Origin of the sequence: Mesorhizobium sp. B2-3-7, assembly GCF_006442695.1 — a bacterium.
Classification (GTDB): Bacteria; Pseudomonadota; Alphaproteobacteria; order Rhizobiales; family Rhizobiaceae; genus Mesorhizobium.
The window spans coordinates 445,461-556,516 of the sequence record NZ_VFVV01000001.1; the positions used below are offsets into that span (position 1 = coordinate 445,461).

Consider the following 111,056-nt stretch of genomic DNA (forward strand, 5'->3'; position numbering starts at 1 on the left):
GCGGCCGAGACGCTGCTCGGCAAGGAGATGCCCGACATGGCGACCAGCCTGCTGGTCGGTGGCGGCACAGAAAAGACCGCGTCCGGCGCCTTCTACGCCAGCGGCTGCGTGCCGCACGATTGCGGCGGCAATGACGGCTTCATGGCGGTCGACCCGGGCCAGCACAAGCTCTATTTCGCCCGCCGCGGCGACAATGACGAGCCGGACGCCAAGCCCCCGGTGAAGACCTGGCCGGCGGACGTAAAGGCAGCGCTCGACAAGGCGATGAGCGCGCCGAATTAACTCCGAATTGCGCATCGTAGGCGGGATGTGCGGGGCGCCTAAGCTGCCAATCTCCCCCCTTGAGCGGGAGATGTCCGGCAGGACAGAGGGGGGTGCTTTCCGCCGTCCCGAATTAGATATGCAGCGCGTGTCCCAGCGCCTTCAGGGCCGCTTCCTGGAAGCCTTCGCCCTGCGTCGGGTGGGCGTGGATGGTGCCGGCGATGTCCTCCAGCCGCGCGCCCATTTCGAGCGCCAGGCCGAAGGCCGTCGACAGTTCCGACACGCTTTGGCCGACCGCCTGGATGCCCAGCACCAGATGATTGTCCGCGCGGGCGACGACGCGGACAAAGCCGTCCTCGCCAATCCTGGTCATCGCGCGGCCATTGGCGGCGAAGGGAAACATCCCGACCTTGATTTCCCCACCGAGCGCCTTGGCCTCTTCGGGCGACAGGCCGACGGTGACCAGCTCCGGATCGGTGAAGCAGACGGCGGGGATAGCCCGCTTGTCCCAGCTCCGCTTATGGCCGGCGACGATTTCGGCGACCATCTCGCCTTGCGCCATCGCCCGGTGCGCCAGCATCGGCTCGCCGGTGACGTCGCCAATGGCGAAGATGCCGCGCATGGAGGTGCGGCACTGCTCGTCGATGCGGATGAATCGCCCCGCCATGTCGAGGTCGATCTGGTCGAGCCCCCACCCTTCCGCCACCGGCTTGCGGCCGACCGTGACCAGGATCTTGTCGGCGGCGATCCTCGCATCCTTGCCGTCCGGGGTCTCGACCAGCAGCGCATCGCCTTTCGTCGACAGGCCCTTGGCCTTGGCGCCTGGCATCATTTCGATGCCGAGCGCCGCCAGCCGCTTGACCACCGGCCGCGTCAGTTCGGCGTCATACTGCGCCAGCACGCGCGGCAAGGCCTCGACCACGGTCACCGCCGCGCCCATCTTGGCGAAGACAGTGCCGAGCTCCAGGCCGATATAGCCGCCGCCGACCACCGCCAGCCGCCGCGGCACCTCCTTCAGCGCCAGCGCTTCCGTCGACGAGATCACCGGTCCGCCGAACGGCAGGAACGGCAATTCGACCGGCGCCGAGCCGGTGGCGATCACCACCGCTTCGGCGCGGATCACCTGGCTTCCCGTCTCGGTCTCGACCGCGACGGTCTTGCCGTCTCGAAACGTCGCCCAGCCGTGCACGGTCTTCACCCCGGCCTTCTTGAGCAGGCCGGCGACACCGCTGTTAAGCCGACTAACGATGCCGTCCTTCCAGGCGACCGTCTTGCCCAGATCCAGCGCCGGAGCGGCCAACGAAATGCCGAGCGGGCTGTTGCCGCCCGCCATCTGCGCGACCTTCTCGAACTCCTCCGCTGCATGGATCAGCGCCTTGGAGGGAATGCAGCCGACATTGAGACAGGTGCCGCCCGGCTTGCCGGCCTCGACGATGACGGTATCGACGCCGAGCTGCCCGGCACGAATAGCGCAGACATAGCCGCCCGGCCCCGCGCCGATGACCAGCAGCTTGCAGGAGATTTCTTTCATGACGTGACCCTTCGATCCGAGGAAACGCTCCGTCGAGATTCTTCGCGCCCCCCTCTGTCCTGCCGGACATCTCCCCCACAAGGGGGGAGATTGGAGGCTTCGGCGCCTCGCTCAATCCCGCAGCGCTGGTGATTGGCGAAAGCCGGCGTGACATCTGATCTCCCCCCTTGTGGGGGAGATGCCTGGCAAGGCAGAGGGGGGCGCTCTCCCGCCATCATCTCGAATGATCCACCGTCAATCCACGAAAATCAGCGCCGGCGTTTCCAGGAGCGTCTTGATGCGCTGGATGAACACCGCCGCGTCCCAGCCGTCGATGACGCGATGGTCGAAGCTCGACGACAGGTTCATCATCTTGCGCGGGATGAACTGGGTGCCGTCCCATACCGGCCGCACCATCATCTTGTTAACGCCGAGGATCGCGACTTCCGGGTGGTTGATGACCGGAGTCGTCGCCACGCCGCCCATGGCACCGAGCGAGGTGATGGTTATGGTCGAACCGGAGAGCTCGTCGCGCGTCGCGGTTCCCGACTTGGCCGCCTCGGCCAGCCTGGCGACCTCCGCGCCGCATTCCCAGATGTCCAGCGCCTCGGCGTGCTTGACGACGGGCACGACCAGTCCCGACGGCGTCTGCGCGGCGATGCCGATATGAATGCCGCCATGCTGGTGGATGATGCCGGCCTCGTCGTCGAACAGCGCATTGAGGTTGGGCTGGTCCGCGATCGCCCTGACCATCGCGCGCATCAGGAACGGCAGCAGCGTCAGCTTTGGCCTTTCTACCCCCTTGGCCGCCCGCTTCTCCTTGTTGAGCGCGGCGCGCAGATCCTCGAGCGCGGTAACGTCGACCTCCTCGACATAGGTGATGTGCGGGATGCGCGACGTCGCCAGCGTCATCTTCTCGGCGATCTTGCGCCGCAGGCCCACCACCTTGATGTCCTCGACGGCATCGTTGCGGGCGAGGCCGGATGCCTTGGCCATGTGCGGCCCGCGCGCCAGGAACGCCTCGATGTCCTCATGGCCGATGCGACCGGCCGGGCCGCTTCCCTGGACCTGCCTGAGGTCAATGCCCGCTTCCTTCGCACGCAGCCGCACGGCCGGCGAGGCCAGCGGCCTTTCACCTTGCGCACGCGGCGCGCTGTTGACCTTGGACCTGGCGCCGTCATCCTCGGGCTTGTCCCGAGGATCTACCGACCTTCCGGAACTGGTCGCGTCATATCCCTGTGGGACGGCGGATCCTCGGGACAAGCCCGAGGATGACGGCGACAGATTGGGCGATGACGGCTCCAGGTCCGAGACCGGGCGAGCCCCCGTATCATCGGAGATACTTTCAGCCGTCACTTCCGCCGGCATCGCACCGCCAACGACATTGCCCTCGCCGGCCACCTTCAGCCGCACGATGGGCGAGCCGATCGCCACCGTGTCGCCGATATCGGCGCCCAGCCACAGGATCTCGCCGTCGACGGGGGAAGGGATCTCGACCGTGGCCTTGTCGGTCATCACGGCGGCAAGCATCATGTCCTCGCGCACGATGTCGCCGACCTTGACATGCCATTCGACGAGTTCCGCCTCGGCGACGCCCTCGCCGACATCGGGCAGCTTGATGATGTGTTCGCCCATGTCGGGCCTCCCCGTTCTAGGCTTCCAATGTTTCCGTAAGCGCCCGGCCGACGCGGGCCGGACCGGGGAAATAGTCCCATTCCTGCGCATGCGGATAGGGCGTGTCCCAGCCGGCGACGCGGGCCACCGGTGCCTCCAGATGGTAGAAGCAGTTTTCCTGCACAAGCGCGACCAGCTCCGCTCCGAAGCCGGAGGTCAGCGTCGCCTCGTGCACCACGACGCAGCGTCCGGTCTTCTTCACCGACGCCACGATGGTGTCGAGGTCGAGCGGCAACAGCGTCCTGAGATCGACGATCTCGGCATCGATGCCGGTCTCCTCGGCCGCCGCCTGCGCGACATAGACCATTGTGCCGTACGCCAACACCGTGACGGCGGAGCCGGCCCGGCGGATCGCGGCCTTGCCGAGCGGCACGGTGTAGTGGCCGTCGGCGACCTCGCCCAGCTCGTGCTTCGACCACGGCGTCACCGGCCGGTCGTGATGGCCGTCGAAGGGGCCGTTGTAGAGCCGCTTCGGCTCGAGGAAGATGACCGGGTCGGGATCCTCGATCGCCGCGATCAGCAACCCCTTGGCGTCATGCGGGTTCGAGGGCACGACGGTCTTCAGCCCCGACACATGGGTGAACAACGCTTCCGGGCTTTGGCTGTGCGTCTGGCCGCCGAATATGCCGCCGCCGGTCGGCATGCGCACCACGATCGGGCAGGTGAAGTCGCCGTTCGAGCGGTAGCGCAGCCTCGCGGCTTCCTGGGTCAGCTGGTCGTAGGCCGGGTACATGTAGTCGGCAAACTGGATCTCCACGCACGGCTTCAGACCATAGGCGGCCATGCCGATGGCCGAGCCGACAATGCCGGATTCATTGATCGGTGCGTCGAAGCAGCGGCTCTTGCCGTATTTCGCCTGCAGGCCTTGCGTGCAGCGGAACACGCCGCCGAAAAAGCCGACATCCTCGCCGAACACCACCACTTTCTCGTCGCGCCCCATCGACACGTCCATCGCGTCGCGAATGGCCTCGATCATGGTCCGCCTCGGCATGGCTCAGACCCCCGCCTGCTGGCGCTGGCGCCGCAGATGCGGCGGCATCTCGGCATAGAGGCCCTCGAACATGTCGCGCGTCGACGGCTTGCCGCCGGCGTGCAGCGTGCCGTGGCTTTCGGCTTCCTTCTGCGCCGCGATCACCGTGTCGAGGATTTCCGCTTCGGCCTGCTTGTGCCGCTCCTCCGACCAGACGCCGAGCCGGATGAGATGGTTCTTCAGCCGAACCACCGGGTCGCCGAGCGGCCAGGCATCGGATTCGGTCTTCGGCCGGTAGGCCGAGGGATCGTCCGAGCTCGAATGCGCGCCGGCCCGGTAGGTGACGTATTCGACCAGCGTCGGCCCCAGGTTGCTGCGCGCGCGCTCGGCCGCCCATTTCGCCACGGCGTGGACGGCGAGATAGTCGTTGCCGTCGACGCGCAGCGCCGGGATGCCGAAACCCAGCCCGCGCGCGGCGAAAGTGCCCGCGCCGCCGCGCGCTATGCCTTGAAACGTCGAGATTGCCCACTGGTTGTTGACGACATTGAGCACCACGGGCGCCTTGTAGGTCGAGGCGAACACCAGCGCCGAATGGAAGTCGGATTCCGCCGTCGAGCCGTCGCCGATCCAGGCCGCGGCGATCCTTGAGTCGTTCGAGATCGCCGAGGCCATCGCCCAGCCGACCGCCTGGATATACTGCGTCGCCAGATTGCCCGAGATCGAGAAGAAGCCGTGCTCCTTCGACGAATACATGATGGGCAATTGCCGGCCCTTCAGCGGGTCGGCCTCGTTGGAATAGATCTGGTTCATCATCGTGACCATCGGGTAGCCGTCGGCGATGAGCAGCCCGGCCTGCCGATAGGTCGGGAAATTCATGTCGCCGGGGGCGAGCGCCTTGCGGAAGGCGCAGCTCACCGCCTCTTCGCCCAGATGCTGCATGTAGAAGGAGGTCTTGCCCTGCCGCTGCGCCATCTGCATGCGCGCATCGAAGGTCCTCAGCGTCATCATGTGGCGCAGGCCTTCGAGCAGTTCCTCGTCGGAGAGCAGCCCCGCCCACGGCCCCACCGCCTCGCCGGCGCGGTTCAGCACCCGGATGATCGAGAATGCCATGTCGCGGATGGCGCGTGGATCGACGTCGATTTCGGGGCGCGGCACCGAGCCGGCGGCGGCGATGGTCACGTTGGAGAAATCAGGCGTGCCGCCCGGCCGCACCTCGGGCTCCGGAACATGGAAGCGCAACATCCCAGCATCGGCCATGACCTTCGTCCTCCATGTCGCCCGGCACCGATATTTGCATATCCGCGCCGCCAGTGCGAATTCACCGGGCAAGCCTCCGGGCATCGGGCCGGCCAAGCCGGCCGATACAGCCTGCCGCGCACCAAGATGAAGATATGTCGGCGAAATTTCTTGTCGATGTTGGGCGGCGCCGCGCAATTAGGTGCAAGGTCGCGTGAGGTTTGTCGCCAGATAGGTGATTGTTTGGCAAGCTTGGCTGCCGCGCCCACTTTCACGCCTGCGGAAGGAGAGGAGAATCGCGGGTCCGCCAACCGTGGCGCCCTTCCTCTCCCCCCTCGATCGGGGGAGAGGTGTCGAGCGCAGCTCGACGGAGTGGGGGTCGACCTTCCCTCGAAGCATTGCTTCCGCTTGATTACCCGGTTTTCTTCCTCGCCGGTCATTGCGCGTGTCTTGGAGCGGCGGCGCGTTTGGCAAACGGCTTCCCCCCACTCTGTCCCGGCTGCGCCGGGCCACCTCTCCCCCTCCGGAGGGAGAGGAAAGGCGTCAAACTTGGCGAGCTCGCACCCTTCCTCTCCCCCGTCGATCGGGGGAGAGGTGTCGAGCGAAGCTCGACGGGGTGGGGGTCGATCTTCCCTCGAAGCAGTTCTTCCGAGGTGAACTGGAAAACGTTCACTCCGCCCCAACATCATGCTAACCACCCTCGATGGCACAGAAGAAAGCATACGAAGTGGATTCCTGGCTCGCGAAGCCGGACCCGCGCATGGCGATCGTCCTGCTTTATGGCCCCGATCGCGGCCTCGTCTCGGAGCGCGCCAAGGCTTTTGCCGCCGCGACCGGCCTGCCGCTCGACGACCCCTTCTCGGTGGTCAGGCTCGACGGCTCCGAAGTCGAGCGCGACGAGGGCCGGCTGCTCGACGAGGCGCGCACCGTGCCGATGTTTTCCGACCGCCGCCTGCTGTGGGTGCGCAATGCCGGCGGCCAGAAGGCGCTGGCCGACGACGTCAAGGCGCTGACGGCGGAGCCCGTGCGGGACGCGATCATCCTCATCGAAGCCGGCGATCTCAAGAAGGGCGTCGGGCTGCGCGCCGTCGTCGAGGCGGCCGACAACGCCATGGCGCTGCCCTGCTATGCCGACGAGGCCAGGGACATCGATGCCGTCATCGACGATGAGCTGCGCAAGACCGGCGCGACGATGACGCTTGAGGCAAGACAGGCGCTGCGCCGCAATCTCGGCGGCGACCGGCTGGCCTCTCGCGGCGAGATCGACAAGCTGCTGCTTTATGTCCATGGCCAGAAGGAAATCGGCCTCGACGACGTCAGGGCGATGTCCGGCGACGTTTCCGGCGCGTCCTTCGACGATGCCGTCGACGCGCTTCTCGAAGGCAAGGTCGGCGAGTTCGACACCGCCTTCACCCGCCATTGCCAGGCAGGCGGCCAACCCTTCCTGGTGCTGTCCTCGGCGATGCGGCAGTTTCAGGCGATGCAGTCCATGCGCGGCCAGATGGAGGCCGGCGGCCGCAATGCCGCGTCGGTGGTGGCGGCGGCGCGCCCGCCGGTTTTCTTCTCGCGCCGCAAGCTGGTGGAGAAGGCGCTGGAACGCTGGAGCGTCGAGGCGCTCGGCCGCGCGCTGACCCGGCTGCAGACCGCCGTGCTGCAGACGCGGCGAAGGCCGGACCTGTCGGTGGCGCTGGCAAGGCAGGCGCTGCTCGGGATCGCGGTGGAGAGCGCGAGATTGGCGCAACGTTAGGCCCTTTCGGCACCGGGCGCCTGCCTCCGTTGGTCAATTCCTTCCGTTGGTCAATTCATTGTCATGGCGCCTACCGGCTCAAAGGTCGGCAGCGCCTGTGGAAAGACCAGCACCGCCGCGCCATAGAGCAGCAGAGCGATCCCCGACAGCTTCGCGATCCCATTTCCAGACGGCAGGGTCTTTTCCGCGAATATCAGCAAGGTGACCACGGCCATTGCGGCAACGTTCATGATCCCGAGAGGAAAGAGGGCGAGAAACAAAAGCCAGCAGCAGCCGAGGCAGAAAAGTCCATGCTCCAGGCCCATGCGAACCGCGCCCCAGTAACCATCGCGCCATGAGGTCAGGATGAAGCCGATCGGCGTGCGGCATTTGGCCAGACACAGATCCTTCAGTGGGGAAAGTTGATAGGCGCCCCCAAGCATCAGCAGCGCGCCGCCGACACGCGCGGCCGTCGCCGTGGACAATCCCACATGCCCGGCGAGCACCTCCGCACCCGCCGCGCCGGCAAAGGCGATAACGCCCATCACGCCCCAGACCAGCATGTACCCGGCCACGAACACCCAGCTCGAAACAAAGGTCTCGCCCCGGCCCCGTTTGCCGGCCTGGACCCGGTGAAATGTCAGGATCATGGGGGCGGCCGTCGGAAACATCATGGCAATCATCATGATCATCCAGACGGCAAGAAACAGCGGCGCCTTCATGCCCATGGTGAGCGAGTACATTTCCATGCGCATGTCCGCGTCCATGCCCGTCTGCTGCCGGATGAGCAAGGTCCATGCCGCCGCCGCGATAGCGATCAGCAGCGCGAGAATGATGTATCGCTGCAACGTCTGCACCATGGACGAAGTACGTCCCGTACTCTGCGGCCAACGGCTACTGCTGGCCGGACCAGTTGATCGGGGCGTAATGTCCGTTCCGGCGGGAATTGTCCCAGCTCATGCCATGGTCGCTGAATGTACTGCCTTCCGCCCCCATCGCCAAGGCGAGCCAGTCGGGATTGACGGGATGGCCAGTGGCCGCCCACATCTGCCCGTCCTCGCGCATCGTCGGCAGCGGCTCGACCGCCATTCGCATGACGCCGGCAATCTCCGCCGACCGCTTCTTGCCGTCTATCCGGTAGCTTATCGGCACCTTCTTGGCGCCGAGATTCGTGCCGATCAAGGGTGCCAGCACCGCCATGGGGCCGCCCGCGACGCCAGTGAAGATGGCGCCTAGCGCCTCTGTCTGCCTGTCATCGGCCCGTTCGTCGATATAGGCGGCGGCCGTCCAATCGCCGTCTGCCATCGGACCCGGCGTGTGGGCAACCATGGCGACGCTGAGCCCATCCAACCGAACGTCGCCGTAACTGCCCGTATCGATATGAAAGACCAGACCGACGTCGCAAAAGCCTTTCGTCGGCCTTGATGTCAGCTGCGCGTTGGTGGACAGCAGGCAAGGACACACGACATCGCAGCTACAGTTTTCGAAGTAACTTCCGGACAATTGCCAACGGACTGCCATTTGCACCTCCCATTTGCGTCAGGCGCGCGTCGGCATATTGCTTTGGCGAGGCGGTGCCATTTCACGCCTGTTGCAGGAATGGCAGATAGCCCTCGCCGCGACTGACCGGCACGCTAGGGCAATTAATTTAAGCCTTGTCTAATAGAGGTTACGCCGTTGCCGGGCACTGTCAAGCCGCGAGCGCGGCTGGCGACGGATGCCGATGGCGCTGCTTTTTCGCCAATCGCCAGCGCTTCAAACGAAAGGGCTGGCGGACAGCCAGCCCTCGTTTTCCCTGCGTTGTAGCTTCCGCTTTGTTGAAGTTCGCCGGCTAACTACCGCTCTTGTTTCAATCTCCGACACAGCTCGTCAAGCTGCTCCAGCGTCCGGTACGCCACGCGAATCTCGCCGCCTTTGTTCGTGTGGTCGATGGTCACGATCATGCCGAGCGTGCCGGTCATCAGCTTTTCCAGCGCCAGCGTGTCGGCGTCTTTTTCCGGCGCGCTTTTCGCCTGCTTCGGCTTCGCCGGGGTCGGACCGGCCGGCATCTGCGCCAGCGCTTCGGCCTGGCGCACCGAGAGCCCTTCCTCGACGATGCGCTTGGCAAGCCCTGCCGGGTCCTCCGCCGTCACCAGCGTGCGGGCATGGCCCGCCGACAAGGCCCCGTCGACCAGCATGTCGCGGATCACGTCGGGCAGCTTCAGCAGCCGCAGCGTGTTGGCGACATGGCTGCGGCTTTTGCCGATGACCTGGCCGAGATCGGCCTGGGTGTAGCCGTGATCGTCGATGAGCTGCTGATAGCCGAGCGCTTCCTCGACCGGGTTGAGGTCGGCGCGCTGGACGTTCTCGATGATTGCCAGTTCCAGCGCCGTGCGGTCGTTGACCTCGCGCACGATGACCGGGATCTCGGTCAATCCGGCGCGTTGCGCGGCACGCCAGCGCCGCTCGCCGGCGATGATCTCGTAGCGCCCGGCCTGCGACGGCGAAGGCCGCGCCACCACCGGCTGCACCACGCCATGCTCGCGGATCGATTGCGCCAGGTCGGTCAACTCGGCGTCGCCGAAATGCCGGCGCGGGTTTTTCGGATTGGGCGTCAGGAACTCGATCGGTACCTTGCCGTCGGCACTCATCCCAGGCTTCTCCGGCGCGCTCGGACGGTCGATCTCGCCGATCAGCGCCGCCAGCCCGCGGCCCAGTCTCTTTCTCGAAAGGTCTTCGCTCATTTCGGTTCCAGATTGTTTCGGTATCGAATCGGCTTTTGCTCCATGCGCGGCCGCTTGTTAAGCGGCGCGCAATTTACGCTCGCGGCGGATCACTTCCGACGCAAGCTGCAGATAAGCCTGGCTGCCGGAGCATTTGAGGTCGTAGAGGATCGCCGGTTTGCCGTAGGACGGCGCTTCAGACACCCGCACATTGCGCGGAATGATGGTCTCGTAGACCTTGTCACCCATATGCTCGCGCACGTCCTGCACCACCTGGTTGGCGAGGTTGTTGCGGCCGTCGTACATGGTCAGCACGATGCCCTGGATGGTGAGATCCGGGTTGATCGAGCGGCGCACCTGCTCGACGGTTTCGAGCAGCTGGCTGAGACCTTCCAGCGCGAAGAACTCGCATTGCAGCGGCACCAGAACGGAATCGGCCGCCGCCATCGAATTCAAGGTCAAGAGATTGAGCGACGGCGGACAGTCGATCAGCACATAACCGAAACCAGCCGAACGCGCCGACGCGGCGCGCAGGGCGTTGCGCAGCCGCAGCACCCGGTCCGGCGCCGAGGCGATCTCCATCTCGATGCCGAGCAAATCGAGGGTCGATGGCACGATCGACAGGCCGGGCACGGCCGTCGGGATCGCCGCCTCCTCCAGCTCCAGCTCGCCGGTCAGCACGTCATAGGACGACACCGTGCGGTCCTTGCGGTCGATGCCGAGGCCGGTGCTGGCATTGCCTTGCGGATCGAGGTCGACGATCAGCACCTTCTCGCCGATCGCCGCCAGCGCGGTGGCCAGGTTGATGGCGGTGGTGGTCTTGCCGACACCGCCCTTCTGGTTGGCTACGGTGATGATTCGAGGGCCGTTCTTCATCATGGGTCTATGCCAGGAATTCATTTTGGGTCGCCAACACGGATTCGGACAGGTCTTTGTTCAGACAGGTCGCACATTGGACAGTTCAAGGATGACGCCGCCAGGGTCGGTCATGCTTGGATGTTCTACCAGATCGAAGCTCCAGCGGTTAACGCTTTCTTGCACTTCGGCGCGGTAATCCCGGCCTTTGTGGAACAGCCCGCGCGCGCCTGATGTCAGCCACGGCCCCGCCAGCTCAAGCAAGGTCGAAAGCGGCGCCAGCGCCCGCGCCGTGACGATTTCCGGTGCCGCGACAAGCGCATGGCTCTCGTCGATGCGGCGCGCCACGACACGCGCCGGCAGGCCGAACTGGCCGACGACGGCTTGCAGGAATCCCGCTTTCTTGCGATTGCTTTCGACCAGGTCGATGCTGGCGCCGTCACGCTCGGCAAGCAGGAACGCCAGCACCAGTCCCGGAAATCCGCCGCCCGAGCCGATATCGACCCATCGCCGCGCTTTGTCCTCGATTCGCCAGAGCTGCGCGCTGTCCAGTATGTGGCGATGCCAGACATCGCCTGCTGTCGACTGCGCGACGAGATTGATGCTGCGGTTCCATTTCTGGAACATCTCTTCGAACGCCACCAGGCGATCGAATGTTTCACGTGAAACCGGACCGGCAGCGTTGCGCAGGCTCTCCCAGGAAGCAGCGCTCACGCGACGTCCCTTTGCGCGCCGGCGCTCTCGGAATGCCTGATATGAGCGACGATGATGGCCAGCGCCGCCGGCGTCATACCCTCCATGCGCTGCGCGTCGGCAATCGAACGCGGCCGCCGCGCATGCATCTTCTGCTTCAGCTCGTTCGACAGTCCCGGCACCTCGGCGAAGTCGAGCGCCTCGGGGATGAGCCGGCTTTCCTCGTGCCGGATCTGGGCGACGTCGCTCTTCTGGCGATCGAGATAGACTGAATATTTCGCTTCCGTTTCGAGGCGCTCCGCCGTCCTGGCGTCGATCGTCCCGAAATTCCCATCGATTCGGGCCAGCCAGGCCACGTCGACGCCGGGATAGGCGAGCAGTTCATAGGCGGATCTGCGCACGCCGTCGCGATTGACCTCCAGCCCGTGGCGCGCCGCCTCGTTGGGTGTCAGCTTTACGCCGAGCGCCAGCCGGCGCGCTTCGGCGAGGCGCTGCTCCACCTCGCCGAACCGCTGCATCCGCCGGGCTGACGCTATACCCAGCCTTGCAGCCAGCGGCGTCAGCCGCTCGTCGGCATTGTCGGCGCGCAGCGAAAGCCGGAATTCGGCGCGCGAGGTGAACATGCGGTAAGGCTCGCTGATGCCGCGGCTGGTCAGATCGTCGACCATGACGCCGATATAGGCTTCGGTGCGGCTGAGCACGACCTGCTCGCTGCCCGACGCCCGCCTTGCGGCATTGAGGCCCGCGAGCAGGCCTTGCGCGGCGGCCTCCTCATAGCCGGTCGTGCCGTTGATCTGCCCGGCGAGGAACAGGCCGCCGACGCGCTTTGTCTCCAGCGTCGGATGGAGCTCGCGCGGGTCGACATGGTCATATTCGATGGCATAACCGGGCTGCAGCATCACCGCTCGGTCCAGCCCCGGGATGGTCTTCAAGATTTCGAGCTGAACCTCCTCCGGCAGCGAGGTCGAGATGCCGTTGGGATAGACCGTGTCGTCGTCCAGGCCTTCCGGCTCGAGAAAAATCTGGTGGCCTTCGCGGTCGCCGAACTTGACGATCTTGTCTTCGATCGACGGACAGTAGCGCGGCCCGACGCCTTCGATCGAGCCCGAATACATGGCCGAGCGCCCGAGATTGGCGCGGATCAGTTCATGCGTGGCCGCGGTCGTGCGCGTGATGCCGCATTCGATCTGCGGCGTCTCGATGCGGTCGGTCAGCAGCGAGAACGGCACCGGTTCGTCATCCGCCGCCTGGCGTTCCAGCGACGCCCAGTCGATGGTGCGCCCGTCGAGGCGCGGCGGCGTGCCGGTCTTCAGCCGGCCGAGCTTGAAGCCTGCGCGGCTCATCGTCGCCGACAGCCCTAGGCTCGCTTGTTCGTTCATGCGGCCGGCGACAATCTTCTTCTCGCCGATATGGATCAGCCCGCGTAGGAAGGTTCCGGTGGTCAGGACCACCGCGCCGCTGGCAAGGCGCCGGCCATCGGCCAGGAGAACGGCGCGCAGGCATCCCGAATCGTCGATGTCGAAGTCGAGCACCTCGCCCTCGATCACATCGAGACCGTTCTGCTGCCGGATCGCTTCCTGCATGGCGAGCCGGTAAAGTTTCCGGTCGGCCTGGGTGCGCGGGCCGCGCACGGCCGGCCCCTTGCGCCGGTTGAGCAGGCGAAACTGGATGCCGGCCGCGTCCGCCACCCGGCCCATCAGCCCGTCCATGGCGTCGATCTCGCGCACCAGATGGCCCTTGCCGAGCCCGCCAATGGCCGGATTGCAGGACATCACGCCGATCGTGTCGAAACGCAGCGTCACCAGCGCTGTCCTGGCGCCCGCACGCGCAGCCGCGCTGGCCGCCTCGCTGCCCGCATGGCCGCCACCCACCACAACCACATCATAGTGATCGGTCATTTCAAACGTCCTGGATCCGAAGTTTGGTGGAGAGATGTCCCCGCAGCGGGACGGTGTCAAGAAACTTCGCGGGAGTTTCACGTGAAACAGGACGGCGAGCCTCGTTGCGTGTTTCACGTGAGTCAAGCGCTAAGGTCGGCGCCGACCCTCATCCGCCTGCCGGCACCTTTTCTCTATAGTGACGGGGAGAAGGGAATCGGCCGCAACGCCGGCGCCCATTCTTGCAACGTTAGCAATTGGCCAAGCCGGCGATGACAGCACCCCTCTCCCCGTCACTTTACGGGGAGAGGATGCCGGCAGGCAGGTGAGGGGCAGCGCCGACGCTGGCGATTGGCTCGGCGCAGCCGTTTCACGTGAAACAACGTCGGGTCGGAGAGCCCTCCTGTTTCACGTGAGTCATCGGCCGGGCGCTTCATGATAAAGCCGAGGTCAGCGCTGCCCCTCACCTGCCTGCCGGCACCTTCTCCCCGTATAGTGACGGGGAGAAGGGAGGCTCGACGGCCACGATGTTCCACGTGAATCATTTCCCGATGCAGAACTGTGAAAAAATCACATCCAGCATGTCCTCGACATCGACGGTGCCGACGATCCGTCCGAGCCGGTCGGCGGCCAGCCGGAGATCCTCAGCGCGCAGTTCCTGGCCGGCGTCCGGGCTCTCGGCCGCGCGCAATAGGAAGCGGTTGGCTTCGCCTAGCAACTCGACATGGCGAAGCCGTGAGGGCAGGATGTCGCCCGCTTTGCCGACCTGCGCGGCCGCGAGCCTGGCGATTTCGGCCAGCAGTTCCGTCACGCCCGTCCCGTCTTTGGTCGAAATGACGCGATCATAACCGCCTGTAAGCCCGGCGGGGGCTCTTTCCTGCACCAAATCGAGCTTGGTGCCCACGCGCAAGGTCGCGATTCCCTCGCGTTGAAGAGCAACGGGATGCGGGTCGGCCATATCCTCGAGGATGAGCAAGAGGTCGGCGCCATGCGCCTTGGCTCGCGCCTTCTCGATGCCGATCGCTTCCACCTTGCCGGCGGCATCGCGCAGGCCTGCGGTGTCGGTCAGCCTGACCCGCAGGCCTTCGAGGTCGAGCACGATCTCGAGCAGGTCCCGCGTCGTGCCCGGCTCATCCGTTACAATAGCTGCATCGCGCCGCGCCAAGGCGTTGAACAGGCTCGACTTGCCGGCATTCGGGGCGCCGAGGATAACAACCTCGAACCCGTCGCGGATGATTTCGCCGGCACGAAACCCGGCAATGTGGCGCTCAATCTCCCCGATCATCGCCGAAACATCAGACCAGACCGTATCCGAAACGGAACCGGAAATGTCGTCTTCGTCGGCAAAGTCGATCTCGGCCTCGATCATGGCGCGCGCATGGATCAGCCGCCGCCGCCAGCTCAGATAAAGCTCGGCCTGCGCGCCCTCGGCATTCTGCACCGCGAAGCGCCGCTGCGCCTCGGTCTCGGCGTTGACCAGATCGGCCAGCGCTTCCGTCCTTACCAAATCGACCTTGCCATTGAGGAAGGCCCGGCGCGTGAACTCGCCCGCTTCGGCGTGCCTGACGCCTTCGAAACCGGCGATCGTCTCCAACAGCCTCGCCACCACCGCGCGGCCGCCATGCACCTGGAATTCCGCCACGTCCTCGCCGGTGAAGCTGCCGGGGCCGGGGAAAAAGATCACCAGGCCACTGTCGAGCACGCCGCCATCGGGCGCCCGCAGCTCGCGCAGGCTGGCCACGCGGCCCTTAACCATACCGCCGGCGATCGTTTCGACAACGAATCGAGTCTTTGGCCCCGAAATGCGGATGACGGCGACGCCGGCCGGCAGGCGGCCGCTGGAAAGCGCGACGATGGTGTCGGCCGAAATCATTTGCCCGCCTTGTTGGACCGCCCTAGCTTCACTATCCAACCCCTGTTTCGCCGGACCGCTCATCGTGACACTGCCTGCGCAAAATCTGCTTGCCGACGAAGCCAGCCCCTATTTGCAGCAGCACAGCGGCAATCCGGTGCATTGGCGGGCCTGGTCGCCGGCGTCGCTTGACGAGGCGAGGGCGCTGGATCGGCCGATCCTGCTGTCGATCGGCTATGCCGCCTGCCACTGGTGCCACGTCATGGCCCATGAAAGCTTTGAGAATGACGACGTCGCCGCCGTCATGAACCGTCTGTTCGTCAATATCAAGGTCGACCGCGAGGAGCGCCCCGACATCGACCAGATCTACATGGCGGCGCTGTCCTCGATGGGCGAGCAGGGCGGCTGGCCGCTGACCATGTTCCTGACGCCGGACGGCAAGCCCTTCTGGGGCGGCACCTATTTCCCGCGCGAACCGCGCTACGGCCGCGCGGGCTTCATCCAGGTGATGGAGGCGGTCGACAAGGCGTGGCGCGAGAAGAGGGCAAGCCTCAACCAGAGCGCCGACGGGCTGACTTCGCATGTCGAGACCCGGCTCGCCGGCGCGCATGCCCGCACCGCGCTCGACCGCGACACGCTTGCCGCGCTCGCCAGAGGCATAGACGGCATGATCGACAAGGATCTCGGCGGCCTGCGCGGCGCGCCGAAATTCCCCAATGCGCCATTCATGCAGACACTGTGGCTGTCGTGGCGGCGCGACGGCAATGCCGGTCACCGCGACGATGTCCTCCTGAGCCTCGAACGGATGCTGGCCGGCGGCATCTACGATCACGTCGGCGGCGGGCTCAGCCGCTATTCCACGGACGCGCAATGGCTGGTGCCGCATTTCGAAAAGATGCTCTACGACAACGCGCAGCTCATCCGTTTTTGCAACTGGGCCCATGCCGCGGGCGGAAAGGATTTGTTCCGGGTCCGAATCGAGGAGACCGTCGACTGGCTGCTGCGTGAGATGCGCGTCGATGGCGGCGCCTTCGCCGCCAGTCTGGATGCCGACAGCGAGGGCGAGGAGGGCCTTTTCTACACCTGGAGCCGGGCAGAGATCGAGGCCGCGCTCGGCGACGATTCACCGTTGTTTTTCAATCACTTCACACTCTCCAGCCCACCCGGCTGGGAAGGCAAGCCCGTTGTCCACCAGACGCCGGCCCAGCAGGGGCAAGGCATTGCCGAGCAACCGCTTCTGACCGTTCTCAAGGCAAGGCTGCTGGCGGTCCGTGAACGGCGCGTCAGGCCCGGCCGCGACGGCAAGGTCCTCGCCGACTGGAACGGCCAGATGATCTCAGCACTCGCCGAGGCCGGCCGCTCGCTGGCGCGGCAAGACTGGATCGACGCGGCCATGGCCGCATTCGACCATATCGCCTCCTCCGCCGAGGGCGGACGGCTGCCGCATTCCATGCTCGGCGCCAAGAAACTGTTCCCGGCGCTGTCGAGCGACTATGCGTCGATGACCAATGCGGCGATCGCCCTGTTCGAAGCCACCGGCGACTGGAGCTACGCCGATCGGGCCCGGCAATTCGTCGAGCAGCTCGACCGCTGGCACGCCGATGCCGACGGCACCGGCTATTATCTCACGGCATCCGACAGCATCGACGTGCCGATCCGCATCAGGGGCGATGTCGACGAGGCTATTGCGTCGGCCACCGGTCAGGTCATCGAGGCGCTGGTCCGGCTCGCCGCGCTGACCGGCGATCTCGACCTGCAGGAGAAAGCGACGAAAGTCGCCGAACATGCCGCCGGCCGCGCGGCGCACCAGGCCTATGGCCAGGCCGGCATCGTCAACGCCTCGGCGCTCGCCATAGAGCCGCTAAAGCTGGTGCTTGTGGACGATTTGACAAATCCAACGCTCGTTCCGGTAGCGAATCGCAATCCCGATCCGCGTCGGGTGGATATCGTCGTGTCAGTCGGTACGCAGGCGAATCGACCGCTGTTGCCAAGCGGGATCCTGCCTCCCGCCGACAGGCCGGGCGCGTGGCTGTGCACGGGGCAGGTGTGCTTGCCGGCGGTGAGCGATCCGGATGAATTGGAAGGGTTGTTGCGACGAAGACCATAGAGTTCGTCATCCTAGGGCGAAGCAGGAGCGAAGCTCCGTCGCGGAGACCCTAGGATCCATGCCGTGACTTTCGAGCGCTGCAACAGGTGGAGATCCAGTCCGCCGCGCTCTTTGGGAGAGGCCATGGCATGGATCCTCGGGTCAAGCCCGAGGATGACGAAGAAGTGGAGCTCGCTCTGCGAACTACGTATTCATTGAATCGAAGAAGTCCGCATTGGTCTTGGTCTGCTTCAGCTTGTCGATGAGGAACTCGATCGCGTCGGTGGTTCCCATCGGCGCCAGGATGCGGCGCAGCACGAAGATCTTCTGCAGGTCAGCGCGCGGCACGAGCAGGTCTTCCTTGCGGGTACCCGACTTCAGAATGTCCATGGCCGGGTAGATGCGCTTGTCGGCCACCTTGCGGTCGAGCTGGATTTCGCAGTTGCCGGTGCCCTTGAACTCTTCGAAGATGACTTCATCCATGCGGCTGCCGGTGTCGATCAGCGCGGTGGCAATGATGGTCAGCGAACCGCCTTCCTCGATGTTGCGGGCAGCACCGAAGAAACGCTTCGGCCGCTGCAGCGCATTGGCGTCGACGCCTCCGGTCAGCACCTTGCCGGAAGACGGCACCACGGTGTTGTAGGCGCGCCCGAGGCGGGTGATCGAATCGAGCAGGATGACGACGTCGCGGCCATGCTCGACCAGCCGCTTGGCTTTCTCGATGACCATCTCGGCGACCTGCACGTGGCGCACCGCCGGCTCGTCGAAGGTCGAGGAGATCACCTCGCCCTTCACCGAGCGCTGCATGTCTGTCACTTCCTCCGGCCGCTCGTCGATCAGAAGCACGATCAGGTAGCATTCCGGATGGTTGGCGGTAATCGAGTGGGCGATGTTCTGCATGAGAACCGTCTTGCCGGTACGCGGCTGCGCGTTGATCAACGCGCGTTGGCCCTTGCCGATCGGCGCCACCAGGTCGATCACGCGCGGCGAGATATCTTTGGAGGTCGGGTTGTCGATCTCCATCTTCAGCCGCTTGGTCGGATAGAGCGGCGTCAGATTGTCGAAGTGGATCTTGTGGCGGATCTTTTCGGGATCGTCGAAATTGATCGTGTTGACCTTGAGCAGCGCGAAATAGCGCTCGCCCTCTTTCGGACTGCGGATCGGCCCCTCGACCGTATCGCCGGTCTTGAGCGAAAAGCGTCGGATCTGCGAGGGCGAAATATAAATGTCGTCGGGACCCGGCAGATAATTGGCGTTGGCCGAGCGCAGAAAACCGAAACCGTCCTGCAAGACTTCGACCACGCCGTCGCCGATGATCTCGATGTCCTGGGCGGCCAGCTTCTTGAGGATTGCGAACATCAGCTCCTGCTTGCGCATGACGCTGGCGTTCTCCACCTCGAGCGATTCGGCATAGGCGATCAGCTCTGGCGGTTTCTTGTTCTTGAACTCGGTGAGTTTCATTTCTTGCATTAGGATAGACTCTGGGTAGGCTTTTGGGAGGAAATCGGCGGGATGCGATAAATGCCGGGCGCGGCCAAAAGCAATGAAGGGCGGCGCATGACGGGAAGGAAGACCCGTCTTTTATCGTCGGCCGGCTGAAAGAGCAAGCCGCCTTTTAGCAGGTCGTGAGAGAGGTCCGAAGGTTCAGAACGGCTTGACGACGACCAGGATCACGATAGCGATCATCAGCAATGTGGGGACCTCGTTGACGATCCGCCAGTGCCTCGCGGGTTTTTCGTTACGATCCTCGGCGAATTTTCGCACCGCGCCGGCCAGATAGCCGTGGATGCCGGACAGAACCAGCACCAGCGCGATCTTGCCGTGCAGCCAGCCACCCTGGAAACCAAAACCTTTCCAGGCCAGCCACAGGCCGAACACCCAGGTGACGATCATCGCCGGGTTGATGATGCCGCGCAGCAGCCGGCGCTCCATCACCTTGAAAGTCTCCGACTGCACCGAACCCTTCTCGGCATCGGCGTGATAGACCAGCAGCCGCGGCAGATAGAGCATGCCCGCCATCCACGAGATGACGGCAAGAACGTGGATCGCCTTGGCCCAGAGATAGAAGCCGTCTGGGGCCGCCAGAAACAGCAGCGCGGTGAGCACGACCAGGGCCGCGATGCCGATCACCATGCGCATCATCGCCTGGCCCGTGCTGTTGGTGTTGCTCATCCCGGCCATCAGCGTGTCGCGCTCCTCACCAGTTTCACCATCGCCTCGACATGCGCCACGGGCGTTTCCGGGGGGATGCCGTGGCCAAGATTGAAGATCAACGGTCCGCTTCCCAGGCTCTCCAGGATCGCGCTGACGCCGTCGGCCAGCGCCTTGCCGCCGGCGACCAGCCGCAGCGGATCGAGATTGCCCTGGACGGCCCCTTCCCGCTGCAACGCCTTCGCTGTTTCCAGCGGCACCGTCCAGTCGATCCCCAGCCCCGTAACGCCGGTCTTCTCGCGATAGCTCCGGTAGCGCGCGCCGGCGCCCTTGGGAAAACCGATGATCGGCACATCGGGATGGACCGCCCGAACCTGCCTCACGATCTCGGCCACCGGCTCGACGCAGAACAGCTCGAAACAAGCATCGTCGAGCACGCCGGACCAGGAATCGAATATCTGCACCACATCGGCACCGGCCTCGATCTGCCTGATGAGATAGGCGGCCGAATGATCGGTCAGCACCTTGAGCAGCCGACGAAACGCCGTCGGCTCCCGATAGGCGAACAGCCGCGCCGGCGCCTGGTCCGGCGTGCCGTGCCCGGCGATCATGTAGGTCGCCACCGTCCACGGCGCGCCGCAGAAGCCGATCAGGGTGGTTTCATCGGGCAGTTTCGCCCGCAACCGGCGAACCGTCTCGTAGACCGGTTCGAGATTCACGTGAAACATCGTGCTGTCCACGGCCGCGATTTCAGCCGCCGTGATCGGCGTCAGCAGCGGCCCTCGCCCCTCTTCGAAGCGTACGTCGCGGCCAAGCGCATGCGGAACGACAAGGATGTCGGAGAACAGGATCGAAGCGTCGAAGCCGAAGCGCTCGATCGGCTGCATGGTCACCTCGAAGGCAAGGTCGGGATCATAGCAGAGGTCGAGGAATGAACCTGCGCGTCGGCGCGTCTCGCGGTATTCCGGCAGATAGCGCCCGGCCTGGCGCATCATCCAGAGCGGCGGCGGAAACACTGTCCCACCCTTCAGCACGTCCAGCATGATCCGTCTTGCAGGCATAGAGCGCTCGCCTCTCCCGGCTTCCCTTTAATCAAATATCTTATTTTAAAGAATCTTCTGATTCTAAGAGTCTGTTGGTTGTGGTGGTTGTCACCTGTCCCGCTTTGGCCGTCAAAACACCAGCAAGCATATTGTCGCGCATTTCCAATCGCCCCTTGCAGGGTTCTGGGGACGAGCCGGAATCTTCCATTGGACTCAACACGCTAGAGCAGCGATCCTGCAGGTACGTCCTGTGGACGGACAAAAGGCAGAAATCTCCGTCCACGGACTTGTCCCCAGCCGCCCGACGAAGCCTACAGCGCATCGAATTGTGGACAAACCGGCATCTGATACAGTCGCTCCGGCCGGCGGGTTTTCCGAACCCTGCTTTATCCACATCCGCCCACAGCCCTAGGTAAACCCTGTGAACAAACCCCAGAGCTTCTTCCACCTGCACCTGATCTCCGACGCCACCGGCGAAACGCTGCTCGCGGCCGGCCGCGCGGCTTCGGCGCAATACAAGGATGCGCGCGCCATCGAGCACATCTACCCGCTCATCCGAACCGAAAAACAGGTGGCCAAAGTGTTCGAGGACATCGAGGAGGAGCCGGGCATCATTCTCTACACCGTCGTCGACCAGAAGCTGGCGCGCGGCATCGACGAGCGCTGCGCCGCCATGGGCCTGCCCTGCGTCTCCGTGCTGGAGCCGGTGCTCACCGTCTTCCAGTCCTATCTGGGCACGCCGGCCGGCCGCCGCGTCGGCGCCCAGCACGTCCTCGATGCCGAATATTTCCGCCGCATCGACGCACTCAACTTCACCATGGAACATGATGACGGCCAGTTGCCGGCCAATATGGACGATGCCGACATCGTGCTGGTCGGCATTTCGCGCACGTCCAAGACGCCGACCAGCATCTATCTCGCCAACAGGGGCATCAAGACCGCCAACATTCCGATCGTGCTCGGCGTGCCGGTGCCCGAAAGCCTGGTCAACGCCAGGACGCCGCTGATCGTCGGCCTTGTCGCCACCGCCGAACGCATCTCGCATGTCCGCCAGAACCGCATCCTCGGCAACAGCAGCGCCTATGTGCCAGGCGACTATGTCGACCGCGCCGCCATCAATGAGGAGCTCGCCTATGCCCGCCAGATCTGTACCCGCCATGGCTGGCCGATGATCGACGTCAGCCGCCGCTCGATCGAGGAGACGGCGGCGGCAATCGTTGCCCTGCGGGGGAAGACGCGGTAGGTGCAGATGAGAGAAGTGAGGGGTGCGCGATGGAACGCCAACCCTGGGTGAACCAGCATGACCGAAAAAATCATCCTCGCCTCCGGCAGTCCGTTCCGCAAGACGATGCTCCTCGGTGCCGGCATCGACGTCGAGGCGGTTGCGCCTGATGTCGACGAGCGCGCGCTCGAGGCGCCCCTGCAAGGCAGCGGCGCCTCGCCCGAGGATGTCGCGCTGGTGCTGGCCGAAGCCAAGGCCACCGAAGTAAGCGAGCGCAGGCCCGGCGCGTTGGTGCTCGGCTGCGACCAGACGCTGTCGCTCGGCGACGAGGTGTTCCACAAGCCGGCCGACATGGAAGGGGCGCGCCGCCATCTGCTGGCGCTGTCGGGAAGGACCCATCAGCTCAACAGCGCCGCGGTCCTGGTCCGCGACGGCGAGGTGCTGTGGCGCCATGTCGGCATCGCCAGCCTCACCATGCGCAAGCTCGATCCGGCCTTCATCGGCCGCCACCTGGCGCGCGTCGGCTCAAGGGCGCTGTCGAGCGTCGGCGCCTACCAGGTCGAAGGCGAAGGCATCCAGCTCTTCGAGAAGATCGAGGGCGACCACTTCACCATTGTCGGCCTGCCGCTGCTGCCGCTGCTGGCCGAACTGCGCACGCTGGGAGCGATCGATGGCTGAGGCGACCAAAAAGGCCTTCGTCACCGGTCACCCGATCAAGCATTCGCGCTCGCCGAAGATCCACGGCCACTGGCTGGCCAGATACGGCATCGACGGCAGCTACCAGGCGATCGATGTCGCGCCGCAGGATTTCGCCGAATTCCTGAGCACATTGCAAGCGAACGGCTATCTCGGCGGCAACGTCACCATCCCGCACAAGGAGGCGGCGTTCGCCCTGATCGAGCGCCGTGATGAGGCAGCCCAGCAGATCGGCGCCGTCAACACGCTGTGGCTGGAGGGCGGCCAATTGTGGGGCGGCAACACCGACAGCCATGGCTTCGCCGCCAATCTCGACGATCATGCGCCGGGTTGGGCGTCCATTGGCCCGGCGGTGGTGCTCGGCGCCGGCGGCGCCTCGCGCGCCGTCATCCACGCGCTGAAGCAGCGCGGCATCCGCGATATCCGCATCGTCAACCGCACGCTTGCCCGGGCGGTGGAATTGCGCGACCGGTTCGGCGCCGGTGTCTCGGCGCATGGTATGGCGGCGACCGGTGAACTGCTTGCCGATGCCGGCCTGCTCATCAACACCACGGCGCTCGGCATGCAAGGCAATGAGGGTCTGGCCGCCGACCCGGCCCTTTTGCCGGACCACGCGATCGTCACCGATATCGTCTATGTGCCGCTCGAGACGCCGCTGCTTGCGGCGGCAAGCGCGCGCAAGCTGAAGACGGTGGACGGCCTCGGCATGCTGCTCAACCAGGCGGTGCCGGGTTTCGAGCGCTGGTTCGGCGTGCGGCCCCAGGTCACACCCGAATTGCGCGCGCTCGTCGAAGCCGATCTGGCGCCAAAACCATGATCGTGCTCGGCCTCACCGGTTCGATCGGCATGGGCAAGTCGACCACCGCGAAAATGTTTGCCGAGGCCGGCATCCCGGTCCACGATTCCGACGAGACGGTGCATCGCCTCTATGCCGGCAAGGCAGCCCCCCTGGTCGAGGCCGCGTTTCCAGGAACCACCGGCGCCGGAGGCGTCGACCGGGCAAAGCTCGGCGCTCGGGTGCTTGGCGATGCGGCCGCGCTGAAAAGGCTGGAAGCGATCATCCATCCGCTGGTGCGCGCCGACGCCGACGCGTTCCTGGCGCGCAACCGCGCCGCCGGCGCGCCGCTTGCCGTCCTCGACATTCCGCTCCTGTTCGAAACCGGCGGCCGCGACCGCGTCGACAAGGTCGTCGTCGTCACCGCGCCGGCCGAAGTCCAGCGCCAGCGCGTGCTGGCGCGGCCCGGCATGAGCGAAGAGAAACTCGCCTCCATCCTGGCCAGCCAGGTGCCGGATGCGCAAAAGCGCCGCCAGGCCGACTTCGTCATCGATACCAGCCAGGGCCTGGATGCCGCGCGGGCTGAGGTCAAAGCTATCATCGCGGATTTGAGAGGTTAGATCGGCGCCTCTTTTCCTTCTCCCACAGGGGGAGAAGGAAAAAAGTCATTGCCCATTGCCATTTTGTTCCGCTCTCACGATTCTGCTCGCCAGGAGCGACTGATTCGATGCGTGAGATCATTTTCGATACGGAAACCACCGGCCTCGACATGCGCGACGACCGCATCATCGAGCTTGGCGGCGTCGAGCTGGTCAACCGCTTTCCAACCGGCAAGACCTTCCACCACTACATCAACCCGCAGGGCCGCTCGATCCATGCCGAGGCGCAGGCCGTGCACGGCATCAGCATGGCGGACCTGCAAGGCAAGCCGTCCTTTGCCGAGATCGTCGAGGAGTGGATCGCCTTCACCGACGGCGCCAAGCTGGTCGCCCACAACGCCACCTTCGACATCGGCTTCCTCAATGTCGAGTTCGGCCGGCTCGGCCATCCGGCCGTCGACATCGGACGCGTCGTCGACACGCTGGCGCTGGCGCGGCGCAGGCATCCGATGGGTCCCAATTCGCTCGACGCGCTCTGCCGGCGCTACGGCATCGACAATGCGCGGCGCACCAAGCACGGCGCCTTGCTGGATTCGGAGCTGTTGGCCGAAGTCTATATCGAGCTGATCGGCGGCAAGCAGACGGCTCTGATCCTGGACACCGTTTCAGTGCAGATGAACGGCGCGGGCGAAGTGGCAGACATCGATATCTCGGTCGGCGCACGGCCGATCGCCCTGCCCCCGCGGCTGAGCGAAGCCGAGCGCGCTGCGCATGCCGGCATGGTCGCCACGCTTGGCGAGAAGGCGCTTTGGCTGAAGGTGATGGGCGCCTAAGCGCGCCGTTCTCCTCGCATTCGTCATCCTACGGCGGAGCAGGAGCGAAGCGACGTCGCGGAGACCCTAGGATGACGAGGTCGGGGGCTCTGCGGCCAAACCGGCCACACCAGCCTCTAAAACGAAAAACCCGGCGCGAGGCCGGGTCTTTCTGCAATATTCGTACGAGCCGGAATCAGCTCACCTGGACCTTCGACGCTGCCTGGTCCTCCGCCAGCTTCTGCTGGAACATCTGCGCGAAATCGATCGGGTCGAGCATCAGCGGCGGGAAGCCGCCATTGCGCGTCGCCTCGGCGATGATCTGCCGGGCGAACGGGAACAGCAGCCGCGGGCATTCGATGAACAGGATCGGCAGCATGTGTTCCTGCGGGAAGCCACTGATGGCGAAAACGCCGCCATAGACCAGCTCGACATTGAACAGCACTTCCTGGTCGAAGGACGCCTTGGCGTTCAGCGTCAGGTTGACGTCGAACTGCTTGTCGGAGAGCGGATTGGCGTTGACGTTGACGTTGATGGCGATGCCAGGCGCCTTATCGCGGCCGCGCAGCGAGTTCGGCGCGCCGGGGCTCTCGAAGGAAAGGTCCTTCACATACTGGGCAAGGACGTTGAGCGAGGGCTGCGCCGTGTTGCCGTTTCCGTTGGCGCCGACCGGCGCGTCATCTTTGCTGGCCATGAGCCTTGTGTCCTTTTGCCTGGGCAGCATTGCTGACCGAATTGAAATCGGGCGTTCGCTACCATGGCCGGCATGACAAGACAAGGTTTGCCGCCTTGCGACCGGAGGGGATCCAGACTGCGTCGAGATTCAGGTCAGGCCGGCATCACCTGAACATCAATATAGCCTCAGTCGTCCTTCAGGCGGCGCCATGGCGAATTGTGGTCCGGCCCGCGCTTGAAATCGTCTTCGCGCGAATAATCGCCGTCGTCGAGGTCGATGACCCTGTCGCGCGGCCGGCCGCGGAAGCCGCCGGCCGAGAAATTCGTCGCTACCACGATGCGGCCCTTGAGCCTGCGCCAGGCAAGATCGCGCACCGGCGGCAGGAACAAGAGAATGCCGAAAATGTCCGATATGAAGCCCGGGATGATCAGCAGGATCGCGGCGAGCACGATCATGGCGCCGTGCGCGAGCTGACGGCTCGGATCGCGGCCGGCGCCCATCTCGGTGCTGATGCGGCTCATGACGCCAAAACCCTGATGCCTGAGCAGCAGCGCCCCGGCGATGCTCGACGCGAGCACCAGGCCGACCGTCGCCAGCGCGCCGATCTGGCGCCCGACGATGACGAAGCCGGCGATCTCCAGCAGCGGAAGCGCCAGAAGAAAAACGGGAAATAACGAAATGCGCAAGTCTTGCCGATCCTTCCGATCGTTCTGGCGTTGGTCTGCTTTGCCTGCCAGCGGCCGCCGGCCGCTGGCGCCGAGGCTGTTAGATAGGTATGGCTGCCTTTGATTTGAATGATTGCGCCTTGCGTTCTATATGGTTTGCATGTTGAACGCTATGCGACCGCTGCCCTGTTGGCCGGGCGGTCCGGCCGAGGGCAGGATTGATTGGCGGAAGATATGGGTTTCTTCGACTTCGGCACGATTTTCTTTCTGATTGCGGCAGTTGTGATCTTTTTCCAGCTGCGCAATGTGCTGGGCCGTCGTACCGGCAGCGAACGGCCGCCTTTCGATCCCTATACCGCCGCCCGCACCGGCGACAAGGATGCGCAGAAGTCCGAGAACGTCGTGTCGCTGCCGCGCAAGCGCCAGCCCGGCGAGCCGGCCGGCGAGGTCTATGCGGCCATCGACGCCTTTGCCAAGCCCGGAACCGACCTCAACAAGGGCCTGCGCACGATCAAGGACAACGATCCGTCCTTCGACCCGAAGGGTTTCGTCGACGGCGCCAAGATGGCTTACGAGATGATCGTCATGGCCTATGCCGACGGCGATCGCAAAACGCTGAAGAACCTTCTGTCGCGCGATGTCTATGACGGTTTCGTCGCCGCGATCGGCGAGCGCGAGGCGCGGTCGGAAAAGATCCAGTCTTCCTTCGTCGGCATCGACAAGGCCGACATCGTCTCGGCCGAGATGAAGGGCGGCGAGGCGCATGTCACGCTGCGCATCATCAGCGAGCTGATTTCGGCGACGCGCGACAAGGCCGGTGCGGTCATCGACGGCGACCCCGAAACCGTCGCCGAGGTCAAGGACGTCTGGACCTTCGCCCGCGACACGCGCTCGCGCGACCCGAACTGGAAGCTCGTCGCCACCGAAGAAGAAGATTGAATCCCTGACCGCGGCGGGCCTGTCGTGTCCTTCCATCAGGCATTCAGCGAAAGATCCTTCGGCGCTCTGCCCGGCTGGGATGACGACGACCATCTGGCGGCCTTCGAGGCCTTTCGCCGCTCCGCCTTCCATGTCCTGGCCAAGCCCTATCGCAGCGGCGCGCTCGGCGTCGACTTTGACGCCTTTGCCGGTGCCTATGCCGAGGCGCGCGCGGCCCCTCCTGCCAGCCGGTCGGAGGCCCGCGCCTTCTTCGAGCGTCATTTCGTCCCCATGCAGGTGCGTCCAGAGACCGGCGCCGGCCTCGTCACCGGCTTCTACGAACCGGAGGTCGAGGCCTCGCCGGTGCGCACGGAGCGTTTTGCCGTGCCGCTTCTGTCGCGTCCCGCCGATCTCGTCGATGTCGACGACGCCAACCGGCCCGACGGAATGGACCCCTATCTCGCTTTCGCGCGCCGGACGCCGGACGGGCCGGCCGAATATTTCGACCGTGGCGCGATCGAGCGCGGCGCGCTCGCCGGCAAGGGGCTGGAGATCGCCTGGCTGGCCGACAAGGTCGACGCCTTCTTCATCCATGTGCAGGGCGCGGCGCGGCTTCTGATGACCGACGGCCGGCTGTGCCGCGTCACCTATGCCGCCAAGTCCGGCCAGCGCTTCACCGGGCCCGGCAAGGTGTTGAGCGAACTGGGCGAGATCCCGCTGGAAAACGTGACGATGCAGTCGATCCGCGCCTGGTTCAGGGCGCATCCGGGCCGCGTCGACGAGATCCTGTGGCGGAACCGTTCCTATATCTTCTTCCGCGAGGCCGCGGTCGAGGACGCAACGCTCGGGCCGATCGCTGCCGCCAAGGTGCCGCTGACGCCGGGCCGCTCGATCGCCGTCGACCGGCTGCTGCACACATTCGGCACGCCCTTCTACATCGACGCGCCATCGCTGACGGCTTTCGAGGCAAAACCGTTCCGGTGCCTGATGATCGCGCAGGACACCGGCTCCGCCATCACTGGGCCGGCGCGCGGAGATCTCTTCGCCGGCTCGGGCGACGCCGCCGGCGAGATCGCCGGCGTGGTGCGCAATCCGGCCGATTTCTACGCGCTGGTGCCGCGCCCGCTCGTCTCGGGGTCGAAGCCATGACCCGCCGCAGCGACAGGTTGAGCGAGGACGACCGGGTGCTGTGGAACCTGGTGGCGCGCACGGCCAAGCCGCTGAAGGGCAAGGCCGCCGTGCCTGTCCCGGATTTCGGCATCGAGGCGAAACCGGCGCCGGCGCAACAAGCCCGGCCCGTTGCCGGTCCGGCCGGCGCGCCTAAGCCGAAGGCCCAGCATGTCTCCCATGCACTCGACGAGCCGACGCTGGACAAATTGTCGAAAGGCCGGCTGCCCATCGAAGGCCGGGTCGACCTGCACGGCATGACGCAGGACGAAGCCTATTCGCTGCTGTTCTCCTTCCTGCACCGCGCCCATGCCGGCGGCATTCGTTACGTCCTGGTCATCACCGGCAAGGGCTCGTCGTCGGGCGGCGACGGCGTGCTGCGCCGCGCGGTGCCGGCTTGGCTGTCGACGCCGGCGTTCCGGCCGCTGGTCTCCAGTCACGACCACGCCGCGCGCAACCATGGCGGCTCGGGCGCGCTCTATGTCAGGCTGCGGCGGGTCCGGTCGTGAGGATGGGGTCGTGACCCCGTTCGGCGAGAGGCTGCGGGCGCTGAGGGCCGAGCGCGGCGTCACCCAGAAGGACATGGCCGCCGCCATCGGCGTCAGCGCCGCCTATCTGTCGGCGCTCGAGCATGGAAGGCGCGGCGCGCCGACCTGGACGCTTATCCAGAAGATCATCGGCTATTTCAACATCATCTGGGACGACGCCGAGGAACTGGCGCGACTGGCCGAAGGCTCGCATCCGCGCGTCAGGCTCGACACGTCGGGCCTGAGCCCGGCCGCGACCGAGCTTGCCAACCTCCTGGCCGAGAACATCGAAAAGCTCGACGAGGAGGAACTGCGCGGCATAACCTTCTCTATCCGAGCGGCGCTGGGACGACGGCGGTAGGCCGGGTTTGCCCGGCTCTCGCGGCGGCTGAGCTCCCGATCGCGAAACGGCGGCCCGCCAGCAGCAGCCGGCGGGCCGCCGTGATGAGATCAGTTCTTGCCGGCCGTGCTGCCGCCATTGCCACCGCGGCCGTGATCACCATGGCCGCGGCCACCATTGCCGCCGCCAAGGCAGTCCGATGCGCCGGCGGCGCCGCAACAGCGGCCGCTCCACAGGTCGTTGAGATTGGTGTTGGCGCAGCTTCGAATGGTCTGATCGGCCAGAGCGGATCCGGCCATGCCCGACACCGCGACGGCGGCGAGAAGGGTGTTACGCAGGAAAGCAGTCATTTGAAGTCTCCATGGTTGGTTTCGGTTCACGGCTGTGTGTCGCCGGCCGGGCCGAAATGGTTCATGGAGGGTGTGGGAATTTTTTTGGGGAGTGCGCGAGGCGCGTGACTGCAACGTCGGCGCCGCCCCTCATCCGCCTGCCGGCACCTTCTCCCCGTATAGGACGGGGAGAAGGGAGACAGCCGCGCCCTTGGCGTATTTCTTGCGACGTCGGCAATTGGGGAAATCGTCGATGACAGCGTCTTTCTCCCCGTCACTATACGGGGAGAAATGCCCGGCAGGGCAATGAGGGGCGGGGCCGACATCCGGCGGTTGGGCGCGCCGCCCGCCGCAGTCCCTACTCCACGGACCCGACCAGCACCTGCTGGCCGCCACGGATCGAGACCCAGCGGCCGGTGTTGTCGATCGCCTGGCGCTTGAGGAAATGGTAGCCGGTGTCGTCCCAGGCCTTGACCTTGTCGGTCAGATTGTCGAGCACATAGTCGCCCCTGTCGGTGCGCACCGTCAGCACCGAGTGCCCTTCGCCGTCGGGTTTGCGCACCACGGTGATGAGAAGATCGGCAAGCGATATACCCATCCGGGACAGCAGGCGCCGCTTTTCCAGCACATAGTCCTCGCAGTCGCCGACGCCCTTGGCGGGATAGGCCCAGACCTCGTCCTTGCCATAGATGTCCATGTCGCTCATCGGCTTGACGGCGGCATTCACCCTGGCGGTGACCTTGGCCAGCTTGCGCCACAATCTGTCCGTCATCGCGGCCGGCGCAAGATTGCCGGGACGGATCGCGCATTCGCGGGCATTGAGCCTGCAGAAATCATAATGGCCGATCGGTTGCGACGCGACGCCGCCGGTCGTCATCGCTCCGGCCGCCAGGGCCGGTGCCACCCAGCCTCCCATCATTGTCGCCAGTCCGGCTACTGCGCACGCACGAAGCGCTCGCGCCATTGGTGAGGAATTCATTGTCCCCGCTCGCCCTTGTTATTAATGAAAGGTTAAGGGCGATCTACAGTCCGTGTCAATTACCACGATTGGGTGATTTGCGACATGGTTACCCGCGAGACGCATGGCAGCGGCACCCGTGCGACAGGCCTGCCCGGCCTGTCCGGCGCTATCGGGCCGGCAATGCAGGCTGCCTATCTTTTGGCGGTGCGGACCAGCTTCGGTTTCACGGCGACCCGGTTCTGGCGGCCATAGCTGGTGATGAAGTCGACGATGCGCGGCACGATCTCGGCGCGGAAGCGCGACCCGTTGAAGACGCCGTAGTGCCCGACCGCGGGCTGCATGTAATGCGCCTTCCTGTCGGCGGGAATGTTGACGCACAGATCGTGCGCCGCCCGCGTCTGGCCAAGGCCGGAAATGTCGTCGTTCTCGCCCTCCACCGTGAACAGCGCGACATTGCGGATGGCCGAGGGATCGATGGGCGTGCCGCGATGCGTCATCTCGCCCTTGGGCAAGGCATGCCGGACAAACACCGTGTCGACCGTCTGCAGGTAGAACTCAGCCGTCAGGTCCATCACCGCCAGATATTCGTCGTAGAAGTCGCGGTGCTTCTCGGCGCTGTCGCCGTCATGCTTCACAAGGTGCATGAAGAAGTCCTTGTGGGCGATGATGTGGCGGTCGAGGTTCATGCTCATGAAGCCCGAAAGCTGCAGGAAGCCTGGATAGACCTCGCGGCCGAAGCCCGGCACCGGCCAGGGCGCGCGCATCACGACATTGTCGCGGAACCAGTCTATGCCCTTCTCCTCGGCCAGAAGGTTGACCGCGGTCGGGTTGCGGCGCGTGTCGATCGGCCCGCCCATCAGGGTCATCGTCGCAGGAACGAAGGGGTCGCCGCGCGTTTCCATCAGCGCCACGGCCGCCAGCACCGGCACGGAAGGCTGGCAAACAGCCATCACATGCGTGTCGGGGCCCAGCACATGCAGCATGTCGACGGCATAGTCGATATAGTCGTCGAGATCGAATTGGCCGTCGGCCGTCGGCACCATGCGGGCGTCGATCCAGTCGGTGATGTGCACGTCGGCATGGGGCAGCATGGCTTCGACCGTGCCGCGCAGCAGCGTCGCATAGTGGCCCGACATCGGCGCCACGATCAGAAGCTTCGGATCGCGCCGCCGCCCGGCGGGCACGGCGCGCTCGAAACGCACCAGGTTGCAGAACGGTCGTGACCAGACGACCTTCTCGGTCACTGCCACGCTCTTCCAGTCGACCACCGTCTTGTCGAGGCCGAATTGCGGCTTGCCGTAGCGGCGCGTGGTGCGCTCGAACAACTCGGCGCCCGCCGCGATCGAGCGGCCCCAGGACGTGTGCGAGAACGGATTGAGCGGGTTGGAATAGAACAGCCGCACCGCATCGGCATAGAGACGGGCCGGCTGCAGGGCGGCGTGGTTCATTTCATAGAGCTGGTAGAACATCCGTTTACCCCGCTGCGGCCTGCGACCGAAGGGGCGGCGAGCAGTGCCTGGCCCTAACTGTCTCGCGGGGAAGTTAACAACTAATTGCTGCGATGCAATACGTCACGTGGCGTGATCTATACGCATTCTTGGTCCAAAGCGTTGGAAATCAGCCTTGGACGGTACAAGCCGGCTCATTGTGCAGGTGCGAAGGCCAGGCGGCCCGGCCCTCGGGCCGGGCAGTGGTGGTCAGACGCGCGCCATGCAGACCGCGGTGTGGCCCGAACCGATGAAGCCGAGCTGGCCGGCGGCACCCTTCGACAGGTCGAGCACGCGTCCCCGGATGAACGGTCCGCGATCGTTGATGCGCACCACGACGCTGCGGCCATTGTTCTGGTTGGTGACCCGCAGCTTGGTGCCGAAAGGCAGCGTGCGGTGTGCGGCGGTCAAGGCCGAAGGGTTCATCCGTTCGCCCGACGCGGTCCTGGAGTGCAGGGCGTACCAGGAAGCGCGGCCGCATTGACCGGCGGCGGAGGCGGCTGGAGTGGCGGAGGCGCCGACCATCAGGCCAGCAGCGATCGTCACCGCGGCAAGCGCGGTCCGGTTGTTGTTATTCATATTTGGGGGAAGGCTCCGTTTTTGACAGGCCCCAGCCGTTACGGAGACAATAAGGCACGAAATGCGGCGATCATCTGGCGGTTCCATGGCGCCGGCACACGTTTGGAGTCGCCCGGTAACAGTCTGTCAGTGATTTCCCGGCGGTCAGCGATCAACTCACGATGATGTTCCAGCGGATATCCATGTCTTGTTTGACAAGATCGAGCGGCAACATCCAAGTAGAAGATGCTGCTGCCGAACCGATTCCTTTGCCTCTTTCATCGCGACGGCGAAGACGCGACCGATCAACTTCGGAAGGGAGAATCCGGCAATGAGACTGATCAAAAATCTGCTGGCGTTGATTGTGCTGGCCGTCGGCGCGCTGTGGTCGCTGCAAGGCATCGGCGCGATCGGCGGCAGCTTCATGACCGGCCAGTCGCAATGGCTCACCATCGGCATCATCGTCATGCTGGTCGGTCTCGCCGGGCTCGTGTGGGCGAACCGTTCGCGCGGTTGAGCCGCTCTCACTGCGACCAGTACTGCCAGGCCCAGTAGAAGCTTTCGTCTCGCGGCGGCAGGCGGTCACGCCCGGCCGGGAGTTGGACGGGCGCCGGCGAGCGCGGACCGTCCTCCCTTGTCGCCTTGTCCTCCTCTATCGCCTTCTCATGGGATGTCAGGCCCAGCAGCCAGGTGCCGAAATGGGCGAACAGCATGGCGGTGGAATGGGTCATCGTCATCTCCGTTTCCCGATCATTCGCGTCCCGCCCACGGCACGAGCGCGCGCTCGATCCTGCGGATGGCGAATTCGAGGACGAAGGCGATGGCCGCGATCACCAAAATGCCCATGACCACCACGTCGGTGACCAGGAACTGCGCCGCCGACTGGATCATGAAGCCAAGCCCGCGCGTCGCCGCCACCAGTTCGGCGGCGACCAGCGTGGACCACCCGGCGCCGAGCGCGATGCGCAGTCCGGTCAGGATCGACGGCAGCGCGCTGGGCAGGATCACGTGGCGGACCACCTGGCGCCTCGTCGCGCCAAGCGAACGCGCGGCGTTGATGCGCTCCTGCGAGACGCCGCGGACGCCGGACGCGGTCGACAAGGCCACCGGCGCCAGCATGGCGATGGCTATCACCAGGACCTTGGACGGCTCGCCGATGCCGAACCAGATGATGACCAGCGGCAGATAGGCGAGCGGCGGGATCGGCCGCAGGAATTCCAGCAGCGGATCGAAAATGCCGCGGCCGACGGTGCTGATGCCGATGGCGAGGCCAACCGGCACGCCGACGAGGAGCGCCGCGATGAGCGCGGCGAACACCCGCCCCAGGCTGGCGGCGATATGCTGGACGAGCGTTGCGTCGACAAAGCCATCGCGGGCGACGATGATGAATTTGTTCCACACCGCGACAGGCGAGGGCAGGAATACCGGCGACACCAGTTGCAGGCGGGCCGACAGCGTCCACAGCGCCAGCACCAGAAGAATGGTGGCCGCGCTGACCATGCGCGCCGAAACGCCCTTGCGCTTCGGGACCGGGCGCGACCATGGCACCGACAGGCCGTCGGCCTCTTCGGTCCTGGGGCCGGAGCGTTCGGTGTAGGAGGAAATGGTCATGCCGCCTCTCCCTCGAAGATCGCGTCGGTCAGTTCGCCGCGCGCCGCGGCGAAGCCAGGATCGGCCTTGATGGCGCGGATGGCCTCGCCCGCTGCGTAGCGCCTGGAGAAGCCCGGCTCCAAGGTCCGCACCACCCGGCCCGGCCCGGGCGCCAGCACCACGATGCGGGTGGCGAGCACCAGCGCCTCGTCGATGCCGTGCGTGACCATAAGCACGCCGACCTTGCTTGCCGTCCACAGGTCGAGCAGCGTCGTCTGCATGCGCTCGCGCGTCAGCGCATCGAGCGCGCCGAGCGGCTCGTCGAGCAGCAGGAATTGCGGCCCGGCAGCCAGCGCCCGGGCAAGGCCGACGCGCTGGCGCATGCCGCCGGACAGCTCCCAGATGCGCTTGTCGCCGGCATCGGTGAGCTTGACCAGGCCGAGCAATTCGTCGGCGCGGCGCGCCCGCTCGGATGGCCCGACACCGCGCAGCCTGAGCGCGAAGGCGACGTTCTCGCGCGCCGTCAGCCAAGGAAACAGCGCGTCGTTCTGGAACACCACCGCACGGTCCGAACCGGGTGCTGCGATCGGCCGGCCGTCGATCGCGGCCGTGCCGCGTGCCGGCGCGACAAAGCCGGCGGCTACATTGAGCAGCGAGGTCTTGCCGCAGCCGGAACGGCCGACAAGGACGACGAAGTCATCGCTGGCGACGTCGATCGATACCCGCTCGACGGCGGGTGCGGGCTGGCCGTCATAGTGGATCGAGATTCTGTCGAGCACGAGATGCGACATGAGCCCTCGCAGGAGTTCGTTGAAGTCCGCCTGCCCGAAGCCGCGCCTCGTCAGCGGCTCCGGGACAGACGACACGCGGCGTCAGGAAAGCCGCGCGCGTCTCATCGGGGCGCCACCTGCCCGTCGTGGCATGGGGCGCTCCAACGCTCGGGTCAGTTCGAGGCCAGCGCCTCGGTGACGTATTTCGATGTCACATATTTCGAATAGTCCGGCAGCACGGCGTCTACCTTGCCCTGCTCCTTGAGGAAGGCGGACGCGGCCGCGATCGCCTTGACCGTGCCGCCGCCGAGGAACTTGTCGGAGGCCTGTTCTTCGAGTGTCGGGAAGACGTAGCCCTTGAGCAGTTCAGGCACTTCCTCGACCTTGGCGCCGGTCAGCTTGGCGATCTCGGCCGCCTGCGGCGACGCTGCCGACCAGGCGTCGGGCTTAGCCAGGTACTCGGCATAGGCCGCACCCGTCACCTTGACGAAGTCGCGCACCGCTTCCGGGTTCTTTTCGGCAAAGTCGGTGCGCACGATCCAGGCGTCGAAGGTCGGCGCGCCCCAGGCGGCGACCTGGGAGGAATCCAGCACCACCTTGCCTGATGTCTTGACCTGGCCGAGCGCCGGATCCCAGACATAGGCCGCATCGATATCGCCGCGCGAAAAGGCAGCGGCGATTTCCGGCGGCCTGAGATTGAGGATCTCGACCGATTTCGGGTCGACATTCTCATGTTTCAGCGCGGCAAGCAGGCTGTAATGCGTCGTCGAGACGAAGGGCACGGCCACCTTCTTGCCGGCGAGGTCGGCGACCTTCTCTATGCCGGCGCCGTTGCGTGCGACCAAGGCCTCGGATGGCCCGATCAGGCCGACGACGAAGATGGTCTGGACCGGCAATTCGCGGCTCGCCGCCGCCGCCAGCGGGCTCGAACCGACATAGCCGATGTCTACCGAGCCGGATGCGACCGCGGCGATGACATCGGCGCCGGAATCGAATTTGCGCCAGTCGATGGCGGCGTTGGTAGCCTTTTCATAGGCACCATCGGCCTGCGGCACCTTGGAGGGTTCGACCACCGTCTGGTAGCCGATGGTGATCTTGAGGTCGTCGGCAAAAGCCGGGCCGAGGAAGGCGGCGCCGGCAAGTGCGGCCGTAGACAGGAGAAGGATGCGTCGCGAAATGGTGGTGGACATCAAGGGCTCCATGAAACAGGGGAAAACCGGATTGCTTCATGATAGTCCGCTAATTCTATGGTTCTTGTAGAGTTAAATTCTTCTAGCGGGGCCGGATTTGTTGGAAAAAGCTGCCGGTGCCGAGGTCCCCAGGCGGATTTGGCGGCTATGGCGCTTCAAGAGTGGCGAGATCATCACGTTCGGGAAGCTCCAGCCACCGCTACGGCCTCCGATCGCGAACGAGAATTCACGTTGCAGCCGCTTGAAAGGCAAATCCATGCTTCAGATGGATTGGAATTTAAAAACGTGTTCCGCCTGTTCGCGTTTAAGTATAGTAAACTTATCGACATAGAGACTTGGAGGCGACGATGAGAGGTCATACCCATCCGTATCGCGGCGATCGCCGGTGGCACCGGTCTCGGGCCGTCGCGCCACGGTTTGTGTCCCAGGCGTAACAAGTCAGGTCCAAAATGGCCGCAATGGCTTGAAAATCAAGCAAGATCAATCGCGATTGGCTTGTATATCATGTTGGTAGAATTTATGTGTCATGGATGCTTGAGCGCGGCGGGAGGCACGCCAGGCGTTTCGCAAAGGATGGCCTCGAGCCATCGCATGACAGAGAAACGTTCGGATCATGCTCACCAAGAAAGGCAAGTACGGCCTCAAGGCGCTCGTCCATCTGGCACGGATGCCGGCCGGGCAGCTTGCCTTCGTCAACGACATCGCGACCGGCAACAGCATCCCGAAGAAGTTTCTCGACGCCATCCTGGGCGAATTGCGCAATGCCGGTTTCGTGCAGAGCCGCAAAGGCAAGGATGGCGGCTATCGCCTGGCGCGGCCACCGGAGGAAATCAGGGTCGGCCATGTCGTGCGTGTGCTCGACGGCCCGCTGGCGCCGATCCCTTGCGCCAGCCGTACCCAATACCAGCGCTGTGAAGACTGTAACGAGGCGACATGCCAGGTTCGACATCTGATGCTGGAAGTCCGGCAAGCGATCGCCGAGGTGCTCGACCAGCGCAGCCTCGCCGAGATGCGCGACATCGGCCTCGACGACCTTGGGGTCGCAAGGGGCCTCGACGACCTCTCGGTTGCGGTGAAGGCCTGACGCCGGCGCGTCGCACGGGGCTGGCATGAGCGGCCGCGGCAACTCGATCATCATCGTCGGCGGCGGCGCCAGCGGGGTCGTGCTCGCCGCGCATCTGCTGAGACAGCCCAATCCCGACCTTCGCGTCACGCTGGTCGAGAAGCGCCCGCATTTCGGCCAGGGCATCGCCTATTCCACATTGCTCTCCGCGCATGTGCTGAACGTCAGCGCCGCCGGTATGAGCGCCTATGCCGACGATCCCGGCAATTTCTGGCGCTGGCTGGTGGAACGCGGCCTGGCAACGCCCGAGCAGGCGCCGGTCTACGCGCCGCGCAGCATCTATGCCCGCTATCTCGGCGAATTGCTGGACGATCTCGAGGCGCGCGAGAGGGAGACCGGACGGCTTCGGCTGATCCATGAGGAGAGCCTGTCGATCTCGCCCACGGCCTCGGGGGTCGAAGTGGCGCTCGCCAACGGCACCAGCGTCGTCGCCCATCTGGCGGTGCTCGCCACCGGCCATGACGAGGTGCCGGCCATGGGGCAAGGCCATGCGGTTCGGATGGGATCGGAGGCCGACACCGCGCTCGATCCCGACCGGAGCGTCATGGTGCTGGGAACGGGCCTCAGCATGGTCGACGCATTCCTGGCGCTCGAACAGCGCGGCCACCGCGCGGAGATCGTCGCGGTGTCGCGGCGCGGCCTGCTGCCCTCGCCGCACCGCAAGGGCAATCCGATCAAGCTCGACGTCGCCGATATCCCGCTCGGCACCCAGCTTTCCTATTTCGTCGGCTGGTTCCGCGACCTGATCCGGGAAAACCAGAAGGCCGGCATCGACTGGCGCGACGTCGTCGACGGCCTGCGTCCGTTCAACCAGAAGATCTGGCAGAACTGGCCGGCCTCCGCCAAGCGCCGTTTCGTCGAGCACACCAAGGCGTGGTGGGACATCCACCGCCACCGCATGGCGCCCGAGGTCCATGCCCGCGTCACGCAAGCGGTGCAGTCCGGCCGCATCCGCCTCGTCGCCGGCCGTGTCGTCGACATCGCGGCGGGCGACGAGTTCACGGTCCAGGTCCAGTCGCGCCACACCAAGCGGCTGGAGAGATTCGAGGTCGCCCGCATCTATGATTGCTCCGGCATCGTCAGGGACATCTCGGGCTCGTCGAACAGCGTGGTGCGCTCGCTGGTCGACCGCGGGCTGGCGCGGCCGGATCCGCTGCGCATCGGCCTCGACGTTACGGCCAATTGCGAGATCATCGCCGGCGACGGCACGGTGTCCAGGAAAATCCTCGCCGTCGGCCCGCTGACCAGAGGCACCTTCTTCGAGATCGACGCCATCCCGGATATTCGCGTCCAGTGTGCGAGGCTGAGCAAGCAGCTGCTGGGGTAGGGCGTCGGCGTTCTACGCCGCCCCACAAGCCTGCGGGCGATTTGCACGACGGAGCCCGCCCCGGAATTTCATTCTCCATCTAGCCGGTCGATTGGCACGATCTATCTTCTTTCCCACTGCAAAGGGCTGGAAAAGAGGATACGCTGCCGCCCTGCACGAGGCGGCCGCTTGATCATGGAGCATCGATATGAGCAGGCACAAGATCGCGCCCTCGGATAGCGCCCCTTTGGAAAACGCCGCTTCGGAAAACGCAATGTCGCGCCTGCGGCCGCCTTACGGATCGGTGCTCGACCTGATCGGCCAGACCCCCGTGGTCGAACTGACCCAATTCGACACCGGCAAGTGCCGGCTGTTCATCAAGCTCGAAAGCCAGAATCCTGGCGGCTCGATCAAGGACCGTATCGCACTGTCGATGATCGCGGCGGCCGAGAAGGAGGGCAGGCTGAAGCAAGGCGGCACGATCGTCGAGGCGACGGCCGGCAATACGGGGCTGGGCCTGGCCCAGGTCGGCATCCCCAAGGGCTACCGTATCATCCTGGTCGTGCCCGACAAGATGTCGCGCGAGAAGATCCAGCACCTGCGCGCACTGGGCGCGGAAGTGCGCATGACGCGCTCCGATGTCGGCAAGGGCCACCCCGAATATTACCAGGATATGGCCGAAAAGATCGCGGCCGAGCTGCCCGGCGCCTTCTACGCCAACCAGTTCGCCAATCCGGCCAACCCTGAGGCGCACGAAACCACCACCGGTCCGGAAATCTTTTCGCAGCTCGACGGCGATGTCGACGCGGTGGTGGTCGGCGTCGGCTCAGGCGGCACGCTGACCGGCCTTGGCCGGTTCTTCGCCAAGGCATCGCCGAAGACGGAAATGGTGCTGGCCGATCCGGTCGGCTCGGTGCTGGCGCCGCTGATCAAGACCGGCAAGATGGTGGAGGCCGGCAGCTGGACTGTGGAAGGCATCGGCGAGGACTTCGTGCCGCCCAATGCCGAGCTGTCGCTGGTCAAGAAAGCCTATTCCATATCGGACAAGCAGAGCATGCTGGCGGTGCGCGATCTCCTGTCCCGGGAAGGCATCCTGGCCGGCTCATCTTCGGGCACGCTGCTGTCGGCCGCCTTGCGCTATTGCCGCGAGCAGACGTCGCCCAAGCGCGTTGTCACCTTCGTCTGCGACAGCGGCAACAAATATCTGTCGAAAGTCTTCGACGATTTCTGGCTGGCCGAGCAGGGGCTGGCCGAGCACGAGCAGCATGGTGACCTGCGCGACCTGGTGATGCGCACGCACCGCACCGGCGACACCGTCTATGTCGGTCCGGACGAAAGCCTGCTCAACGCCTATGGCCGCATGCGCCGCTCCGATGTCTCGCAGCTGCCGGTGCTCGACGACGGCAAGCTGGTCGGCATCGTCGACGAAAGCGACATTCTGGCCAAGGTCGACGGCCCCTATGAGGGCCGCTGGGAGCGCTTCAACGCGCCGGTACGCACGGCGATGACCTCCAATCTGCATACTTTGCAGGCCAGCCAGACGCTGGACGCGCTGCTGCCGGTATTCGACCGCAACGAGGTCGCCATCATCTTCGACGGCGACGAGTTCGTCGGCCTGATAACCCGCATCGACCTGATCAACCATTTGAGGCGCCGTGCACGATGACCGCATCCGGAAAGAACCGCCTGGCCTTCTCCACCCGCACCATCCATGGCGGCCAGAGCCACGATCCCCTGACCGGAGCGGTGATGGTGCCGATTTACGCCACCTCGACCTATGGCCAGCAGTCGCCCGGCGTGCACAAGGGCTTTGAATATGCCCGGAGCCAGAATCCGACGCGCTTTGCCTTCGAGCGCGCGGTGGCCGATCTCGAAAGCGGCTCGGCTGCCTTCGCCTTCGCCTCCGGGCTGGCGGCGATCGCCACCGTGCTGGAACTGCTCGATTCCGGCGCCCACATCGTCGCCACCGACGACATCTATGGCGGCTCCTTCCGCCTGATGGAGCGTGTGCGCAAGCGCTCCGCCGATCTCAAGGTGAGCTTCGTCGACTGCACCGACCTTGCGGTTATAGAGGCGGCAATCCGCCCGGAGACGAAAATGCTCTGGGTCGAGACGCCGACCAACCCGCTGCTGCGCATCGTCGATCTCGAAGGCGTCGCAGCCCTTGCAAGGCGCAAGGGCATCCTCTCGGTCGCCGACAACACATTCTGCAGCCCCTATTTGCAGCGGCCGCTGGAGCTCGGCATCGACGTCGTGGTGCATTCGACGACGAAGTACCTCAACGGCCATTCCGACATGGTCGGCGGCGTGGCTGTTGTCGGCGACAACAAGGATCTGGCCGATCGCCTGAAATTCCTGCAGAACGCCATCGGCGCCATTTCGGGCCCGTTCGACAGTTTTCTCGCCCTGCGCGGCCTCAAGACATTGGCGCTGAGGATGGAGCGGCACTCGTCGAACGGCCTCAAGATCGCGCAGTGGCTGGAAGCCCGCAAGGATGTGCGCCGGGTCATCTATCCCGGCCTCGCCAGCCATCCGCAGCATGCCGTTGCCGTCCAGCAGATGCATGCGTTCGGCGGCATGATATCAGCCGTGCTCGACCGCGACCTCGCCGGCACGAAACGCTTCCTCGAACGCACGCAATTGTTCACGCTGGCCGAAAGCCTCGGTGGCGTGGAGAGCCTGATCGAGCATCCGGCGCTGATGACGCATGGATCGATCCCGGCGGAGAAGCGCGAAGAGATCGGCATATCGGATTCGCTGGTGCGGCTGTCGGCGGGCATCGAGGATGGCGACGATCTGATCGCGGACCTGGAGCAGGCGCTGGGGGGCTGAGCGGCGGCGCTCCCGCTGAGACGAGCCAGTCTCCAAGCCAGCGCTGCCCCTTACCTGCCTGCCGGCATCCTCCCGTATAGTGACGGGGAGAGGGGCGCTGTGTCTCGATTTGCGCCAATTATCAACGGCGGCAAGAGGGAGCCGGGGTTGCGGTATCTCCCTTCTCCCCGTCACTATACGGAGAGAAGGTGCCGGCAGGCGGATGAGGGGCAGCGCCAACTTCGCAGAAAGCCAGCCACAACCCCGTTGACCCCAAATCCCATCTGCCCGAGATGTAGAGCCTATGGCCACGCGCGACACATCTCCAGACGCTCCCCTCACTTTCGCGGTGCTGGTCTTCCCCGGCTTTCCGATGATGGCGTTCAGCTCGGTCATCGAGCCGCTGCGCGCGACCAATGTGCTGGCGAAGCGGGAATGCTATCGCTGGATCATCGTCGGCGCTACCCAAGGCGCGGTCGAGGCCTCGAACGGCGTCGTCATCCAGCCGCGCTTCTATGCCGGGGATGCGCCGAAGGTCGACCGCATCGTCGTCTGCTCAGGCGGCGATGCCGATCATCTCGTCGCCGAGGATGCGGCAAGCTGGATCCGCCGCAGCTTGCGCAGTGGCGCCCATATCGGCGCGGTGGCGGACGCCGCCTTCTTCCTCGCCCGCGCCGGCCTGCTCGACGGCCATGCCTGCACCTTGCACTGGACCAGCCAGGCGGCCTTCACCGAGGCCTTTCCCAATGTCGAGCTGAGGCGCGACCTCTATGTCATCGACCGCAAGCGTTTCACCTCGGCCGGCGGCGTCGGCAGCCTCGACATGATGCTGGAGATCATTACCCGCGACTACGGCGCCGAGCTTGCGGCCGGCGTCGCCGAATGGTTCGTGCACAGCCAGCTGCGCTCCAGCGTCGACCGCAAGCTGATGCCGCTGCGCCTGCGTACCGGCGTCCGGAACGAGCTGGTGCTGTCGGCCATCGCCATCATGGAGGACGCGGTCGAGGAGCGGCTCGGCATGGCGGAGCTCACTGCGCGGCTCGGCGTGTCGTCCGACAAGCTCGAACGCTCCTTCCGCTCCGAACTCGCCATCTCGCCCAATGGCTACTATCGGCGGCTCAGGCTGAAACGCGCCGCCGATCTCCTGGCGCACTCGACGCTCGCCGTGCGCGACGTGGCGCTCGCCTGCGGCTTTGCCTCGATGTCTAGCTTCGCGCGTGCCTTTCGCGAGGAGCACGGCCATCCGCCGAAGCTGGCGCGACGGCATTAGAGGTCCTGCTGGCACTGAGAGACGTTGGCGGGACAGCGGGGGGCGACTGGCACCTGCATCTCTCATTACCCCAGCGGCATCCCGCACAACCCACGCGGTTTTCCGCACAATTCCCCTGCCCCTCCTGCGCCATGGTCTGATCTTGCAAACCACCCAAGGTCAGCCCCCATGAGCATCGTCGTATTCGACCCCGACAGCACTGAAGACGTCGACTTCAAGGACCGCATGCGCCACCCCGCGGCGGCCGATTCGGCGGGCGGCATGTGGCTGTCCGACACCGAGCCGTCCTTCATCGATGCCGACGCCCTTCGAAAAGGCCGGCTGGCCAAGCTGCGCGGCTGGATGCGCGAGGCCGGCTATGGCGGCGTGGTGCTGTTCGACCCGTACAACCAGCGCTACGCCACCGGCTCGCGCAACATGTTCGGCTATTTTCTGCGCAACTCGACCCGTTATTTCTTCATTCCGACCGAAGGGCCGATCGTGCTGTTCGAATATCCGCAGAGCTACCATGTCTCGATGGTGCTCGACACGATCGACGAGGCGCGTCCTTCCAAGCTCGTCTGGTCGTCGGTATCGGGCCGCGACGACGAGACCGCCGGTCCCTTCGCCGACGAGATCGCCGAACTCCTGAAGCAGCATGGCGGCGGCTCGATGAAACTCGGGCTCGACCGTTGCAGCCATCTGCAGGCGCTGGCGCTGGAAAAGCGCGGTTGCGAGGTCCGGGATTGCCAGGGCGAGATCCTGGCGGTGCGCGCGGTCAAGACGCCGGAGGAAGTGAAATGCCTGCAGGTGTCGATGGCCGGCGCGGAAGCCGCCGTCTATGCCGTGCGCGAGGCGATCAAGCCCGGCGTTTCCGAGAACGAGCTGTTCGCCATCATGTATGGCGAGGTCATCCGCCAGGGCGGCGAGTTCATCGAGACGCGGCTCTTGACGTCGGGCCAGCGCACCAATCCCTGGTTCAACGAGGCCAGCGGGCGAAAAATCCGGCCGGGCGAGTTGCTGGCGCTCGATACCGACACGATCGGCTGCTATGGCTATTATTCGGATTTCTCGCGCACCTTCCGCTGCGGGCCCGGCAAGCCGACCCCCTATCAGAAATCGCTCTACCGCATGGCGCACGACCAGGTTCAGCACAATATCTCGATCGTGAAGCCCGGCATGGCTTTCCGCGAGATCGCCGAAAAGGCTTGGAAGATCCCCGACCGCTTCGTCGACCAGCGCTACACCTCGGTCATGCACGGCGTCGGCATGCATGGCGAGACGCCCTTCATCGCGCACGCCATGGACTACGAAACCTATGGTCGCGACGGCCATATCGTGCCAGGCATGGTGGTGAGCGTGGAAAGCTATATTGGCGAGAAGGGCGGCCGCGAGGGCGTCAAGCTGGAGGACGAAATCCTGATCACCGAGACCGGCACCGAGCTCCTGTCGCGCTTTCCCTATGAGGATGAGTTTCTGGAGAAGCAGGTTTGATGCCAGCGGCCGGTTTAGTTGACGTACCGCAGCTGAAGAACGAGCGCCTCATTCCTTGGCGCCCCCCTCTGTCCCTCCAGCGTTTGGAAGTATCTTGGGGGCCAGGCGCATCCGCATGAAAAGCCCTATCTCCGTCAAGCGCGGCACCGTGGCCGCTGTCTTCATCGACCTGCAGGAAGAGCACCGGCAGGACCCGCGCTACCTGGTCGAGGGTTTTGACAAGATTCTCGCCAACGTCCAGCGGCTGCAGGCGGCGGCGCGGCAGAACAATGTGCCGCTCTATCACTGGGCCTACATTGTCGATCTCGACAAGCAGGAGCGGCCCTTTCACCCTGTTGGAACCGACGGCAAGTCGGCCTTCTCCGACAAGAGCGATCCGCTGACCGAGATCTGCCGTGAGGTGGCGCCTGCTGATGGCGAGGCGCTGCTGATCAAGGCCGAGGCCAGCGCCTTCCGCGCGGGACCGGCCGCCGATCGGCTCAAGGCTTCCGGCGTCGAATGGCTGGTCATATCTGGCGTGTGGACCGAGGCCTGCATCGATGCCACCGTGAAGGACGCCGTGGCGCGCGGCTTTCGCGTGCTGCTGGTCAAGGACGCCTGCGGCAGCGGCAGTGCCGCCATGCACCAGACCGCAATCCTAAACCTCGCCAACCGGCTCTATGGCGGCGCCGTCACCGACACCGACGGCGCCTGCCTGCTGCTGGCTGGCGAGAGCGTCGCCGTCTGGCAGGTCGAGGGCTCGGTGCCGCTGCGCTTCAGCTTTGAAAACGCGGCCAGGCTTTACAGCGAGCTTTGAGGCAATGCCTTCCGAAACCGTGGGCAGCACTGAAATGACCGGTCGCAGCAAATACGCGACGCGGCTCGACCCTGCGCTGTGGGCCTATATAGACGGCATCAACGCCTGGTATCCGCCCGAGACGATCGACCTGCCGATCGCCAAGCAGCGTGCGATCTATGACAGGATGTGCCGGGCGCTTCGCCAGCCCTATCCGCCGGGGGTGACGGCGAGCGACGACCTCATCGCCGCCCCCGGCCGGAACATCGCGGTGCGGCACTACGGGATGGCAGGCACGGCCGCGCGGGCCACGGTGCTTTATTACCATGGCGGCGGCTTCATCCTGGGCGGGCTCGACAGCCATGACGACATCTGCGCCGAGATCTGCGCCGGCACCGGCTTTGCCGTGCTCTCGGTCGACTATCGGCTGGCGCCCGAACATCTCCACCCCGCCGCCTTCGACGACGCTCTGGCCGCCTTCGAATGGGCGGCGGCTAGAGCGAACGGGCCACTGCTGCTGTCCGGCGAGAGCGCCGGCGGCAATCTGGCGGCGGCGGTCAGTCACGCGACGCGCGCTCGCGCGAAGAGGCCGACCGGCCAGGTGCTGATCTATCCCGGCCTCGGCGGCGACGAGACTGCCCGCTCCTACATCGAGCATGCCGAGGCGCCGCTTCTGTCGACCGGCGACGTCGCTTTCTACCGCCACGTCCGCTCGGCCAAGAGACAGGCGCCGGACGATCCGACCTTCTCGCCGCTGCGCGCCGCCGACTTCTCCGGCCTGCCGCCCACCATTGTCGTTACCGCCGAATGCGACCCGCTGTCGTCGGACGGCGAGGCCTATCGCGACCGCATCCTGGCCGCCGGCGGCAAAGCGAGCTGGCACGAGGAGAAGCGCCTCGTGCACAGTTTCCTGCGCGCCCGCACCACCGTGCCGGCTGCCGCCGAGGCGTTCCGGCGCATAATCGCGGCGATCGCGGCGATCGCGGCACTTGGCGCGGGCGAATGGCCCGTCGAACACTGAACCCGAGCGACGCAGCCCTCAATTGCGCCCGTAAAACGCGTTCGGGACATGCACCGGCCAGCGCCATGGCAGCACGGCGATCATGTCGAACCGTATCGACAGCCTGCCGTAATCCGGCTGGCGCGACAGCCAGATGTCGGCGGCGCCTTCGATGCGGCGCTCCGATTCATGGGCGATCGCCTCCATTGCCTCCATCAGCGTGCGGCGGGCCTTGACCTCGACGAACAGCACCAGGTCGCCGCGCCTTGCGATCAGGTCGATCTCGCCGAAACGGGTGCGATGGCGGCGCGCCAGGATCCGGTAGCCCTTCAGCACCAGCGCCGCCGCTGCCAGCCATTCGCCGCGATGGCCGCGCCGGTAGGCCTTTTGACGGCTGGCGCTCGGGAGCCTAGCCACGGTCCTCTCCAGAGGCATCCCTGAGTTCCAGCAGCCGTCGGTAAAGCGCCTGCTTCTGGCCCCCGGTCATCTTCGCCGCTTCCGCCGCCGCCTTCGAAGCCGGCATTTCGGCGGCGAGCGACAACAGCATCCGGTCGATATCGGCCGGCTCGTCCGCTCTGGTTTCGGCCGGGCCGACGCACACCACGATCTCGCCCTTCGGCGTGTCGGCCGCCGCATAGTGGTCGGCCAGCGCTCGCAGCGTGCCGGTGCGCATCTCCTCGAAGGTCTTGGTCAATTCCCTGCCGATCGCTGCCTTGCGCTCGCCGCCAAGCGCTTCGGCCATCGCGCCGAGAGACTCGGCCAGCCGGCGCGGCGATTCGAAGAAGATCAGCGTCGCCGGCACCGCTTTAAGCGCGTCCAGCCGCGCCAGCCGCTGCCCCGCCTTGACCGGCAGGAAGCCGGAGAACAGGAAGGCATCCGAAGGCAAGCCGGATGCGGTGAGCGCGGCAAGCGGCGCGGACGGACCGGGGATGGGCACGACGCGAATGCCCTGGTCGAGCGCCTCGCCGACCAGCCGGTAGCCGGGATCGGAAACCAGCGGCGTGCCGGCATCCGAGATCAGCGCCACGCTCTGCCCCGACTGGAGCGCCGCTATCAATTTTGGCCCGGCCTCGCCGGCATTGTGCTCGTGATAGGCCGTGGTGCGGCGGCGGATGCCGTAGCGGTCGAGCAGCACGCGCGACACGCGCGTGTCCTCGCAGGCGACCATGTCGGCGGCGGCCAGCGTCTCAAGCGCGCGCAACGTGATGTCGGCGAGATTGCCGATCGGCGTCGCCACGAGATAGAGCGCCGGTTCGAGCGGCCGGGCCGCGATCTCGGTCTGCCCGATCACATAGCTGCGCTTTCCCGTCTCGCCAGTCACCGGTGCCTTCTCCGTCAGCGGCGCGCCCGCGTCCAGATGGAGCCGCGAAGGACGTTCCGAAATTATCCGCCCTGTTTGGCACGGCCCGCGCCGGGTTGCAAAAGCCGCTGTAATGCAAGGCGAGCGCCATTCCTTCGCCACAGTAGGGAACGAAACCGTCTTTCGCAGATTTAGCCCCTGATTCCCCCGGGAGGACAGGATGGACAGACTGACCATACAGGACGCTTTCGAGCCTTACTATGCAGGCCGCAAGCGCTTTGCCGCGCAAGGAGACGGGAAGCCGCCCGCCACCACGGACGGCAAGCAGGGGCCCGCGCGCCGCCCGCCACCAGAGATCAAGCTACCCGATAACGAACCCGACAGCACGACGGAGCACTGACCGGACGATGCCCAATCGCTTCGATATTTTCATCACCCGTCTCGAAACCAAGAACGCCCGCCACGGCGCAGCACTACCCTCGATAAGCGACCAGCACCGCGCCCGCCGCGATAAGGGCGACGCCAAGCCAGTTCGCACCGGTGAGCCGCTCGCCGAGAAAGACCGCGCCAAACACCGCCACAAGCACGACGCTTAGCTTGTCGATGGGCGCCACCTGCGCCGCATTGCCGATTTTCAGCGCGCGGAAATAGCAGAGCCACGAGGCTCCGGTCGCCAGTCCCGACAGGCTAAGGAAAAGCCAGGTCTTCCCGGAGATCGAGGCCCACGATTGGAATTGGCCGCTGGCGGCGAGGATCGCCGCAAGCACGACCAGGATGATGGCTGTCCGGATGAGGGTGGCGAAATCGGAATTGATGGTCTCGATGCCGACCTTGGCGAAGATCGCCGTCAGCGCCGCGAAAGTCGCCGACAACAGCGCCCAGAATTGCCAGGAGAGCGGCAGGTTCATTCGGATAGCCTCACCGGTCGGGTCTCAACTCAGATACCGCGAAACAGCCGCCTCCAGAAGCGTAATCTTGGCTTCGAGATTGGGAGCAGCATCCCAGCCTACCGTGCCAGATCGGCCACCACGGCGTCGAGCACGATCATGCCGGCGGGCGTGGCGCGCAGGCGGGCGTTGCCGATCGGCGCCACCAGCCCTTCGCCTTGCAGCACCGACAGCCGCGCGCTCGACAGGCCGCGCCCGGAAAACGCTTCGTAACGCGACAGGTCGATGCCTTCCGCCAGCCTCAGTCCCATCAGCAGGAACTCGTCAGCCTCTTCGGAGCGCGTCAGGGTCTCGCCGCCGGTGACGCCATGGCCCTTGGCCTCGACCAGATTGGCCCAGGTTTCCGGCATCCTCTCCGCGATGGTCACGACGCGGTGGCCGTTCTCGACGAAGCGGCCATGCGCGCCAGGGCCGACGCCGACATATTCGCCATAGCGCCAGTAGGTCAGATTGTGCCGGCTTTCGGCACCCGGCCGGGCGTGGTTTGAGATCTCATATGCCGGCAAACCATGGGCTGATGTCACCTCTTGCGTCAGCGCATAAAGGTCGGCGGCGTGGTCGTTGTCGGGGATGATGAATTTCTTCGCCGCGTGCAGCGCGTGGAACGGCGTGCCTTCCTCGATGGTCAGCTGATAGAGCGACAGATGGTCGGCGGCGTGGCCGATCGCCTGTTCGAGCTCCGATGCCCAGGCCTCCGGCGTCTGGCTTGGCCGTGCGTAGATCAGGTCGAAGGAGAGCCTTGGGAATATCTCCCGCGCGAGCCCGATCGCGTGCAGCGCCTCGTCCACATTGTGCAGCCGGCCAAGGAAGCGCAAATCCTTGTCGTTCAGCGCCTGCACGCCGAGCGAGACCCGGTTGACGCCCGCAGCGCGATAGCCGCGAAAGCGTTCGGCTTCGACCGAGGAGGGATTGGCCTCCAGCGTCACCTCGATGCCGTCGGGCACCGTCCAGTTCTTCGCCACGGCGTCCAGGACCCTGGCCACCGTTTCCGGCTTCATCAACGACGGCGTGCCGCCGCCGAGAAAGATGCTGGTCACCTCGCGTGGGCCGGTGCGCTGGCGCATCGTCGCCAGTTCCGCCTCGAAGGCGGCGGCAAAGCGCTCCTGGTCGACCGGCTGGTGGCGGACATGGCTGTTGAAGTCGCAATAGGGGCATTTGGCCGCGCAGAACGGCCAATGCACATAGACGCCGAAACCGGGGCTGCGGTCGAGCGGCATGGTGGCGCCGGGCCTGATCATGCCGAGCCTAACCGGGCCAGACCCAATCGGGCTTGGGCGAATTTCTGGAAGGCGCGGGCGCGGTGCGACAGCGCCGTAGCCTGGCCGGGTTTCCAGCCGTGTTTTTCCTCGGCACTCATCTCGCCGAAGGTCTTTTCGAAGCCGTCGGGCAGGAACACCGGGTCGTAGCCGAATCCGAGCTCGCCGCGCGGCGGCCAGACCAGCGTGCCTTCGGCCTCGCCGCGGTAATATTCGGCCTCGCCATCGGGAAAGGCGAGGCAGATGACGGCGACGAAGCGTCCCGTGCGCTGCGCGGGCGTGGCGGCGCCGACTTCCTGCAGCGCCACTTCGGTGCGCTGCATGGCGATGCCGAAATCCCTGCTGCCATCAGGCGTTTCGGCCCAGTTGGCGGTGTAGACGCCGGGCGCGCCGTCGAGCGCGTCAACGCACAGGCCCGAATCGTCCGACAGCGCCGGCAGGCCCGTCGCCTTGGCCGCGGCGAAGGCCTTGATATAGGCGTTCTCCTCGAAGGTTGTGCCGGTCTCCTCGGGTTCGGGCAAGCCATAGTCCTTCGCCGATTTCGCCTCGAATCCGAATGGCGCCATCAGATCGGCGAATTCGCGCAGCTTGCCTTCATTGTGGCTGGCGACGACGATCTTTTTTCCGTCGAGAGAATGCATCAAAGTCCCCAGATTCTCGGCTCGGCGAATTCGATCGAATTGCCGGAGGGATCGCGGATATAAAGCGAGCGGCCGCCTTGCGGCCATTCGAATTCGCTTTCGACAGCGATGTTCTTCGCCTTCAGATGGGATTTCCAGCGGCTGATTTCATCGGCGGTCGCCGCAAAGCAGAGATGGCCTTCGCCCGATGTGCCGTGTGGCGGCACTTTCAGCCTCGCGTCGGGCGCGGGCGGGACCTTGGTCGCCTCCGCGTTGAAGATCAGCAGCACGCCGGCTCCGCAACGGAAGAAGAGATGGCGGCCCTCGACCTTGCCGAGAGGAGTGAGGCCGAGGTGTCGGTGTAGAAGGCTTCGGCAGCGGCGAGGTCGGTGACGTAAAGAGCGGATTCAAGAATGGCAGAGGGGATCACGAGGCACCCCCCTCTGGCCTGCCGGCCATCTCCCCCGCAAGGGGGGAGATTGGCAGCGTGAGCGCCGGCTCATGGTATTCTATTCTGATTATTGGCGAAGCTCTAGACAACAGCCGATCTCCCCCCTTGCGGGGGAGATGCCCGGCAGGGCAGAGGGGGGTGCCCAGGCTCCGCATGAATAAACTACGCCACCGCCATCTGCTGCAAACTCACCAGCCTCTGGATGCCTTTCTTGGCCAGGCCCATCAGCTCGGCGAACTGCCCTTCCGAAAAGGGCTCGCCCTCGGCCGTGCCCTGGATCTCGACGATGCCGCCCTTGCCGGTCATGACGAAATTGGCGTCGGTGCCGGCGGAGGAATCCTCGAGATAGTCGAGGTCGATGACCGGCTGGCCGTCATGGATGCCGCAGGAAATCGCCGCGACATGGTCCTTCAGCACCTTGGCGACGCTCACCATCTGCCGCGCTTCCATCCAGCGCAGGCAATCGTAGAGCGCCACCCAGCCGCCGGTGATGGAGGCGGTGCGGGTGCCGCCATCGGCCTGGATGACGTCGCAGTCGACGGTGATCTGCTGCTCGCCCAGCGCCTGCAGGTCGACCACGGCGCGCAGCGAGCGGCCGATCAGCCGCTGGATCTCCAGCGTGCGCCCGCCCTGCTTGCCGGCGGAGGCCTCGCGGCGCATGCGCTCGCCTGTCGAGCGCGGCAGCATGCCGTATTCGGCCGTCACCCAGCCTTTCCCGGAATTGCGCATCCAGCCCGGCACCTTTTCCTCCAGGCTTGCCGTGCACAAGACATGCGTGTCGCCGAACTTCACCAGGCACGAGCCTTCGGCATGTTTGGAGACGCCGCGCTCGAAGGAGATGGCGCGCATTTCGTCGAACTGGCGTTTGGAGGGGCGCATTCGGCCTGCTTTCTTGTCAGCTTTTTTGAATCTTGGCCGGCTTTTAGACGCATGCGGGGCACGGCGTAAAGGAAAATGGACCGGCGGCCGCAAACGCGGCGACACCGGGGCGATCGCGCAACACGACACCGGGTTGCGCGCAGCGCCGCGAAGTCTATATCCTTGAACCGGAGGTTATGGCCGCAATGACCAAGGCAGTCGATCCCGCTTCGCAGTCGCTCGCTCTTCACACGCCGGCACTTCAGGCGCCCGCACTTCAGGCGCTCGACATGCGTTCGCGCGACATCTTCCGGCGTATCGTCGATTCCTATCTGAGGGACGGCGAGCCCGTGGGATCGCGCAGCCTCTCGCGCATCCTGCCGTCCTCGCTGTCGCCCGCCACCATCCGCAACGTGATGAGCGATCTCGAACATCTCGGCCTGATCTACGCGCCGCACATCTCGGCCGGTCGCCTGCCGACGCAGGCCGGTCTGCGCTTCTTCGTCGACGCCTTCATGGAACTGGGCGACCTCTCCGACGAGGAGCGGCGCAGCATCGAGGCGCAGGTGCGAGCCTCCGGCTCGGGCGCCACGCTGGAACACATGCTGACCGAGGCCAGCCAGATGCTGTCGGGCATGTCGCGCGGCGCCGGCCTGGTGCTGGCCGCCAAGAACGAGGTGGCGCTCAAGCACATCGAGTTCATCCAGCTCGAACCGACCAAGGCGCTGACCGTGATGGTGTCGCAGAACGGCGACGTCGAGAACCGGGTCATCGATCTGCCGGCCGGCATCACCGTCTCGCAATTGCACGAGGCCTCGAATTTCCTCAACGCCCATATTCGCGGCCGTACGCTGGCCGAGGCGCGGGCGGAGGTCGAGCGTATCAAGGAAGAGACAAGGGCAGCGCTCGACACGCTGTCGCAGGACCTGGTGGAGAAAGGGCTGGCGGTGTGGGCCGGCGCGGAAAGCGGCCTGCCGGCGCGCCTGATCGTGCGCGGCCGCGCCAATCTGCTCGAAAACGTCACCGCCCAGGCCGACATCGAACTCCTGCGCCACCTGTTCGAGGACATGGAGACTCAGGACGGGCTGATCCAGCTGCTCGACCTCGCCGAGGCGGGACCGGGCGTGCGCATCTTCATCGGCTCGGAAAATAAGCTTTTCTCGCTCTCCGGCTCGTCGCTGGTCGTGGCACCCTACCGCGACAAGGACGCCCGCGTCGTCGGCGCGCTCGGCGTCATCGGCCCGACCCGGCTCAACTATGCCCGCATTGTCCCGATGGTCGACTATACGGCGCAGCTGATATCGCGCATGCTGCGCTGAGAGCTGGGATCGATCCAGACGGCCGAGGAGAGAAAAGATGGCGCTGGAATCGTTCAAGGCCCAGATCAGCCTGCTGCTGGAGGAGATGGTCAACCAGCCTGAGGATGTGCGCGAAGTGCAGGAGCAATTGCGCGAGAAGCTGCGCGAAATCCGCGCCATGGGCATGCCGCTGCCGGCCGATCTCGTCGAACTGGAAAAGAACCTCGACGCCGATCTCGATCTCGACGCGGATAGCTGACCCGAATTCCTTCAACTCCCCGTGTCGTCCGGAACGACTGCCGAGCCCGCCCGTTCCCTTGATGCATGTGACTTCGGTCTTGGGACAACGACATGCATGAAGAAGCGAGAAGCTGGAGACTGGGATGATCCGACTTGCCGGCGCCGTGGTAATCGCTGCTGCCTTGCTTTTCGCCGCGACGGCATTGGCCCAGCAGGCAGAGCCGGTTCTGAAGGGCGCGGCCGCATTCGGTGACTGGCGGGCCGACGAGCCGGGCGTGCGCCGGCTGATCAGCCCGCAGGACCAGCCCAGGCCCTATGTCACCAGATCCGCCTCGAACAGCGCCGGTCCGGTGCAAAGGCCGCAAGGCGCCGAGCCGCGGCTGTCGGCGGGCTTTTCGGCGGAACTGATCGCTTCGGGCATCGATAATCCGCGCGTCGTGCGCATCGCCCCCAACGGCGACCTGTTCGTCGCCGACAGCGAGGCCAACCAGATCCGCGTCTACCGTCTCGGCGAGGGCAGCGCGAAACCTGTCAGGGACGGCATCTTCGCCCGCAATCTCAACCAGCCCTACGGCATCGCCTTCTACCCGCCAGGGGACAACCCGCAATGGGTCTATGTCGCCAACAGCGACAGCATCGTGCGCTTTCCCTACCGCGATGGCGACCTGAAGGCCTCCGGCGAGCCGGAAACCATCGTCCGCGATATTCCGGCCACTCATCACTGGACCCGCGACATCGCCTTCTCGCCGGACGGGAAGACGCTGTATCTCTCGGTCGGCTCCGGCTCGAACGCCGCCCAGGACATGGCAAGGAAACCGCGGGGCGGGCTCGACGCCTGGGCCAGGTCGAAGCCGCTCGGCGCCACCTGGGGCGCGGAGGAAGGCCGCGCCGACATCAGGGCTTTCGACCCGGACGGTAGGAATGGCCGCATCGTTGCCACCGGCCTGCGCAATTGTTCGGGCATGGCCGTCCAGCCGGCGGCGGGCGCGCTGTGGTGCGTGGTCAACGAGCGCGACGCGCTCGGCGACAACGTGCCGTTCGAATATGCGACCGAAGTGAAGGAAGGCGCCTTCTACGGCTGGCCCTGGTACTATATCGGCGACAATGAGGATCCGCGCCACAAGGGCGCGCGTCCCGACCTTGCCGGCAAGGTCACCGTCCCCGACATTCTGATGCAGGCGCATTCGGCGCCGCTCAACATCGCCTTCTACGACGGCAGGAATGTCCGCGCAGGATCCGGTTTTCCGGCCGAATACAGGGGCGACGCCTTCGTCGCCCTGCACGGTTCGTGGAATCGCGGCAACAGGACCGGCTACAAGGTGGTGCGGCTCAAGTTCAAGGACGGCAAGCCGACCGGCGAATATGAGGATTTCATGACCGGCTTCGTCACCTCCGGCGGCGAGGTCTGGGGCCGGACGGTCGGCGTGGCGGTGGCGAGCGACGGCGCGCTGATCGTCACCGAGGACGGCAACGGCACCATCTGGCGCGTGACCTACGGCGACGGCCGGTCCTGATCCGCTGGGAGGCCTCGAGCACGGGGCATGCCTGGTGCAACCAAATCCGGCTCCAGGCAATTCCCGCCCGCGAAACTCTGTGCGACAAGGCGCCGTCCCAGCAGTTTCGCGGACGCAAGGCTCAATCCATGACCCTCACCGGCTTTCTCGCCTACAGCGCCGCCCTCGGCTTGGCCGCGGCCATTCCCGGCCCCGGCATCACCGCGCTTGTGGCGCGCGCGCTCGGTTCCGGCTTCCGCTCGTCGCTGGCCATGTCCTTCGGCCTGATGCTCGGCGACCTCCTTTATCTCACCGCCGTGGTGCTTGGGCTTGCCTTTGTCGCGCAGACCTTCGGCCTGGTGTTCCTCGCCGTCAAATGGGCCGGCGTCGCCTATCTCGCCTTCCTCGGCTGGCGCTTCTGGACCGCCGGCATCACGCCCGAGACGGTCGAGGCCAGGAAAGGCAAGGGCGGGCTAGCGTCGAGCTTCCTCGCCGGCCTGACGGTGACGCTCGGCAATCCGAAGACGATGATCTTCTATCTCGCCATCACGCCGACCATCGTCGACCTCAAGACCATCACGCTGGCCGACTACGGCATCCTCGCCGCACTCACCGTCCTCGTCCTGTTCGTGGTGCTGGTGCCTTATCTGGCGCTGGCGGCCAAGGCGCGCTGGTTCCTGCGCTCGCCGCGCGCCCTGAAGGCGCTGAACCGCACCGCGGCCGGTTTCATGGTCGGCGCGGCGGCGGCGATCGCCGCCCGCCAATAGGGCCATTTTTGCCAAGGCATTCCGCCGGACTGGCTTTTGCGGGAACGCTTTTCCGAGGCCGAGGCGTTTTAGACACGGGCCCCACTCGGATATTTTCGGGCGACGGTCTATCTTGCGTCCGTGGAAGGCCTATCTTGGCGGCCATCCGTCTGAGATCAGTTCCATCCGCCTGACATTCTGGGAGCCAAACCAATGAACAAGTTCGCCGCCTCCGCTCGTGTTCCCGGCCGTGGCCGCATCTACAATTCCATCACCGATACGATCGGCGACACGCCACTGGTGCGGCTCGACAAATTCGCCAAGGAGAAGGGCATCGTTGCCCATCTCCTTGCCAAGCTCGAATTCTTCAACCCGATCGCCTCGGTCAAGGACCGTATCGGCGTGGCGATGATCGAGGCGCTCGAGGCATCGGGCAAGATCGCTCCCGGCAAGACGACGCTGATCGAGCCGACTTCGGGCAATACCGGCATAGCGCTTGCCTTCGCTGCCGCCGCCAAGGGCTACAAGCTGATCCTCACCATGCCCGAGACCATGTCGGTCGAGCGCCGCAAGATGCTGGCGCTGCTCGGCGCCGAACTGGTGCTGACCGAAGGGCCGAAAGGCATGAAGGGCGCCATCGCCAAGGCCGACGAACTGGCGGCCACCATCCCCAACGCCATCATCCCGCAGCAGTTCGAGAACCCGGCCAATCCCGAGATCCATCGCACGACGACTGCCGAGGAGATCTGGAACGACACCCATGGCGAGGTCGACATCATCGTCTCCGGCATCGGCACCGGCGGCACCATCACCGGCGTCGGCCAGGTGCTGAAGAAGCGCAAGCCTTCGCTGCATGTCGTCGCGGTCGAACCGGAAACCTCGCCGGTGCTGTCGGGCGGCCAGCCTGGCCCGCACAAGATCCAGGGCATCGGCGCCGGCTTCGCGCCAAAAATCCTCGACACCACCATCTATGACGAAATCGTCACGGTCTCGAACGAGGATTCGGTCGCCAATGCCCGCCTCGTCGCCCGGCTGGAAGGCGTGCCGGTCGGCATCTCCTCGGGCGCCGCTTTGCAGGCGGCGATCGTCGTCGGCTCGCGGCCGGAGAACAAGGGCAAGAACCTGGTGGTGATCATCCCGTCCTTCGCCGAGCGCTATTTGTCGACGATCCTGTTCGAAGGGCTGGGCGCTTAGGGTCTTCGTTGGGCGAAGCGATACGACGCGTCGCCTGTCAAGTTTCGACACGCCCCCTGCCGAGCGCCTAACACAAAGGTGCTTAGCCTGGCCCGCTGAAAAAACCCGCCGTGGCGGATGCCACGGGCTTGAGCAGCGCCCTGCTTCCGGTTCATATCGCCCCCGGCCCCCGCAGGGCCGGCGGAGGACCTCATGTACAAGCTCTACACCCGTCCCGGCAGCGGCGGCTTCGTTGTCGAGGCGGCCCTGGCGCTGGCCAAGGCGCCGTTCGAGCAGATCGACGTACCGAAATCCGATCGGCCCGATCCCGCTTTCCTCCACATCAGCCCGCTGAACCAGGTGCCGGTGCTGACCTTGCCGGACGGCCGCTCGCTGACCGAATCGGCGGCCATCTGCATCCTGCTCGCCGAACGCCATCCGCGGGCCGGGCTGGCGCCGGCGGCCGATGAACCGGCCCGCGCCGACTTCCTGCGCTGGATGGCGTTCATGTCGTCCGCCCTCTATCCGGCGGTGCTGCGTTTCTACTACGCGCCGCGCTACACGGCCGACGCCGACGGCGCCAAGGCCGTCAAGCAGGCGGCCGTGGCCGAGATGGACCGCGGCTTTGCCGTCGTCGATGCCGCCTTGCGCGGCCGCGACTGGCTGGCAGGCGAGGCGATGTCGGTGGCCGATATCTATTTGGCCATGCTGGTGGCCTGGCATCCCGACAGCGGCAAGGCACGCACTGCCTGGCCCGACATCGAACGCCTGTGGGCCAGGCTTCGCGAGCACCCGCTGATGAAGACGCTCAACGCATCGCACGAAATGTGGCCGGGCTGAACAATTCATCGGCAAAGCACCGCGCTCAGGCATTTCAATGCCTGAGCGTCGCGCGTTTTCCCTGCAGGAAGCGGCGTACCGCCGGATCGCTTTCAAGGCCGATCGCACGGTCATAGGCTTCGACCGCCTGCGGCACCTGGCCGAGCCTGGCCAGAAGGCCGGCGCGCGCTGCCCAATAGGGCTGGTAATCATTGAGCCGCTTGTCGTCGCCAAGCACGTACAGCGCCGCCAGCCCCGCCACGGCGCCCTCGGCTTCGGCGATCGCCACCGCGCGGTTGATCGCCACCACGGGCGATCGTGCGATCGAAAGCAACGCGTCGTAGAATTCGCGGATCGCCACCCAGTCGGTCTCGCCGCTCAGCCGCCGCGCCGCGTGAACGGACTGCACGGCCGCCTCGAGCTGGTAGCGGCCGATCACGCCCATGGAGGCGGCGCGGCCGAGCAGGGTTTCCGCCTCGTCGATCAAGGCATGATCCCAAAGCGCATGATCCTGCTCGGCGAGCGGCACATAATCTCCGGACCCATCGCGGCGCGCGGTACGGCGCGCCTCGGCGAACAGCATCAGCGCAAGCAGGCCCAGCGCCTCCGGTTCGTCCGGCAGCAGCGAGGCCACCAGCCTGCCGAGCCAGATCCCTTCGGTGGCCAGGTTCCGGCGCCGCGTCTCTGTGCCCGCCGGGTCGGACCAGCCCTCGGCGAAGGTCGCGTATATGGCCTCCAGCACGGTATCCAGGCGCTCGCCGAGTTCGGCCCGCTCCGGTACGCGGAACGGAATGCCGGCTTCACGGATGCGGGCCTTGGCCCGCACCAGGCGCTGGCCCATTGTCGCCGGCGGAACCAGGAAGGCGGAGGCGATCGTCGCGGCGTCGAAACCAAGCACGGCCTGCAGGATCAGCGGCGCGCGCACGCCAGGTTCGATCGCCGGATGCGCGCAGGCGAACATCAGCCGCAGCCGTTCGTCGGGCAGGTCCTGGTCGGTCATGCACGCCTCCGCCTCCTCGGCAATCAGCTTGAGATGGTCGCGGCCGGCTTCGCTGGTGAGCCGCCGCCGCACCGCGTCGACACGCCGCCGCCTTGCCACGGCAAGCAGCCAGGCCTCCGGCTTTTCGGGCACGCCGGTTCGTGGCCAGCGTTCGAGCGCCGCTGCAAAGGCGTCGGCCAGCGCGTCCTCGGCGGCGGCCACGTCGCGCGTGGGCGCCGCGAGCCAGGCGACCAGCTTGCCGTAGCTTTGCCGGGCGGCGGCCTCGGCGGCTGCCCGGGCAATCTGCGAGCTGCTGTCCATCACATCGTCATTTCTTGGGCATGTATTCGGCCATTTCCCAAATCGGCCGCAACTCGACCGTGCCTGTGCTGGCCGCCGGGCAGCGCGCCGCCCATTCGATGGCGGTATCGATGTCGGCCGCTTCGATCATGTAGAAGCCGGCAAGCTGCTCCTTGGTGTCGGCATAGGGGCCGTCGATCACGTTGGTCTTGCCGTCGGTGATCCGCACCGAGGTGGTTGCCTGAGTCGGGCGCAGCCTTTCTCCGGCCAGCCACGCGCCGGATTTCTTCAACGCTTCGGTATAGGCGCCATAGGCCGCGCTCATCTGTTGAGCCTTCTCGATCGGCGTGTTCGCCAGTGCGGCTTCGTCGTTGTTGATCAAAAGCATGTATCGCATGGGTCTTCTCCCGTGGTTTCGTAGGCCGCGTCCTTGCGAGCCGGACATATGTCGCGCGGCAAGGGCCGATTTCGACAGGTGCCGGAAAAAATCTTTCGGCCACGGTCGCGTCCCGCGCAAGCCGGGAGCTGTTTCCGCATCCATTCAACCGTTCGTCTAATGAATGCAATTGCGGGTTGGCATTTGCGGCCCGCCGTCTAAACTTGGCCGGTTCGCATCGAGGAGGTGGTGCGGCAGCCAATATTTCAGGGAGGAAACCGGATGTTCCATTTCAGAACGAAGTTCGTTGCGGCCGGCGCAATGGCGCTATCGCTTGGGCTCGGCATTGCCTCGGCCAGGGCACAGGAATTCATCAACGTGCTGACCGGCGGCACGTCGGGCGTCTACTACCCGCTCGGCGTGGCGCTGTCGGAAATCTACAGCAAGGGCATCGCAGGCGCCCGCACCCAGGTGCAGGCCACCAAGGCTTCGGTCGAGAACCTCAACCTGCTGCAGCAGGGCAAGGGCGAGATCGCCTTCGCGCTCGGCGATTCCGTCAAGATGGCCGCCGAAGGCAATGCCGAGGCCGGCTTCCCCGGCAAGCTCGACAAATTGCGCGGCATCGCCGCCATCTACCCCAACTATATCCAGATCGTCGCCAGCCAGGAATCCGGCATCAAGACGCTGGCCGACCTCAAGGGCAAGAGCCTGTCGGTCGGCGCGCCGGCCTCCGGCACCGAGCTCAACGCGCGTGCCATCTTTGCCGCCGCCGGCCTGAAATACGAGGATCTCGGCCGGGTCGAATACCTGCCCTTCGCCGAATCGGTCGAGCTGATCAAGAACCGCCAGCTCGATGCCACGCTGCAGTCGGCCGGCCTCGGGGTCGCCTCGATCCGCGATCTCGCCACCTCGGTGCCGATCAACGTCGTCGCGGTGCCGGCCGAGGATGTCGCCAAGATCGGCGCCCCCTATCTGTCGGTGGTTATCCCCAAGGGCACCTATGAGGGCCAGGCCGAGGACGTCGCGACCGCGGCCGTCGGCAATTTCCTCGTCACCCGCGCCGATGTTTCCGACGAGACGGCCTATCAGATGACCAAGCTGATGTTCGAGCATCTCGACCAACTAGCCGCCGCCCACGCCGCCGCCAAGGCGATCGACCCTGCCAAGGCGCTCGACGGCATGCCGGTGCCGCTGCATCCGGGCGCGGAACGCTATTACAAGGAGAAGGGGCTGCTGAAGTAGGCGGAGGACTATCTGAGATGTCTTCGCACTGTCATTCGCTCATTTTGGAGTGCATCGGATGAGCGAAACAACGCATGGAACGACAGCCGACGGCAAATCCTCCACCTTCCATCTCCCCGTCGCCGAAGAGCAGGTCGAAGGCTTGCCGCCGGGCTTTGGCGAGGGCATCGCCGGCAAGGCTGCCTTCCTCATCGCCGTCGCCTTTTCCGTGTTCCAGATCTACGTCGCCGCCTATGGCAGCATCCCGAGCCAGGTGGTGCGGGCCATGCATGTCGGTTTCCTGCTGCTGCTCGGCTTTGGCCTGATCGCCAACCTGCGCGCCCGAAGCCTGCCGGCCAAGGCCGTGTTCTGGGCGTTCGGCGTGCTCGGCTTCGGCACCGGCCTCTACAATTGGGTGTTCTACACCGACCTCATCCGCCGCTCCGGTTTCCTCACCACGCCGGATCTTGTCGTCGGCGCGGTGCTGGTGGTGCTGGTCTTCGAGGCGGCCCGGCGGCTGATGGGACTGCCGCTGGCGATCATCGCTTTCATCTTTCTCGCCTATTGTTTCGTCGGCAACCATCTGCCGCCGCCCTTCATCCATCGCGGCTACGATTTCGCCCAGCTCGTCGACACTTTCGCCTACGGCACCGAAGGCATATACGGCACGCCGGTCTATGTCTCGGCCGCCTATATCTTCATCTTCGTCGTCTTCGCCGCCTTCCTCGAACGCGCCGGCATGATCGCGCTGTTCAACGATTTCGCGCTCGGCCTGGTCGGCTCGTGGCGCGGCGGCCCGGCGCAGGTCTGCGTTTTGTCCTCGGCGCTGATGGGCACCATCTCCGGCTCCGGCGTTGCCAATGTCGTGGCCAGCGGCCAGTTCACCATCCCGCTGATGAAGCGCTTCGGCTTCCGCTCGGCCTTCGCCGGCGCCGTCGAGGCGACCTCCTCGATGGGCGGCCAGATCATGCCGCCGGTGATGGGCGCGGTCGCCTTCATCATGGCCGAGACGCTGAACATCCCCTATGCCGAAGTGGTCAAGGCGGCGATCATCCCGGCGCTGCTCTATTTCGGCGCCTGTTTCTGGCAGGTGCATCTGGAAGCCGGCAAGGCCGGCCTGCACGGCATGGCCAAGGCCGAACTGCCCAATCCCTGGGATGCCGTGCGCCAGCACTGGCCGCTGGTGCTGCCGCTGGCGGCCCTCATCTATCTCCTGTTTGCCGGCTACACACCGATCTTCGCCGGCACGATGGGGCTGGCGCTGACCATCGTGCTCATCCTCGGCACCCCACTGGCGGCCCTGATCGGACCGCTCGCCTTCCGCGTCGTCTTCTGGCTGGCGCTCGGGCTTGCCGCCGCCTCGTTCATGCGCTTCGGCGTCAACATACTCGGCCTCGTCATCGCCGCTCTCGTCGTCGCCTGCTTCGCCTTCAAGGGCGGGCGCGAAACGCTGCGGATCTGCGTGGATTCACTTGCCGAAGGGGCTAAGAACGCGCTGCCGGTCGGCATCGCCTGCGCCATCGTCGGCATCGTCATCGGCACGCTGACGCTCACCGGCATCGCCTCCACTTTCATCGGCTGGATCATCTCCATCGGCCAGGACAATCTGTTCCTGTCCCTGGTGCTGACCATGCTCACCTGCCTGGTGCTTGGCATGGGCATCCCGACCATTCCCAACTACATCATCACCTCCTCGCTGGCCGGCCCGGCGCTGCTGTCGCTCGGCGTGCCGCTGGTGGTCAGCCACATGTTCGTCTTCTACTTCGGCATCATGGCCGATCTCACGCCGCCGGTGGCGCTGGCCGCCTTCGCGGCCGCCCCGATGGCCAGGGAAAGCGGCCTCAAGATCGGCATCCAGGCGACCAAGCTTGCCATTGCCGGCTTCGTCGTGCCGTTCATGGCGGTCTACACGCCGGCGCTCATGCTGCAGGATCCAGGCCCGATCGCCGCCCAGTTCGGCTACCCCGTCGAGGTCGCCTACATCGTCGTCAAGGCGTGCATGGGCATCGTGCTGTGGGGCGCCGCCGCCGTCGGCTTCCTTGCCAGGCGCATGGCGTGGTGGGAACGGCTCATCGCCTTCTGTGCCGGCGTGCTGCTGGTCGCGGCGATCCCGCTCACCGACGAGACAGGCTGGGCATTGTCGTTTGCCTGGATCGGCTGGCATTTCTGGCGTGCGCGGCGGGCGACGGCCCAAGCATGAGCCTGTGTATCCTTGCCGCCGGCAAGACGGTGACGCTGGCGGCCGCCGCCTTCACCCTCTCCTGGACGCACTCGGTGGAGCGCACGCGCTGGGAGGAACACTGGAAGGTGATGCCTTCCGGCCTGCAAGTCACCGAGGCGCGCATAAAGGGCTCGGGCGCCGGCATGGAACCACCGGAGGGCGCGGTGCTGCGAGACGGCTGGTGGGTCTATGCTCCGAAGGTCGGGCCGCAGCGAAGCCTTATGCTCGCCGCCTCCGGCGCGACCGGTGATGGTTGGACACTGTGCGCAGATCAGGGTTGCCGAGAACTCGGCAAGGTGGCCGGCGGCACGATCGTGCTGGAGCCGTGTGCTCCGGACGGCACGAGCCTGCCGCGGTAGCGCACGATCATCCCGGCTGGAGCCGACGCCGTCGAAGACGGTCAGCGGATGGCTTGCATCGAAGGGTATTCAGAAGGACGGGTTGGACTGGGCCCGACTGGACTGGGCCCGACTGGACTGGGGCCGACTGGACTGGGGCCGACTGGACTGGGGCCGACTGGACTGGAGAAGGTCGCTTACGCGGGCCTCGGCGGCTCGTGTCCTGAGACATTAAGCCGGCGAAGGCGGTCTCAAAGCCGCGGCGATGTCGCACGCCGCCGATCGGCGAAGGTCGGGCGCTCGGCGCGATAGGTGGTGGCGCGCGACTCGACGTCAGGCCTGCAGATGCGGCTGTTGTGTCGGCTCTCGAAAGTCATGGTCAGTGCGCGCCCAGCGAGGTGCCGCGACGAGCGCAGGCCGGGCCCGGCCCGCGCATGTAGTAGCGCTCGGGCCGATAGGTCGGCGCGACGAATTCGCGGATGGCTGCGGCATAGCCGATGAGGTGCGTGAGGAAGTTCATTTTACCTGTCCCTGTCCCGACTTTCGGGTGTCCCTTCCGAATTGCGGAAATCATAGCGTCGAGGCGTGAATAGTCGGTGAACGCGATGTTAATTTCTGGTCGAAAACCCGTCGCTTCATGGCCGGAATGCGGCTGATTCGGGGTCTTTCCACGCCTTTTGTCGCCATTTCGGCGTGTGTGACTTTTGCATCACATATGTTTCGTTTGGATGTCGCCTGGGTGCGGTTGCGTTTCAGCTTTCGCCCTGGCGGGAGAATTTTCCTTGCTCGCCGCCGCAAGTCCGGAACCCGGCCTGGGACGAGACGTTGATTCTTCGAGCCGGCATGGCCGGCCCATGGGGCCGCCGACCTGCGGCCCCACGCTAACCCGCAACCGCAAGAGCAAAGGAAGGGCCGCAATCATGGGCTTCTTTTCGAAGGACATCAAAACCCTGGACGACCTCTTCGTGCACACGCTGCGCGACATCTATTATGCCGAAAAGCAGATCGAGAAGGCATTGCCGAAGATGATCGACAAGGCGACGGATCCGCAGCTGAAGGCCGGCTTCGAGAAACATCTCGAGCAGACCAGGGGCCATGTCGAGCGCGTCGAGCAGGTGTTCGAACTGCACGGCGTCAAGGCCAAGGAGGTCAACTGCCCGGCCATAGACGGCATCCTCGAGGAAGCCGACGACGTCAGCGGCGACGTCGACGACAAGGAGGTGCTGGATGCGGCGCTGATCGCCTCGGCGCAAGCGGTCGAGCACTATGAGATGACCCGCTATGGCACCTTGATCGCCTGGGCCAAGCAGCTTGGCCGCAGCGACTGCGCCAACGTGCTGGCCAAGAACCTCAAGGAAGAGCAGGCGACGGATCGAAAGCTGACCGAAATAGCGGAAAGCAAGATCAACCTGCAGGCCGCCGAATAGGGGCTGAAAGAGCCGGGGCCGGTGGCAATCGCGCCGGCCTTGGCTCGACCGGATTGGAACCGTTGGGGTCGTCGTCCGTTCCAGCCAGGTCTTTCTCTACAGGAAATCATCATGGCGCCGCGTCCCGCCTGGAGAGGCTATCTGAAGCTTTCGCTGGTCACCTGCGCCATCGAACTGACCAATGTCGTCACCCATGCCGAGAAGGCCTCTTTTCGCATCCTCAACCGTGAGACGGGCAACACGGTGAAGCGGATCTATGTCGACGCCGAAACCGGCAAGCCGCTTGAGGATGGCGACGAGATAAAGGGCTACGAGGACGACGATGGCAAGTTCATCCACATCGAAGAGGACGAGATCGAGGCCATCCAGATCGAGTCCTCGCACACAATGAGCCTCGACGGCTTCGTCGACAAATCCTCCATCGAGCAGATCTATCTCGATACGCCCTATTACGTCGCGCCGGCCGACAAGGTCTCGCAGGACGCTTTCGCCGTCATCCGCGACGCGATGGCCGGCAAGAAGATGGCGGGCCTGGCGCGCATCGTGCTCTATCGGCGCGAACGTCCCGTGCTCATCGAACCGCTCGGCAAGGGCATGGTGCTGACGACGTTGCGCTACGACAACACGGTGCGCCAGCCGGACACCGTCTTCGGCGACATCGAATCGGTAAAGACGGATCAGGAGATGACCGATCTGGCCGAGCTCATCATCGACAAGAAGAAAGCGAAGTTCGATCCCTCGAAATTCGAGGACAAATACGAGGATGCGCTGCTCGAATTGATCCGCGCCAAGAAGGCGGGCCGCAAGGCGCCGAAGGCCAAGGCGGCGCCCAAGCCGTCCAATGTCGTCAATCTTTTCGATGCGCTGAAGAAGAGCCTTTCGTCGGATGGCGGATCGGGCGAACGTCGCGGCAAGGCCTCGGCGAAAGCCAAGCCGGCGGCCAAACGCGGCAAGCCTAAAGAAGCCGCGCCCAAGCGCAAATCGGCGTGAGGACACGTAGCGATGGCCAGCCTCGAACAATATCATGCCAAGCGCGATTTCAGGAAAACCGCCGAACCCTCCGGCAAGGTCGCCCGCGGCAAGAAGAGCGAGGCCGGCGGCATCTTCGTCATCCACAAGCACGCCGCGACCAGGCTGCATTACGACCTGCGCCTCGAACATGCCGGTGTGCTGTGGAGTTGGGCGGTGACGCGCGGGCCCAGCCTCGATCCGCACGAGAAACGGCTCGCCGTGCATGTCGAGGACCATCCGATCGACTATGCGCCGTTCGAGGGCACCATTCCCAAGGGCGAATATGGCGCCGGCTCGGTCATCGTCTGGGACGAGGGCACATGGGTGCCCGAGGGCGATCCGGCCAAGGCGATGAAGAAGGGCCATATCAACTTCGAGCTCAACGGCCACAAGCTGCACGGCCGCTGGCACCTGGTGCGGCTGAGACCGCGCCCCGGCGAGAAGCGCGACAACTGGCTGCTGATCAAGTCGGACGATGGCGCGGCGCGCCCGGGCGAGGATATTCTGGAGGAAGCGCCGAAATCGGTGAAGTCGGGCCTGACGATCGAGGAGGTCGGGGCGGGCAAGGCCGCGAAAGGGGAGAAGGCGAAAGTCTGGCACTCCAACAAACCGGCCGCCGCCCAGGCCAAGGCCGGACACGCAAAGCGCCTCGACTTCATCGAGCCGCAACTGGCCACGCTCGAGCGGGAAGCGCCGCCGGGCGAGGACTGGCTGCATGAGGTCAAGTTCGACGGCTATCGCATGCAGGCGCAGATCGCCGGCACGGACGTGCGGCTGCTCACCCGCACCGGCCTCGACTGGACGAAGAAATTCGGCGACGCGCTCGTCGCCGAGCTCGCCGGATTGAAATGCAGCGACGCCATCATCGACGGCGAGATCGTGGTGCTGGCCGACAGCGGCGTCTCTTCCTTCGCGCTTTTGCAGGCCGACCTGTCGGCGAAGCGCACGGATCGCTTCATCTACTACGTCTTCGACCTGATGCGGCTGAATGGGCGGGACCTGCGCCGCGAGCCGCTGGTCGAGCGCAAGCAGGCCTTGCAGGAATTGCTGGCCGGCCAGCCGGAGGATTCGGCGGTCCGCTTCAGCGACCATTTCGCCGAGCCCGGCAAGGTCATGCTCGAGCATGCCTGCCGCATGGGACTGGAGGGCGTCGTCTCCAAGCGCGCCGACGCGGTCTACCGCAGCGGGCGCGGGCCGTCCTGGGTGAAGTCGAAATGCACGCTGCGACAGGAGTTCGTCATCGCCGGCTACCTGCCGTCCGACAAGACCGGGCGCGGGCTGCGTTCGCTGCTGCTTGGCTATTTCGAGGCCGGCAAGCTGCACTATGCCGGCCGCGTCGGCACCGGCTTCTCGACCGGCGGCGCCAATGCCCTGAAGAAGAAGCTCGATGCGCTGCAAACGAAGTCGTCGCCCTTCGACAAGGCCGTGCCGAGGGGCAAGGGCCTGGTCTGGGTGAAGCCGGAGCTTGTCGGCGAAGTGGAGTTCCGCAGTTGGACCTCCGACCGTATAGTACGCCACGCCTCGTTCCAGGGGCTGCGCGAGGACAAGCCGGCGGAGGAAGTCGTGCAGGAAAAGCCGAAGGCACCGACAGGCAAAAGCACGGCCCGGGCCAAGCCGGCGTCAAGCGGCGCAACGCCGGCAAGGGCGGCAACCACCACGGTGAAGCTGTCCCACCCAGAAAAGCTGCTGTGGCCCGACGAAAAGATATCCAAGCAGGGGCTGCTCGATCATTACGCGCTGGTGTGGCCGCGCATGAAACAATTCGTGGTCAACCGCCCGCTCAGCCTGGTCAGGGCCCCCGACGGTGTCGGCGGCCAGCGCTTCTTCCAGAAGCATGCCTCGCCAGGCATGCATGACAAGATCGAGAAAACGAGGGATCCCACGGATGGCGAGGAAATCCTGTTTATCCGTGACTTCGACGGCGTCGCGGCACTTGTCCAGCTCGGCGTGGTCGAGATCCACATCTGGGGTTGCACCATCGACGAGCTCGAACGACCTGACCAGATCGTCTTCGATCTCGACCCCGATGAAGGCGTCGACGTGAAGGCGGTGCGGGCGGCGGCACTCGACATAAGGGGCAAGCTTGACGAGCTGTCGCTGCCCAATTTCGTCAAGACGTCGGGTGGCAAGGGCTTTCATATCGTCGTGCCGCTGAAGCCGTCGGCCAACTGGGAGGAGGTGAAAGGCTTCGCCCATGATTTCGCGCGCGCGCTGGAACAGGGCGCGCCCGACCGCTACACCGCGACGCTGTCCAAGAAGGCGCGCACCGGCAAGATATTCGTCGACTATCTGCGCAATGGCAGCGGCGCGACCACGGTGGCGCCCTACTCGTCGCGGGCCAAGAAGGGTGCCACGGTGTCGATGCCGGTGACCTGGGCCGAGATCGAAGCCGGCCTGCCGCCGAACGCATTCCCCATCGGCGACAAGACGACGCTGAAGCAACTCGCGGAAGCCGATCCGTGGAAGGATTTCTTCAAGAAGGGGAAGGTGTTGAAGCGGGGGTAATCCTGCCCGCATTTGCAGCGCGGCGATCCTTCGCGCCTGTCCCGCCGGCGAATCGATGCTGGCAACAGCGCCGATAGCTCAAGCCAAAAACACCTTCTCGAACGCCTGTTTGCCGGGCGGCGAAAAAATCACGGCGCGGCTGTCCTTCTCCCGGCGCGCCCATTTCTCGGTGAGGATCTTGTCGAGGATGGCGGCGCCCAGCGTGCCGGCGAGATGCGAGCGCCGTACGCTCCAGTCGAGGCAGGCGCGGCACACCGGCCGCCGGGCCTTTGCCTCCACATCGATGCCCATCGCCGCGAAATGCGAGGCGGCCGAAGGCGCCAAGCGGATTTCGCCGCGGTCTCGCAGCAGCAGCCTCCGGTCGATGAGGCGGTCGAGCATCGCCACCGCCTGCTCGCCGGCAAGATGATCGTAGCAGACGCGCGCCACGCGCATCGCCCCGTCGCGAGGGCCCGGCCGCACGCGCCTGGGGCCGATGGTTTCGGCGACGCCGGCGATGGCTTCGATCATTTCAGCCACCTGCGGCCCGGCGAGCCCGTAATAGCGATGCCGGCCCTGGCTTGCCACGGTCAGCAGCCCGCCTTCCATCAGTTTCGACAGATGCGAGGAGGCGGTCGGCATCGATACGCCGGCCTCGAGCGCCAGTTCGCTTGCCGTCAGCGCCGTGCCGCCCATCAATGCGTTGAGCATGTTGGCGCGGGCCGGGTCGCCGATCAGGCTGGCGATGCGGGCAATGTCGGGTCCTTCGCGCATAGTTTCATCCCTATCGAAGCATTCTCGCCAGATAATCACTATCCTTCGCTGAGCTCAAGGAGCGCTGACGATGCTCCTGACAGGAAACTGCTTAGCACACCGGCGTAGGCGACGTTTCGACAGAGATCGAATTATCTGTGCGTCAACTCAGGGAGACCGGAATGACCATCACCTGCTTCATCCGCTACGAGATCGATCCGTTCGGCAAGGCCGCGTTCGAGGAATATGCCCGCAACTGGGGCCAGGCCATTCCGCGCTGCGGCGCCGACCTGATCGGCTACTACGCGCCGCATGAAGGCTCGGCCACGACCGCCTATGCGGCCTACAACATAGAAAGCCTGGCCGCCTATGAAGCCTATAGGGCCCGGCTTGCCGCCGACCCGGCCGGCAAGGCAAACTACGAATTCGCCCGCCGTGAAAAATTCATCCTCAAGGAGGACCGCATGTTCCTGAAACTGGCGTCCGGCCCGCACGCGAAGCTGGTGCTGCCGTGATCGCCGTCATCTTCGAGGTCGAGCCGGCCGCGGGCAGGCGCGACGCCTATCTGGGCATCGCCGCCCAGTTGCGGCCGCTGCTTGAAGGCATCGATGGCTTCATCTCGGTCGAGCGCTTCCAGAGCCTCGCCAATCCGGACCGCATCCTGTCACTATCGTTCTGGCGCGACGAGGATGCGGTGAAGACCTGGCGCAACACGCAAGAACACCGGCAGGCGCAGCAGGCCGGGCGCGGCGGCATCTTTGCCGACTACCGCCTGCGCATCGCGCACGTCGTGCGCGATTATGGCTTGAGTGAAAGGCAACAGGCGCCGGTGGATAGCCGGGCCGTGAACGGCTAATCGGCAGGTTCATCCTTCTCCACAAGGGGAGAAGGATGAACCCTATGCGTTCCCGATCAGCACGCCCGCCGCGAACACCAGCGCGCCGCCGAGCACCACCTGGAAGGCGGCGCGCAGGAAGGGTGTCTGCATGTAGCGGTTCTGGACGAAGGCGATGGCCCAGAGTTCGAAGAACACCACCACGGCGGCAACCGCTGTCGCCGTCCAGAAATGCGGGATCAGGTAGGGCAGCGCATGGCCGAGGCCGCCGAGCGTCGTCATGATGCCCACGGTCAGGCCGCGCTTGACCGGCGAACCCCGACCCGACAGCTTGCCGTCGTCGGAGGCGACCTCGGTGAAGCCCATCGAGATGCCGGCGCCGATCGAGGCGGCGAGGCCGACGAGAAGCGTCTGCCACGTGTCATGCGTGGCAAAGGCGGCGGCGAAGATCGGCGCCAGCGTCGATACCGAGCCGTCCATCAGTCCGGCCAGTCCCGGCTGCACATAGGTGAGGATGAACTGGCGCTGCTCGGCCGTCGCCTCCTCGACCTTCACGGTGCCCGGCACGTGCTGCTGCTCCAGCCGCTGCGCCATGCTCTCATGGCTCTGTTCCGCCGCCGCCAGTTCGTCGAGCAGCTTTCTGGTCGAGGCATCGGTGGTGCGCCTGGCCGCCTCGACATAGAACAGATAGGCCTGCCGCTCCATCGCCTCGGCCTGGCGGCGTACCTGCTCGATGCCGAGCGGCTTGACCAGCCAGTCGGGCTTGCGCTCGTAATAGCCCTTCACATGCTCGCGCCGGATCAGCGGAATGCGCTCCCCGAAACGCCTGCGGAAAAGCTCGATCAGCGCGTCGCGATGACCGTCCTCCTCCTCGGCCATGTCCTCGAACATCTTGGCCGATTGCGGAAAATCCTCCGCCAGCCCATCCGCATAGGCGCGATAGATGCGCCCGTCGTCTTCTTCCGACGAGATGGCAAGCGCCAGGATCTCCTGTTCGGAGAGCGAATCGAAGGAGCGGCGGCCGAAGCCGAAAACACGGGAAAGCATGAGGAAATCACCCTAGTTTAGAATTGTTCTAAACTAAAGTTTGCTGCCGCATCGGTCAATCGTGCGCCTGGGCAGTGGTCAAGATTTGTTGAAGCCGCCATTCGGCGCCGCCTCTTCATTATCGGCAAATGTTCACTTATATGACCAAACTCAAGCCAACAACCGAGGAAGCCGCCGATGACTGCAAAGCCGGACGCCCATCACTTCGACCCGAAACCCGTCCTCGACCTCATAGCCAGCATCGAGGCCGATCTGCAGCGCCTGAAAGGTCTGGTCGAGCAGCAGATCGAGAAGTTCGATCCCGCCAACCCGCACAACAAGACCCTCGACGGCAAGCTGACCGAGGAAGGCGTCGAGTGCTGCTACCGCATGTTCGACGAAGGCAAGTCGCGCTATTCGGTCTCCCAGCAGATGAAGATTTCCTTTGCCGCCGCCACCCATCGCTTCAACGCCTGGCGCAAGGCCGGCGGCAACAAGCGGCAGCGGACGTTGTTGGGGTGAGGGTTGAACTGGACGGACCGGCAGGCAGGTGACTGCCAGCACTGCCGGCCGTCGTGATCTCAAACCTTGTGAGGGTTACATTTTTTTGTTGGCCTCGCGCGGCCCTTTGCGTGCACCATGGCCGGACCACATCTTACAGGACCCGCCATGACCACGCCTCCCGGCATCGCCGATATCCACGCCGCCGCCGCCCGGCTCTCCGGCCTTATCGTCGAGACGCCGCTGATCGAATCGCCCGAGCTCAACAGCCGCTTCGGCGGCCGCATCCTGTTCAAGCCGGAAACGCTGCAGCGTACCGGCTCGTTCAAGTTCCGCGGCGCCTACAACAAGCTGTCCTCGCTATCGGCCGAGGAGCGTGGCCGCGGCGTGGTCGCCTTTTCCTCGGGCAATCATGCGCAAGGCGTTGCCGCTTCCGCCGCCATGTTCGGCGTCAGGGCGGTCATCGCCATGCCGTCGGACGCACCGGCCATGAAGATCGGCAATGTCCGCAAGATGGGCGCCGAAGTGGTCGCCTTCGATCGCGTCCGCGAAGACCGCGTGGCCGTGGTGCGGCCTTACGTGGAGAAGGGCATGGTCCTGGTGCCGCCCTATGACGATCCCGCCATCATCGCCGGCCAGGGCACGATCGGCCTCGAACTGCTGCGTCAGGCCAAGGCGCTTGGCGTGAGCCTCGACGCCGTCATCGTTCCCTGTGGCGGCGGCGGGCTGAGCAGCGGGATTTCGATCGCGGTCAAGGACGGTTCGCCCGCCACCGCCGTCTGGGCGGCAGAGCCGGAATTTTTCGACGACACCAGCCGGTCGCTGGCCAAGGGCACCAGGGTAGCGAATGAGCCCGGCCACACCTCGATCTGCGATTCACTTCTCGTCGCCGAGCCGGGCGCGCTCACTTTCGAGATCAATCGCAGGACGCTGGCCGGCGGGATTGCCGTCTCGGAGGAGGCGACGAAGCAGGCCATGCGCGACGCCATGGCCCATCTCAAGCTCGTCGTGGAGCCCGGCGGCTGCGTCGGGCTCGCCGCGCTCTCGTCGGGCAGGATCGACTTGGCCGGCAAATGCGTGGCCGTGGTGCTGTCTGGCGGCAATGTCGATTTCGACGCCTATGCCAAGATCATGGCTGCTGCCGCTTGACGCCCGCCCTGCATGGCAGGGCGGGCAGCCTTGTTGTTTCGCAATTCCGGATGGAAACCGCTGCGCACTTTTCCTGGAATTGCCCAGTGCCCGTCAGCTGATGACGGTGCCGTCAGTCGATGACTTTCACGATGCGACGGGTTCCGGGATCGACGAGGACGGTCTGACCGTTGACGACGACATAGCGGTACTGCACATCAGGAACATCGATCGCATGCAGCTCAACAGTGTCCGGCAAGGTCGAGCCGATGGCCAGCTGGACGCCCAGCAGGTCGACCGAGGCGATCGGCTTCTTGTGCACATATTCGCGGATAACGGTCTCCTGCTGCGGCTCGATGATCACGTCCTGAGCAGCGGCGGCACCGATGCCGGCGGCTAGCAGAAGCCCGGCCGCGGTGGCGGAAAGATACAGTCTCATCATTGCCTCCATTGCTGGTCGATAGAGCGCAATACAGTTGCAAGTCTCGGCTCTATCTCGTTGTTTTGGTGGCATTCCGCACCCCGCCAGATGATGCGGCCGGACTCGAGATGCCAAAGGCTTCGCTTGCACTGAGGGGGCCGTCTTGGCCCGCAAGTGGCAGCGGCGAGGCTGATCGACAACGCCGGGGCAGAAGCATGGTTCCAACGGGAGGGTCCAGGGCTCGATGGAACCCTGGACCGCCCCAGCGGCTGTTTTCAGTCCAGCGTGCGGCGGAAGCGGACCAGGGCGACGCCGGCAAACAGCGCCACGAACACCATCAGCCAGCCGATCTCCACGGCCACCGCCGGCAGCTGCGCGCCCTTCAGCATGACGGCACGGGTAATGCGCAGGAAATGCGTCAGGGGAAAGATCTCGCCAAAGATCTGCGCCCAGCCCGGCATGCCGCGATAGGGAAACATGAAACCCGAAAGCATGATCGACGGCAGGAAGAAGAAGAAGGTGAGCTGCAAGGCCTGCATCTGCGTGCGCGCGACGGTCGAGATCGTGTAGCCGAGCAGCACCAGGGACAGCACGAACACCAGCACCGCCGACAAGAGCAGCGTCATCGACCCCGTGAAGGGGATGGCGAACAGAAGCTTCGACGCCGCCAGCACCACCACGACCTGAACCGCGCCGACCGCCAGATAGGGCAGCACCTTGCCCAGCATGATCTCGAGCGGGCTGGACGGCATGGCGAGCAGGTTCTCCATCGTGCCGCGCTCTGTCTCGCGCGTCAGCGCGATCGAGGTCATCATCACCATCGTCATCTGCAGGATGACGCCGAGCAGGCCGGGGACGATGTTGTATTGCGAGATGCCCTCCGGATTGTAGCGCCGGTGCACGACCACATCGAGCTGGCCCCGGGCGGCCTCGGCGGCGGCCTCCTGCATGCCTTGCGCTCTGAGCAGCGCCTGGCCGGCGACGGTGCTGAGCGTCGAGATGGCGCCGCTGGCAACCGCCGGGTCGGTGGCGTCGGCCTCGATCAGGATCTGCGGATTGTCGCCGCGCTCCACCCGCCGCGCGAAATCGGCCGGAATGGTGACGACGAAGGCGACGTCGCCGCGCGCCATCAGGAATTCGGCCTCCTCGGCACTTTGCGCCACATGGTCGAAACGGTAGTAGCCGGTGGTCTGCAGCGCCGAGACCATGGCGCGCGTATAGGGATCGCTGCTCGTCGCCACGAGTGCCGCCGGCAGGCTCTTCGGGTCGTTGTTGATGGCGTAGCCGAACAGCACCAGCTGGATCAGCGGCACGCCCAGCATCATGGCGAAGGTGATGCGGTCGCGGCGCATCTGGATGAACTCCTTGATCAGCAGCGCGCCGAGCCGGGCTAAGGAGAAGACCGCGTTCATGCCATGTTGTCCTTCGAGCCGGACATGAACTGAATGAAGACGTCCTCGAGGCTGGTTTCGCCCGGCGCAACCGTCACGCCCTTGTGTTCCTTCTCGACATCGGCCAGCGCCGTCTCCAGCTTCTTCCTGTCGGCTCCCACGACATGCAGCGTCGCGCCGAACGGCGCCACCTGGTCGACGCCCGGCCGGCCTTCGAGCGCTTGCGCCACCTGGTCGAGGCGCGGGCCCTGCAGGACGAAAGTGGTCAGGCCGGCATTCCTGACCACCTCGGCGACGGTGCCCGTCGCCAGCATCTTGCCGTAGGAGATATAGCTGATGCGATGGCAGCGCTCGGCCTCGTCCATGTAGTGGGTGGAGACCAGCACGGTCAGCCCGCCGCTCGCCAGCCGGTGGATCTCGTCCCAGAACTCGCGCCGCGCCTTGGGGTCGACGCCGGCCGTCGGCTCGTCGAGCAGAAGCAGCTTGGGCTTGTGCATGATGCAGGCGGCCAGCGCCAGCCGCTGCTTCCAGCCGCCCGATAGCGTACCGGCGAGCTGGTTGCGGCGTGTCGTCAGGCCGAGCTCCTCCAGGGTCCTGGCGACATGCTCCTCGACCGGCTTCAGCCGGTAGAGCCGCGCCACGAATTCGAGGTTCTCGCCGATCGTCAGATCCTCGTAGAACGAGAATTTCTGCGTCATGTAGCCGACCTCGCGCTTGATGCGCAGGCTGTCGGTGAGGATGTCGAAACCCAGCACCGTGCCTTCGCCCTCGTCCGGGGTCAGCAGGCCGCACATGATGCGGATGGTGGTGGTCTTGCCCGAGCCGTTGGGGCCGAGGAAGCCGACGATCTCGCCTTCCGCCACCGTCATCGTGACATGGTCGACGACGGTTTTGTCGCCGAAGCGCTTGACCAGGCCGTGCACGTCGATGACGTTCATTTTCCTGAAACCGCCAGCTCGACGTCGACGATCTGGCCCGGCTGCAAGGCGCCGGCGCCGCCCTCCGGCCGCGCCTCGACGAGGTAGACCAGCTTCTGCCGGTTCTCCAGCGAATAGATCACCGGCGGAGTGAATTCCGGATCGGGCGAGACATAGCTGACGCGCGCCTTCACATCCGGGCCGCAACCGTCGCAATGGACGCGGAGCAAGGTGCCGACCTTGACGGAGGAGAAGGCGGCTTCCGGTATATAGACGCTGAGCTTCACCGCGCCGTCGGGCAGCACGGAGATGACGGGCGCGGTCGGACCTGCCGTGTCGCCCGGATTGCGAATGACGTCGCTGACGCGGCCCGGAGAAGGGGCCGCCAGGGTGCGCTTGGATAGCCGCCACGCCGCTTGGTCGAGCGCGGCCTGTGCCTGCTTGACCTGACTTTCGGCGGCCCTGATCGTCTCGGGACGCGCCGGCAGGCCGCCGGCGGCGAGATTGGCCTGCGCCTGTCCGACCTGCGCGTTGGCCGTCTCCAGCGTGGCCGAGGCGGTGTCGTAGTCGGCCTGCGTGCCGGTGCCGCGCTTGAAGAGGTCGGCGGCGCGGTCGTATTTGCGTCTGGCATCGTCAGCCTGCGCCTTGGCCATGTCGACCTGGGCCTTGAGGGCGGCGATTTCTTCCGGCCGCTTGCCTACCTGCAGATCGGCAAGCTGCGCGCGCGCCTGGGCGAGACTTGCCGTGGCCTGTGCGACCGCGATTTTCGCGTCGGCGTTTTCCAGCGTCACGATCGTGGTGCCCGATGTGACGCGATCGCCGCGCTTGACCGCGACGGTCTCGACCTGCGCCACCTCGATCGGCGCCAGCAGCACATAGTCGCCTTCGACATACCCGACGGCCAGCGGAGAAGCCGGTGCGCAGGCGCCGAAGAGTTGAGCGGCAAGCGGCAGCGAACAAAGAAAGCTCATCGTCTCGATCCCTTCCGGGCGGCCAGTATGGCGCTGAGGTTCTCCGATGTGACGGCCGCCACCTTGGCGGCCTCGGCGGCGCCGATCTCGCGCCAGCCCATGCGGCGCATGACCGCCTCGCGGCCGATGCGGAAATAGATGACCTGTCCGATCAGCGTGAACACGGTGAGCCGGGTCGCCTCGCTCTCGGCCGCCTCGCCGGTCGCCTGTTCCCAGAGCAGGCACAGGCGCCGATGCGTCGGCTCGAACACGCCGTCATAGATGCGGTCGAGCGCCGCGGTCGGGTGCGAGAGCTCGCGCAGCACGAACTGCACGATCTCACCGGCCTGCGGCTGCGCCACAACGAATGCCACCATCCGCTCCAGCGCGGCGAACAGCTGCGCGCGCGCCGTCTCGGCGTTCGCGATTGCCGGCGCCCGCGTCTCGCCGAGTGCCTGGCCGGCGACCGATTGTATGGTGTCCACGATATGGTCGGCGGCGGCGAGGCGCAGCCCCTCCTTGCTGCCGAAGTGATAGGCGATGGAACCGATATTGGCCTTGGCCTCCGCCGCGATCTCGCGCGTGGAGGTGCCGTCGAAGCCTTGTCGTCCGAACAGCTTGAGCGCCGCGCGGACCAGCGCTTCACGCGTCATCTCCGCAGCGGGCGGCTCACGGCGAGGAGTTCGGGCTTCGGGCGGCTTGATCATGTGGCATACTTTAATCAATCGATTGATTAAAGTCAAATCCGAGTTCGGACATGGCTTGCCATGCCGGCCCGCGCGGGCTTTAGTGCGCGGCCATGGGCAAGGAAGTCGAGCGCAAGTTCCTGGTCTCCGGCACGGCATGGCGGGATCTGGTCGAGACGGACATCCGCATCCTCCAGTTCTATCTCGCCGCCGCGCCAGGACGCACGGTGCGCGTGCGCATCAGCAACGGCGCCTCGGCCAGGTTGACGCTCAAATTCGGCAGCACGGCGCGGGAGCGCGACGAATTCGAATATCCCATTCCGCTGGCCGACGCCGTGGAGATGCTCGGCTTCGCCATCGGGCGTGTCATCGAGAAGACACGTCATCATGTTAGGCATGGCGGCTATCTCTACGAAGTCGATGTCTTCGGCGGCGCGCTGGCGGGGCTTGTGATGGCCGAACTCGAAACGCCGGACGATGTTCCGGATGAAATGCTGCCAGACTGGCTCGGCCGCGAAGTGACTGGCGAACAGAAATTCTACAACGCGTCGCTCGCCCTCGGGGGGATTCCGGAGATCGCCGCATGAGCTTTCGCATCGATCCGCGCCTGCCGCTGACCGGCGAGGTCAGGCGTATCCTGGCCGAGGAAATCGGCAAGGCGCTTGCTCATCTCGACATGGCGCGTGACAGGCCGGAACAGGGATTGCACAAATCCCGCAAACGACTGAAGAGCGTGCGTGCCTTGTTGCGTCTGGTTCGTTCCGGTGACGAAACATTCTGCCGCACGGAGAATGAATGTTATAGGCAGGTCTCGGCATTGCTCGCCGGACCGCGCGAGGCGACCGCCTTGATCGAGACGATCGACCGCCTGGCCGACACCTTTCCGGGGCAAAGCGCCGGTCACGGCCTCGGCCCCGCCCGCGATCGCCTGGTGATGCGCCAGCACGCGCTTCATGCCGGCGCCGGTCTCGACGCGGCCATAAAAGCTGCCATCGCCGCCTGCCAGGAGGGCGTCGAACGCGTCGACAGGCTGTCCTTGCCGGACCAGCCGGAGCAGGCCGCCGACATTCTGGCGGAGGGCGCCCGCGCCACATTGCGGCGCGCGCGCAAAGCACTGGACAAGGCGGCCTCGAGCGGCGGGGCCGAGGATTTCCACGACCTGCGCAAGGCGGCCAAGACCCACAGCATGCATCTGTCGCTGCTCGGCCGCCTGTGGCCGACGCCAATTAAGGCTCGTCGCAAGGCGGTCGACAAGCTCGCAGAGCAACTCGGCGAACTGCACGACGTCTTCGTCATGCGCGCGATGCTGGAGGCCGGCGGCGAGCCGCTTGGGCCGCCCGGGGATACGAAACTCCTTGGCAAACTCCTGAAGCATTCCGAAAAGAGCCTGAGGAAGTCCTGCCTTGCCGAGGCGGCCGAACTGTTCGGCGACAGTCCCAGGCGCTCGACGAAGAAGCTGGCCCGCAAGGCGCGCGACGATCTTGCCGGCGCTCCGCCCGCGGAGGAATTGGCGGCGAGGTGACGCAACGGCATTCATCGCCGGTCATGCCGGCATTGGCCGTGTATGGCTCGCCGGGAGGGGCTGGCCCTTCATTCGCGCACCGGCATCGGTACCGACGGCAAGTCGATCCTCTATATCCCGCTGATGAACGAGGGCGAAGTCGCGGCGCTGAAGCTGGATTGAGAAGATTTTCGGAGCCGGCCGCACGAGAGCCTTTGCCACATGGGCCGGGCGGATCTAAAACCAGCCGCCATGAGGATGGTCGTCCGCCGCCCGCTCGCTCGTTCGGAACTGCCGCACGATACGGCCGCTCTCGCGCGCTATCTCATCGGCAAGATCGTGGTCCGGGAATTGCCCGAAGGCATTGCCAGCGGCCGCATCGTCGAGACCGAGGCGTATGTCGCCGGCGATGCTGCCGGGCACGGCTTCAGGGGAATGACCCCGCGCAATCGCTCGCTGTTCCTCGAGCGCGGGCATGCCTATGTCTATCTCGCCTACGGCATCTCATACATGCTGAATGTCTCGAGCGAGATGCCCGGCATCGGAACCGGCGTCCTGATCAGGGCACTGGAGCCGCTCGACGGCATTCCGATCATGCAGCTCAATCGCGGCATCGAGCGCCTGCGTGACCTGGCGCGAGGACCGGGAAGGCTCGCCATGGCGTTGCGGATCGACCGTTCGCTCGACGGGCTCGATCTTTGCCGGGAAGGCCCTCTATGGCTTGCAAGCGATGGCCGCGACCCCGGCGAAATCGGGCAGGGCGTTCGGATCGGCATTTCGAAGGATGCCGACCGCCTGCTGCGATTTTACGTCCGGGGAAGTCCGTTTGTCAGCGGTTCACGATCGCTCAACCCATGAGAGGTGCTTCCCGGCGCGTTGAAAGGAAGATGAATGCAAGCTACTGCGCTGCCCTTTTTCCCTCCAACTGCGCCTGCGCTGCCCGGATCGAGGCGGCGTAGGTCACCAGCGGGCGCTTGAGGCCGTGGTTGATCAGCGTGCGTCTTGTCTGCGGCGAAGCGCCAGATATGACAAAGCGCACGCCGGCGCGCCTGGCCTTGTGCGCCGCACCCTCGATGACATTGGCCGCGGTCGAATCGAAGAACGGCACCGCCGAGCAGTCGAGGATGAAGTTCTTGCGCTGGTCGGCGATGCGGTCGAGCACCGCGCCGACGGTCGAAGCGGCGCCGAAGAAGAATGCGCCGGAGATGCGGTAGACGACGGTGTTGGCGTCGGTCGCGTCCCTGGAATCATAGACGCTCTTGCGGTCGGCGACGTCCTCAGGCACCAGCGTCTGGTCGGCCTCGACGGCGATGGATTTCGCCATGCGGTCGATGAACAGGATCGAGCCCAGCGCGAATCCGACAACGATGCCTTCGGTCAAGTCGCGGAAGACCACGATCAGGAAGGTGGCCATCAGCACCAGCGCATCGCCGCGCGAGGCGCGCAGCAGCGTGGCGAAAGCCTGCTTCTCGAACATGTTCCAGCACACCACCGCCAGCACGCCGGCGAGGGCGGAGAGCGGGATGTAGCTGGCGAGCGGCGCTGCCGCCAGCATCAGGACGAGCAGGATCATGGAGTGGATCATGCCCGAAACCGGCCCGTGCGCGCCGGCCCGCACATTGGTGGCGGTACGGGCAATGGTGCCGGTGGTGCAGATGCCGCCGAACAGGGCCGAGGCGATGTTGGCGAAGCCTTGCGCCACCAGTTCGCAGTTGGAACGGTGCCGGCGGCCGGTCATGCCGTCGGCGACGACGGCCGACAGCAAGGATTCGATGGCGCCCAGCAACGCGAAGGCGATGGCGTCCGGCAGCACGTCGATCATCCTGTCGAGGCTGACGGGGGGAAGCGCCGGCCATTGCAGGCTGCGCGGGATCCCGCCAAAGCGCGTGCCGATCGTCTCGGCCGGCAGCGCAAACAGCGCCACCGCGAGCGACGCCAGACCGATGGCGATCAACATCGCCGGCCATTTCGGCCGCCAGCGCTTCAGGAAAGCGATGGTTGCGATTGTCAGCACCGCCACGAAGGTCGCCGCGAGATTGATCGTGCCGGCCGCCTCGCCGATCGCCGTCAGCTTCGGCACCAGCGGGCCTGGCTCCTTGCCGGCGAGCTTCAGCCCGAACAGTTCGACGATCTGGCCCGAGAAGATGATGACGGCGATACCGGCGGTAAAGCCGACCGTCACCGGATAGGGAATGAACTTTATGTAGGTGCCGAGCCGCAGATAGCCGATGGCGATGAGGAAGATGCCGGCCATCATCGTCGCCAGCAACAGCCCGTCCACGCCGACCCGCGCGACCGTCGCCGCCACCAGCACGATGAAGGCGCCCGCGGGGCCGCCGATCTGGAAACGGCTGCCGCCGAACGCCGAGATGATGAAGCCGCCGATGATCGATGTGTAGAGCCCGCGCTCCGGCGTCACCCCTGATGCGATGGCGATTGCCATCGACAGCGGCAAGGCGACGATGGCGACGGTTAGCCCGGCAATGGCATCGGCCCTGAGATGTTCGAGCCTGTAGCCTTCGCGCCAGACCGTCACCAGTTTCGGTGTGAACAGTTCGGAAAAAGTCGGCTTTGCCGGCCCATGGGTCGGTTTGCGCGCGGTTTCGTTGAGCGTCTGCCCGATCTCGTCCATGGACTTCCTTCCGCACCTGAAAGGCGGCGGGATCGTCGGCAGGACTGTCGGCGGTCGCCGTCGCGACTTATGCCGGCTCAGCTTTCGGATTGGGCGGCACGGCAGGCTTGAGGCGCACGCCCCGGCCGCCGCGCTCACTGGGTTGATTCTCGCCGATCAGCTCCACCCCGGCCTCGTCGAGGGCCTGGATGACCTTCATCAGCGTATCGACCACACCCCTGACCACGCCGTCGCTCGCTTCCATGCGCTGGATGGTGGGAAGCGAAACGCCGGCGCGCTCGGCGAGCGTCTTCTGATCGATGCCGGCCAGCGCCCTCGCGGCGCGCATCTGCGCGGCAGTGATCATCGGCCGGAATCCCCGTCTGAGTCTGCGGATATGATGTATAATACGATCATTATGATGTTTCAAGCATCAGGATGTACGCTTGAGCCTTGATCATCATCGCTATCGAGCATTTTTCGGATACTTCCCGAGCATTGAGAGCTATGGTGTTCCATCTGGGGCAGGGGATAACGTGGTTGACCATTTTCAAGACATTGACGACATCGGCATGCCTGGTATCGGTGGTCCTTCTGCTAACGGGCTGCGGACACTTGATCAACCGGCTGATCTGACCGCTTCCCGGTCGAGCGTCGTCAGACGTCGTCACGCACCACCCTGCGCCGTTGCAGGACCCTTGCCGCCAACCAGCACAGCATGGCCCAGGCAAAGCCCGCGCACCAGCCGGCCAGCACGTCCGACGGCCAGTGGACGCCGAGATAGATGCGGCTGATGCCGACCAGCACCGTCGTCAGCACGGCGAGCGCCAGAACATAGATCTTCGTCGTCCGGCCCTGCAGGAAGCGCGCCGCAAGCGAGCCCAATGTGAGATAGGTCACCGCCGAAAGCATCGCGTGGCCGCTCGGGAAGGAAAGCGAGGTCTCGTTGACCAGATGCGAGACGAGCTCGGGCCGCGGCCGGTCGACGCCGAGCTTCAGCAGGCTCGACAGCATCTGGCCGCCCGCCACGGCGACGAAGATGAGAAGCGCGGTCCCGGGCCTGCGGATCAACAGCAGATAGATGATCGTCGCCGCCGTGATCAGCACCAGCACGCTGGTGCTGCCGAGGCTGGTGATGTCGCGCATCGCCCCTTCCATCCATGGCGGGCCGATCGGGATACCGGGTTGGCCGGCCTGGCGGAAGGCAAGCATGATTTCAGCGTCGAAGGCGTGCGGCGTGGTGGCCCGTGCCACCTCCATCAACTCCACGAAGCCCCACAGGCCGGCGGCGACGACAAGGCCGGCCAGCAGCACCGGGAATTCGACCCGGCTCAGCAGAGCCTTTGCCGCAGTCTTCATCGAACCTCGTTTCGCAACCATGGTTTGCCGGTCATCGCCCTTGCACATAGGGCCCGAGCGTGATCAGCGCCACGGCGGCAATCGCCAGCACGATGCCGGCCGCTTGCAGCGTATTGATGCGCTCGCCGAAGAATATCAGCGCCACCAGATTGACCGATACCAGCTGGATGACGGCCGACAGGCTGAACGACACCGACATGCCGAACTCGCGAATCAGCCGCAGCATGATCAGGTTGCCCAGCGAATAGAGCGCAAGCGTCAGCACGATCTTGCCCAGGCTGGGCGCCATCCCCCATTGCTTGGCGGCCGCCGCCGCCAGCAGAAAGATCACGGTCGAAAGACCGAGCTGAAGTAACCCCGAAAAACTCACCCTGCCCTCGATATTGATGCCGGTCGTCCGTGCCTTGTTTCGCAAGCGCGTCGGGACGTCAAGCAGCTGCCGTGGGACCAGGCTCTTGTGTCGGCAGGACCGAAGCGCCAAAGTCGCGGCCACTACCCTGCCCCTGCGGGTGGGGGCGAGGAGCGTGGCGTGCGATTTCTCGAAACCTTGTCGCGGCGCTGGAACGGGCTTACGCTGGCGCTGCAGTTCATCATTGCCGGCGGCTTCGGGCTGCTTGCGGTGATGCTGGTGGTCGGCTTCTGGGTCACCGCGCAAATCCGCGAAAGCGTGCTCCACAATTCGGCGGCCACGACTGCCCTTTATGTCGACAGCGTGATCGCTCCGCTGCTCCCCGATCTGCGCACGAACCATCAGCTCGATGACGCCGTCAAACGGGCGCTTGACGAGACCCTCGGCCAAGGCGCGCTCGGCAAACGGCTGTTTTCCTTCAAGCTGTGGCGTCGGGACGGCACGGTGCTGTATTCGAAGGACACGGCCTTGATCGGCCGGCAGTTCGGCCCGAGCGCCAACCTGCGTGCCGCCTTCGCCGGGAATGTCGTCGCCGAGTTCAACGAGCTAGGCGACGAGGACGACAAGGAGGAGAGGGCCGCGGGCGTGCCGCTGCTGGAAATCTACAATCCAGTCCGCGAACCCTGGTCGGGCGAGGTGGTCGCCGTCACCGAATTCTACGAGATCGCCGACGATTTCCAGGCAGCTCTGGCTTCCGCCTTGCTGTCGAGCTGGCTGATCGTGGCCGGCGCCACGCTGGCGGCGCTGCTGCTGTTGTCGGGGATCGTCATACGTGGCAGCCGCACCATCGACAAGCAGCGCGGCGTTCTGCAGGGCCAGGTCTCCGAGCTGCAGGCGCTGGTTTCGCAAAACCGGGCGCTGCGCCTGCGCGTCCAGCAGGCGTCGCGCCGTGCCACGGCGCTCAATGAACGATACTTGCGTCGCATCGGCGCCGACCTTCACGACGGGCCGGCTCAGCTCGTCGCGCTGGCGGCGCTGCGTGTGGATAGCCCCGCCATTTCCGGCGAGGGTGCCTCCAGCGACAGCCGCAACGCCGAGATCGCCATGATCCGCATGGCGCTGGACGACGCGATGCGTGAAATCCGCGGCATCTGCAACGGCCTCGTCCTGCCGCAGATAGAAACGGCCGCGACCGGCGACATTCTGCGTCTTGCCGTCGACGAGCATCAACGCAGGACCCGCAGTTCCGTGGCGCTGACCCTATCCAGGCAGTTGCCCGAACTGGGCGCTTCGGAGAAGATCAGCATCTATCGCTTCGTCCAGGAGGGGCTGAACAACGCCTATCGTCATGGGCAGGGCAAGGATCAGGAGGTGAAGGCCGGGATGACAGGCGGCAAGTTCTTCGTTGAAGTGTCGGACGGCGGGCCCGGATTCGACCCGAGGCGAGCCGAGGGCCTGGGGCTCGCCGGCATCAGGGAGCGTATCGAAAGCATTGGTGGCCAGTTCGAGACCACGACCGGGCCGCAGGGAACACGATTGATGATTACGCTAGCCGTCGAGGATCAACCATGATCGGTACCATCCGTGTCGCCATTGTCGACGACCACCCTCTGTTTCGCGAAGGCGTTACCCGCAGCCTGTCGGAGATCGGCGGCTTCGAAATGGTGGACCAGGGCGCCACGGCGCAGGATGCCGAACGCATCGCCTCGACTTTGCAGCCCGACATACTGCTGCTCGACATCAGCATGCCGGGTGACGGCCTTGCGTCGGTGGCCGGCATACTGGGTGCCAATCCCGGACAGAAGATCGTCATGCTGACGGTCTCGGAGGCCAATGCCGACGTGGCGCGGGCGCTGAATGCCGGTGTGCGCGGCTATGTGCTGAAGGGGGTCGGCTCGCGCATGCTGGCCGAAATCCTCCATGGTGTCGCGGCCGGCGAGACCTATGTGTCGCCGACCCTGTCGGCTCGCCTGCTTTCGGACCTGCAATCGCTGCAGCCGGCCAACGGCAGGACGGATCGCCTGCGTCAGCTCACCGGACGCGAGGCCGAGATCCTGCAGCTGGTGGCGGAAGGGCTGAGCAACAAGGAAGTGGCGCTGCGGCTGGCACTGCAGGAAAAAACGGTCAAGCATCACATGACCGGTGTGCTGTCCAAGCTCAACGTCCGCAATCGCACCGAGGCGGCGCTGCTGATGCGCGAAGCGCGGGATCGGGCCGGCAGCTAATCCTGGTCGGCCGCAAGGGATCCCCGGTTTGGGATAACGACACGCATAAATGAAAACCTGAAGCGCGGTGCAGCAGCGGAACGCTCCAGGGCAAAAAAGACGGCCCCTATACGGGGCCGGAGCGACAAGGTCACCTCCGCCGGGGGGCGGCGGAGGTGACACGTAAAGCGGGCGATGCCTATTGCCCGCTCTACAACCCCTTGAGGCGGCTTATATCCGCCGCCGTCGCAGGGCGCTCGACGATCGTGCGGCCCAGAGCGTCGGTCATTTTGAAGCGACCCTTCTCGATCTCTTCCCCGAAGCCGTTAGGGTGCTGCACCACGATCTTGTTGTCGTCTATTTCGACACGATCGCCGGTTGTTGCGTTCACATGCTTGCCGGAGCTGTTGGCACCCTTCCCCTTGCCGTTGTTGCCGGCGCCATTGTTCCCGTTGCCGCCAGCGTTGCCATTGTTGCCTCCGGCGTTGCCATTGTTGCCTCCGGCGTTGCCATTGTTGCCGCCGCCGTTATTTCCATTGCCGCCATTGCCGTTACCGCCACCACCGCCATTGCCGCTGTTCCCGCCAGGCTTGGCTTGGGCGCTGGACGCGACAATGCCTGCGGCGGAACCGTGAAAATCGAGGTGATAGGGGGCGATGGTCAGCGCCAGTGCCGGCACTGCTCTCAGGGCCAGCCAGCAACAATGAGCCATGATCGAGCTGCGCATCAGTCCCTCACTTGATCGGACCGGCAAAATTCAGAGGCCATCTCGTGCAGGTACGCGACCATCGGCGACATGGCGTGTTCGTGTAAGTGGCCCACGACCGATGCCGCGGCAATCCGGACCTTCGCCCCGATCGGTTTAGGACCTTGGTCCGAGTTTCAAACCGGATGTGGCGCGAGGTTCGCGGTCAAGCTGGCGGGTGCACGAATGTCACGAAAGTGTGACCGATCGTCTATAAGGGGTCGAAACGCGTGACACGCTCCAGCCATCCAGCCAGAGGCAGACCATGACCGACCATCGCTCGCCCGACGCCCGATTCCGCACCAGCCTGCTTGAGGAAAACGACGGTCCGGCGACCAACCCCACCGAAAACCGCACCATGGGCGAAATCATTGCCGAGCGGTTCTCCCGCCGCGCCTTCCTCAAGGGCTCGCTGGCCGTCTCGGCCATTGCCGCCACCGTCAGCCCGCTGGCGCTCGTGGCCGCCGACGATGCGCGTGCCGCCGAGGGCTCCGCCTTCTCGTTCGAGGAACTCGAAGCCGGTATCGACGACAAGCACCATGTCGCGCCGGGCTACGATGCCGACGTGCTGTTGCGCTGGGGCGATCCGCTGTTTGCCGATTCGCCGGAGTTCGACCCGGCCAGGCAGTCGGCTGAGGCCCAGGCAAGACAATTCGGCTACAACAATGACTATGTCGGCTATATCGGGATCGGTGGCTCCGCCGAGCATGGCCTGCTGGTCGTCAACCACGAATACACCAATCCGCATCTGATGTTCCCGGGCATCGTCAAGATCGTCGAGAAGGACGGCAAGAAGGCGGCCGAACTCGCGCCGCTCTCGAAGGAGCAGGTCGATGTCGAGATGGCGGCACATGGCGGCACCATCGTCGAGATCCGCAAGGAAGGCGGCAAGTGGCAGGTGGTGCGCGACGGCAAGTTGAACCGCCGCATCACCTCCAACACCGAAATGGCGCTGTCGGGCCCGGTCGCCGGTCATGACCGCGTCAAGACCAATGCCGACCCATCCGGCACCAAGGTCATCGGCACATTCAACAACTGCGCCGGCGGCGTCACGCCTTGGGGCACCTATGTCATGGCCGAGGAGAACATCCACGGCTATTTCTCCGGTGAACTGCCGGAAGGCCATAAGGAAGCCGCCAACTACAAGCGCCTCGGCATTCCGGAAGGCGCCTATGAATGGGGCGCGCATTACGATCGTTTCGACCTCGCCAAGGAGCCGAACGAGCCCAACCGTTTCGGCTGGATCGTCGAGGTCGACGTCAACGATCCGACATCCACGCCCAGGAAGCGCACCGCAATGGGCCGCTTCAAGCATGAAGGCGCCGAATCGATCGTCGCCAAGGATGGCCGCGTCGTCTTCTATCTCGGCGACGACGAGCGCTTCGAGTACGTCTACAAATTCGTCACCGCGGGCCGTTTCGATCCGGACGACCGCGCCGCCAACATGAACCTGCTCGACGACGGCACGCTGCATGTCGCCAAATTCGCCGCGGACGGTACGGTGGACTGGCTGCCGATCGTCTTCGGCCAGGGCCCGCTGACGGCCGAGAACGGCTTTGCCGGCCAGGCCGACGTGTTGATCGAGACGCGGCGTGCCGCCGACCTGCTCGGCGCCACCAAGATGGACCGTCCCGAGGACATCCAGCCCAATCGTGTCAACGGCAAGGTCTATGTCATGCTGACCAACAATTCCAAGCGCAAGGCCGACCAGGTCGACGCCGCCAACCCGCGCGCCGACAACGCCTTCGGCCATATCATCGAGATATCGGAGGATGGCGGCGATTTCGCCGGCACCAGGGGCAAATGGGAGGTGCTCCTGAAATGCGGCGATCCGGCGGTTGCCGATGTCGGCGCCACCTTCTCCACCGCCACCACGGCCAATGGCTGGTTCGGCATGCCCGACAATTGCGCGGTCGATTCGGCCGGGCGCCTGTGGGTCGCCACCGACGGCCAAGGGCCGAAGGCTACCGGCCGCACTGACGGCCTGTGGGCGGTCGACACCGAAGGGCCGGCGCGCGCGACGTCAAAACTGTTCTTCCGCGTGCCGATCGGCGCTGAAATGTGCGGGCCGCTGTTTGCGCCCGACGATCAGACCGCCTTCGTCGCCGTCCAGCATCCGGGCGACGGCGGCGAGGACTGGGAGGCGTTCGGCCGCCCGTCCTATTATGAGGATCCGTCGACGCGCTGGCCCGATTTCAAGCCGGACATGCCGGTGCGGCCGGCGGTCGTCGCCATTACCAGGCAAGGCGGCGGCAAGATCGCGATTTAGAGGGCAATTCCAGGAAAGTGGGGTTCCGTCCGACGCGTAAAACGAACCTCCAGCCCGGTTCAGGGGCCGGAATTGGCGATCCGCCGGGCAATCCGCTCGGCGATCGCCTTGGCCTGGATGGCGGCGTTGGCGAAGCAGCCGCGGATGCTCGGCCGCATGCCGGTGAACCAGAGGCCAGGCAGTTTCGGATCGGCATCCCCGCCATTGAAGAGCGGAACGCCCTTGCCGTCGAGCACGCCGAGATCGCCGACCATCTGCTCAAGCCCGGTGCGGTATCCCGTCGCGGCAATGACGATGTCGGGATCGATCAGGCTGCCATTGGCCAGGATGACGCCGTCGCGGGTGAATTCCCGCACCGCCGGCACGACGGTGATCCTGCCCGAGCGGATGGCGTCGATCGCGCCCTCGTCGGCGGCGATCGCGGTGTAGTCGGTGGTCAGGCGGCTGGCGCCGCCCACCGGTGCCGGCGGCACGCCGAATTTCGTCAGGTCGCCGAAAACCAGGCGCTGCGTCAAGGCGATCACCGCATCGGCGACCCGCAAAGGCAACCGCGCCATCAGCGGCGACAGCCGGTGCACGGCAATCTTGCCGATGCGCTTGGGCAGGACCGACGGACCATTGCGGGCCGACAGCCACAGCGAGGCGGTGCTTGCCTGGGCCAGGTGGTTGAGCGCGTCTATACCCGAATTGCCGGCGCCGACGACCAGCACCTTCTTGCCGGCATAGTCCTTCGCGTCGCCGAAATCCGCCGAATGGATGATGCGGCCGGCGAAATCCCGCATTCCTTTCCATTCGGGGATGAACGGCTGTCTGTCGCGGCCGGTGGCGATCACGACGTGGCGCGCCAGGCGCTTCCCGGCGCTGGTTTCTATCGCCCAGTGGTCGCCCCGGAACAGGACCGCCTCGACGGCGACGCCGAGCTCCACCGGCAGCCGGTTCGCCTCGCTGAAATCGTTCAGATAGCGGATGACGGCGGTTCTGTGGGGGAAGGCGAGCGTGCCCTTCGGATAGGCAAGGCCGGGAAGTGCCGAAAGGTCGCGGTGAGTATTGAGGCGCAGCTGCTGGTGACGCCGATGCCATGGCTCCGCCAGCCGGCTCTCCTTTTCCAGGATCGCCGTCGCCACGCCGGCCTTTACCAAGGCCTGCGCTGCCGCGAGACCGGCGGCGCCGGCGCCGATGACGATCGCCGGTTCGATGGTTACCGTCTGGTGCGCTGCCGGTCTGATTGTCGTATCTGCCATTCGCTCACGAACCCCATTCCACCCTTGTGGCGCTTCCGCCGACACCGGCAGAACGCCCTCCCGCGCATGATCCATACAGCAGATCGGCCCCGGATTTCGAGGCCATGCGCCGCACCGCGGTTGCGTCCTATATGGCATATACGCGAGATCGGCGATAATCAGGTCGCGGCAATGTGATTGATTCGAGATCCGGGGGCTGGCGGATCTCTGTTACCGGTACAGGAATCCGAAGTCCTCGAAACGCTTTTTTCGGCTTCCTGTGCAAAATCAAGGCGCCACGGCGTATAGCGTACCCGGGTGCGCGCCGCAGATGCACGCGGAATCTCGACCCATGCCCTCCTTGCGGATCTATCTCGACAAAATCCTCGAGCGTGCCTCGCCAAAGGTCGAGCGCCAGGCGTTCACCCATGCCGAACGGCTGGCGCTGGTGCGCCGCCACGGCGACTTCTCACTCGCCTACTCCTCCGCCGTGCAAGGCAGGCTCTCCTATTTCGGCGATGCCGACGGCTACATCGCTTTCGGCACCAAGATGAAGCATCATTTCGCGCTCGGCGACCCGGTCGCCGATCCGGCCCATCGGGCCGACTACATCAGGCGCTTCGTCGAGACCGCCGGCAGCCCCTGGTTCGTGCAGATCGGCGAACAGTCGGCGCGGGTGCTGGCCGGGCTCGGCTACAAGGTCAACCGGCTGGGCATCGACACCCGTCTGCCGCTGCCCGAACACGATTTTTCCGGCAAGCGCAACGAAACCGTGCGCTACTCCGAGCGCTGGCTGTTGAAGAAGGGCTTTTCGTTCGCCGAGGACAAGCGGACGATCTTTCTCGACGAGATCTCCCGGCTTTCGGCGAACTGGCGCGGCGACCGCATCGTCAAGCGTTGGGAAATGGGCTTCCTCAACCGGCACTTCGCCGATCATGTGGGCGTCGACATGCGCCGCTTCGTGCTGCACGGCCCCGATGGCGAACTGGTCGCCCTGCTCGACTTCGATCCGCTGTTTCGCGGCGACAAGGTCATCGGCTACACCACAGCCTTCAAGCGCAAGCACATCGACGCCTCGCCGCATGCGGAGGTCGGCCTGACCAAATTCGCCGTCGACCGCTTTCGCGAGGAAGGCATTTCGGTCGTCACGCTCGGGCTGTCGCCGCTGGTCGACGTCGGCCCCAGCGGATTCGCCGAAAGCGATTTCTGGCGCAACGCCTTCCAGCGCGCCTATGATTCGCCCTGGGTCAACCGCCGCCGCTTCAACCTGCAGGGGCAGGCGGCGTTCAAGCGTCGTTTCCACGGCATCGAGGAGCCGGTCTACGTCGCCTTCCGTAAGGGAACCTATGTCGAGATGCTGGGCCTGCTGCGGCTGGTGAAGGCGATCTAGCTCTGACCGCGGCTCGGCGTGGCTTCGCCCCTCAATTCCTCAGCCGGTAGCCGGTCCTGAATATCCAGGCGACGGTCGCCACGCAGATCAGCAGAAAAACCACGGTCATGCCGAGGCTGATGCCGACCGAAACGTCCGATTTTCCGAAAAAGCTCCAGCGGAAGCCGCTGATCAGATAGACGACCGGATTGAACAGCGTCACCGTGCGCCAGGCGCCCGGCAGCATGTTGATGGAATAGAAGCTGCCACCGAGGAAGGTCAGCGGCGTGATGATCAGCAGCGGCACCAGTTGCAACTGCTCGAAGCTCCTGGCCCAGATTCCGATGATGAAGCCGAACAGGCTGAAGGTCACCGCCGTCAGCACCAGGAAGGCCAGCATCCAGAACGGATGCTGGATGGAGAGCGGCACGAACAGCGAGGCCGTCGCCAGGATGATCAGGCCGAGGATGATCGACTTTGTGGCGGCGCCCCCGACATAGGCGAGGACGATCTCGAGATAGGAGACCGGAGCCGACAACAGCTCGTAGATCGAGCCGACGAATTTCGGGAAGTAGATGGCGAAGGAGGCGTTGGAGATCGACTGCGTCAAAAGCGACAGCATGATCAGCCCGGGCACGATGAAGGCGCCGTAGCTGATGCCGTCGATCTCGGTGATGCGCGAACCGATGGCCGAGCCGAAGACGACGAAATACAGCGACGTCGACAGCACGGGCGAGACGATGCTCTGCAAAACGGTGCGCAGCGCGCGCGCCATCTCCACCCGGTAGATCGCCCATACCGCGCGCAGGTTCATGGCTCTTGCCTCAGAAGATTGACGAAGATCTCCTCCAGCGAACTGTTCTGCGTGTCCAGGTCGCGGAACTGGATGTCGGCGGCCTCGAGATCGCGGATCAGCGACGCCACGCCCGGCCGGTCGCTCTGGTTGTCATAGGTGTAGGTGATCTGCCCGCCATCCGGCGACAATTCCAGGGCGTAGTGCGAGAAGGCGTCCGGAATGGCGCCGAGCGGGCTGCGCAGTTCCATCACCAGGCGCTTGCGGCCGAGCTTGCGCATCAGTTCGGCCTTGCCCTCGACCAGGATGATCTCGCCGCGGTTGATGACGCCGACGCGGTCGGCCATCGCCTCGGCTTCCTCGATATAGTGGGTGGTGAGAATGATGGTGACGCCGTCCTCGCGCAGCCGCCGCACCATCGCCCACATGTCCTGGCGCAGTTCGACGTCGACGCCGGCCGTCGGCTCGTCGAGGAACAGCACGCGCGGTTCGTGCGACAGCGCCTTGGCGATCATCAGCCGCCGCTTCATGCCGCCCGAAAGCGTGATCGCCTTGGCGTCCTTCTTGTCCCACAGCGACAGGTCGCGCAGCACCTTCTCGACAAAGGCATGGTTTGCCGGCTTGCCGAACAGGCCGCGGCTGTAGTTGACCGTCGCCCAGACGCTCTCGAAGGCGTCGATGGTCAGCTCCTGCGGCACCAGCCCGATCAGGCCGCGCGCGGCGCGATAGTCTCTGGTGATGTCGTGGCCATCCACCGTGACGCTGCCAGACGAACGGTTGACGATGCCGCAGACGATGGAGATCAGCGTCGTCTTGCCGGCGCCGTTGGGGCCAAGCAGCGCGAAAATCTCGCCGCGCTCGATGTCGAGATTGATTTCCTTCAGCGCCTTGAAGCCGGTGGCGTAGGTCTTGGTGACCCCGGAAATGGAGATGACAGGCTGCATGGCTGAAAACGGCTGCTTGAAAGAGGACCCCAGATATAGGACGAATGTCGCCGCATGCAACCGCAAGTCAATGCCGTTGCTGACAGTTCTCGACATTGCCGCCGCATGGCGCTGCGGCGTTCCGCCTCGCGGCGGGACGCCGCTTTGACCGGCTGGCCCTACAAGCCTATTCTCCGCTTATTAGAAGCAGCCGGAGCCCGCCATGGACCCGCTCATCCTTTCGCGCATTCAGTTCGGTGCGAATATTTCGTTTCATATTCTGTTTCCAGCCATCACCATCGCACTCGGCTGGGTGCTGCTTTTCTTCAAGCTCCGCTACAACGCGACCAATGATTCGGCCTGGATGCGCGCCTATTTCACCTGGGTGAAGGTGTTCGCATTGTCCTTCGCCATGGGCGTGGTTTCCGGCGTCACCATGAGCTTTCAGTTCGGCACCAACTGGCCGGGCTACATGGAAACGGTCGGCAACATCGCCGGGCCGCTGCTGGCCTACGAAATCCTCACCGCCTTTTTCCTCGAGGCAGCCTTCCTCGGCATCATGCTGTTTGGCTTCCGCCGCGTTTCCAACCGCATCCACACGCTGGCGACCGTGCTGGTGGCCGGCGGCACCACGGTGTCTGCCTTCTGGATCATCGCGCTGAACTCGTGGATGCAGACGCCGGTCGGCTTCGAGATGCGCGACGGCGTCGCCCACGCCGTCGACTGGTGGGCGATCCTCTTCAATCCCTCCATGCCCTACCGTCTCGTCCATATGCTGCTCGCCTCCGGGCTTACGGTATCGTTCCTCATAGCCGGCCTGTCGGCGCTGCGCTATCTCAAGGGCGACCGCTCGGAATCGATGTGGAAGGCGCTGCGCACCGGCGTCTTCACCGCCGCCATCCTCATCCCCATCCAGATCCTTGCCGGCGACCAGCACGGCCTGAACACGCTCGAGCACCAGCCGCAGAAGATCGCCGCCATGGAGGCCAACTGGAACACCGGCCCCAACGTGCCGCTGGTGCTGTTTGCCATTCCGGATGAAGCGGCCAGGGAAAACAGGTTCGAGGTGACCATTCCCGACGGGGCGAGCTGGATCCTGCGGCACAGCGCCGGCGGTGTGGTGCCGGGGCTCAACGATTATCCCGGCAACCATCCGCCCGTCTTCCCGGTGTTCTGGGGTTTTCGCGTCATGGTCGGCACGGGCCTGTTGATGCTCGCCGTCTCCTGGTCGGCCGCCTTCTTCCTCAAGCGCCGTCATAGCTTGCCGAGGCCGCTGGCGCTGCTCATGGTGCCGATGACCATCTCCGGTTGGGTGGCGACGCTCGCCGGCTGGTATACGACGGAGATCGGCCGCCAGCCCTGGCTGGTGACGGGCGTGCTGAGGACCGCCGACGCCGTCGGCCCGGTGGCCGGCAGCCATGTGGCGCTGACGCTGGCCGTCTATCTCGCTCTCTACGTGCTGTTGCTGATCGCCTATCTCGGCGTTCTGGTCCACCTGGCGCTGAAGGCGGCCAAGGACGGCGACACCTCGCCGCTGCCGGGCGTGCTCAACAAGCCGATGTCGCAGCCCGCGGCTGGCGAGTAGGAGAGAGAGAAATGACCTATGACTGGCCGACCCTGCTCCCCCTCATCTTCGCCGGCCTGATGGGCCTCGCCATCCTGATCTACGTCATTCTCGACGGCTTCGATCTCGGCATCGGCATCCTGTTCGCGGCGGCCGAGGACGCCGAGCAGGACACCATGATCGCCGCCATCGGCCCGTTCTGGGATGCCAACGAGACCTGGCTGGTGCTGGCCGTCGGCCTTCTGCTGGTCGCCTTTCCGATGGCGCATGGCGTCATCCTCAGCGCGCTCTATATCCCGGTGTTCGTGCTTCTGGTCGGCCTCATCCTGCGCGGCGTGGCCTTCGACTTCCGCGCCAAGGTGGCGACGGAGCGCAAGCATCGCTGGAACCGCATCTTCTTCCTCGGCTCGCTCATCGCCTCGCTGGCGCAAGGCTATATGCTGGGCGTCTATGTGCTTGGCCTCGACTTCGGCCTGGGCGGCATGGCGTTCGGCGTGCTGGTGGCGTTCTGCCTGGCGGCGGCCTACGCCGCGATGGGGGCGGCCTGGGTCATCTACAAGGCCGAAGGCGACTTGCAGAAAAAGGCGGTGCGCTGGCTGCGCACCACATTGGTGCTGACCGCGCTCGGCATGGCTGCCGTGTCGCTGGCCACGCCCTTCGCCAGCCCGCGCATCTTCGCCAAATGGTTCGTGCTGCCCGAAATGCTCTATCTGTCGCCGCTGCCGATCCTGTCGGCGCTGCTGTTCCTGTGGCTGTGGCGGCAGACCTCTCATCTGCCCAGGCCCGACGACCGCCATTCGCTGACGCCGTTCCTGACGCTGGCCGCCATCTTCGCGCTGGGCTTTGCCGGGCTCGCCTGGTCGTTCTATCCGTTCGTGGTGCCCGACAGGCTGACCATCTGGCAGGCGGCTTCCGCACCCGAAAGCCTGGCCATCATCCTGGCCGGCACCGTGGTTGTGCTGCCGATCATCATCTTCTATTCCTTCTATGCCTACCGCGTGTTCGGCGGCAAGGCGAGGGACCTGACCTACGATTGAAGGGCCAGGCGACGGCGCGAAATCATCGCCTCCGCCTGCCGCCTGTCGCCTGCCGGAAAGACAATATTCATCTTCACGCGGAATAACCTTCCGCGACATGCTGCGGCCTGATGGCAGCGGTCCGAGAAGAAGGGCAATGCAATGCGCGGTGTCCCGGTTGCCTCGATAGAACACGATCCGCAGGCGCGGCAGCGCTACGCAGTTTTCCCGGGAAAATCGCTACGCCGCTTTCCTGGAATTGCTCTGGTCCTGATCCGCCTGGTCACGCTGATCGCCGCGCTTGCGCTGGCCGGCCTGCTGCCTGTCATTCAGCCCGCTCATGCCCAGCAGACGGCCAACTGGGCCGGTGTCTGGGACACCAAATGGCGCGGCGGCGGCGCCCAGATCACCTTCGAGCAGGACGGCGCCGAGGTGAAGGGCGTCTATCCCCTGTATGGCGGCCGCATCGAAGCCAAGACCGAAGGCGAAAAGCTGTTCGGCCGCTGGTTCGAGGGCAGTCGCCAGGGCGAGTTCAGCTTCGTCATGGCGCCGGACGGCGCCAGCTTCATGGGCCGTTTCGAATCCGCCACCGCCGAATGGTGGACGGGCGTGCGCGTCGACGCCGCCGAGACCCTCAAGGTCGACCAGACCAGCCCGATGACGACGATGCGCTCGTTCCTGCAGACCATGAACGAGAGCGGCGCCGACAATGTGCCGCGCGCCACCGGCGGCGGCATGGGCCTTGCCGCGCTGGCGGCCGGCCTCGTCGACGTCACGGAGGCCGATCGCGGCGGCCTCAACATGCCCGATTACACCAAGCTCCTGTTTTCGGTGATCGACAACGCCACCTTGCGCCTGTGGAACCTGCCGCATGATGCGATCCCCGGCGACGAGGTGACAGCCAGGCTGCAGCAATATGGCAGCAAGGTTTTCTTCGACGTCACCTTCCGCCGCAAGGCCGGCGAATGGTTCATCGTCGGGCCGCAGCTCGCCGTGCTGCAGGCCAAGCTCGCCGAGTTCCAGGCGGCGCGTGGCGAAGCCCCCGACATGGTCGACGATCCGGCCAAGCTCGCCTCGCCGCGCGACACGTTCAAGATGCTGCTCGGCGGCATCGCTGACCAGAATGGCGGTTCGACGCAAACGGCGCTCGACATGCGCGGTTACAATCCGGCGGTGCGGTCCGACGAGGCGGTTCTGCTCGAGAGCTATCTCAAGAAAGTCATCGACCGCATCGGCTACGTCTACTGGCAGGAAATTCCCGACGATCCCCAAAGCAACACGCCCTATGTGTATTTCGAGCACCCGGCCGGCAACATCGTCGTCGCTCCGGTGGGGACTGAGAAAGGCGGCAAGCTGTGGAAATTCACGCCGGAAACGCTGGCCAACATCCGCACGCTCTATGCCGATATCGAGGATGCGCCGGTGGCGCCGGAATTCACCGCCTTCGCCAGCAACGATCCCTTCTTCGCCACGAGGGGCCTTGCCCGTGAGATCAGCCCTGCCCTTTTGACCCGCGCCGGGCCGATCGAACGCTGGCAATGGCTGGGGCTCGGCATTGCCGTGCTTGCCGGCATCGCCTTCGGCTTCCTTGCCAACGCCGTCATCGTGTTCTTCGCCCGCCGCGGCAGGAGTTCGGGGCGGGCCGGCTTCTTCCGCGTCGTCGAATGGGCGGTGCGCTCGATCTTCCTCGGCCTGTTCCTGCTGTTTGCGCTGCGGCCGCTCGGCTTGCCGCAGGTGATCGCGGCATCCGCCAAGGCGGCGGCCTGGAGCCTGATCCTGATCGGCGCGGTTCCCGTCGTCTGGCACCTTATCGGCAAGATCGCCGAGCGCTACCGCGCCACCTTCAACGTGCCCGGCTACCACGAGACGCTGATCTCGCTGTTGACCGGCGTGGCGCGCATCGCCGCCCTGGTGGTCGCCTTCCTGCTCCTGGCCGAGGTGCTGGCGATCCCCTATCAGGGCGTGCTGGCTGGCCTCGGCATTGGCGGCCTGGCGGTGGCGCTGGCGGCGCAGCCGACGCTGCAGAATTTTCTTTCCGGCCTGACGCTCTATGCCGACCGGCCGGTCAGCGTCGGCGACTTCTGCAAATTCGGCAACCAGTCCGGCACCATCGAGCATATCGGCATGCGCTCGACCCGCATCCGCTCGGTCGACCGCACGGTGATCTCGGTGCCGAATTCCGACTTCGCCGGCATGCAGATCGAGAACTACGCCCATCGCGACCGCACCCGCTTCGCCACCACGCTGCAATTGCGCTACGAGACGACGCCCGACCAGCTGCGCTACACGCTGGCGGCGCTGCGCAAGCTCCTGATCGCTCATCCGCGCGTCATCGACGACCCGTGCCGCGTGCGCTTCGTCGGCTTCGGCCCCTATTCACTCGACATCGAGGTCTTCACCTACATCACGACCGCGGATGGCTCGGAGTTTCTCGCCATCCGCGAGGATATATTGCTGTCGATGATCGCGGTGATGGACGAGGCCGGCGCCCAGTTCGCATTCCCGGCGCAGCTGGAATACAGCGCCGCCGACCTGCCGCTCGACCAGGAAAAGCGCATCGCCGCGGAAAAGCGGGTCAGCGCCTGGCGCGAGGAGGAAAAACTGCCTTTCCCCGATTTCAGCCAGCTCGACAGGCTGGAGCTCAACGACAGCCTGCCCTATCCGCCGCCGGGCTCGGTGCAATACCGCGAAGCCCAGGCCGCCCCGGCCACGGTCGAAGCCAAGGCCTCGCTGGAGAAGGCGCGCTGGAGCCTGCCGTGGCGGAAGAGGGTGTAGCCTTCTTCGCAGGAGAGGCCGCGATCCCTCGCGCCCCCCCTCTGGCCTGCCGGCCATCTCCCCCACGAGGGGGGAGATTGGATGTCGCGACGGCTTTCGCCAATTTCTAACGTTGACAGCGGGGCGGGACGGCGAGGCCGCCGATCTCCCCCCTCGTGGGGGAGATGCCCGGCAGGGCAGAGGGGGGCGCCGTCCCGCCGACCTGTCGTTCTTCTCACCCTGCGAAGACTCAATTGCTCGCCGACAGCACCAGCACCGGCTTGTCGCTGTAAAGCTGCGGGAACAGCGTCTTCAAATTCGCCACCTTGGGCAGGTCGTTGTAGACGATGTAGGGATAGGTCGGGTTGAGCGTCAGGAAGTCCTGGTGGTACTCCTCGGCCGGGTAGAAGGTCTTGCCGGTTTCGATCGTGGTGACGATGGGCTTGGAAAACAGCTTGGCCTGGTCGAGCTGGGCGATGTAGCTCTGCGCGATCTTCTTCTGCGCGTCGTTCTCGGCGAAGATCGTCGAGCGGTACTGCGTGCCGGAGTCGGGCCCCTGATAGTTGAGCTGGGTCGGATTGTGGGCGACCGAGAAATACACCTGCAGCAGCTGGCCATAGGTGACTTTGGAGGGGTCGTAGGTGATCTCGACGGATTCGGCATGGCCGGTGCGGCCGGTGCCGACCGTCTCGTAGACGGCGTCGTCCTTGGCGCCGCCGGTATAGCCCGAGACCGCCTTGGTGACGCCCTTGACGTGCTGGAACACGCCCTGCACGCCCCAGAAGCAGCCGCCGGCGAACACTGCCGTCTCGCTGCCGCCCGCGGCCTTTTCATCCAGCGCCGGTGGCGGGATCACCACGGCATCCTCCGCCGAAACCGCTGGGGTGAGCCAGAAGGCGGCGCCCGCGACGGCGAGCGCGAAAGCTGCGAGCGCGCCGCGGACGAGGCCGCTCGAACGGTTCTTGATGTCGGTCATGGTTGCACTCCTCATGGCTTGCATAGGGTCCAGTCTATTGAATTAGCGGAGCCGGTGCGATGCGCGAGTTGCGGCGGAGGCTCACATTCTCGTGCGGCCCCAGCGGGTGCGTAACTCTCCGCCGCGGCTTGACCTAGTTGGCAGGCTTCATCGCATCCGTCGCCGGCTTCATCGCGTCAGCCGCCGGCTTCATGGCGTCCGCCGGTTTCATCGCATCGGCGGCGGGCTTCATGGCATTGGTGGCCATCGGGTCGGCCGGCTTCATTGCATCGGTTGCCGGTTTCATCGCGTCGGCGGCGGGTTTCATGGCGTTGGTGGCCTCGTCGGCCCGGGCGATGCCGCCGGCCAGCAATGCCGTCGAGCACAAAGCGAGCGCAAGCGCCGGCAGCGTCAGGCGGGAAAGAACGGTCATGATGGTCTCCTTGGTTGGGTGGCGCGCCCTCGCGGCGGCCGGCTGTTGCGGCGCCGCAGGCGCGGCGTTGCGCAATTTCTGATCGGGCATGGTCTCTCCCCGCAACCGGGAAGTTCCCGGAGGTAAGCTAATCGGCGGCGGCGGCCAGGATCGGCCCGCCGCCGGGCGATTGCACCAGCACTGCGGTGCTGAGGCCGTTGGCGGCCGCCGGCACGTCGAGCGTCGTGGCCTCTCCGGTCCAGCTTCCGAGCTTCTTCAGCGCATGCACGACATTGCCGTGCGGCAAGGTGCGGCCGGTGTTCTCGCCGCGCGCCACGGGCACCTCGACGACGCCCCTGGCATAGCGCACCAGCCAGATGTCGGCCTTGCCGCCCGGTACGCTCCCCGCGCCGATGCTGGCCTTGCCGCCATCGAGCGACAGCGACGGTCCCTTGATGCGGCCGCTCGCCGCAATCAGCCGCTCGATCTCGCCGGGCGCGGCGCCGACCGCGTCGGCATGGCCGTTGACCACCACCTGCGGCGTGAACGGCCCGTCACGGCCGAGCGGCGGCTCGTAGCTCACCTGGCGCTGCGTGAACTCCTGCCGGCCGAAAATGTCCTTCCAGCCGAGATAGTCCCAGTAGGTGACATTGAAGGACAGCGCCAGCACGCCGGGCTGGTCCTTGACCTTGATCAGGTTGGCATTGGCCGGCGGGCAGGACGAACAGCCCTGGCTGGTGAACAGCTCGACAATGGTAAGCGGCTGCGCCGCGGCCGCACCGAGCGACGCCGCGAGCGCAAGCGCGCCCAGGCTGGACACTGCGAGAAACCTGCTGCGTTTGGCTTGCGACATGGGATTGCTCCGTGGTGACGGCGCCGCGATGCGCCGGTGATGTCCCCACTTCGCCGCCAATTGTCGCTTCGTTACAGCGCTCACTGGTTTGTGATGAAGGTTGGTCGGACTCCAAGAGGCCGGAGATTGGCAAAGGCCGTCGCGACAGCCGATCTCCCCCCTCGTGGGGGAGATGTCCGGCAGGACAGAGGGGGGCGTCGTAGAGCACCTACCTGGACGCGGTTCGACAGCCGTTGTCGCGACGGCAAAGAGTAGGCGGCAGATCGGGAAAGTGGAGGACGAGTTCCGTGGACCCAGGCAAGGCCGGCGGGGCAGCGCCCCCCTCTGGCCTGCCGGCCATCTCCCCCACGAGGGGGGAGATCGGCAGCTTCGCCTCTACTGCGTCAGCACCGTTTGCGAGGGGCGCTGGTTGAAGTCGCATTTGCCCATCACGGTGTAGAAGAAGTCGGCGTTGACGACAGGCGCCGGCACGGCCGAGCCGCCGTCTTCCCAGGCCTGGTAGCCTGTCTGGCCGCACGGCACGGCGGTGAAGATATCGACGGTCTGGCCCGTGGCGATTTCGGGCATGTCGGTCGGGCTGGTGCCGATATAGAGCCGGTCCGAGGTTTTAGGGTCGTTCGACCTGAGCGTGGTCGGCTGAGCCGGTTTGGCCGTCGCGGCGGAAGGCACGTCCATCTCGAGATAGAGCTGGTCCATCTGGCTGACGTCGATGACCGCGCCGGTGCTGTTGGCCGGGCTGGTGGTGCAGACGGTCTGCCGCATGACGCCGTTGCCGTCGGTGCTGGTGATGGCGCCGGAGGGCGTGTTGTTGAAATTGGCGACCGTCGTGGTGTTGCACACCTGCTGCTGCACCTGGGTAAGCGTGGTGCCGCTGACGGTTGAGACGGTGGTGGTGCCATAGCCCTTGGGATCGCCGCCCTTGTTGTAGACATAGCTGATCTGCATCAGCTTCTGCTTCGTGGTCGAGCCGAATCGCGTGCCGTAGAGATACATGGTCTTGTCCCACCAGCCCGACGCCTTCTCGATCTTGAAGGTGGTCTGCACCAGGGCCGGCGCCTTGTTGACCGCCGAGGTGACGCCGACCGGCACGGTGTTGATCCTGGCGATCTGCATGAAGTCGGTCGGCATGGCGAAGCTTGCCGAGGCCTGCGCCGTGGCGGTGCCGTTGGCCGCGATGGTGAAGCTCACCAGCGTGGCTGTGCCTTGCCCGCCATTGGCGGCAAAGGTGTCCCGGAGCATCTGCTGGCGGGCCGCCAGCGCCGTCGTCTTCGGCAGCGTAGTGATGGCCAGCGTCGCCGCGTCGAGCGCCTGCTGCATGTTGGACCGGGTCTGGACCGCCGACGTATAATCGACCGAGAAGCCGACGACGGTGACCAGCGGCACCAGGCTGATGAAGAACAGCGGCATCATTGAGCCGCCGCGAGAGCGGGCGAACCTTCCTGCAAGCCCCGGCATTTTTTCTTACCCCAAAAACGGTTACCTGCGGGGGAACTAACATGCGCCGGCAAACCGGGGTCTAAGAGGATCGTTCAAAGTTTAAGCATCCGGCCGTGCCCGCCGGCCGTTTCGGGCTTTTCCGCCCGGCTCACCGCTTTGTGATGACCGGGGGGCGCCTTGCGCCGCAAGCCTTGCCGCAGCAAGCCGCCCCTGCTAAAGCGCGCGGCATGAGCACGCCCCTCGACCACATCAGGAATTTCTCCATCGTCGCCCATATCGACCATGGCAAATCCACCCTTGCCGACCGCCTGATCCAGCTGACCGGCGGCCTGGAGCTGCGCGACATGAAGGAGCAGGTGCTGGACTCGATGGACATCGAGCGCGAGCGCGGCATCACCATCAAGGCGCAGACGGTGCGGTTGAAGTACCGCGCCAACAATGGCGAGGACTATATCCTCAACCTCATCGACACGCCCGGCCATGTCGACTTCGCCTATGAAGTGTCGCGCTCGCTCGCCGCCTGCGAGGGCTCGCTGCTGGTGGTCGACGCCAGCCAGGGTGTCGAAGCCCAGACGCTGGCCAATGTGTACCAGGCGATCGACAACAACCACGAGATCGTCGTGGTGCTGAACAAGGTCGACCTGCCGGCCGCCGAGCCCGAGCGCATCCGCGAGCAGGTCGAGGAGGTGATCGGCATCGACGCTTCCAACGCCGTGCTGATCTCGGCCAAGACCGGCCTTGGCATTCCCGATGTGCTCGAAGCCATCGTCCACCAATTGCCGCCGCCGCGCGAGGGCGACGCGACCGCGCCCTTGAAGGCGATGCTGGTCGACAGCTGGTACGACGCCTATCTCGGCGTCATCGTGCTGGTGCGCGTCATCGACGGCGTGCTGAAAAAGGGCCAGACCATCCGCATGATGGGCACCGGCGCCAAATACCTGGTCGAGCGCACCGGCGTGTTCACGCCCGCCCGCATCAATGTCGAGGAGCTCGGCCCCGGCGAGTTCGGCTTCTTCACCGGCTCGATCAAGGAAGTGGCCGACACGCGCGTCGGCGACACCATCACCGAGGACAAGCGCCAGACCGCGCACGCCTTGCCCGGCTTCAAGCCGGCGCAGCCGGTGGTGTTCTGCGGCCTGTTCCCGGTCGACGCCGCGGATTTCGAGGATCTGCGCGCCGCCGTCGGCAAGCTGCGTCTCAACGACGCCTCCTTCTCCTATGAAATGGAAACCAGTGCCGCGCTCGGCTTCGGCTATCGCTGCGGCTTCCTTGGCTTGCTGCATCTGGAAATCATCCAGGAGCGGCTGGAGCGCGAGTTCAACCTCGACCTGATCGCCACGGCACCCAGCGTCGTCTACCGGCTGCTGCTCAATGACGGCTCGGTGAAGGAACTGCACAACCCGGCCGACATGCCCGACGTGGTGAAGATCTCGGCCATCGAGGAGCCGTGGATCCGCGCCACCATCCTCACCCCCGACGACTATCTCGGCGGCATATTGAAACTCTGCCAGGACCGGCGCGGCATCCAGGCCGACCTCTCCTATGTCGGCAAGCGCGCCATGCTGACCTACGACCTGCCGCTCAACGAAGTCGTCTTCGATTTCTACGACCGGCTGAAATCGATTTCCAAGGGCTACGCCTCGTTCGACTATCACCTCACCGACTATCGCGAGGGCGATCTGGTGAAGATGTCGATCCTGGTCAATGAGGAGCCGGTCGACGCGCTCTCCATGCTGGTGCACCGCACCGCTGCGGAAAAGCGCGGCCGCCAGATGTGCGAGAAGCTGAAGGAGCTGATCCCGCACCATCTGTTCAAGATCCCGATCCAGGCCGCGATCGGCGGCAAGGTCATCGCCCGCGAAACCATCTCCGCCCTGCGCAAGGACGTCACCGCCAAATGCTACGGCGGCGACGTGAGCCGCAAGCGCAAGCTGCTGGACAAGCAGAAAGAGGGCAAGAAGCGGATGCGCCAGTTCGGCAAGGTGGATATCCCGCAGGAGGCGTTTATCCAGGCCTTGAAGATGGGGGATTGAGGGGATGCTAAATTGGGATCGCCGCTAATATCCACCCAGTTTCAAATTCGGTTAAGCGGCTGTCTCCAATTTGCGCCGCATCACGTATACGCTTAGACAGTTTTGCGACAGTGTCGTCCAACAAATAGAATCTCTCTGAAATCTGGATCGGGATACCTTGTTCATCCAAATTCTTTAACACCTCCGGTCGAAACCATCTGGGCATCTCTGCAGTAAACAGTCCGTAATTTGTATCCTCATGCTTACGTCGCGCAAACATCTCGACCACTGAAAAGAGCTGTGGCAGGCCGTACTCACAGGAACGAAGAAATTTAAATATATTATCTTGATTGGCGTCTCCGCCTTTGTAGTTGTTTGTATACCAAAAAAAGAAGTCTCTAATCGGCCTATATTTCCGCAATTCATGAAGGTAAAATGTAAGTTGCTTGTGTGTGAACACCCCAAAACTCGACGGTTGCCGAACATTACAAATGATCTCACAAACGGCACCGATCTGTTCATAGCTCGGATAACCATGCCAAAATATGTCCGCACCGTTTCGGGCGGCCACATCGACGTGTTGTCGTATAGCGATAGCTTGATCCAGTCCGACTACGGAAGCGATCCGAAGTTCTTCTTGCGTAAGATCCAGCCGTTCCGCAATATCGTCTAATCGGTCAGTTAGCCGCGGGGAGAGATCCTCGTCCGAAATGTGAACAACGAGCTCGTCGGGTGCCTCATCTAGATCTCCAAAGAGAGGAGGCTCAACCTCAACATCCAGACGAGGTGGCGGAGAATTAAACAGAAACACCGAGCCTACAAAATGTTGTCCTAATCGGCCAGCACGGCCTCGAATGTTAGAGAAAGTAAAAAAGTCATAATCCTGTTTATTTATTGTTTTGTCGTATATGAGCACCGATTTAGCTGCGGTATTTACCCCTTCGATGAGGGTCGACGTACAAATAAGTATCGGCAGCCCCCCGTTGTTGAACATTCTTACAAATTGTGACGCAAGGGCTCTTGGTATCCGCCCATGGTGCACGCCAATTCCGGTTGCGAGCGATCGGCTCAATGCCCACCCCATCCCAAAGTTCTTATCAAACCAAGTTGAAATTTCACCACCCTCCCCAATCGCCTCCTCATGCTCAGATAGCTGATCCGCCAGCGAGTTTGCTCGGTCTGGCGACGAGACAAAAACCAGCACCGGCCAATTTCGCTCTTCGAAAGCCTCTTGGGTAAGCCGCTCCTCTTTGTTGTCGACGTCGGCCAAGTCGAACGTATCGACCGCTACGGTGGAAAAACGAGTCTTGAGGAATTCAAACCGCCAGCGACTATCCGTGGAGAAACGAACACCCTCGATATTGGGGCCGAGGAAGAAGAATTGATTCGAACGGCGCAGGAGTTGATAAACAGCGGCATTCAAGGTCATGCTGCGATCGTCTTGCCGGTTCGGGTCAAGTTTGTAAAACTCGTCAACGATAGCAATGTCCAGGCGCCCCAAGTCCTTTCTGTTAATCAACCTCTCCTGTGTCCCCAAAAAAATAACATTGCCTGCCGGTGCCACCTCGGAATGGTACATAACTATCGAGTACTGTTCCGAGAACCGGCTAATTAGGCGTCGTCGAAACTCATCAAGTAACGCTATCGTTGGAAGAACAATTGCAAGTCTCTGGTACCTGCCGGAGGCGATAAGCGCGTCAATCAGTAAACTCTTCCCAAAACTTGTAGGCGCGCTCAGAATCAAATTTTTTCCGGACAGCAGTGTGTTTAGCGCCGCGACCTGCTCGCGATGCAGCGTTATCCCTCCAAGCTCCGGGACGGTCACCGATTCTGCTATTATCTCGTCGCGGGTATCGGCGGCCTCGGTATCGATGTAGTTCCACAAACCCACGGAGCGGGCGAGCGTGCTAAAGATTTCGCGATACGAAAATAGCTCCTTTTTTTCAAGTATTAACTTGGCCAAGCGAGGGACAGAGCCGGTCACGTCCGGGTCGTCAATTTCTCGCTCCTGAATCGCTCCAGCGATCTCTCTAATAAGGGAGAAAACACGGGTCTTAAGTTCATTGCCGCTTAGTAGCTGTATTTCTTCCCAGCCCTGCTGCGTAATCATGTCTGTAGCCCTTTGAGCTTTTTGTCGAACTCATCCAGGAAACGCTTTTTGCTCAACAGAGGAACATAGATCAGGACTACCTTAATCGTAGCGGGCAATGACGAAGACGAGACTTTGCTGGCCAGAGCATCAAGCTCAGCGGAGATAGCCGATCTGTAGGAGTCGTCTAGCTCCGTCGCAGTAGATAGCGCATCGCTATCGGACGCTATGCCGATGACAAACACGGACGAACGCAGAAATTGATCGAGGCTAGTTTGAGATTTAAAAATGTGCAGAATTTCATCGTAGTGAGGGGTACTTCGAGATATCTGCGGTCCAAGTAGTAGCTTTTCATTGGTAAGGAAGCCCTGATCCAGGTGCGCGCGAACTGACGCAATGGCATCTGCGATTGCGGCCATTGAATTCGTGTAAAGTTTCGATTCCCCAAGCCATAACTCGACACCACCGGTAGAAGGGAATCGAGCGTGAACCATATCGAAGGATTTCACCACATCATTCGACGAGTTCTTGTAAAACACTCTCGGTGCTATCGGGATTGTGTCGAAATAATCGCGGCAGATCGCGTGTAAAGCAATTTCACCCGCCTCTCCTCGCTTCTGATACTTAGCACTGGTATATACACGAGCGGCGGCCTGCTGAAGTTTTACATAAATATTTGCATGATTTACGTGGAGTTCGCTCTCGGCTAACGCATAGTCAGGAAGCCATTCAATCAAATGGTTGACGAATGGTTTGCATCTCCATGCCTGCAATTCGAAACCAGCACAGCACGCGCTTCTTTGGGGAATGTCGATATCGTCAAAGACAATTCTCTCAAGAAAGCGCCCCGGCTTGGAACTATAGACATTCACGTAAAACATCCCCCCAGATGGCCAGCGAACGGCCACTTTAGGATATAGCGTTTTAGCTAGGATATTCATCATGAAAATTTGTTCTGATGTTTCCAGGCTTTCTGGCTTGGTTATCGCATCGCTTTAACGAATCGGCAGGCTAAACCCGTGCTTCTGACAACGTGGTGTCAGTGTGGGTACCGCTCGATAGCCGCGAGCTTCCTAACCTTCCTTGCCGGCGAGAGCCCGCTGCGGCAGGCAATGCGGCGGGGCTGGAGGCCAGCGTGCCCTCCTATGTCGGCGACATCACGCGGCGGACGGAGGCATTGGTCATGGTCAGCGAGCCCAGTACTTTTTGCGCTCTGGATTCGGCTCACCGCGCGCGGGGGCGCTTCAATTTCAGGCGTTGGCGCTGCCCCTCATCTGGCTGCCGCCATCTTCTCCCCGTAAACGGGGCGAAGGACGCTGTTGCCACCGCTTTCGCCAATCGCCAGCCCTGCAGAAAGAGCGCCGGCGTCGCGGCCAGCTTTCCTCTCCCCTTGTGGGAGAAGGTGGATCGGCGCGCAGCGCCGAGACGGTTGAGGGGTGTTCCAGCGGAGTGAGGTGATGGTGAATCTGCTTTGATTCGGCGGTTGTCGACGCCCGCGCCAAGCTGGAGCACCCCTCTCCGTCCCGGCTTCGCCGGGCCACCCTGCCGGGGCGAGCCACGGGTCTCGCCCGTCCTTCGGACCCCCGCTTTCGCGGAGCGAGGAAATCAGGTCGGCGCTGGCCTCACCCCTCCAACCAAACCTTCTCGAAATGCTGCTCCAGCGCCTGGTGCTGTTCGCAGCCTTCGACGCCCTTGCGATACGTCCGGTAGACCGAGCGCCAGTAGGGCTGGATGATGATGCCGGAGTCCCGCAAATTCTTCTCGATGCCGGCCATGATCTCCTTGCGCTGGGCGGCGTCGGGGGTGGCGAGCGCCTTATCGAGCAGTTCGTCGAACTCCTTGTTGGCGTAGGCGCTTTCGTTCCAGGCGGCGCCCGATTTATACGCCAGCGCCAGCACCTGGACGCCGAGCGGGCGGCCGAGCCATTCGGTGCAGGAGAAGGGATATTTGCTCCAGTCGTTCCAGAAGGTGGCGGCGGGCAGCACGGTGCGCTTGATCTTGAGGCCGGCCTCGCGCATCTGCGCCGCTATGGCGTCGCCGGTGCTCTTTTGCCATTCGACGTCGACCGAGATGAGGTCGTATTCATGGTCCGCCTTGCCGGATTCGGCGAGCAGCTTCTTCGAGGCGTCCACGTCGCGCTTGGCCGGGCCGATATCGGCATATTCTGGGTGCATGGGGCCGACATGGTGGTTGTCGGCGGGCTTGCCGCGGCCGCCGAGGCCGAGCGCCAGCACGGCCGAGTTGTCGACGGCGAGCTGGGCGGCGCGGCGCACCTTCACATCGTCATAGGGCGGGTTGGCGACGTTGAAGCGGGCGACGATGGTGGAGCCGGTGGCGATCTCGGAATTCTTCAGGCCCATCTGCTCGGTCTGCGAGACGGCATCGGAGGCGGTCTCGTGGTCGGTGTCGATCTCGCCGGATTCGAACGCCGACAGCATGGCGTTGGGGTCGGAGCCGTAATCGATCCACTGGATGCCGTCGAGCCAGAATTCGCCCTTCCACCAGGGCTTGTCCTTGCGCTTCACCTCCGCTCCCGTCTCGGCATCCCACTTCACCAGCTCGCAAGGGCCGGTGGTGATCGAAAGTGCCTTCAGTGGGTCGCCATCGCCCTCATAAGAGCGGTGCATGATCAGCGCGGGATAATCGGCCATGCCGGCGATCAGCGAAATGTCGGGCTTGGGCAGGTTCAGCTTGATCGTGTAGTCGTCGACCTTCTCGATGCCGCCATCGACCACCTTCTTGGTGTCGGCATTGACCAGCGCGCCCATGCGCGCGGCGACCGAATTGCCGGCAACGCCGGCCTCGCACCAGCGGGTGAGGTTGTGGACGACATCGTCGGCGTTGAAGGCGTCGCCGTTCGACCAGGTGATGCCCTTGCGCACATGCAGCGTGAGCGTCTTGGCGTCGTCGCTCATCTCCCATTTTTCGAGCAGCCAGGGCTCGAACGAGAAGTCGGTGTTCCAGCGCACGAGGTATTCGTTGCAATGGCGCGCGACATTGGACATTTCAACGCCGTCGAAGGTGCGCGGGTCCTTGAAACCCTTGACGTTCATGGCGACGCGCAGCACGCCGCCCTTCTTGGGCTCCGCCGCGCGGGCGGGCGTGGGCGCCAGCCCGCCCAGGGCAAAAGCGCCGGCGGCGCTGACGCCGAGCCCGGCCATCAGCGCCAGATATTCGCGCCGGTTGATGGCGCCGCTCCTGAAATCCTCGGCGACGGGTTTGGCTTTCGGGTGCAGTTTCCTGTCGGTCAGCATGAATTTCATCGTCGTTCCCTCTTGTTGGGCGCCCGGCCGACCGCGTGCGCGGGGGCGGATGCGGCTCGCCGGACGCCATTGCCTGAGGGATGATAGGGCGAGCTTACGCAGCGGAGTGTTCTGGAATCCGCAGGACTTGTGCGCTGCTCCGCAGGAGGTTCGCATGAAGGGGGCGCGCGAAGGCCTTCACCTTCGTTATCCACGGGCCTGCGCGGCGTCGCTGCGCTCCTTGCTTCGCCCGTGGATGACGAGGTCACCCCCAGATCATCAGCGCGGCCAGCCCGACGATGCCGACCACCAGCCGCCACCAGCCGAACAGCGCATAGCCCTTGCGCGAGACGTAATCGAGCAGCAGGCGCACCACGAGCAGCGCGGTGACGAAGGCGGCGACGAAGCCGACGGCGATGATCGGCAGGTCGGCCGACGTCAGCACGTTGCGGTTCTTGAACAGGTCGAAGGCGAAGGCGCCGACCATGGTGGGGATGGCGAGGAAGAAGGAAAATTCCGCCGCCGCCCGCTTGTCGACGCCAAGCAGCAGCGCGCCGACGATGGTCGATCCCGAGCGTGAGGTGCCGGGGATCAGCGACAGGCACTGGAACAGCCCGATCTGCAGGTAAAGCCGCGTCGGGAAGCGTTCGACGTCGCGGTACATAGGCTTGAGCTTCATGCGGTCGACGGCGAGCAGCACCACGCCGCCGATGATCAGCATGATGCAGATCAGCCGCGGCGATTCGAACAGGATGGTCTTGATGAAATCATGCGCCAGCGCTCCGATGACGGCCGCCGGCAGGAAGGCGATGAGGATGCCGATGACGAAATGCCGCGTCAGCCGGTCATGCGGCAGGTCGAGCAGCATCTGCCACAAGCGCCGGAAATAGACGCTCAGAATGGCCAGGATGGCGCCGAGCTGGATCAGGATCTCGAAGGCCTTGCCCGTCGAGTGGAAGCCGAGAAAGTGGCCGGCGAGCAGGATATGCCCGGTCGAGGACACCGGAATGAACTCGGTCAATCCCTCCAGCAGACCGAGCAGCAGGGCTTCGACGATTGTCTGGCTTTCCATTGGCTACCTCGGCATTCGCTGGATGGGCTGACAGGGCTTGCTTGTCATGGCGCCGAACTCCCCCTATAGGTCGCAACACCCTGACGGCCCGCTTACCGGGCGGCCAAGACTTACCGGTGCGCCCGGCGATTCGCCAGTGTGGCAATCCGGAATTCGCCATACCCGGGAGGAGCGCGATGCGCGAATTCCGGATTCTGAGCCACACTGCCAACTTCAAGTTCTGGTGTGGTTTGAATTTGAAGTTCCTGAACGCGGATGCCGTTGAGGGGACAGGAACTTCAAATCCAAACCACCAGTGCGCTTTATCATCGCGGAACCATGCTGACGCTTTTCCATCATCCCATGTTCGCCTCCTGCCGGTTCGTGCGCCTCGCTTTCGGCGAGTATGGCGAGGAGCTGGCGCTGATCGAGGAGAAGCCGTGGACGCGGCGCAAGGAGTTCTTGGCGCTGAACCCGGCCGGCACGCTGCCGATCCTTTTGGCCGAGGGCGACGTGCCGATCGTCGGCGCCACGGTCATCTCGGAATATCTCGACGAGACGCGCGGCGTCCTGAAGCGCGACAAGCGCCTGTTCGCCGAGGACCCGATGCAGCGCGCCGAGATCCGCCGGCTGACCGACTGGTATCTCCACAAGGCCGAGAGCGAGGTCACCCGGCATCTGGTGCGCGAGCGCGTGCTGAAGCCGGTCATGCCGGAAACCGCCGGCGGCGGCTCGCCCGATTCGGCCGCCATCCGCGCGGCGCGGGCCAACATCCGCCAGCACATGAAATACACCAACTGGCTCGCCGGCACCCGCCACTGGCTGGCCGGCTCGAGGGTCACCTATGCCGACCTCGCCGCCGCCGCCACCCTGTCTGTGCTCGACTATCTCGGCGAGATCGACTGGCGCGAGCACACCGCCGCACGCGAATGGTACACGCGGGTCAAGTCGCGGCCTTCGTTCCGGCCGCTCTTGACCGACCGCGTGCGCGGCCTGTCGCCGGTGTCGCATTATGCGGACCTCGACTTCTGACGCCGCAAAACTGCGCGCTCTGATCGACGCGCAGGCGCGGCGCGCCGGTTTCGAGGCGGTCGCCGTCACCACCCCCGATGCGATCCCGCTGGCGCCGGCCCGGCTCGCCGCCTTCGTCGCGGACGGGTTCCACGGCTCCATGGGCTGGATCGCCGAGACGCTGCAACGCCGCAGCGAGCCGTCAAGCCTGTGGCCGCAGGTGCGTTCGATCGTCGTGCTGGCGATGAATTACGGGCCGGACCACGATCCGCGTGACCTGTTGGCCAGGCGCGACCGGGGCGCGATCTCGGTCTATGCGCAAAACCGCGACTATCACGATGTGATGAAGGGCCGGCTGAAGGAAATCGCCGGCAAGATCGTGGCGCGGGCGGGAGGCGACGTCAAAGTCTTCGTCGATACCGCGCCCGTCATGGAAAAGCCGCTGGCCGAGGCCGCCGGGCTCGGCTGGCAAGGCAAGCACACCAACCTGGTCAGCCGGCAGCACGGTTCCTGGCTGTTCCTCGGCACCATTTTCACAACCGCCGAACTGGTCCCCGACATGCCGGAGGAGGACCATTGCGGCTCCTGCCGCGCCTGCCTCGACGCCTGCCCGACCGGCGCCTTCCCGGCGCCCTACCGGCTCGATGCGCGGCGCTGCATCTCCTATCTCACCATCGAGAACAAGGAGCCGATCCCGCATGAATTCCGCGAGGCGATCGGCAACCGCATCTATGGCTGCGACGACTGTCTCGCCGCCTGCCCATGGAACAAGTTCGCCAAGGTGGCGTCCGAGGCCAAGCTCGCCGCGCGCGAGGACCTGCGCGAGCCGACCTTGGCCGATCTTCTGCGGCTGGACGACGCGGCGTTTCGCGCCTTCTTTTCCGGCTCGCCGGTCAAGCGCATCGGCCGCGACCGCTTTGTCCGCAACGTGCTGATCGCCGCCGGCAATTCCCGCGATGCCGCGCTTGCCGGCGCGGTGCGCGCCTTGCTCGCCGACGCCTCGCCGCTGGTGCGGGGCGCGGCAATATGGGCGCTGGCGCGGCTGGTGCCCGAGGCCGAATATGCCGAACGCGCCGCGACCGGCCTGGAAACCGAGAGCGACGCGGCCGTGCGTGAGGAATGGGCGCGGCCGGTTCCAGCCAGGGCGCCTGCATGAGTGAAAAGCGGATATTCATCTTCGGCGCCGGCTATTCGGGCAAGGCTTTTGCGCGCACCAACAGGGAGTCCGCCACGACGGTCGGCGGCACGACGCGCTCCGTGGAAAAATTCGAGGCGCTCCGCCAGGCCGGCATCGCGCCGCTGCTGTTCGATGGCGCGCTGACCGGCGAAATCGGCGATGCGCTGGCGACAACAACCCATCTGGTGATCTCGATCGCGCCCGAGGAGGCCGGCGATCCCGTGCTGAATGCCGCCCGCGAGGCGATCGTGCGGATGCCCGCGCTCGAATGGATCGGCTATCTCTCCACCGTCGGTGT

108 protein-coding genes and 1 pseudogene (2 of these 109 cut by a window edge) are annotated in these 111,056 nt (G+C 64.8%); 52 read left to right on the forward strand and 57 right to left on the reverse strand.

The window, feature by feature from the left end; translation table 11 throughout:
- Positions 1 to 282 carry the 3' portion of a hypothetical protein gene (locus FJ940_RS02270; RefSeq protein WP_140655067.1) on the forward strand. Its footprint begins 630 nt before the window's first position, so the window shows 282 of its 912 coding nt (coding positions 631-912); the start codon falls outside the window, past its left edge; the stop codon is at positions 280 to 282.
- 112 nt (positions 283 to 394) lie between these two features.
- Here FJ940_RS02270 and lpdA read toward each other — a convergent pair whose 3' ends face one another.
- From lpdA to FJ940_RS02295, 4 genes are all read right to left on the reverse strand, one after another.
- The gene (gene lpdA, locus FJ940_RS02275) at positions 395 to 1,792 is read right to left on the reverse strand and encodes a dihydrolipoyl dehydrogenase (protein WP_140655070.1); all 1,398 of its coding nucleotides are present in this window, start codon (positions 1,790 to 1,792) and stop codon (positions 395 to 397) included.
- 234 nt (positions 1,793 to 2,026) lie between these two features.
- Entirely contained in the window at positions 2,027 to 3,406 is a 1,380-nt protein-coding gene (locus tag FJ940_RS02285) for a dihydrolipoamide acetyltransferase family protein (RefSeq protein WP_140655073.1), read from the reverse strand.
- A 16-nt stretch (positions 3,407 to 3,422) separates the two neighbouring features.
- Complete coding sequence (locus FJ940_RS02290; RefSeq protein ID WP_140524493.1) at positions 3,423 to 4,436, reverse strand: alpha-ketoacid dehydrogenase subunit beta; 1,014 nt, start codon at positions 4,434 to 4,436, stop codon at positions 3,423 to 3,425.
- A 3-nt stretch (positions 4,437 to 4,439) separates the two neighbouring features.
- A complete protein-coding gene (locus FJ940_RS02295) occupies positions 4,440 to 5,672 on the reverse strand; it encodes a 3-methyl-2-oxobutanoate dehydrogenase (2-methylpropanoyl-transferring) subunit alpha (RefSeq protein ID WP_140514092.1) in 1,233 nt (410 codons plus the stop codon).
- Positions 5,673 to 6,354: 682 nt separating this feature from the next.
- Here FJ940_RS02295 and holA point away from each other — a divergent pair.
- Positions 6,355 to 7,398 (forward strand): DNA polymerase III subunit delta, encoded by a 1,044-nt coding sequence (gene holA, locus FJ940_RS02305; RefSeq protein ID WP_140524492.1) that lies wholly within the window; start codon positions 6,355 to 6,357, stop codon positions 7,396 to 7,398.
- A 50-nt stretch (positions 7,399 to 7,448) separates the two neighbouring features.
- Here holA and FJ940_RS02310 read toward each other — a convergent pair whose 3' ends face one another.
- The 7 genes from FJ940_RS02310 to mnmE form a co-directional block, all read right to left on the reverse strand.
- Positions 7,449 to 8,237, reverse strand: a complete 789-nt coding sequence (locus FJ940_RS02310) for a DUF2182 domain-containing protein (RefSeq protein ID WP_140491939.1) — start codon at positions 8,235 to 8,237, stop codon at positions 7,449 to 7,451.
- A gap of 34 nt (positions 8,238 to 8,271) precedes the next feature.
- Positions 8,272 to 8,898, reverse strand: coding sequence for a DUF1326 domain-containing protein (locus FJ940_RS02315; RefSeq protein ID WP_140563872.1), 627 nt, complete (start codon positions 8,896 to 8,898; stop codon positions 8,272 to 8,274).
- A 314-nt stretch (positions 8,899 to 9,212) separates the two neighbouring features.
- Complete coding sequence (locus FJ940_RS02320; protein WP_140491933.1) at positions 9,213 to 10,100, reverse strand: ParB/RepB/Spo0J family partition protein; 888 nt, start codon at positions 10,098 to 10,100, stop codon at positions 9,213 to 9,215.
- 57 nt (positions 10,101 to 10,157) lie between these two features.
- Positions 10,158 to 10,958, reverse strand: coding sequence for a ParA family protein (locus tag FJ940_RS02325; RefSeq protein ID WP_140491929.1), 801 nt, complete (start codon positions 10,956 to 10,958; stop codon positions 10,158 to 10,160).
- A 57-nt stretch (positions 10,959 to 11,015) separates the two neighbouring features.
- Complete coding sequence (gene rsmG / locus FJ940_RS02330) at positions 11,016 to 11,648, reverse strand: 16S rRNA (guanine(527)-N(7))-methyltransferase RsmG (protein WP_140655079.1); 633 nt, start codon at positions 11,646 to 11,648, stop codon at positions 11,016 to 11,018.
- Complete coding sequence (mnmG, locus tag FJ940_RS02335; protein ID WP_140655082.1) at positions 11,645 to 13,525, reverse strand: tRNA uridine-5-carboxymethylaminomethyl(34) synthesis enzyme MnmG; 1,881 nt, start codon at positions 13,523 to 13,525, stop codon at positions 11,645 to 11,647. The genes rsmG and mnmG overlap by 4 nt, the downstream gene beginning before the upstream one ends.
- 520 nt (positions 13,526 to 14,045) lie before the next feature.
- Entirely contained in the window at positions 14,046 to 15,377 is a 1,332-nt protein-coding gene (gene mnmE, locus FJ940_RS02340; RefSeq protein WP_140655085.1) for a tRNA uridine-5-carboxymethylaminomethyl(34) synthesis GTPase MnmE, read from the reverse strand.
- Positions 15,378 to 15,441: 64 nt separating this feature from the next.
- Here mnmE and FJ940_RS02345 point away from each other — a divergent pair, with 64 nt between their 5' ends.
- The gene (locus FJ940_RS02345; RefSeq protein ID WP_140655088.1) at positions 15,442 to 17,463 is read left to right on the forward strand and encodes a thioredoxin domain-containing protein; all 2,022 of its coding nucleotides are present in this window, start codon (positions 15,442 to 15,444) and stop codon (positions 17,461 to 17,463) included.
- A 183-nt stretch (positions 17,464 to 17,646) separates the two neighbouring features.
- On the opposite strand, the gene rho is transcribed toward FJ940_RS02345, so the two are convergent.
- The 3 genes from rho to hemE all read right to left on the reverse strand — a co-directional run bounded on the left by rho (position 17,647) and on the right by hemE (position 20,654).
- Complete coding sequence (gene rho, locus FJ940_RS02350; protein WP_140491913.1) at positions 17,647 to 18,912, reverse strand: transcription termination factor Rho; 1,266 nt, start codon at positions 18,910 to 18,912, stop codon at positions 17,647 to 17,649.
- 174 nt (positions 18,913 to 19,086) lie between these two features.
- Positions 19,087 to 19,623 carry a protoporphyrinogen oxidase HemJ gene (hemJ, locus tag FJ940_RS02355; protein WP_140554734.1) on the reverse strand — a complete coding sequence of 179 codons (537 nt, stop codon included), beginning with the start codon at positions 19,621 to 19,623 and terminating at the stop codon, positions 19,087 to 19,089.
- Positions 19,623 to 20,654, reverse strand: a complete 1,032-nt coding sequence (gene hemE, locus FJ940_RS02360) for a uroporphyrinogen decarboxylase (RefSeq protein ID WP_140655090.1) — start codon at positions 20,652 to 20,654, stop codon at positions 19,623 to 19,625. The genes hemJ and hemE overlap by 1 nt, the downstream gene beginning before the upstream one ends.
- 403 nt (positions 20,655 to 21,057) lie before the next feature.
- Between hemE and FJ940_RS02365 the strand changes: the two genes are divergently transcribed.
- From FJ940_RS02365 to dnaQ, 5 genes are all read left to right on the forward strand, one after another.
- Positions 21,058 to 21,879, forward strand: coding sequence for a pyruvate, water dikinase regulatory protein (locus tag FJ940_RS02365; protein ID WP_140491905.1), 822 nt, complete (start codon positions 21,058 to 21,060; stop codon positions 21,877 to 21,879).
- A 57-nt stretch (positions 21,880 to 21,936) separates the two neighbouring features.
- Complete coding sequence (locus tag FJ940_RS02370) at positions 21,937 to 22,536, forward strand: Maf-like protein (protein WP_140491900.1); 600 nt, start codon at positions 21,937 to 21,939, stop codon at positions 22,534 to 22,536.
- On the forward strand, positions 22,529 to 23,371 hold the full coding sequence (locus tag FJ940_RS02375; protein WP_140655093.1) for a shikimate dehydrogenase: 843 nt from the start codon (positions 22,529 to 22,531) through the stop codon (positions 23,369 to 23,371). The genes FJ940_RS02370 and FJ940_RS02375 overlap by 8 nt, the downstream gene beginning before the upstream one ends.
- Positions 23,368 to 23,949: a dephospho-CoA kinase gene (coaE, locus tag FJ940_RS02380; protein ID WP_140559166.1), complete on the forward strand. Its 582-nt coding sequence runs from the start codon at positions 23,368 to 23,370 to the stop codon at positions 23,947 to 23,949. The genes FJ940_RS02375 and coaE overlap by 4 nt, the downstream gene beginning before the upstream one ends.
- Positions 23,950 to 24,056: 107 nt before the next feature.
- Positions 24,057 to 24,761 carry a DNA polymerase III subunit epsilon gene (gene dnaQ, locus FJ940_RS02385; RefSeq protein ID WP_140514104.1) on the forward strand — a complete coding sequence of 235 codons (705 nt, stop codon included), beginning with the start codon at positions 24,057 to 24,059 and terminating at the stop codon, positions 24,759 to 24,761.
- Between the two features lie 175 nt (positions 24,762 to 24,936).
- Here the strand turns inward: dnaQ and secB are convergent, their stop codons facing one another.
- Together secB and FJ940_RS02395 are read right to left on the reverse strand one after the other, a co-directional pair.
- Entirely contained in the window at positions 24,937 to 25,434 is a 498-nt protein-coding gene (secB, locus tag FJ940_RS02390) for a protein-export chaperone SecB (RefSeq protein ID WP_140491875.1), read from the reverse strand.
- 167 nt (positions 25,435 to 25,601) lie between these two features.
- On the reverse strand, positions 25,602 to 26,102 hold the full coding sequence (locus FJ940_RS02395; protein ID WP_140491873.1) for an FxsA family protein: 501 nt from the start codon (positions 26,100 to 26,102) through the stop codon (positions 25,602 to 25,604).
- A gap of 213 nt (positions 26,103 to 26,315) precedes the next feature.
- On the opposite strand from FJ940_RS02395, the gene FJ940_RS02400 reads away from it, so the two are divergent.
- Genes FJ940_RS02400 through FJ940_RS02415 form a run of 4 tightly spaced genes read left to right on the forward strand, consistent with a single transcriptional unit; the run spans position 26,316 to position 29,054 of the window.
- A complete protein-coding gene (locus tag FJ940_RS02400) occupies positions 26,316 to 27,020 on the forward strand; it encodes a Tim44/TimA family putative adaptor protein (RefSeq protein ID WP_140514105.1) in 705 nt (234 codons plus the stop codon).
- A gap of 24 nt (positions 27,021 to 27,044) precedes the next feature.
- On the forward strand, positions 27,045 to 28,148 hold the full coding sequence (locus FJ940_RS02405) for a murein transglycosylase A (RefSeq protein WP_140655096.1): 1,104 nt from the start codon (positions 27,045 to 27,047) through the stop codon (positions 28,146 to 28,148).
- Positions 28,145 to 28,675 carry a Smr/MutS family protein gene (locus FJ940_RS02410; RefSeq protein WP_140655099.1) on the forward strand — a complete coding sequence of 177 codons (531 nt, stop codon included), beginning with the start codon at positions 28,145 to 28,147 and terminating at the stop codon, positions 28,673 to 28,675. Before FJ940_RS02405 ends, FJ940_RS02410 begins: the two co-directional genes overlap by 4 nt.
- Before the next feature lie 10 nt (positions 28,676 to 28,685).
- On the forward strand, positions 28,686 to 29,054 hold the full coding sequence (locus tag FJ940_RS02415; protein ID WP_140491865.1) for a helix-turn-helix transcriptional regulator: 369 nt from the start codon (positions 28,686 to 28,688) through the stop codon (positions 29,052 to 29,054).
- An 89-nt stretch (positions 29,055 to 29,143) separates the two neighbouring features.
- Here the strand turns inward: FJ940_RS02415 and FJ940_RS02420 are convergent, their stop codons facing one another.
- From FJ940_RS02420 to FJ940_RS02440, 4 genes are all read right to left on the reverse strand, one after another.
- A complete protein-coding gene (locus FJ940_RS02420) occupies positions 29,144 to 29,383 on the reverse strand; it encodes a hypothetical protein (RefSeq protein ID WP_140491863.1) in 240 nt (79 codons plus the stop codon).
- 337 nt (positions 29,384 to 29,720) lie between these two features.
- The gene (locus tag FJ940_RS02430) at positions 29,721 to 30,341 is read right to left on the reverse strand and encodes a transglutaminase-like cysteine peptidase (protein WP_140491861.1); all 621 of its coding nucleotides are present in this window, start codon (positions 30,339 to 30,341) and stop codon (positions 29,721 to 29,723) included.
- A 173-nt stretch (positions 30,342 to 30,514) separates the two neighbouring features.
- Positions 30,515 to 31,792 (reverse strand): polyhydroxyalkanoate depolymerase, encoded by a 1,278-nt coding sequence (locus FJ940_RS02435; protein WP_140655102.1) that lies wholly within the window; start codon positions 31,790 to 31,792, stop codon positions 30,515 to 30,517.
- 228 nt (positions 31,793 to 32,020) lie between these two features.
- A complete protein-coding gene (locus tag FJ940_RS02440) occupies positions 32,021 to 32,389 on the reverse strand; it encodes a septal ring lytic transglycosylase RlpA family protein (protein ID WP_140491856.1) in 369 nt (122 codons plus the stop codon).
- Positions 32,390 to 32,699: 310 nt separating this feature from the next.
- On the opposite strand from FJ940_RS02440, the gene FJ940_RS28360 reads away from it, so the two are divergent.
- Positions 32,700 to 32,885 (forward strand): hypothetical protein, encoded by a 186-nt coding sequence (locus FJ940_RS28360; RefSeq protein WP_181165190.1) that lies wholly within the window; start codon positions 32,700 to 32,702, stop codon positions 32,883 to 32,885.
- A gap of 7 nt (positions 32,886 to 32,892) precedes the next feature.
- Here the strand turns inward: FJ940_RS28360 and FJ940_RS02450 are convergent, their stop codons facing one another.
- The 4 genes from FJ940_RS02450 to tauA all read right to left on the reverse strand — a co-directional run bounded on the left by FJ940_RS02450 (position 32,893) and on the right by tauA (position 35,918).
- Positions 32,893 to 33,099, reverse strand: a complete 207-nt coding sequence (locus FJ940_RS02450) for a hypothetical protein (RefSeq protein WP_246670965.1) — start codon at positions 33,097 to 33,099, stop codon at positions 32,893 to 32,895.
- A 19-nt stretch (positions 33,100 to 33,118) separates the two neighbouring features.
- Positions 33,119 to 33,979 carry an ABC transporter permease subunit gene (locus FJ940_RS02455; RefSeq protein ID WP_140524466.1) on the reverse strand — a complete coding sequence of 287 codons (861 nt, stop codon included), beginning with the start codon at positions 33,977 to 33,979 and terminating at the stop codon, positions 33,119 to 33,121.
- The gene (locus FJ940_RS02460; protein WP_140655108.1) at positions 33,976 to 34,749 is read right to left on the reverse strand and encodes a taurine ABC transporter ATP-binding protein; all 774 of its coding nucleotides are present in this window, start codon (positions 34,747 to 34,749) and stop codon (positions 33,976 to 33,978) included. Before FJ940_RS02460 ends, FJ940_RS02455 begins: the two co-directional genes overlap by 4 nt.
- Positions 34,750 to 34,901: 152 nt before the next feature.
- Positions 34,902 to 35,918 (reverse strand): taurine ABC transporter substrate-binding protein, encoded by a 1,017-nt coding sequence (tauA, locus tag FJ940_RS02465; protein WP_140524462.1) that lies wholly within the window; start codon positions 35,916 to 35,918, stop codon positions 34,902 to 34,904.
- A gap of 613 nt (positions 35,919 to 36,531) precedes the next feature.
- Between tauA and FJ940_RS02470 the strand changes: the two genes are divergently transcribed.
- From FJ940_RS02470 to FJ940_RS02505, 8 genes are all read left to right on the forward strand, one after another.
- Positions 36,532 to 37,002 (forward strand): Rrf2 family transcriptional regulator, encoded by a 471-nt coding sequence (locus tag FJ940_RS02470; protein WP_140649490.1) that lies wholly within the window; start codon positions 36,532 to 36,534, stop codon positions 37,000 to 37,002.
- A 25-nt stretch (positions 37,003 to 37,027) separates the two neighbouring features.
- A complete protein-coding gene (locus tag FJ940_RS02475; protein ID WP_140628372.1) occupies positions 37,028 to 38,368 on the forward strand; it encodes an FAD/NAD(P)-binding protein in 1,341 nt (446 codons plus the stop codon).
- Between the two features lie 187 nt (positions 38,369 to 38,555).
- Positions 38,556 to 40,013 (forward strand): pyridoxal-phosphate dependent enzyme, encoded by a 1,458-nt coding sequence (locus FJ940_RS02480; RefSeq protein ID WP_140649492.1) that lies wholly within the window; start codon positions 38,556 to 38,558, stop codon positions 40,011 to 40,013.
- Positions 40,010 to 41,179, forward strand: a complete 1,170-nt coding sequence (locus tag FJ940_RS02485) for a PLP-dependent aspartate aminotransferase family protein (protein ID WP_140554727.1) — start codon at positions 40,010 to 40,012, stop codon at positions 41,177 to 41,179. The genes FJ940_RS02480 and FJ940_RS02485 overlap by 4 nt, the downstream gene beginning before the upstream one ends.
- A gap of 283 nt (positions 41,180 to 41,462) precedes the next feature.
- Positions 41,463 to 42,428 carry a GlxA family transcriptional regulator gene (locus FJ940_RS02490; RefSeq protein ID WP_140524457.1) on the forward strand — a complete coding sequence of 322 codons (966 nt, stop codon included), beginning with the start codon at positions 41,463 to 41,465 and terminating at the stop codon, positions 42,426 to 42,428.
- A 168-nt stretch (positions 42,429 to 42,596) separates the two neighbouring features.
- The gene (locus FJ940_RS02495; protein WP_140649495.1) at positions 42,597 to 43,901 is read left to right on the forward strand and encodes a Xaa-Pro peptidase family protein; all 1,305 of its coding nucleotides are present in this window, start codon (positions 42,597 to 42,599) and stop codon (positions 43,899 to 43,901) included.
- Between the two features lie 115 nt (positions 43,902 to 44,016).
- On the forward strand, positions 44,017 to 44,697 hold the full coding sequence (locus FJ940_RS02500; protein ID WP_140491835.1) for an isochorismatase family protein: 681 nt from the start codon (positions 44,017 to 44,019) through the stop codon (positions 44,695 to 44,697).
- 34 nt (positions 44,698 to 44,731) lie between these two features.
- A complete protein-coding gene (locus FJ940_RS02505) occupies positions 44,732 to 45,697 on the forward strand; it encodes an alpha/beta hydrolase (protein WP_140655110.1) in 966 nt (321 codons plus the stop codon).
- A gap of 18 nt (positions 45,698 to 45,715) precedes the next feature.
- Here the strand turns inward: FJ940_RS02505 and FJ940_RS02510 are convergent, their stop codons facing one another.
- Together FJ940_RS02510 and rsmI are read right to left on the reverse strand one after the other, a co-directional pair.
- On the reverse strand, positions 45,716 to 46,093 hold the full coding sequence (locus FJ940_RS02510) for a YraN family protein (protein WP_181171733.1): 378 nt from the start codon (positions 46,091 to 46,093) through the stop codon (positions 45,716 to 45,718).
- Entirely contained in the window at positions 46,086 to 46,997 is a 912-nt protein-coding gene (gene rsmI / locus FJ940_RS02515; protein ID WP_181169557.1) for a 16S rRNA (cytidine(1402)-2'-O)-methyltransferase, read from the reverse strand. The genes FJ940_RS02510 and rsmI overlap by 8 nt, the downstream gene beginning before the upstream one ends.
- 199 nt (positions 46,998 to 47,196) lie before the next feature.
- On the opposite strand from rsmI, the gene FJ940_RS02520 reads away from it, so the two are divergent.
- The gene (locus tag FJ940_RS02520; RefSeq protein ID WP_140491829.1) at positions 47,197 to 47,376 is read left to right on the forward strand and encodes a hypothetical protein; all 180 of its coding nucleotides are present in this window, start codon (positions 47,197 to 47,199) and stop codon (positions 47,374 to 47,376) included.
- A 73-nt stretch (positions 47,377 to 47,449) separates the two neighbouring features.
- Here FJ940_RS02520 and FJ940_RS02525 read toward each other — a convergent pair whose 3' ends face one another.
- The 5 genes and pseudogenes from FJ940_RS02525 to rph all read right to left on the reverse strand — a co-directional run bounded on the left by FJ940_RS02525 (position 47,450) and on the right by rph (position 51,129).
- Positions 47,450 to 47,884, reverse strand: a complete 435-nt coding sequence (locus FJ940_RS02525; RefSeq protein ID WP_140491827.1) for an EamA family transporter — start codon at positions 47,882 to 47,884, stop codon at positions 47,450 to 47,452.
- Positions 47,885 to 47,982: 98 nt separating this feature from the next.
- Entirely contained in the window at positions 47,983 to 49,161 is a 1,179-nt protein-coding gene (gene hemW, locus FJ940_RS02530; protein ID WP_140655116.1) for a radical SAM family heme chaperone HemW, read from the reverse strand.
- Complete coding sequence (gene rdgB / locus FJ940_RS02535) at positions 49,158 to 49,820, reverse strand: RdgB/HAM1 family non-canonical purine NTP pyrophosphatase (RefSeq protein ID WP_140491821.1); 663 nt, start codon at positions 49,818 to 49,820, stop codon at positions 49,158 to 49,160. The genes hemW and rdgB overlap by 4 nt, the downstream gene beginning before the upstream one ends.
- Positions 49,820 to 50,229 (reverse strand): annotated as a pseudogene (locus tag FJ940_RS02540) (VOC family protein). Before FJ940_RS02540 ends, rdgB begins: the two are co-directional and overlap by 1 nt.
- Before the next feature lie 183 nt (positions 50,230 to 50,412).
- Entirely contained in the window at positions 50,413 to 51,129 is a 717-nt protein-coding gene (gene rph / locus FJ940_RS02550) for a ribonuclease PH (protein WP_140491814.1), read from the reverse strand.
- Positions 51,130 to 51,314: 185 nt separating this feature from the next.
- On the opposite strand from rph, the gene hrcA reads away from it, so the two are divergent.
- The 6 genes from hrcA (at position 51,315) to FJ940_RS02580 (ending at position 56,898) form a co-directional block, all read left to right on the forward strand.
- A complete protein-coding gene (hrcA, locus tag FJ940_RS02555; protein ID WP_140524421.1) occupies positions 51,315 to 52,427 on the forward strand; it encodes a heat-inducible transcriptional repressor HrcA in 1,113 nt (370 codons plus the stop codon).
- A gap of 37 nt (positions 52,428 to 52,464) precedes the next feature.
- Positions 52,465 to 52,665, forward strand: a complete 201-nt coding sequence (locus FJ940_RS02560) for a hypothetical protein (RefSeq protein ID WP_140491810.1) — start codon at positions 52,465 to 52,467, stop codon at positions 52,663 to 52,665.
- Between the two features lie 124 nt (positions 52,666 to 52,789).
- Positions 52,790 to 54,160 carry a sorbosone dehydrogenase family protein gene (locus FJ940_RS02565; RefSeq protein WP_140655119.1) on the forward strand — a complete coding sequence of 457 codons (1,371 nt, stop codon included), beginning with the start codon at positions 52,790 to 52,792 and terminating at the stop codon, positions 54,158 to 54,160.
- Between the two features lie 128 nt (positions 54,161 to 54,288).
- Positions 54,289 to 54,906, forward strand: a complete 618-nt coding sequence (locus FJ940_RS02570) for a LysE family translocator (RefSeq protein WP_140514131.1) — start codon at positions 54,289 to 54,291, stop codon at positions 54,904 to 54,906.
- A gap of 192 nt (positions 54,907 to 55,098) precedes the next feature.
- Positions 55,099 to 56,079, forward strand: coding sequence for a cysteine synthase A (cysK, locus tag FJ940_RS02575; protein WP_140514132.1), 981 nt, complete (start codon positions 55,099 to 55,101; stop codon positions 56,077 to 56,079).
- Positions 56,080 to 56,271: 192 nt separating this feature from the next.
- Positions 56,272 to 56,898 (forward strand): glutathione S-transferase family protein, encoded by a 627-nt coding sequence (locus tag FJ940_RS02580; protein WP_140514133.1) that lies wholly within the window; start codon positions 56,272 to 56,274, stop codon positions 56,896 to 56,898.
- 34 nt (positions 56,899 to 56,932) lie between these two features.
- On the opposite strand, the gene FJ940_RS02585 is transcribed toward FJ940_RS02580, so the two are convergent.
- Positions 56,933 to 58,177, reverse strand: coding sequence for an RNA polymerase sigma factor (locus FJ940_RS02585; protein ID WP_140559153.1), 1,245 nt, complete (start codon positions 58,175 to 58,177; stop codon positions 56,933 to 56,935).
- A 7-nt stretch (positions 58,178 to 58,184) separates the two neighbouring features.
- Complete coding sequence (locus tag FJ940_RS02590; protein WP_140491798.1) at positions 58,185 to 58,553, reverse strand: YciI family protein; 369 nt, start codon at positions 58,551 to 58,553, stop codon at positions 58,185 to 58,187.
- Between the two features lie 261 nt (positions 58,554 to 58,814).
- On the opposite strand from FJ940_RS02590, the gene FJ940_RS02595 reads away from it, so the two are divergent.
- Genes FJ940_RS02595 through FJ940_RS02605 form a run of 3 tightly spaced genes read left to right on the forward strand, consistent with a single transcriptional unit; the run spans position 58,815 to position 62,333 of the window.
- Positions 58,815 to 59,774, forward strand: coding sequence for a TAXI family TRAP transporter solute-binding subunit (locus tag FJ940_RS02595; protein WP_140514134.1), 960 nt, complete (start codon positions 58,815 to 58,817; stop codon positions 59,772 to 59,774).
- 58 nt (positions 59,775 to 59,832) lie between these two features.
- Positions 59,833 to 61,953: a TRAP transporter permease gene (locus tag FJ940_RS02600; RefSeq protein WP_140524415.1), complete on the forward strand. Its 2,121-nt coding sequence runs from the start codon at positions 59,833 to 59,835 to the stop codon at positions 61,951 to 61,953.
- Positions 61,950 to 62,333 (forward strand): DUF1850 domain-containing protein, encoded by a 384-nt coding sequence (locus FJ940_RS02605; protein WP_140524413.1) that lies wholly within the window; start codon positions 61,950 to 61,952, stop codon positions 62,331 to 62,333. Before FJ940_RS02600 ends, FJ940_RS02605 begins: the two co-directional genes overlap by 4 nt.
- A gap of 358 nt (positions 62,334 to 62,691) precedes the next feature.
- On the opposite strand, the gene FJ940_RS02610 is transcribed toward FJ940_RS02605, so the two are convergent.
- Complete coding sequence (locus tag FJ940_RS02610; protein ID WP_013892047.1) at positions 62,692 to 62,832, reverse strand: hypothetical protein; 141 nt, start codon at positions 62,830 to 62,832, stop codon at positions 62,692 to 62,694.
- Positions 62,833 to 63,232: 400 nt separating this feature from the next.
- On the opposite strand from FJ940_RS02610, the gene FJ940_RS02615 reads away from it, so the two are divergent.
- The 3 genes from FJ940_RS02615 (at position 63,233) to ligD (ending at position 67,255) form a co-directional block, all read left to right on the forward strand.
- Entirely contained in the window at positions 63,233 to 63,739 is a 507-nt protein-coding gene (locus FJ940_RS02615; RefSeq protein WP_140491790.1) for a ferritin-like domain-containing protein, read from the forward strand.
- Between the two features lie 111 nt (positions 63,740 to 63,850).
- The gene (locus FJ940_RS02620) at positions 63,851 to 64,729 is read left to right on the forward strand and encodes a Ku protein (RefSeq protein WP_140655122.1); all 879 of its coding nucleotides are present in this window, start codon (positions 63,851 to 63,853) and stop codon (positions 64,727 to 64,729) included.
- 12 nt (positions 64,730 to 64,741) lie between these two features.
- A complete protein-coding gene (gene ligD, locus FJ940_RS02625; protein WP_140655125.1) occupies positions 64,742 to 67,255 on the forward strand; it encodes a DNA ligase D in 2,514 nt (837 codons plus the stop codon).
- 78 nt (positions 67,256 to 67,333) lie between these two features.
- Here ligD and FJ940_RS02630 read toward each other — a convergent pair whose 3' ends face one another.
- Complete coding sequence (locus FJ940_RS02630) at positions 67,334 to 68,008, reverse strand: winged helix-turn-helix domain-containing protein (RefSeq protein WP_140514139.1); 675 nt, start codon at positions 68,006 to 68,008, stop codon at positions 67,334 to 67,336.
- A 161-nt stretch (positions 68,009 to 68,169) separates the two neighbouring features.
- Between FJ940_RS02630 and FJ940_RS02635 the strand changes: the two genes are divergently transcribed.
- Both FJ940_RS02635 and FJ940_RS02640 read left to right on the forward strand, forming a co-directional pair.
- Positions 68,170 to 68,502, forward strand: coding sequence for an NIPSNAP family protein (locus FJ940_RS02635; protein WP_140491782.1), 333 nt, complete (start codon positions 68,170 to 68,172; stop codon positions 68,500 to 68,502).
- Positions 68,499 to 68,843, forward strand: coding sequence for an antibiotic biosynthesis monooxygenase (locus FJ940_RS02640; RefSeq protein ID WP_140514140.1), 345 nt, complete (start codon positions 68,499 to 68,501; stop codon positions 68,841 to 68,843). Before FJ940_RS02635 ends, FJ940_RS02640 begins: the two co-directional genes overlap by 4 nt.
- A gap of 42 nt (positions 68,844 to 68,885) precedes the next feature.
- Here FJ940_RS02640 and mbfA read toward each other — a convergent pair whose 3' ends face one another.
- The gene (mbfA, locus tag FJ940_RS02645) at positions 68,886 to 69,869 is read right to left on the reverse strand and encodes an iron exporter MbfA (RefSeq protein ID WP_140491779.1); all 984 of its coding nucleotides are present in this window, start codon (positions 69,867 to 69,869) and stop codon (positions 68,886 to 68,888) included.
- 177 nt (positions 69,870 to 70,046) lie between these two features.
- Here mbfA and FJ940_RS02650 point away from each other — a divergent pair, with 177 nt between their 5' ends.
- Together FJ940_RS02650 and FJ940_RS02655 are read left to right on the forward strand one after the other, a co-directional pair.
- A complete protein-coding gene (locus FJ940_RS02650; protein ID WP_140514141.1) occupies positions 70,047 to 70,370 on the forward strand; it encodes a hypothetical protein in 324 nt (107 codons plus the stop codon).
- A gap of 147 nt (positions 70,371 to 70,517) precedes the next feature.
- On the forward strand, positions 70,518 to 71,498 hold the full coding sequence (locus FJ940_RS02655) for a threonine/serine dehydratase (protein ID WP_140491775.1): 981 nt from the start codon (positions 70,518 to 70,520) through the stop codon (positions 71,496 to 71,498).
- A 112-nt stretch (positions 71,499 to 71,610) separates the two neighbouring features.
- Here FJ940_RS02655 and FJ940_RS02660 read toward each other — a convergent pair whose 3' ends face one another.
- The 5 genes from FJ940_RS02660 to FJ940_RS02680 form a co-directional block, all read right to left on the reverse strand.
- Positions 71,611 to 71,916 (reverse strand): DUF1236 domain-containing protein, encoded by a 306-nt coding sequence (locus FJ940_RS02660; protein WP_140491773.1) that lies wholly within the window; start codon positions 71,914 to 71,916, stop codon positions 71,611 to 71,613.
- Between the two features lie 257 nt (positions 71,917 to 72,173).
- Entirely contained in the window at positions 72,174 to 73,310 is a 1,137-nt protein-coding gene (locus FJ940_RS02665) for an ABC transporter permease (protein WP_140491771.1), read from the reverse strand.
- Positions 73,307 to 74,227 carry an ABC transporter ATP-binding protein gene (locus tag FJ940_RS02670; RefSeq protein ID WP_140491769.1) on the reverse strand — a complete coding sequence of 307 codons (921 nt, stop codon included), beginning with the start codon at positions 74,225 to 74,227 and terminating at the stop codon, positions 73,307 to 73,309. Before FJ940_RS02670 ends, FJ940_RS02665 begins: the two co-directional genes overlap by 4 nt.
- A complete protein-coding gene (locus FJ940_RS02675) occupies positions 74,224 to 75,177 on the reverse strand; it encodes an HlyD family efflux transporter periplasmic adaptor subunit (RefSeq protein WP_140514142.1) in 954 nt (317 codons plus the stop codon). The genes FJ940_RS02670 and FJ940_RS02675 overlap by 4 nt, the downstream gene beginning before the upstream one ends.
- Positions 75,174 to 75,863, reverse strand: a complete 690-nt coding sequence (locus FJ940_RS02680; protein WP_140514143.1) for a CerR family C-terminal domain-containing protein — start codon at positions 75,861 to 75,863, stop codon at positions 75,174 to 75,176. Before FJ940_RS02680 ends, FJ940_RS02675 begins: the two co-directional genes overlap by 4 nt.
- A gap of 92 nt (positions 75,864 to 75,955) precedes the next feature.
- Between FJ940_RS02680 and FJ940_RS02685 the strand changes: the two genes are divergently transcribed.
- The 3 genes from FJ940_RS02685 (at position 75,956) to FJ940_RS02695 (ending at position 78,201) form a co-directional block, all read left to right on the forward strand.
- Entirely contained in the window at positions 75,956 to 76,429 is a 474-nt protein-coding gene (locus tag FJ940_RS02685) for a CYTH domain-containing protein (RefSeq protein ID WP_140514144.1), read from the forward strand.
- Positions 76,426 to 77,364: a CHAD domain-containing protein gene (locus FJ940_RS02690; protein ID WP_140514145.1), complete on the forward strand. Its 939-nt coding sequence runs from the start codon at positions 76,426 to 76,428 to the stop codon at positions 77,362 to 77,364. Before FJ940_RS02685 ends, FJ940_RS02690 begins: the two co-directional genes overlap by 4 nt.
- 237 nt (positions 77,365 to 77,601) lie before the next feature.
- Positions 77,602 to 78,201: a DNA-3-methyladenine glycosylase gene (locus tag FJ940_RS02695; RefSeq protein WP_140514438.1), complete on the forward strand. Its 600-nt coding sequence runs from the start codon at positions 77,602 to 77,604 to the stop codon at positions 78,199 to 78,201.
- 40 nt (positions 78,202 to 78,241) lie between these two features.
- On the opposite strand, the gene FJ940_RS02700 is transcribed toward FJ940_RS02695, so the two are convergent.
- From FJ940_RS02700 to FJ940_RS02715, 4 genes are all read right to left on the reverse strand, one after another.
- Positions 78,242 to 79,975, reverse strand: a complete 1,734-nt coding sequence (locus FJ940_RS02700) for a SulP family inorganic anion transporter (RefSeq protein ID WP_140514146.1) — start codon at positions 79,973 to 79,975, stop codon at positions 78,242 to 78,244.
- Between the two features lie 67 nt (positions 79,976 to 80,042).
- On the reverse strand, positions 80,043 to 80,321 hold the full coding sequence (locus tag FJ940_RS02705; protein ID WP_140491757.1) for a helix-turn-helix transcriptional regulator: 279 nt from the start codon (positions 80,319 to 80,321) through the stop codon (positions 80,043 to 80,045).
- A 290-nt stretch (positions 80,322 to 80,611) separates the two neighbouring features.
- Complete coding sequence (locus tag FJ940_RS02710) at positions 80,612 to 81,313, reverse strand: phosphatase PAP2 family protein (protein ID WP_140514147.1); 702 nt, start codon at positions 81,311 to 81,313, stop codon at positions 80,612 to 80,614.
- Positions 81,314 to 81,344: 31 nt separating this feature from the next.
- Positions 81,345 to 81,683 (reverse strand): hypothetical protein, encoded by a 339-nt coding sequence (locus FJ940_RS02715; RefSeq protein WP_140493450.1) that lies wholly within the window; start codon positions 81,681 to 81,683, stop codon positions 81,345 to 81,347.
- A 159-nt stretch (positions 81,684 to 81,842) separates the two neighbouring features.
- Here FJ940_RS02715 and FJ940_RS02720 point away from each other — a divergent pair, with 159 nt between their 5' ends.
- Both FJ940_RS02720 and FJ940_RS02725 read left to right on the forward strand, forming a co-directional pair.
- A complete protein-coding gene (locus FJ940_RS02720) occupies positions 81,843 to 83,234 on the forward strand; it encodes a sensor histidine kinase (protein ID WP_140649535.1) in 1,392 nt (463 codons plus the stop codon).
- Positions 83,231 to 83,887 (forward strand): response regulator transcription factor, encoded by a 657-nt coding sequence (locus FJ940_RS02725; RefSeq protein WP_140655128.1) that lies wholly within the window; start codon positions 83,231 to 83,233, stop codon positions 83,885 to 83,887. The genes FJ940_RS02720 and FJ940_RS02725 overlap by 4 nt, the downstream gene beginning before the upstream one ends.
- Before the next feature lie 190 nt (positions 83,888 to 84,077).
- Here the strand turns inward: FJ940_RS02725 and FJ940_RS02730 are convergent, their stop codons facing one another.
- Positions 84,078 to 84,593, reverse strand: a complete 516-nt coding sequence (locus FJ940_RS02730) for a hypothetical protein (RefSeq protein WP_140655131.1) — start codon at positions 84,591 to 84,593, stop codon at positions 84,078 to 84,080.
- Between the two features lie 283 nt (positions 84,594 to 84,876).
- Between FJ940_RS02730 and FJ940_RS02735 the strand changes: the two genes are divergently transcribed.
- Positions 84,877 to 86,880 (forward strand): PhoX family phosphatase, encoded by a 2,004-nt coding sequence (locus tag FJ940_RS02735; protein WP_140655134.1) that lies wholly within the window; start codon positions 84,877 to 84,879, stop codon positions 86,878 to 86,880.
- A 59-nt stretch (positions 86,881 to 86,939) separates the two neighbouring features.
- Here FJ940_RS02735 and FJ940_RS02740 read toward each other — a convergent pair whose 3' ends face one another.
- A complete protein-coding gene (locus FJ940_RS02740) occupies positions 86,940 to 88,121 on the reverse strand; it encodes an NAD(P)/FAD-dependent oxidoreductase (RefSeq protein ID WP_140625289.1) in 1,182 nt (393 codons plus the stop codon).
- Between the two features lie 331 nt (positions 88,122 to 88,452).
- Between FJ940_RS02740 and FJ940_RS02745 the strand changes: the two genes are divergently transcribed.
- Positions 88,453 to 89,490 carry a phosphatidylglycerol lysyltransferase domain-containing protein gene (locus FJ940_RS02745; protein ID WP_140655137.1) on the forward strand — a complete coding sequence of 346 codons (1,038 nt, stop codon included), beginning with the start codon at positions 88,453 to 88,455 and terminating at the stop codon, positions 89,488 to 89,490.
- 31 nt (positions 89,491 to 89,521) lie between these two features.
- Here the strand turns inward: FJ940_RS02745 and FJ940_RS02750 are convergent, their stop codons facing one another.
- A complete protein-coding gene (locus FJ940_RS02750) occupies positions 89,522 to 90,283 on the reverse strand; it encodes an ABC transporter permease (protein WP_140491741.1) in 762 nt (253 codons plus the stop codon).
- Positions 90,280 to 91,206, reverse strand: coding sequence for an ABC transporter ATP-binding protein (locus FJ940_RS02755; protein ID WP_140655140.1), 927 nt, complete (start codon positions 91,204 to 91,206; stop codon positions 90,280 to 90,282). Before FJ940_RS02755 ends, FJ940_RS02750 begins: the two co-directional genes overlap by 4 nt.
- Before the next feature lie 202 nt (positions 91,207 to 91,408).
- Here FJ940_RS02755 and FJ940_RS02760 point away from each other — a divergent pair, with 202 nt between their 5' ends.
- From FJ940_RS02760 to FJ940_RS02770, 3 genes are all read left to right on the forward strand, one after another.
- Positions 91,409 to 92,770 (forward strand): cytochrome ubiquinol oxidase subunit I, encoded by a 1,362-nt coding sequence (locus FJ940_RS02760; RefSeq protein ID WP_140655143.1) that lies wholly within the window; start codon positions 91,409 to 91,411, stop codon positions 92,768 to 92,770.
- Positions 92,771 to 92,781: 11 nt separating this feature from the next.
- Complete coding sequence (locus FJ940_RS02765) at positions 92,782 to 93,786, forward strand: cytochrome d ubiquinol oxidase subunit II (RefSeq protein ID WP_140524385.1); 1,005 nt, start codon at positions 92,782 to 92,784, stop codon at positions 93,784 to 93,786.
- A 141-nt stretch (positions 93,787 to 93,927) separates the two neighbouring features.
- Positions 93,928 to 96,540 (forward strand): mechanosensitive ion channel family protein, encoded by a 2,613-nt coding sequence (locus FJ940_RS02770; protein WP_140554701.1) that lies wholly within the window; start codon positions 93,928 to 93,930, stop codon positions 96,538 to 96,540.
- Positions 96,541 to 96,769: 229 nt separating this feature from the next.
- Here the strand turns inward: FJ940_RS02770 and msrA are convergent, their stop codons facing one another.
- From msrA to FJ940_RS02795, 4 genes are all read right to left on the reverse strand, one after another.
- Entirely contained in the window at positions 96,770 to 97,495 is a 726-nt protein-coding gene (msrA, locus tag FJ940_RS02775; protein WP_140655146.1) for a peptide-methionine (S)-S-oxide reductase MsrA, read from the reverse strand.
- 133 nt (positions 97,496 to 97,628) lie between these two features.
- Positions 97,629 to 97,907, reverse strand: coding sequence for a hypothetical protein (locus FJ940_RS02780; RefSeq protein WP_140524380.1), 279 nt, complete (start codon positions 97,905 to 97,907; stop codon positions 97,629 to 97,631).
- 127 nt (positions 97,908 to 98,034) lie between these two features.
- On the reverse strand, positions 98,035 to 98,739 hold the full coding sequence (locus FJ940_RS02785; protein ID WP_140554699.1) for a DUF1223 domain-containing protein: 705 nt from the start codon (positions 98,737 to 98,739) through the stop codon (positions 98,035 to 98,037).
- 375 nt (positions 98,740 to 99,114) lie between these two features.
- Complete coding sequence (locus FJ940_RS02795; protein ID WP_318012524.1) at positions 99,115 to 100,149, reverse strand: pilus assembly protein TadG-related protein; 1,035 nt, start codon at positions 100,147 to 100,149, stop codon at positions 99,115 to 99,117.
- A 254-nt stretch (positions 100,150 to 100,403) separates the two neighbouring features.
- Here FJ940_RS02795 and lepA point away from each other — a divergent pair, with 254 nt between their 5' ends.
- Positions 100,404 to 102,209: a translation elongation factor 4 gene (gene lepA / locus FJ940_RS02800; protein WP_140514160.1), complete on the forward strand. Its 1,806-nt coding sequence runs from the start codon at positions 100,404 to 100,406 to the stop codon at positions 102,207 to 102,209.
- Between the two features lie 7 nt (positions 102,210 to 102,216).
- On the opposite strand, the gene FJ940_RS02805 is transcribed toward lepA, so the two are convergent.
- From FJ940_RS02805 to FJ940_RS02820, 4 genes are all read right to left on the reverse strand, one after another.
- On the reverse strand, positions 102,217 to 104,298 hold the full coding sequence (locus FJ940_RS02805; protein WP_140655155.1) for a DEAD/DEAH box helicase: 2,082 nt from the start codon (positions 104,296 to 104,298) through the stop codon (positions 102,217 to 102,219).
- A complete protein-coding gene (locus tag FJ940_RS02810) occupies positions 104,295 to 105,221 on the reverse strand; it encodes a DUF1837 domain-containing protein (protein WP_140655157.1) in 927 nt (308 codons plus the stop codon). The genes FJ940_RS02805 and FJ940_RS02810 overlap by 4 nt, the downstream gene beginning before the upstream one ends.
- A 678-nt stretch (positions 105,222 to 105,899) precedes the next feature.
- Complete coding sequence (locus FJ940_RS02815; protein ID WP_140655160.1) at positions 105,900 to 107,540, reverse strand: ABC transporter substrate-binding protein; 1,641 nt, start codon at positions 107,538 to 107,540, stop codon at positions 105,900 to 105,902.
- 244 nt (positions 107,541 to 107,784) lie between these two features.
- Positions 107,785 to 108,591: an undecaprenyl-diphosphate phosphatase gene (locus FJ940_RS02820; RefSeq protein WP_140491714.1), complete on the reverse strand. Its 807-nt coding sequence runs from the start codon at positions 108,589 to 108,591 to the stop codon at positions 107,785 to 107,787.
- Between the two features lie 318 nt (positions 108,592 to 108,909).
- On the opposite strand from FJ940_RS02820, the gene FJ940_RS02825 reads away from it, so the two are divergent.
- The 3 genes in view from FJ940_RS02825 to FJ940_RS02835 are tightly spaced (each overlapping or abutting the next) and all read left to right on the forward strand, a layout consistent with a single transcriptional unit that may run on beyond the window.
- Positions 108,910 to 109,602, forward strand: coding sequence for a glutathione S-transferase family protein (locus FJ940_RS02825; protein ID WP_140491712.1), 693 nt, complete (start codon positions 108,910 to 108,912; stop codon positions 109,600 to 109,602).
- On the forward strand, positions 109,583 to 110,737 hold the full coding sequence (gene queG / locus FJ940_RS02830; protein WP_140655163.1) for a tRNA epoxyqueuosine(34) reductase QueG: 1,155 nt from the start codon (positions 109,583 to 109,585) through the stop codon (positions 110,735 to 110,737). The genes FJ940_RS02825 and queG overlap by 20 nt, the downstream gene beginning before the upstream one ends.
- Positions 110,734 to 111,056, forward strand: the 5' portion of a protein-coding gene (locus FJ940_RS02835; protein ID WP_140655165.1) for an SDR family oxidoreductase. It continues 580 nt past the right edge of the window; only the first 323 of its 903 coding nucleotides appear in the window; it begins with the start codon at positions 110,734 to 110,736; its stop codon lies beyond the right edge, outside the window. Before queG ends, FJ940_RS02835 begins: the two co-directional genes overlap by 4 nt.

What these genes read in the sequence shown, in the direction of transcription:
- lpdA (WP_140655070.1), bottom strand. Translation starts at nt 1,792, where the DNA reads ATGAAAGAAATCTCCTGCAAGCTGCTGGTCATCGGCGCGGGGCCGGGC.
- FJ940_RS02285 (WP_140655073.1), bottom strand. Translation starts at nt 3,406, where the DNA reads ATGGGCGAACACATCATCAAGCTGCCCGATGTCGGCGAGGGCGTCGCC.
- FJ940_RS02290 (WP_140524493.1), bottom strand. Translation starts at nt 4,436, where the DNA reads ATGCCGAGGCGGACCATGATCGAGGCCATTCGCGACGCGATGGACGTG.
- FJ940_RS02295 (WP_140514092.1), bottom strand. Translation starts at nt 5,672, where the DNA reads ATGGCCGATGCTGGGATGTTGCGCTTCCATGTTCCGGAGCCCGAGGTG.
- holA (WP_140524492.1), top strand. Translation starts at nt 6,355, where the DNA reads ATGGCACAGAAGAAAGCATACGAAGTGGATTCCTGGCTCGCGAAGCCG.
- FJ940_RS02310 (WP_140491939.1), bottom strand. Translation starts at nt 8,237, where the DNA reads ATGGTGCAGACGTTGCAGCGATACATCATTCTCGCGCTGCTGATCGCT.
- FJ940_RS02315 (WP_140563872.1), bottom strand. Translation starts at nt 8,898, where the DNA reads ATGGCAGTCCGTTGGCAATTGTCCGGAAGTTACTTCGAAAACTGTAGC.
- FJ940_RS02320 (WP_140491933.1), bottom strand. Translation starts at nt 10,100, where the DNA reads ATGAGCGAAGACCTTTCGAGAAAGAGACTGGGCCGCGGGCTGGCGGCG.
- FJ940_RS02325 (WP_140491929.1), bottom strand. Translation starts at nt 10,958, where the DNA reads ATGATGAAGAACGGCCCTCGAATCATCACCGTAGCCAACCAGAAGGGC.
- mnmG (WP_140655082.1), bottom strand. Translation starts at nt 13,525, where the DNA reads ATGACCGATCACTATGATGTGGTTGTGGTGGGTGGCGGCCATGCGGGC.
- mnmE (WP_140655085.1), bottom strand. Translation starts at nt 15,377, where the DNA reads ATGATTTCGGCCGACACCATCGTCGCGCTTTCCAGCGGCCGCCTGCCG.
- rho (WP_140491913.1), bottom strand. Translation starts at nt 18,912, where the DNA reads ATGCAAGAAATGAAACTCACCGAGTTCAAGAACAAGAAACCGCCAGAG.
- hemJ (WP_140554734.1), bottom strand. Translation starts at nt 19,623, where the DNA reads ATGGCCGGGATGAGCAACACCAACAGCACGGGCCAGGCGATGATGCGC.
- hemE (WP_140655090.1), bottom strand. Translation starts at nt 20,654, where the DNA reads ATGCCTGCAAGACGGATCATGCTGGACGTGCTGAAGGGTGGGACAGTG.
- FJ940_RS02370 (WP_140491900.1), top strand. Translation starts at nt 21,937, where the DNA reads ATGACCGAAAAAATCATCCTCGCCTCCGGCAGTCCGTTCCGCAAGACG.
- FJ940_RS02375 (WP_140655093.1), top strand. Translation starts at nt 22,529, where the DNA reads ATGGCTGAGGCGACCAAAAAGGCCTTCGTCACCGGTCACCCGATCAAG.
- coaE (WP_140559166.1), top strand. Translation starts at nt 23,368, where the DNA reads ATGATCGTGCTCGGCCTCACCGGTTCGATCGGCATGGGCAAGTCGACC.
- dnaQ (WP_140514104.1), top strand. Translation starts at nt 24,057, where the DNA reads ATGCGTGAGATCATTTTCGATACGGAAACCACCGGCCTCGACATGCGC.
- secB (WP_140491875.1), bottom strand. Translation starts at nt 25,434, where the DNA reads ATGGCCAGCAAAGATGACGCGCCGGTCGGCGCCAACGGAAACGGCAAC.
- FJ940_RS02400 (WP_140514105.1), top strand. Translation starts at nt 26,316, where the DNA reads ATGGGTTTCTTCGACTTCGGCACGATTTTCTTTCTGATTGCGGCAGTT.
- FJ940_RS02410 (WP_140655099.1), top strand. Translation starts at nt 28,145, where the DNA reads ATGACCCGCCGCAGCGACAGGTTGAGCGAGGACGACCGGGTGCTGTGG.
- FJ940_RS02420 (WP_140491863.1), bottom strand. Translation starts at nt 29,383, where the DNA reads ATGACTGCTTTCCTGCGTAACACCCTTCTCGCCGCCGTCGCGGTGTCG.
- FJ940_RS02430 (WP_140491861.1), bottom strand. Translation starts at nt 30,341, where the DNA reads ATGAATTCCTCACCAATGGCGCGAGCGCTTCGTGCGTGCGCAGTAGCC.
- FJ940_RS02435 (WP_140655102.1), bottom strand. Translation starts at nt 31,792, where the DNA reads ATGTTCTACCAGCTCTATGAAATGAACCACGCCGCCCTGCAGCCGGCC.
- FJ940_RS02440 (WP_140491856.1), bottom strand. Translation starts at nt 32,389, where the DNA reads ATGAATAACAACAACCGGACCGCGCTTGCCGCGGTGACGATCGCTGCT.
- FJ940_RS28360 (WP_181165190.1), top strand. Translation starts at nt 32,700, where the DNA reads ATGAGACTGATCAAAAATCTGCTGGCGTTGATTGTGCTGGCCGTCGGC.
- FJ940_RS02450 (WP_246670965.1), bottom strand. Translation starts at nt 33,099, where the DNA reads ATGACCCATTCCACCGCCATGCTGTTCGCCCATTTCGGCACCTGGCTG.
- FJ940_RS02455 (WP_140524466.1), bottom strand. Translation starts at nt 33,979, where the DNA reads ATGACCATTTCCTCCTACACCGAACGCTCCGGCCCCAGGACCGAAGAG.
- FJ940_RS02460 (WP_140655108.1), bottom strand. Translation starts at nt 34,749, where the DNA reads ATGTCGCATCTCGTGCTCGACAGAATCTCGATCCACTATGACGGCCAG.
- tauA (WP_140524462.1), bottom strand. Translation starts at nt 35,918, where the DNA reads ATGTCCACCACCATTTCGCGACGCATCCTTCTCCTGTCTACGGCCGCA.
- FJ940_RS02470 (WP_140649490.1), top strand. Translation starts at nt 36,532, where the DNA reads ATGCTCACCAAGAAAGGCAAGTACGGCCTCAAGGCGCTCGTCCATCTG.
- FJ940_RS02475 (WP_140628372.1), top strand. Translation starts at nt 37,028, where the DNA reads ATGAGCGGCCGCGGCAACTCGATCATCATCGTCGGCGGCGGCGCCAGC.
- FJ940_RS02480 (WP_140649492.1), top strand. Translation starts at nt 38,556, where the DNA reads ATGAGCAGGCACAAGATCGCGCCCTCGGATAGCGCCCCTTTGGAAAAC.
- FJ940_RS02485 (WP_140554727.1), top strand. Translation starts at nt 40,010, where the DNA reads ATGACCGCATCCGGAAAGAACCGCCTGGCCTTCTCCACCCGCACCATC.
- FJ940_RS02490 (WP_140524457.1), top strand. Translation starts at nt 41,463, where the DNA reads ATGGCCACGCGCGACACATCTCCAGACGCTCCCCTCACTTTCGCGGTG.
- FJ940_RS02495 (WP_140649495.1), top strand. Translation starts at nt 42,597, where the DNA reads ATGAGCATCGTCGTATTCGACCCCGACAGCACTGAAGACGTCGACTTC.
- FJ940_RS02500 (WP_140491835.1), top strand. Translation starts at nt 44,017, where the DNA reads ATGAAAAGCCCTATCTCCGTCAAGCGCGGCACCGTGGCCGCTGTCTTC.
- FJ940_RS02505 (WP_140655110.1), top strand. Translation starts at nt 44,732, where the DNA reads ATGACCGGTCGCAGCAAATACGCGACGCGGCTCGACCCTGCGCTGTGG.
- FJ940_RS02520 (WP_140491829.1), top strand. Translation starts at nt 47,197, where the DNA reads ATGGACAGACTGACCATACAGGACGCTTTCGAGCCTTACTATGCAGGC.
- FJ940_RS02525 (WP_140491827.1), bottom strand. Translation starts at nt 47,884, where the DNA reads ATGAACCTGCCGCTCTCCTGGCAATTCTGGGCGCTGTTGTCGGCGACT.
- hemW (WP_140655116.1), bottom strand. Translation starts at nt 49,161, where the DNA reads ATGATCAGGCCCGGCGCCACCATGCCGCTCGACCGCAGCCCCGGTTTC.
- rdgB (WP_140491821.1), bottom strand. Translation starts at nt 49,820, where the DNA reads ATGCATTCTCTCGACGGAAAAAAGATCGTCGTCGCCAGCCACAATGAA.
- rph (WP_140491814.1), bottom strand. Translation starts at nt 51,129, where the DNA reads ATGCGCCCCTCCAAACGCCAGTTCGACGAAATGCGCGCCATCTCCTTC.
- hrcA (WP_140524421.1), top strand. Translation starts at nt 51,315, where the DNA reads ATGACCAAGGCAGTCGATCCCGCTTCGCAGTCGCTCGCTCTTCACACG.
- FJ940_RS02560 (WP_140491810.1), top strand. Translation starts at nt 52,465, where the DNA reads ATGGCGCTGGAATCGTTCAAGGCCCAGATCAGCCTGCTGCTGGAGGAG.
- FJ940_RS02565 (WP_140655119.1), top strand. Translation starts at nt 52,790, where the DNA reads ATGATCCGACTTGCCGGCGCCGTGGTAATCGCTGCTGCCTTGCTTTTC.
- FJ940_RS02570 (WP_140514131.1), top strand. Translation starts at nt 54,289, where the DNA reads ATGACCCTCACCGGCTTTCTCGCCTACAGCGCCGCCCTCGGCTTGGCC.
- cysK (WP_140514132.1), top strand. Translation starts at nt 55,099, where the DNA reads ATGAACAAGTTCGCCGCCTCCGCTCGTGTTCCCGGCCGTGGCCGCATC.
- FJ940_RS02580 (WP_140514133.1), top strand. Translation starts at nt 56,272, where the DNA reads ATGTACAAGCTCTACACCCGTCCCGGCAGCGGCGGCTTCGTTGTCGAG.
- FJ940_RS02585 (WP_140559153.1), bottom strand. Translation starts at nt 58,177, where the DNA reads ATGGACAGCAGCTCGCAGATTGCCCGGGCAGCCGCCGAGGCCGCCGCC.
- FJ940_RS02590 (WP_140491798.1), bottom strand. Translation starts at nt 58,553, where the DNA reads ATGCGATACATGCTTTTGATCAACAACGACGAAGCCGCACTGGCGAAC.
- FJ940_RS02595 (WP_140514134.1), top strand. Translation starts at nt 58,815, where the DNA reads ATGTTCCATTTCAGAACGAAGTTCGTTGCGGCCGGCGCAATGGCGCTA.
- FJ940_RS02600 (WP_140524415.1), top strand. Translation starts at nt 59,833, where the DNA reads ATGAGCGAAACAACGCATGGAACGACAGCCGACGGCAAATCCTCCACC.
- FJ940_RS02605 (WP_140524413.1), top strand. Translation starts at nt 61,950, where the DNA reads ATGAGCCTGTGTATCCTTGCCGCCGGCAAGACGGTGACGCTGGCGGCC.
- FJ940_RS02610 (WP_013892047.1), bottom strand. Translation starts at nt 62,832, where the DNA reads ATGAACTTCCTCACGCACCTCATCGGCTATGCCGCAGCCATCCGCGAA.
- FJ940_RS02615 (WP_140491790.1), top strand. Translation starts at nt 63,233, where the DNA reads ATGGGCTTCTTTTCGAAGGACATCAAAACCCTGGACGACCTCTTCGTG.
- FJ940_RS02620 (WP_140655122.1), top strand. Translation starts at nt 63,851, where the DNA reads ATGGCGCCGCGTCCCGCCTGGAGAGGCTATCTGAAGCTTTCGCTGGTC.
- ligD (WP_140655125.1), top strand. Translation starts at nt 64,742, where the DNA reads ATGGCCAGCCTCGAACAATATCATGCCAAGCGCGATTTCAGGAAAACC.
- FJ940_RS02630 (WP_140514139.1), bottom strand. Translation starts at nt 68,008, where the DNA reads ATGCGCGAAGGACCCGACATTGCCCGCATCGCCAGCCTGATCGGCGAC.
- FJ940_RS02635 (WP_140491782.1), top strand. Translation starts at nt 68,170, where the DNA reads ATGACCATCACCTGCTTCATCCGCTACGAGATCGATCCGTTCGGCAAG.
- mbfA (WP_140491779.1), bottom strand. Translation starts at nt 69,869, where the DNA reads ATGCTTTCCCGTGTTTTCGGCTTCGGCCGCCGCTCCTTCGATTCGCTC.
- FJ940_RS02650 (WP_140514141.1), top strand. Translation starts at nt 70,047, where the DNA reads ATGACTGCAAAGCCGGACGCCCATCACTTCGACCCGAAACCCGTCCTC.
- FJ940_RS02655 (WP_140491775.1), top strand. Translation starts at nt 70,518, where the DNA reads ATGACCACGCCTCCCGGCATCGCCGATATCCACGCCGCCGCCGCCCGG.
- FJ940_RS02660 (WP_140491773.1), bottom strand. Translation starts at nt 71,916, where the DNA reads ATGAGACTGTATCTTTCCGCCACCGCGGCCGGGCTTCTGCTAGCCGCC.
- FJ940_RS02665 (WP_140491771.1), bottom strand. Translation starts at nt 73,310, where the DNA reads ATGAACGCGGTCTTCTCCTTAGCCCGGCTCGGCGCGCTGCTGATCAAG.
- FJ940_RS02670 (WP_140491769.1), bottom strand. Translation starts at nt 74,227, where the DNA reads ATGAACGTCATCGACGTGCACGGCCTGGTCAAGCGCTTCGGCGACAAA.
- FJ940_RS02675 (WP_140514142.1), bottom strand. Translation starts at nt 75,177, where the DNA reads ATGAGCTTTCTTTGTTCGCTGCCGCTTGCCGCTCAACTCTTCGGCGCC.
- FJ940_RS02680 (WP_140514143.1), bottom strand. Translation starts at nt 75,863, where the DNA reads ATGATCAAGCCGCCCGAAGCCCGAACTCCTCGCCGTGAGCCGCCCGCT.
- FJ940_RS02685 (WP_140514144.1), top strand. Translation starts at nt 75,956, where the DNA reads ATGGGCAAGGAAGTCGAGCGCAAGTTCCTGGTCTCCGGCACGGCATGG.
- FJ940_RS02690 (WP_140514145.1), top strand. Translation starts at nt 76,426, where the DNA reads ATGAGCTTTCGCATCGATCCGCGCCTGCCGCTGACCGGCGAGGTCAGG.
- FJ940_RS02695 (WP_140514438.1), top strand. Translation starts at nt 77,602, where the DNA reads ATGGTCGTCCGCCGCCCGCTCGCTCGTTCGGAACTGCCGCACGATACG.
- FJ940_RS02700 (WP_140514146.1), bottom strand. Translation starts at nt 79,975, where the DNA reads ATGGACGAGATCGGGCAGACGCTCAACGAAACCGCGCGCAAACCGACC.
- FJ940_RS02705 (WP_140491757.1), bottom strand. Translation starts at nt 80,321, where the DNA reads ATGATCACTGCCGCGCAGATGCGCGCCGCGAGGGCGCTGGCCGGCATC.
- FJ940_RS02710 (WP_140514147.1), bottom strand. Translation starts at nt 81,313, where the DNA reads ATGAAGACTGCGGCAAAGGCTCTGCTGAGCCGGGTCGAATTCCCGGTG.
- FJ940_RS02725 (WP_140655128.1), top strand. Translation starts at nt 83,231, where the DNA reads ATGATCGGTACCATCCGTGTCGCCATTGTCGACGACCACCCTCTGTTT.
- FJ940_RS02730 (WP_140655131.1), bottom strand. Translation starts at nt 84,593, where the DNA reads ATGCGCAGCTCGATCATGGCTCATTGTTGCTGGCTGGCCCTGAGAGCA.
- FJ940_RS02735 (WP_140655134.1), top strand. Translation starts at nt 84,877, where the DNA reads ATGACCGACCATCGCTCGCCCGACGCCCGATTCCGCACCAGCCTGCTT.
- FJ940_RS02740 (WP_140625289.1), bottom strand. Translation starts at nt 88,121, where the DNA reads ATGGCAGATACGACAATCAGACCGGCAGCGCACCAGACGGTAACCATC.
- FJ940_RS02745 (WP_140655137.1), top strand. Translation starts at nt 88,453, where the DNA reads ATGCCCTCCTTGCGGATCTATCTCGACAAAATCCTCGAGCGTGCCTCG.
- FJ940_RS02750 (WP_140491741.1), bottom strand. Translation starts at nt 90,283, where the DNA reads ATGAACCTGCGCGCGGTATGGGCGATCTACCGGGTGGAGATGGCGCGC.
- FJ940_RS02755 (WP_140655140.1), bottom strand. Translation starts at nt 91,206, where the DNA reads ATGCAGCCTGTCATCTCCATTTCCGGGGTCACCAAGACCTACGCCACC.
- FJ940_RS02760 (WP_140655143.1), top strand. Translation starts at nt 91,409, where the DNA reads ATGGACCCGCTCATCCTTTCGCGCATTCAGTTCGGTGCGAATATTTCG.
- FJ940_RS02765 (WP_140524385.1), top strand. Translation starts at nt 92,782, where the DNA reads ATGACCTATGACTGGCCGACCCTGCTCCCCCTCATCTTCGCCGGCCTG.
- FJ940_RS02770 (WP_140554701.1), top strand. Translation starts at nt 93,928, where the DNA reads ATGCGCGGTGTCCCGGTTGCCTCGATAGAACACGATCCGCAGGCGCGG.
- msrA (WP_140655146.1), bottom strand. Translation starts at nt 97,495, where the DNA reads ATGACCGACATCAAGAACCGTTCGAGCGGCCTCGTCCGCGGCGCGCTC.
- FJ940_RS02780 (WP_140524380.1), bottom strand. Translation starts at nt 97,907, where the DNA reads ATGACCGTTCTTTCCCGCCTGACGCTGCCGGCGCTTGCGCTCGCTTTG.
- FJ940_RS02785 (WP_140554699.1), bottom strand. Translation starts at nt 98,739, where the DNA reads ATGTCGCAAGCCAAACGCAGCAGGTTTCTCGCAGTGTCCAGCCTGGGC.
- FJ940_RS02795 (WP_318012524.1), bottom strand. Translation starts at nt 100,149, where the DNA reads ATGATGCCGCTGTTCTTCATCAGCCTGGTGCCGCTGGTCACCGTCGTC.
- lepA (WP_140514160.1), top strand. Translation starts at nt 100,404, where the DNA reads ATGAGCACGCCCCTCGACCACATCAGGAATTTCTCCATCGTCGCCCAT.
- FJ940_RS02805 (WP_140655155.1), bottom strand. Translation starts at nt 104,298, where the DNA reads ATGATTACGCAGCAGGGCTGGGAAGAAATACAGCTACTAAGCGGCAAT.
- FJ940_RS02810 (WP_140655157.1), bottom strand. Translation starts at nt 105,221, where the DNA reads ATGATGAATATCCTAGCTAAAACGCTATATCCTAAAGTGGCCGTTCGC.
- FJ940_RS02815 (WP_140655160.1), bottom strand. Translation starts at nt 107,540, where the DNA reads ATGAAATTCATGCTGACCGACAGGAAACTGCACCCGAAAGCCAAACCC.
- FJ940_RS02820 (WP_140491714.1), bottom strand. Translation starts at nt 108,591, where the DNA reads ATGGAAAGCCAGACAATCGTCGAAGCCCTGCTGCTCGGTCTGCTGGAG.
- FJ940_RS02825 (WP_140491712.1), top strand. Translation starts at nt 108,910, where the DNA reads ATGCTGACGCTTTTCCATCATCCCATGTTCGCCTCCTGCCGGTTCGTG.
- queG (WP_140655163.1), top strand. Translation starts at nt 109,583, where the DNA reads ATGCGGACCTCGACTTCTGACGCCGCAAAACTGCGCGCTCTGATCGAC.